The organism is Streptomyces sp. Pv4-95 (assembly GCF_045782725.1).
Classification (GTDB): domain Bacteria; phylum Actinomycetota; class Actinomycetes; order Streptomycetales; family Streptomycetaceae; genus Streptomyces.
Window position 1 is genome coordinate 114,561 of record NZ_CP127172.1, and the last position, 114,776, is coordinate 229,336.

Consider the following 114,776-nt stretch of genomic DNA (forward strand, 5'->3'; position numbering starts at 1 on the left):
AGCCCGTCGCTGCCTCAGGTGTCAGGACTCCAGGTAGCGCAGCACCGCGAGCACCCGGCGGCTGTAGCCGGTGGTGTGCGACAGCTCCAGTTTTTCGAAGATCATGTTGAGGTTTTTTTCGACCGCGCTCAGCGAGATGTGCAGTGTCTGCGCGATGGCTGCGTTGGTGTGGCCCTGCGCCAGCACCTCCAGGACGCTGCGCTCGCGTGGGGTGAGCCGCCCGAGGGGGTCGCTGTGCGTGGAGCGAAGGACCAACTGCCGTACGATTTCCGGGTCGATGGCGGCGCCGCCTGCGTGGACGCGCTCCATCGAGTCGAGAAACTCCTCGACCTGCGCAACCCGGTCCTTGAGAAGGTAGCCGACCCGCTCGGCGTTCGACGTGAGCAGCTGCGCCGCGTAGTTGCGCTCCACGTGCTGGGAGAGCACGAGTACTCCGACTTCCGGCCAGCGCTTGCGGATCTCTATCGCGGCGCGCAGCCCCTCGTCGCTGTGGGTCGGTGGCATCCGGATGTCGGTGACCACGATGTCCGGTGGGTTCGTCTCCACCTCCCGTAGCAGTGAGACCGCTTCGCCCACCGCGGCGAGGACTTCGTGCCCCTCCTCAATGAGGAGCCGGACAAGCCCCTCTCGCAGAAGGGTCGAGTCCTCGGCGAGGATTACGCGCACGGCAGCTCCGCGGTGATGGTGGTGGGTCCCCCTGGGGGGCTGTGGATGTCCAGTCTGCCGTCCAGCGCGGCCACCCGGCTGTGCAGTCCCGTCAGACCGCTACCCGCCGGGTCGGCGCCGCCGATTCCGCTGTCGCGGACCAGCACCGCGAGATACCTGTCGTACCGCTGCACGCTGATGAAGATGTCCTGGGCGCTCGAATGCTTGGCCGCGTTCGTCACCGCCTCCGACACGACGAAGTAGGCGGCGGACTCGATGGGCGTCGGCAGCGCCCCAGGAACGTCGTACTCGATGCGTGTCCGGATGTTGCACCGCTCCGAGACTCCGCCGAGCGCCTCCTGTAGTCCGAGATTGTCGAGAGCCGATGGATAGATCCGCCAGGCCACTTCGCGCAGTTCGGTGAGGACTTCCTGGGACTCCCTGTGCGCCTGCTCCAAGAGCGCATCCGCCTGTCCCGGCACCTTGCTGCGGCGGGCCCGGCCGAGCAGCATGGCGAGTGCCACGAGACGCTGCTGGACGCCGTCGTGCAGATCGCGCTCGACGCGGCGCCGCTCGACGTCCACGGCCTGCACCACCGCGGCCCGGCTGGCGGCCAGTTCGTTGATGCGCCGTACGAGAACCTCGTGCTCCGAGGGCCCGAAACACTCGCGGGCGAGGCGGGTGTCGAGCGCTACCAGGGAGCGGAGACCCTGTACGTCCAGGAAGAGCAGGACGCTGCCGAGCACCAGTTGGGTCAGCAGTTCCTGCCAAGTCAGCGTGGCTCGGAAGATGCCCGCGGTGAGCAGGCCGGCCAGCATGACGCCGAAGACGAGCAGCCCGACCACGATGCTGCACAGCAGGCCGCTGTACGTACGGGCCGCGAGGTAGCTCAGGACTGCACGGTCGGAGCTGTGGTGGTCGGGGAACGTGTCGTGGAAGAAGGCCGAGCGGCGGGAGCGATCCAGCACGGTGAGCCTGCGGGCACCTTCGGAGAGCACGGTGTAGGCCCGGCCGCGGGTGTGCGGCCACAGAAGGAATGCGCCGAGCACGGCCCCGGCCACGATGAAGTACAGCAGGCCGAGCACCGCGGTGAAGCACCCGAGCAGAACGCCGACTGCCCTGAGGAGTCGGGGCGCCGACTTGGCCGCGGGGGCGTTACCGTCCTCCGGCCGTGGCGCGAGCATCGACGGGGGCCGGTCGGTCTCTGTGCCTGCCCGGTCTCCTCTCACGCTGGTTGACATTAGGGGTGCGCCATCCCCGCGGCAAGATCGTTCAGCGGGGGCGGGCCAGGGATGGGCGGGGTGCATGTCACCGTTCACCGACGCGGATCAGGAGGTGCGACGGTGCTGGGACCGGGGCTGCTTCCTGGCCCGGAGGCACCCGAGTACGTAGCCGGCGATGGCCAAGACGACCAGGACGAGGACGGCTTTGGAAAGAAAGCCGACGTAGGCCCCCACCACGTCCCACTGGTCGCCCAGCCAATAGCCCGCCATCACGAGGGACGTGTTCCAGATCAGGCTGCCGAGGGTGGTCAGGGCCAGGAAAACTGGCAGGGGCATGCGTTCCACGCCGGCCGGGACCGAGATGAGGCTGCGGAAAATCGGCACCATGCGGCCCAGAAGCACCGCCTTCGTGCCGTGCTTGGCGAACCACTGCTCCGTGCGCTCCAGGTCGGCGCCCTTGACCAGAGGAAACTTGGCCCAGATCGCATGCATGCGCTCGCGGCCGAAGAGCGCCCCGATCCAGTACAGGACGGCGGCGCCGACCACGGAACCGACTGTCGTCCAGAACAGCGCGGACGCCAGGCTGATCACACCCTGCCCGGCGGCAAAGCCGGCAAGGGGCAGAATCACCTCACTCGGCAAGGGTGGAAACAGGTTCTCCAGAGCGATGGCGAGGCCCGCTCCCGGAGCGCCCATCGCGTCCACGAGGTCGGCCGCCCAGCCCGCGATGCCGCTCGCGGGCTCCTGGGGAAGTGCGAGAGTCACGAAATCCATGCCGTTCTCCAAGCTGCTGGGAGGCGGCTGCTGAGGTACAGGCGCCGCGATTCACGAGCAACGCTAGAAAGCACGGGTCAGCGGCGGTATGAGGATTACCGTCGCGCAAGGTGGGGTTTTCCGCATAGCCCCGGGGGACGTTGCCCTCTCGGCCTCGTCGCCGGGGGGCCTTGGGCCCGCGCGGTGTGGGCGGGGATCTGTGGGCGGGGATCGCCCTCGGTGATCTGACGCTGTGAGTCAGCCGCCGCGGGACAGGAGCGGGATCGATCCCCCTGGCCTGGGAGTTGCTTTCCGCCCGTCGTCCGCTCCGCCCGGGGTGGGAGGCCACCAGAGATGTGGTTTCCCGCAGGTGGAGTGTGCGGATGTCCGCATTCCACGATGGGGCGCCGATCTCTAGTTTTCGGGTATGAGATCACTTCCCGGTAAAACGCCCAGTGGGCAAGCCGGAATACATGCCGGCAGGGCCCGTCGGCGTCGGCATGCCGGCCGCCGCAGAGCGATCGTGGTTGCGTCGGCAGCGTTCGCGACGCTCCTCACGTTCCCGTCCCTACCCGCCGCCGGGGAGGGGGCCGGGCGGGGACACGCCCGTGGTGAGCTGACGTCTGTGACGCCGCTCGGCGAGCGGGATTACCAACGCATCGTCAAGGAGGCACAGAAGTCGGGCTATCCCACCGACACCGCCCGGTACGGCGTCGCCGCGTACCGCCTCACCTACCGCACTGTCGCCCCGGACGGGAGACCCACCACCGCGTCGGGTCTCCTCGCACTGCCCCGCGGCGGAGGGCACCAGCTCCCGACCGTCGTCCACGGTCACGGCACGTTGGCCTATCGCGGCTATGCGGCATCCGTCTCGGACGGCCCGGACCGCACCGTCGCCCTCCTCTACGCCTCGGCCGGACGCGCGGCCGTCTCTCCCGACTACCTCGGCCTCGGTACGGGCCCGGGCACTCACCCCTACCTCGACAACCGTTCCGCGGCCGCCGCCTCCCTCGACATGCTCCGCGCCGCTCACACGGCAGCACCGAAACTCGGTCGGTCGCTCGACGGGCGTGTCTATGCCACGGGCTTCTCGCAAGGTGGGCAGGTAGCCATGGCGCTCGGCCGCACTCTGAACTCAGGGGCCGACCCGCGCTTCCGACTGCGCGGTGTGGCGGCGGTCGGTGGCGCGTACGACCTCGCGAGCAGCCAGCTACCCGGCCTCTTCGACGGACGGGTCGGCCCAGGATCGGCCGTCTTCTACACCGCCTACTTCCTCACCGCACAAAACCGTCTGCACCACCTCTACTCCGACCCGCGGGAGGTCTTTCGCGCCCCGTACGCCGACTACGTGGAAGAGCTCTTCGACAGCAACCACCCCGCGGAGCAGATCGCGGGAAAGCTGCCGGAAACTCTGCCGGAACTGCTCTCCGACAAGTGGTACGCGAAACTGCGGAACCCGAGCGGCAGACTTCTGGCGGTGTTGCGCAGCAATGACTTCACCTGCGACTGGAAACCGAACGTGCCGGTCACGCTCTACAGCGCCACCGGCGATCACGACGTGCCCATAGCCAACAGCCATCGCTGTGCGCAGCGGGTGTCGGCGCACGGCGGCAGGGCCCGGGTAGTCAACCAGGGCGAAGTCAGCCACTACGCAGCGTTCCAACGGTCACTTCCGCAGATTGCACGCTCCTTCCCCACCTCTCCATGAGCCGGTCCAGCTACCGGCCCACGCGCTGCGTCGCAGAGTGCTGCCGCATTACTCAGCCTCGCGAGACAGTCCGATCGGGAGCGATACGCCCGGTCGTGGGTGTAACAAGGAGCCGACTGGTGGCGCTGTAGAAGTAGCCGACTGGTCATCGGCTCTGCGGATCCGACGGTTCCCCCCGTGCCAGCGGATCCGCCTCCCGGCGCGGGCGACGCTAGGCCCCTCTGCGGCCCGCCCGCGCCGGGGCTCATTATGGGGCGCCGGCGAGGCCCCGCCCTGTGTGCGGTCCATAGGGATGCATTCGCACTGCTGGTTCTTGGTGCGGTCCAGGTCGCTACCGGTGAAGGCGTGCCGGGTGCGGACGTAGGCGACGGCATGGGTGACGTCGAGGGTCTGCTTGCCGGTCTTGAAGTCGGCTCCTGACCACTTGTCCGTGAAGCCCTGGTCGAGGTTCATCTCGACGCCGCCCATGGCGTCGACAATGTTCGCGAAGCCGGTGAAGCCGATCTCGGCGTAGTGGTCAACACGCAGCCCGGTGTTGTACTCGACGGTGCGGACCAGCAACTGTGGTCCATCGAAGGTGAACGAGGCGTTGAGCTTGTTAGCGCCCACGCGGCCCTGATCGCGCCGGACTCCGAACCACGGGACTTCGGGATGGTCACGTTCGAGTCGTGCGGCAGGGAGATCAGGGTGGGCCGTTGGCGCCGGCCCGGAAATGGGCGCCGGCGGCTTCCACGAGCAGGACGACCAGAGCGGATATCAGGATCCTTTTGCCCTTGCCGCGGCGGCGTGTGTGCGGCTCTGAACCGTAGAGGCCGCCGGGCCGGATCGGGGAGGCTGGGGGGCCGTTGGCTAGGGATACCGCGGGGGGGAATTCGGGGGACACGAGGCATTTGCACGCTCGTGCGGTTGCTGAATGTCGGGCGTACATGCCGCGGGGGACTGGGATGCATGCCCCCACAGTCCACTGCTCGACGGCCTTAAACGCAAACCCAGAGACGGGCCCCGGGCAGACTGATTCCGACGACCTGATGCATAACGCCCGAGGAAACCGATTATGACGTCCCGTCGCATACGCAAGGGGACGACTGAACGGGCAGTCAGGTCCGATTATGAGAATTCGGGCAAGCCGAGGCCGAGCGCCATTGCCCCCGACTCGGCAGCATCACCGCGCAGTTGCAGAACGGAATACGCTGGGGCGGCCGACGGCCGGTATCCCTGCTTCAGTGCTAAGGGGGGCGCAGCCGATCTGCGCCCCCTTGAGGCCGGCGGAAGCACAGTCAGAGGCGCCGCAGCCAGGCGGCTACGCCATGGCCGACCGCGAGGTAAACCAGCGCGGGGAGGGCGTAGTTGAAGAAGACGCGCAACCCTTCGGCGTCCATGACGAAGATGTCCTGTGACCAGCCGGCGAGCCAGCCGGCCACGCCGTGCACGAAGTCGACGAAGACGTTCGCCTGGTTCGCTTCGAGCAGGTACAGCAGGATCCACAGCCCGAGAAAGGCCGCGGCGACATCCGCCAGACCGTGAATGGTCAAGGCGAATCTGTCCGCTCCGACGCCTCGCTGTCCCCCTCCCCTGCCCCTTCTGGAGTGGGGGACTGCATTCGGATCGGGGGCGTACGCCTGCGGCGGGGCAGGATCGTAGGGCGAGGGCGAATTGCCGTAATACGGGGCGCCCTCCCCGCTCATGGGAAGCGGAGCCGTATCGCCGCCTGGCGCGTTTGGTCCGCCCTGGTAGGGAGGGTTTGGAGGGGCGTTGTAGGGGCGATTTTGCGGTATACCGTCATTGGGGTAAGTCACGGTCCTGCACATTACCCATCAGACGAATCCGAAACTCCCTTCACCACTAATTCACATTGCCGCCTCGGATCGCCATCGCTGCGCCAACGGGCCAATGGCGCGGGAGGCCCGTCAGGGACCTCCCGCGCCGCGCGTGGCAGCTTTGAGGGCGGGGGGACCGCAATCACTCAAGGCACCATGCCACCGACAATTGATCGGCACTACCCACTGCGGCGCGAGCGGCAAAAGTGTCACTCCCGGCTGCGACCGGTGGGGCGACGGCGCCGTGCTGCCTGGTGCCGCGACTGTTGTATCGGAGCCTGGTGGCGCACAGGCGCAACGGTGAAGAGCAGGCCGGTGACCACAGCTCCCCCTTGGTGCGGTTGGGCAACAGGCTGACAGCGACCAGAAAGCGTTCCACGCCGAGGTCGTTGGCGTAGGCCTCGCGGCGATGTGCGCTCCACTTCGAGGCGCGCCGGAGTCCCAGGCCTCGGCAAGGAGAACCATGTGATCGATGTCGAGCTCGCGCGCATTGGTCACCGTCTTGCCGTCGTAGTAAGAGTGCCAGCTGCGGCCGGCCAGCTTGCAGCCCTCACCCTGCCGCGGCTTCTTCACCCCCTCCACTAGGAGAACCTCCCGTCGCGCATCACAGCTCTCGTGAGTTGGCGGTCACAGTCAGCTGGACCGGCCCACCACGCCTCACCCTGCCGACAGGACCAGCGACGCCCAGTCCCCCGGCCGCCACTGAAGCAGCAGCGCACCGGCGCTGCGCCTGCCCCGGTGCGCGATCGTCGTCCATGCTTTGCGGCTCGTACTCAAACCAGGGTGGAGATGCAGAACGGGTGGCCTGCGGGATCCAGCAGAACCCGCCACCGGTCAGGGTCCGGTTGGAAGTCGGGCTTGACGGCCCCCAGGGCGAGTAGCCGGGCTTGGGCTGCATCCAAGTCATCGACGCCCAGTTCGATGTGGGCCTGCTTTTCCTGGGAAGGGTCTGGCCAGGTGGGACGGCGGTAGTCGGTCAGGCGGTTGAAGCCCAGCCCGGCCGCGCCCTCTTGGCCGAGCAGGACGAAGTGGTCGGTGGAGAAGACGGTGGGCAGGCCGAGCACCTCGCCGTAGAAGCGGCCCAGTTCGGCAGGATCCGGGCAGTCGAAGGTGACGGCCGAGTAGCGGAACGTGGGTGCGGAGGTTGTTTCCGTGTTCATGGAGAAGACGCTACGACGGGACCCGGACAGTTTCGGTCCTGGTCATGTGGAACACTTCAACAGGTGATCAGCGCATCCGCCCGCCTGCTGCGATTGACCTCCTTGCTGGTCGCCCGGCCGCAGTGGACCTGCGGTGAGCTGGCCGACCGGATGGCGGTCACCGAGCGCACGGTACGGCGGGACATCGCCAAGCTCCGGGAACTCGGCTACGCCGTCGAGTCCGAGCCCGGGCCATGGGGCGGATATCGCCTCCGTGCCGGTTCCCGGGTGCCGCCGCTGATCCTCGATGACGAAGAAGCACTCGCCGTGGCTGTCGGGCTGCGCGAGGCGGCGCTGAGCGGCGCTCTCGGTGGCGACCAAGCCGCACTGTCGGCGCTGCTGAAACTGCAGCAGGTGCTGCCGCAGCGGATCGCGGACCGGCTGGGCGAGATGGACGCCGCCTTCGTGCACACTCCCAGACCCGACGAGCCTCAGATCACGCCCGGCATGCTGCTGGAACTGGCCGCCGCATGCCGCCGGGGTGAGCGCGCCCGCCTCTCGTACCGCGACTGGGAAGGCCGGGCCACGATCCGGGAGGTTGACCCCTACCGCCTGGTCCACACCGGACGCCGCTGGTACTTCGTCGCCCGAGATGTGACACAGGGTCAATGGCGGACCTTTCGGGCCGACAGGGTCGACCAACTACGGCCAACCGGGCACCCGGTGGAGCTCATCGACCCGCCCGACCCGGCGCTGCTCGTCTCCCGCTCCGTCGCGACCGGCCCCTACCCGCTCTCTGCGACTATCCGCCTCCCGGTGTCCATGGACCAGGCACTGCGGCTGATCCCGTCGACGGTCGGTACCCACCGTCCCGAAGGCCCCGACGCCACGATCGTCGACATCGGCGGTCCCGACGCGGACGGGCTCGCCAGGTACCTCCTCAGCCTGGCCACACCCCTGCGAGTCCTGTCACCGGCGGCAGTACGGCAAGCGCTGCTGCGCCGTACCCAGGAACTCTTCGAGGACAACGCGCATGGTCCGCCAGGGATGAGCTTTGGAGACGCTGACGCGAGGGACGGTCGTTCAGCTTGATCGGGCGGGCGCTCGGGGCCGATGCACGGCGCCGCCAGTCCGCTACCAGAGCGGCGGCGTCCTCCTCACCCCGCAGACGCGATCAGAGCGGCATCTGACCAGCGGAGAGTGGGAGGAGATGTCCCGCAGCATCGCCACTGGAGGATTTCCCCGGCAGTTGTCCAGGCATCTGGGCAGGCCGTCTTCGACTGTCTCCCGCGAGATCGCCCGAACGGCGTCGGGGGCGCCTACCGTGCCGCGTCCGCCGATGTGGCCGCGTAAGCGCGTGGGCGCCGGTCCAAGCAGGCCAGGCCCGTCCAGCGGCGCCCTCGGCGCGCGGGAGAGCCGAGCTGGCTCTGCATTGCTCCCCCGAGCAGATCGCAGGCTGGCTATGACCGGCGTTCGAAGACGTTACGGCGCCGGTAGACAGCCCTGCTGAACCCGCGCAGGGACATTCACAGCGAGGCGTCTGCCTCCCGCGCCGGCGGAGGTATGCGCGGAATCCGCAGGCTGAGGAGCCCATCCCGCGACGTGTTCGGGGCGGGCCCGGGGCTGCCCGGTGCCCGACGTAGCTGCGGTCACCGAGCAGAGCATCGGGTCTGCGTCTTGGCCCTCCGAGAAGGCGGTGATCACTCAAGGGCGATAGGGCGGTACCGGGAGGGCGATCGGCGGCCGCTCACCCCCCTGTGCTCTCCCGCACCTTCAGCTCGTGGCCCACCACATGGCCCTGCAGCGGGCCCGTCGCCGGCTCGTCGATCCGGTCGAGCAGGAGCGCCACGGCGGCGCGGGCGATCGCCTTCTTGTCCGGGGACACCGTGGTCAGGCTCGGCACGCTGAAGCGGGAGGCTTCGATGTCGTCGAAGCCGACCACGTCCAGGTCGCCGGGGACGCTCCGACCCAACTCGTACAGGGCGCGCAGCGCTCCGAGCGCGAGGTGGTCGTTGAGGCAGAGCAGCGCGTCCGGGCGCTGGTCGGAGCCCATGAGCGCGGCCGCTGCCCGCGCTCCGTCCGTCCAGTGGTACGCGTCCACCGGCACCACGAGGTCGCCGTTGAAGGGGATCCCCGCCGCCTTCAGCGCCTCGCGGTAGCCGTCGGTGCGTAGCCGGTCGGTGCCCTGGGGGCCGCGCACCTTGCCGCCGACGACGGCGATGCGGCGCCGACCCCGTGCGAGCAGGTGCTCGGTGGCCTCGCGCGCGGCTCGCACGTTGTCGATGGCGACATGGTCGGTACTGCCCTCGGCGGGGCGTTCACCGAGCAGGACGACCGGCAGTCCGCGGTCGCGTGTGGCGAGATCGCGGGGCTGCAGGGCGAGCGGGCTGAGGATCACGCCGTCGGTGAACTGCGCGTCGAAGCCGTGCAGGGCGGCGAGTTCCCGCTCACGGGCGCCGCCGGTCTGGTGCAGAAGCACCGTCCGGCCCCGGCGGTCGGCCTCGACCATCACGTGCTTGGCCAGTTCGGAGAAGTACGCGACGTCGAGTTCGGGCACGGCAAGGGTGATCATGCCCGTGCGGCCCTGGCGGAGCTGGCGTCCGGCGATGTTGACGCGGTAGCCGAGGGCGTCGATGGCCTCGCGTACGGCCTCGCGGGTCCGGTCCGACACGTGCTCGAAGTTGTTGATCACGTTGGAGACGGTCTTGGGCGAGACGCCCGCGTACTCCGCCACGTCCTTGATCCTGGGTCTGGCCGCCACGCTGCTCATACCTTCCGTCTGCCGTCCGCGATCGTATCGAGCATCACGAATCGGTTTCGGGCCGGAGCCTCGGCCGCTCCGATATTTACATCGATGTAACCGCCATGGTGCCATGAGCCCGCACCGAGTGGCACCGCACCCACGAGCGAGGAGCACCATGCCCGTTCCGTACGCCCAGGGCCTGCCGCGGCCGGAATATCCGCGCCCACAGTTCGCCCGCGAGACCTGGCTCAATCTCAACGGCGAGTGGCAGTTCGAGATCGATCGCGCGGACACCGGGCGCGAACGGGGCCTGTGTGAGCGTGAGTTGAACGGTGTCATCACCGTGCCGTTCTGCCCAGAGTCGGAGCTGTCCGGAGTCGGCGAGACCGACTTCCTGGAGGCTGTCTGGTACCGGCGGACCGTGACCGTGCCCGCCGAGTGGGCCGACGCCCGGGTGCTGCTGCACTTCGGGGCCGTGGACCACGACACGACCGTATGGGCGGACGGCGTGGAAGTGGCGCGGCATCGCGGTGGGTTCACCCCGTTCACCGCCGATCTCGGCGAGGTGGCCGTGGCCGGGCGGGAGTTGACGCTCGTGCTGCGGGCCCGCGACAGCCGGCATGGCCCGCAGGCCCGCGGCAAGCAGGCCACCTGGTACGCGAACACGCACTGCCACTACACCCGCACGACCGGCATCTGGCAGACCGTGTGGCTGGAGCCGGTGCCCCGGACCATGGCGCTGAAGCGGCCGCGCATCACGCCGGACCTGGCGTCCGGCGCGTTCTTCCTGGAGCTGCCCCTGACCGGGAACGCGCCCGGGCATCGGGTCCGCGCGACCCTGGCGGACGAGCAGGGCGCCATCGTCACCGCCGAGGCCCGCGCCGATCTCGACTTCAGCCCCCGCCTCGCCCTGTGCGTTCCCGAGGATCGGCTGCGCGTCTGGTCGCCGGGCGACCCGCACCTGTACGACCTCACGATCGAGGTCCTCGACGGGGAAGGGGCGACGGTGGACCGGGTCCGGTCCTATGCGGGCCTGCGCTCGGTCTCGGTCGACGGCAAGCGGCTGCTCCTGAACGGCGCACCCGTCTTCCAGCGTCTCGTGCTCGACCAGGGCTACTACCCGGACGGCCTGATGACCGCGCCGAGTGACGCGGACCTCGTACGCGACATCGAACTCGGCCTGGCCGCAGGCTTCAACGGCGCCCGGCTGCATCAGAAGGTCTTCGAGGAGCGGTATTTGTACCACGCGGACCGGCTCGGCTACCTGGTGTGGGGCGAGTTCGGCGACTGGGGCTGCGAGGTCGGCGTGCGCGACGACAATCAACGCCCCGACGCCGGCTACGTCACACAGTGGCTGGAGGCCCTGGAGCGGGACTACTCCCACCCCTCGGTCGTCGGATGGTGCCCGCTCAACGAGACGTACCAGCATCTGCACGACCGCATCACCCAGCTCGATGACGTCACCCGGGCGATGTTCCTGGCCACCAAGCTGGCCGACGGCACCCGCCCGGTCATCGACGCATCCGGCTACGCGCACCGGGTCCCGGAGACCGACGTGTACGACTCGCACTGCTACGAGCAGGACCCCACTGCCTTCGCCAAGATCATGCACGGGCTCGCGCAGGACGAGCCGTACGTGAACGCGGGGCCCGACGGTCGCCCATGGTCCGTCCCCTACGGCGGACAGCCCTATTTCTGCAGCGAGTTCGGCGGCATCTGGTGGGACCCACGGGCGGCCGCCGAGGCAGCGGGCGACGAGGTCGACTCTTCCTGGGGGTACGGCGAACGGCCCCGCAGCGCGCAGGAGTTCATCGACCGCTTCACCGGCCTGACGGGGGTGCTGCTCGGTAACCCGGACATGTTCGGCTACTGCTACACCCAGCTGACCGATGTCTTTCAGGAGCGCAACGGCATCTACCGTTTCGACCGCGGCGAGAAGGTCGACACCGCCCTGTTGCGGGCCGCGCAGCTGCGTCCCGCGGCCTTCGAAGGCTCGCACTAGCTCAGCCATTGGCCCTTACATCGATGTAATTTCCGGGTGGCGGTGGCTCCGTCCGCCGCAGCCCGGGGAAGGAGCCGGATGACCGGCACACCTGCTCCCGTCGGTCGCACCGCGCTCACCCGGCGACGCGCGCTCACCACCGCGCTCGCCGCCGGGGCCACGGTCCTGGGCGCCGGGGCGCTCAGCGGCTGTGACAGCGCGTCGGCGGCCGGCGAGTCGGCCGTCCGCCTCTGGGACCTGTTCAGCGGGGCCGACGGCGCCCTGCTCAACGACATGGTGCGCGCGGCACGGCCCGGCATGCCGGGCACCCGCATCGAGCGCACCGTCCTGGAGTGGGGCACCCCGTACTACACGAAACTCGCCATGGCCTCGGCCGGCGGACGCGGCCCTGACGTCGCCGTCGCACACATGTCGCGTCTTGCGGGGTACGCGCCGACCGGCCTGGTGGATCCGTGGGACCTGGACCTGCTGGCCGAATTCGGCGTCCGACGCGAGGACTTCGCCGACGCGGTGTGGTCACGTACCCAGTACGAGGGCAGGACCTACGCGGTCCCCCTCGACACCCACCCGTTCATCGTCTTCTTTCACCCCGAGCCGGTGCGGAAAGCCGGGCTCCTCACGAAGGACGGCACGCTCGACGTGGACGCGTTGTCCTCCCCCGACCGCTTCCTCGCGGCGGGCAAGGAGCTGGCGAGGGCATCCGGGAAGCAGGGCATCGCCTTCGGATACGTCACCGACACCGCCCAGGGCTGGCGTTTGTTCTACGGCCTGTACCGGCAGACGGGCGGCGCGTTCACGCTCCCCCCAGGCGGTCCTGCAGAGGTGGACGTGGACCGGATGGCCGAGGTCATCGCGTTCATGGCCAAGGTGGTGGACGGCCGCGTGAACCCCAAGCGGCTCGACTACAACGCCGGCCTGGCAGCGTTCACCAACCGGCAGACCGCGATGACCCTGTCGGGCGAGTGGGAGCTGGGCACGTACCGGGCCGCGGACAAGAACGTGGGCGCCGCCCCGTTCCCCACCGTCTTCGGCACCCCGGCCGTCTACGCCGACTCGCACGCCTTCGTCCTCCCCCACCGCGACCACCCCGAAGCCGCGCACCGCCGCCGGGCGCACCGGGCAGTGGCGGCGCTCCTGAAGGCCGGTCAGATCTGGGCGACGGCGGGCCACATTCCCGCTTACCAACCGGTCACCCGGACGACGGAGTACGCCGGCCTGCTGCCCCAGGCGCATTACAAGACGGCCGCCGACCACGTCGTGCTCGACCCGGCGGTCTGGTTCGCCGGCGCGGGCTCCGACTTCCAGAACGCCATGTCGCAGGTGCTCCAGCAGGCCCTGCTCGACGGTCTCGCCCCGGACCGTGCGGCGCGTGCGATGGTGCGTCGCCTGAACACCTTCCTAGCCAAGCCCAGCCCGGCCTGACCGGCCGCGCGCCCCCTCAGGAGGCACCACGATGTCCTCTCCCCACGCCTCGCCCCGGCCAGGGGGGTCGGTGCGGCGGCTGCTGCTGCCCCCCGGCCTGCTCTTCGCGCTGCCCTTCCTCGCCCTGTTCGCGGTGTTCATGCTCTGGCCGCTGGGCCAGGGCCTGTGGATGAGCCTGACGGACCGGGCCCTGTCGGCGCACACCCCCTCCTTCGTCGGCCTCGGCAACTTCACCGAGGCGATCCAGGACGCGGAGATGTGGCGGGCGCTCGGACACACCGCGTGGTTCACCCTCATCTCGACCGTGCCGCTCGTCGTCGTGGCGCTCGTCATGGCCCTGCTCGTGCACACCGGGTTGCCCGGTCGGTGGATATGGCGGCTGGCGTTCTTCGCGCCGTATCTACTGCCCGTCGGTGTCGTCGGTCTGCTGTGGATCTGGCTCTACCAACCCGACCTCGGCCTCTACAACCACCTCCTCGACGCGGTCGGGCTCGGTCAGCTCTCCTGGCTCAGCGACGAGTCGGTGGCCCTGTGGGCGATCGCACTGACCACGCTGTGGTGGACGGTCGGCTTCAACTTCCTGTTGTATCTGGCCGCGTTGCAGTCGGTCCCTGACCACCTGTACGAGGCCGCGGCGATCGACGGCGCCGGGGCATGGCGGCGCCTGAGGTCGATCACGCTGCCTCAACTGAGCCGCATCACAATGGTGATCACCGTGTTGCAGATCCTGGCCTCCCTGAAGGTCTTCGACCAGGTCTATCTGCTCACCAAGGGCGGCCCGAACAACTCGACGCGTCCCGTCGTCGAGTATGTCTACGACGTCGGCTTCACCGGATACCGGCTCGGTTACGCCTCGGCGATCAGCTACCTCTTCTTCGCCCTCGTTCTCCTCGCGTCCGCCGCCCAGTTCCTCGCACTCCGCCGCCGGGAGAAGTGACCATGACCGCCACCGATGCCCCCGCCGACACCGCTTCCGATCCCCGGGCCGCCCGGCCCCTGCGCACATCGAGGCCACCGCGGCGTCCTGCCCGGTCGCATACGAACCTGACGCTCGGGGCGAGCCGGACGGCGCGCACGCTCGCCCTCGCCGCGCTGGCGGTGGCAGCCCTGGTCTGGCTGCTGCCCATGGCGTGGGCGCTGCTGACGGCGTTCAAATCCGAGCGGGACGCCAGTGATCCGCTGCACTGGCTGTGGCCGGAGCACGGCTTCACCCTCCAGGGATTCAGCAGCGTGTGGGAGCGCGGAGCCCTGCCGCTGTGGATGCTCAACAGCCTGCTCATCTCCTCGGCCGTCACCGTGGTCACCGTCCTGGTCTCCGCCATGGCGGGGTACGCGTTCTCCCGCACGCTGTTCGCCGGCCGCCGCACGCTCTTCGTCCTCACTGTCGCGGCCGTGCTGGTGCCGCCGCAGATCCTGATCGTGCCGTGGTTCCAGCAGATGCTGACGCTGCACCTGCTGGACACCTACGCGGCGGTGATCCTTCCGCAGACGGTGGCGCCGGTGATGGTGTTCATCCTGAAGAAGCACTTCGACTCGCTGCCGCGGGAGTTGGAGGAGGCGGCCAGGATCGACGGCGCGGGGCACTGGCGGATCTTCTGGTCCGTGCTGCTGCCACTGTCGCGGCCGATGCTCGCCGCCGTGGCGATCTTCGTGTTCATCGGCGCATGGAACAACTTCCTGTGGCCGTTCGTGTCGACCTCCGATCCGTCGCTGATGACGCTGCCCGTCGGGATCACGTCGGTGAAGGACGCGTACGGCGTCCAGTACGCGCAGTCGATGGCCTCGGCCGTGCTGGCCGCGCTGCCGCTCGTGGCGGTGTTCGTGTTCTTCCAGCGGCACATCGTGCAATCGGTGGCGACCACGGGCCTCGGCGGACAGTGACTGCCCGCCCCCGACTCGCCTGCGCACACCCTGCGTTGACACTCCCCCGGCCCCTTCCCTACGGTCCTGAAGCAATGCACTTACATCGATGTAAGGGATTCGCCCATGCGCGCCCGCTACCGCACGCCACTGCTCGCCGCTCTCCTGACCCTGCTCGTCGGCCTGGTCTGCGCACCGGAGGCCACCGCGGGGCGCGAGGCGCCCAACGCTGCCGGTACCTTCCGTAATCCGCTCAACACCGGCCCCGACCCCTTCGTTTCGTACGCGAAGGGGGCCTACCACCTCACCACGACTCAGGGCGACAGCATCAAGATGTGGCGTTCGCCGTCCCTGAGCACGCTGCTCGACGCCGACCCGATCACGGTGTGGACGGACACCGACGCCTCCCGCAACCAGCACATCTGGGCCCCCGAGTTCTACCGCTTCGGTGACCGCTGGTACCTGTACTACACGGCGGACGACGGCACGGACGACCATCACCGGCTGTACGTCCTGGAGTCGGAGAAGGACGACCCGGCGGGCCCGTACCACTTCAAGGCGAAGCTCACCCCGCCCAACCACGCGAACGACTTCGCCATCGACCCGGGCATCCTCCAGCACAACGGCCGCCTCTACCTCGCGTACAGCGGCATCAACGCGTACCAGCACAACGGCCTGAACATCGCGCCGATGTCGAACCCGTACACCGTCTCGGGCGACGCGGTCGCGATCAATGGGGCCGGGGGCTGCCCCGAGGTGCGCGAAGGCCCCGAATTCCTGAACCGCAACGGCCGTACCTGGATGACGTATTCGACCTGCGACACCGGCAAGCCCGACTACCAGGTCTGGATGATGTCACTGCCCGACGGCGCCGACCCGCTCGTCCCCGGCAACTGGTCGCAACACTCGGGCCCCGTCTTCTCCCGCGCCGACGACCGCGGCGTGTTCGGCCCCGGACACCACGCCTTCTTCAAGTCCCCCGACGGCAAGGAGGACTGGCTGATCTACCACGCCAAAACCACGGCGGTGAACACCTACAGCGACCGCACGACCCGCGCACAGAAGATCAGTTGGAACGCCGACGGCAGCCCCGGCCTCGGCGCTCCCATGGCGATCGGCGCGACGCAGGACCTTCCGTCCGGCGACCCGGGCTCCGGCACCTACTGGATCAACGACGACGGCCGCTCCAGCGGCCCCGGGACAGTCGCGTACACCGGCACGTGGAACTCCGGCACGGGCTGCGCCACGCAGTGCTTCTGGAGCGACGACCACTGGAGTGACCAGGCCGGCAACACCGCGACGTACACCTTCAAGGGCACCCGGATCGCGCTGCTCTCCGTCCGCGACACGGGCAACGGCATCGCGGCGATCAGCGTGGACGGCGGCCCGGAGAAGCGCGTCGACTTCCACGGCGCGATCCGCACCGGCGAGACGCTCCAGTACCTCAGCCCGCGCCTGGCGAACGGCGAGCACACCCTGCGGGTCCGGGTGACGGGCGAGCACAACGGGTCGTCCGGGGCCGCCTTCGTGAGCGTGGACCGGGCCGAGGTGTACACGGACTGAGGTGCAGCCGCACGACGCCGACGCGAAGCCCGGGCTGGCGCGGCGACCTTTCTTCAGGTCGCGGGCAGCCCGGGCCCAGGGCACGGAGGCTTCCGCCAGTGGGTGACCGGCGCGGCCAGGGGACGATCGACGGGCGGGCCCACATCCCACGAGCGCCCCGGCCTGCGGTCCTCGTGCACCAGCATCTCCCTCTCCTCCCGGAGCGCGGGGACGAGGTGAACGCCCGACAAAGGTGGTGCGGATACTGTCGGGTGAGCGGGACCGGTGCCGCCCCACGATGGCGGCATGGATGACACGACCTTGGTGACCCGCTTCCTCCGCGACGGCTTCGTGAAGCTGGAGGGCGCCGTCGCACCGCGCGTGGCCGCGGACTGCGCCCGGCTGCTGTGGCGGGAGACGGGCTGCGATCCGGACGATCCAGCGACGTGGACGCAGCCCGTGCACTGGGTGGCCGGCATGGCGCAGGGGCCATTCGCCGCCGCACCCAACTCCCCGTCCCTACACCGCGCGTACGACCTGCTGGTCGGCGAGGGGTGCTGGGAGCCGCGCTACTCGCTGGGCACCTTCCCTTTGCGCTTTCCGCACGCGGAGGAGCCGGCGGACGCCGGCTGGCACATCGAGGGGAGCTATCTGCCGGAGGGCGAGAGCTGGTACTTCACAAATCTGCGCTCCCGGGGCCGGGCGCTGCTGATGCTGTTCCTGTTCAGCGAGGTGGGTGAGGAGGACGCCCCGACCCGGATCCGGATCGGCTCTCACCTCGACGTGCCGAAGGTGCTGGAGAAGTACGGCGAGGACGGGGCCAGCGGGCTGGACCTTGCGCCCGATCTGGTGGCGGCGTCCGACCACCGGCCACTCGCCCTCGCCACCGGGTCCCCGGGTGACGTCTATCTGTGCCATCCGTTCCTGGTGCACGCGGCGCAACCGCACCATGGAGTCCGGCCGCGCTTCATGGCCCAGCCGCCGCTGCTGCCGGCCGCGCCGTACGCATGGGAACGGAGCGACGGCGCGTACTCACCCGTGGAAACCGCCATCCGTCGGGGCCTGGGAATGGACTCCCCCGGTCCGGACGGGGCCGGCACTCATCGAAGCGCTGAGTAGCCATGCTGCACCGTTCCTGAACCGGGCGGAGAACCGGTGCCCGGGCAGCGGCACGTCCGGCAACGCCACACCAGCGTTTCCCACGGGCCGACCATATCCGGGCCGCTGCCGACCACATCCGCTCCAATGTTCTCGATGGCGGCAACGCCGGCACGCCCGATCGGTCCTCCCGCCGCGTGCTGCATCGTCATCACCAATACCGGGCGTGTCCTCGCTGTGTGCACCTGGGCTTCGGTGCGAACCGGTCTGCGCCGGCTCACCGGGCAGAGGTCGGCACGGCTGCGTGCGGACATGCTCCCTCTGAAGGGATCCGGCACTGGCGGAAGAAGAGCAAGGTCGAGCTGCCCTTCGCCCCGACCAACGCCCCCTGGGCCGACCGATCGAGGCCCACTTCGGCCCGCCCGCTGCGGCAGTCCACCATCGCCAACCCTGAGCACCCCAACCACACCGTGCAGACCCGAGCCCTGCACGGCTGGCTGCTGGGGCGGGCACTCGCCGGCTGCCGCGGCCTGACCACCGCGCCGGACGCCAGGGTCACAGCTCAGCGTTCTGCCGTGAACCCGCACCTCAAGCTGGTGGAACCCGGCAGGCAGGGACCTCGAAGACGAGTTCGAGGCCGTCCTCCTCATCCCACTGCTCTCCGACCTCAACGAAGCCGAAACCCGAGATCGTGGCCAGGGATGCCACATTGTCGGGGCTGATCGTCGCCCGCACGGTCGTAACTGCGGGTTCCGCTGCTGCCCGGCGAAGCAACTCGATCAGCGTGGATCGGGCATACCCCTGGCGGCGGAAGCCGGGAGCGACGGAATAGCCGATCTCGACCATCCCGACCTCATCGGGCGGTCCGTGGAACCCGGCATGTCCGACGACCAGGCCCTCATCGCCGACGACCACCTGCCGTACCATCCACCGCCCATGGCCGGGTTCGGCGGCCATCTGGTCGAGCCGGAACCGCCACAGCCACCGCGCCCCGTCGGTCACGAAGTACTCGGTCAGGGAAACCCCGGACATCCTGCTGGCTCCGGACAGGTCTCCAGCCAGCAAGGCGGACATCGCCCCACCGGACAGCTCAACAAAACGGACACTTTTCGGGCTCCGCGTGAGCGGCCTCCGGCGATCGGCTTCATCTGTCACGTGCGGATGCTCACCGACTGACCCGAAAGATGTCCAGCGATTTCGAAGCAGTCCGGCAACCAGCCCGCGACATCATCCGCCACCACAGCCTCACAAACGTTCCAAGCGATCTGCGGTGAGAGGAACGCACACAGACTCACTGCGGCCGGTCAGCCGGAGGCGGCGGAAAGGATCACGTCCACCAGCCTGTCCGCCGCGTCCGGCTTCCCATACGCTCGGGCCCGCTCCGCCATCGCCACCCGCCGCGCGGGGTCGGTGAGCAGCGGGGCGACCGCCTCATGCAGCCGGTCGGAGGTGACGTCGCCGAGCACGGTAACGGCAGCGCCGGCCTCCTCCAGTTGGCCGGCGTTGTGCGCCTGCTCGTTCCCAGCCGATGTGGCGAGCGGGATGAGCACCGAGGCTTTCCCCAGTGCTGTCAGCTCGGCGATGGTCCCCGCTCCGCTGCGCGAAATCACCACATCGGCAAGCGCCATGACGTCGGGTAGTTCAGAGCCGACGTAGCCGGTCAGGTGATAGCGCGCCGCAGCCTGCGCGGGAAGGCGTGAGACGCGCCGGCTCAGTCCCTCGACGTTGTCCGGCCCGCACTGGTGGATCACATTCGCGTGGTCGAGCAGCCACGGCAGGATGGCGCTCACCGCTTCGTTGATCTGCTGTGACCCCTGGGCGCCGCCGGTGACGTAGACGGTGGGCAGGCGGCGGCCGAAGCCATGCAGCGACAGGGCATCGATCGCCTTGTCGGCGTCACCGGTGAACACTTCGGGCCGCACGGGGTTGCCGGTGACCACTGTCGCTGAGCGCACCGCTTCGGGCAGAAGGGAGAGAGTTGAGTCCGAGGACACCGCTACCCGCGTCGCCGCGCCGGCAAGGGTCTTGTTGGCAAGTCCGAGGCGGACAGTCTGTTCGTGCACGACCAGCGGGACGTGGCACAGCCTGGTCGCGGCCACGCCCACCGGGACCGCGACGTACCCGCCAGTGGCCAAGACCACGTCCGGACGGAACCCGCTGATCACCCTGCGGGCCTGGAGGATTCCCAACGGCACCCTGCTCATGTCGGCGACGTTCGCCGGCGAGATCAGCTTCAGCGGGTTCCTCGAGCGACGAATCTTGCCTGTGGCCACCGCGGCGAACGGGATTCCCTCAGCCGCCGCGACGCGCGACTCCAGACTGTCGGCCTTACCCACCCACATCACCTCAAGTACGCCGCCCTGAGCCGCGAGCCGGGCCTGCAAGGTGCGCACAGCAGTAAGGGCCGGATACGTGTGGCCGCCGGTCCCACCACCGGTGACGAGCAACCGGAAGGCTGAAGTGGGTGAGGCACAGTGGTTGTCGCTGGTCACGAAGGGCTCCAGTCTGGCGCTCGGCTGCCGGGGCTGAAACGCCGCCGACCCAGGTTCTGAGCCTGCCACACCCACGGGATCCATCCGCCCAGCTCCAGCTCGCCCCCCTGGGCGACCGCCAGCCCGAGCCAGTCGAGGCAAGGAAACCGCTGGCAGGCCCGGGGCACCATCCAACCAGGCACCGCGTAGCACGATCGCCCTCAGGGGGTTCGGCCGTCCCGGTACAACCCAGCCGTGAGTGCGGCGACCGTCCCGACACCCCCGCGTCGTTCATCTACTGGGCTTTCATCGCGAACATGACCCGACGACTCACCGCCCCACCCCGGCCTGGCCCGAAACCCCCGGCCTGGCGGAGTGCATATCTCCGAGCTCAGCCGGCGGTGGGCTGAATCTGGTCTGGGATGGCGAGGAAGTATCCGGTTGAGTGGACATGACCGCACGAACACCGCATCAGGGGGAATGAGTTTCAGTGAGCCTTTCTTCGGATTATCCCAACGTACCCGAGTGGAAGCCGAAGCCCGAGGGTTACCAGACAGGGGCCGTAGCCAAGTACAAGGGCAATATTTTCCGTGCCGCATTCTGGGCTTCGGAACCGGGGGTGGGGGACCCCGACAAGAACGGCTGGCGCCACTTCGACGAGTTGTACGACCAGACCCCGCACAAGGAGACCGAGCGGGCGAAAGTCATTGCCTACATCCCTACCTGGCGGAAGGAGGAAGGGTTCGACTACGGCAAGAGTGCGATGTACAAGTACATCACCCACGGCCTCATCGCCTTCTTGACGTTCAGCGAGCAGAACCCCGGCGAATTCGACCTCGCCTCGGTCCGGGAGATCAGCGCCATTCTCCCGGACGTACACATGGCCGCGAACCCGTACGGGGCCAAGATCATGGTCGCCCTCGGCGGTGCGAACGACTTCGCCTTCCTGGACCTGATGACGGCGATCGGGAACGACCCGGCGTCGCCGAAGCTCGACCAGACCGTGCGCAACGTCGTGGACTACGTCACCCACAACAGTCTGGACGGCGTCGACCTCGACCTGGAGTGCTGGTGGGGCAGGCCCGGCCAGGGCGACCAGGGCGGCCGGATGAAGAGTGACGGGCCGCATCCCGCGGGGCGGGGTCTGTCGTTGTTCGCCAAGAGGCTGAAGGAGGCCATGCCCGACAAGGTCGTGTCGGCAGCCGTCTTCGGCACCTCGTGGTACGGGAACAATTACGACCCGGACATGGCCGAACACCTCGACTGGATCGGCGTGATGACCTACGACCTCACCGGGTCGTGGGACAAATCCCCGGTCGGCCCACATTCCGCGCTGCACAAGATTCGCGGGAAGAAGACGGCGGAGATCCGTGAGGCGGACGTCTATCTGGAGTCGTACCTCGAAGAACAGCAGGGCGGCTGGCCGGGAGCCGGGGCGGGCACCGATCCGAACGCCCCGGACGGCGACGCTCTGGAGAACAATCCGATCCTGTCGGTCGAGGACTGCCTCTGGTACTGGACGAACCCCCTCTTCCTGAACTGGCAGGGAGCGGGGCAGGGCGTGGACCGCGGCAAGATCGCGGCCGGGGTGCCCGTCTACGGCTACGACTTCGCCGCGGCCAAGGAGCCGGACGACCTCACCGGTGAAGTGCCCCCGGGCTACAAGGTGCTGCGGTACAAGGAAATCCTGGACGAGTTCCCGGATGCCCGTGAGGCTGAGGACGCGAACATCAAGGTGGACGGTGAGACGCCCCGCCCCAAGCTCGCTGAACCCCTGCCTCCGGGCGAGTACCCGTACGCCCACAACATCTATTTCGAAACCCCGGACACCGCCGTCACGAAGCTGAAGTTCCTCAAGGACGTGGGCGCGCAGGGCGTCATCATCTGGGAACTCTCCAATGACGTCTGGGAAGACGGCAACGGCATCATCGAGGCCCTTTACCGTGCCTCCGGCAACCCCGTCACCGAGCCCTCACCCATCACCGATCCGCCGATCCCGGTGGCGAATTCCTACCTGTGGGACTCCATGGGATTCCTGGGACACGCAGCCGGCCCTCTGCAGTTCCAGGACGACGGAACCAAAGACAACGGCATGCGGCAGTTCTCGGCGCGGCTGTGGAACATTCCCAACGACGCGGACTGGAAGAGCGTCGCCCAGAACTGCCCGGCCGTGGTCAAGAGGCAGTACTTCAACCGGCCGACCCGCATCGTGGACAAGGGTGCACTCGGGCTCTGGGGCGAGTTCGACGTCCTCGACAATGACGACGTCCCGGACTGGTTCTGGGGTCATGTGGAAGAGAAGGACGGGGCGCCCGACGGGTACACGCGCTACGCCTCACGCCTTTGGGGGCTCTCCCTCAGCGACGACTGGCAAGAGGCCGCAAAGCAGACCCCGGCGCTCATCGCCGGCCAGTACTTCGACGAGCCGACGGAAATCGAGGACAAGGGGGTCGGCGGACTCTGGGGCATTTTCGACGTCAGCAACGAGCCGAGCCCCATCCCCGCGTTCACGGCGCAGGCCAAGGGCGACAACGACTGCATGTACTGCCAGGTCGACACCCTTCCGTCCCTGGACGGCCTGGGCAACGTGGAACGGTTCAACCTGACAAACACGATGACCATCGGCCAGGACGCGCCCTTCCTCTACTCGGTGATCACGAAGGACGACGACTCGGTCGACTTTCCTGAGGGCGTCGTCATGACCCTCAAGGATCCCGACGGGAACACCTATGACGAGGACGTCGACGAGGACGGCAAACTCGTCAAGATGTCGGGCGGCTCAATCCGGTGCCTGATCGTCGAGAACCCGCAGGCCGGCGACTGGACCATGTCGATGAGCGTGACCAGGGACGCCGAGTTCCGCTGCGAATGCAACACCGTGCCGGGTGCGGACGTCTTCGACACCATGGTGGAGACCCGCCGGAAACTCCACGAAGGGCAGGGCCTCGAACCTCGGGACATCAGCTGGTTCAGCGTCGCCGCGTTCGTGGGTACCGCGGCTGTCTGGGTGCTTGCCCCCGAACTCGCACTCTCCTACCGGCTGGCCGTCGCCGCTGCAGGAGCAGGCCTCTCCGTACTCGCGCAATCGGGCATCAGCAAGGCCGGTGTCGCGGAAAACCTCTCCGACGCCGCGGGCATCCTCGACAAGGTCGCGAAGGATCTCGTGAAGGAAGGTCCCTCCGCGCTGAAAAAGTACTGGTACCTCATCGACAAGAACATTTCCGGGGCAGAGGCCCGGGTAGCCCTCAAATACCCGGCCAACATCGTCCGATGGCTCGGAGTGCACAAAGACGTGTACAAGGAAACCGGACAGATGACGGACGCGGAGATGCAGAACTCCATCCGCCATGTGTACTGGCAGTGCCTGCTCAAGAAGAGGCTCGGGGAAGACTTCGCCAAGCAGATGGCCGAAGCGCACGAGGAGGCCCTCCCCGGGTCCGATGCGGACAACAAGGCGGACGAGGCCAACAACATCATCGGCCTCCGCCTCGCGGACGAAGTGAAAACCGACAAGGAATGCCTGAAGCGCGTCCACGAGATGTGGGAGGCGGGACAACTCGCCACCCGGCGCGACTACGAATAGGCGTCCGCACTGATGCCGGCCGCGAATCTGGCGCCGACCGCTTGATCGGGGGCATCGAACCACCCCTGCACGCCGCCTGGACCACCCGTCTCCGGGCGCTTGGGTCAAGCGGTTCCCGTTCGCCTTCCACTTCCACGAGCAGGCTGGTCTCGCGGTCTGCCTCGCCGTGGCAGGCAGTGCGGTTCCCGGTTACGTTGCTGCGATCGGAGCAATATCGGGCCCTCAAGGGGTGGGTGGATGTCACGCATGCACAACCCGTGGTGGCGCGCGGCATCAATGCGGGAGTCCGATTCCTGCTGATCAGGAGAACCGTATGCGTAAGCTCATCAGCCACTGCCTTGCGGCCACGGTGCTGAGCGCCGTCGCCGTCGTCCCTCTCGCCGGCGTTGCGGAGGCTGCCCCCAAAGCGCCGGCCTCCGCGTCGGACCACCGGGACATGAAGGGCCACGAGCGGGGCCACTCCAAGTGGGGCAAGGAGCGGGACCGCGACCATCGCTGCACCTGCAAGCACAAGGACAATCGTCACCACCGCAACGACGGCTACGGGTTCGGCCGCGGCGGCCTCCTGGGCCTCGGCCTTCTGGGCATCCTCTGACGGACCGGTGAAGAGCGGGCCGTTCACCACAGCGGCCCGCTCTCAACTGCCACCCGCACGCGAGGCGGCAACGGAGGGTGGCAGCCACTAACGACCACTCGCGCACCCCCCCGTAGGGCTGTCCTTTCCCTACGGGTGGCCCGGGGCCGGCCGATGACGACGCCTGTGCTGGACGGCGTGGGGCCCACGGATGGTCCAGGTCCCAGGGCACCCAGCGGGCTGCGCAGAAATGCCTGTCAGCGCGTGCCGACGTCCTCGGCGGTCAGGCCGATGACAGGCGACCACAGCCATGCGGCAACGGCTCGGTGGCGCCTGACAGACGGTCAGCACCGTTGAGGATCCGCTGCCCGCCGTCGACCGACCGTCATCGACCATGGCACCACCTTCCGGAGTTGCTTCACGATCAGCGCTGGATTTCGACCCGCAGCCTCTCTTTCGGCGTTGCGATGTCCCAGTAGCGAGCGGTGCCCCGAGCCTTACTGAAGTCGCCTGTACCGCCAGTGATGGCCATGTCCAGCGAAATTACTCCGCTGCGCGAGAGCGACTGCATCGTCAGAGAGCCACGCTCGAGTTCTATCGTGATCAGGCACTGCGTCGTGAGCTCATCGGCCCCGACGTGAATTACCTGGCACGACCCACCCCCACGTCCGACTCTGCGGCCGTCCTGTATGGCGGCGCCGGAGTAGACGCTCATATCGCTCAAGCTTGGCCCCTCCGGGCCGAGATCGGTAGCCGCGTGCTGTTCGTTCCGAATCTTGAGTTCGAGGACCTCGACTTGACCTCGTTCCGGGGTATCAGCGCCTGCGCCGGCTACAGCACACGCGCCGACCACAGCAGTGGCCAGCGATACAGCTAACAATCTGACGAGCGTCGCTCGGGGCGCGTTACCTCTCCCCCGCCCCCTCCAGCACATGCCGGCTGACCCCAGACCGTCGGTGACCATAATGGGTTCTCCTCACTGCGCTCTCTATGTGCGGACACCTCGACGCTATGAGTGGCCAGTCCCCCTGTCTAAGATCAATATCGCCATGAGGTCATGACCTCGGAGGCATGATGAAGATGCATTCGCTCAGCTTTATCTCCGTGTGCTCAGTCCTGCGGACCGTCGACAAACACCGTGTGACAGCCCGCCGTGCTGGGCACATGCGTCATCAGGGCCTCGCTCAGGTCATGGGCCGTACCGGGAATCCGGCAGTCCGACGCTAGGAGTCAGCCGCGGTCCGTCTCATGAAGGTTGCGGGAAGTTGCGCCGATTCACCTGAGGGCGCTTCGATGACGGCGAGGATCCGCGCACGTGAGGATCGGTGCGCAGCCTGGAGAACCCGAGGAGCTCCAGGTATGCCTCCACGCTGCCGGCCGGGCAGGATGCAGCGATAACGATCCTCAGGCATCCACCAGTCGTATGCACTCACCGAGCCGCAAGGCCGTGGACATGCGGGCAGTGGTGGATACGACCAACATACAAGGATGAACACATCCAGTTATGTGCCCTTCCCAGGTTCCGAGTGGTTCAAAAGTGAGCCGAGCAGCCCGATCATCAACCTGATGGCAACGCGCCTGGTCGAAGAAGGATGCTCCGAATTCGGCTCGGCCGGCCCACCCTCGGCCCACCCTCTCAGCGGAAATCTGTGGACGACACACCACCGCGACTGCTACGCCACGTGGCAGAGGAAGCTCGGGTACCAGGGCGCGGACGCGGACGGCTGGCCGGGACCAACGTCCTGGGCCAAGCTCCGGGTTCCCTATTCGGAGTGACGGCCACTCAGCGTGCCGAGCTCCATCTGCTTTCAAGGCCGCCTTGCCGCCGACAGAAGCCGCAGTCCTTCTCTACTATCGCTTGTCGTATGAGGCGGCATGCGGGGTAATCGGCTCGATTCGCCACCGCTGGCCACTGCGCAGTCTCAGGCGGACGGCCGCGGGGTGACGGTGTATTGCTGCGCGGGCCGTTCCAAATGCTGACGTAATTGCCACCAGGGTGCGATGCAAACCAGTTCTTCTTGGCGCGGCGGCGCCAAGCGATGGGCGCACTGCACAACGTCCCTGGTCGGCACCTTGCTGCCGGCAAGTTCCTGCTCTCAGGCAGCGCTGTCTCCGGGCGCGGGATGAGGATGCCGCCCCTAGTGTGAAAAACGATGGGATACTCGCACTCACAATTTGAGGGGCAGCATGAGGGACCACGCCCACGCTGAGCCCGATCCGGAGGAGCAGGAGAAGGACGAGGAGCAGTACGACGGATCCCTCTCCGAGGGCGGGTCGGCTGACGCTCAGTGGGACGACGAGGTCGAAGAAGACGAGGACGAGCTGCTCGAAGGCGAGCTGGAAGAAACGCCTCCGTCTCAGCCCGCCGGCAGGTCCGACGATCCGGACGTCCTCCTCGACGTACCGCAGCTCCAGGTCGATGAGATCAGTCTGCAGGTCGAGGACCTGCAGGCCAGGGTCTCCTTGCAGGTGGAGGTCCTGGACCTTCTCAAGCTCAACGTCGGCGCCGACGTGTCGCTCGGCCGTGTGGAGCTCGACATCAAGGGCGTGGAGGCTCAAGCCCTGCTCAAGGTCCGGCTCGACAATGTCGCTGCGATCGTTGGCAGGGTGCTGTCCACCATCGACCGCAACCCCCAGATCCTGGAGCACGTGACATCCGGTCTCGGGTCAGCGGCGGAGAGCCTGGGCAGCGGTGCCGAGAAGGCGGTCGACGAATTGGGGAAGGGTGCCGGAGAAGCGGTGCAGGACGTGGGCAAGGGAGCCGGTAAGGCGGCGGGAGACATCGGCGAGGGGGCTGAGAAGGCAGCGGGAGAGGTGGGCAAGGGCGCAGGAAAGGCCACCAAGGAGGTGGGGGTGGCTGCGGGTAAGACGGTCGAAGAAGCGGGCGGCAGCGCCACTGCCACCGCGCGGTCGGATGCGCGTAAGGCGAAGAAGTCCACGGCCAGGGCGTCCGGCAAGATCTCGGGCAAAGCCTCGCGCCACGCCTCGGAGGCCACTGAGCAGACCGCGAAGAAGCCGGCCTCGGAGTCCAAGGGCGGGAGCAAGCCCGGGCGGCCCTTGCGCAAGAGCGGAGCAACGAGCCGCAGCCGCGAGCCGAGACGGCCCCCATGAACGGACGCCCCGGACATCGAGACCACCGCCACTGTGGAGGCCGACCGGCTGGATTCCGGCGGGCTCTGCCCAGATGACAAGGGCTCCGGTGCGACTCGGAGCCGCACATCGGTCTCCCGCACAGTGCGCCGCCACCTGTCGTTCGGCCCGCCGACCTAAACCGCAGCGCGGCTCGGACCGTCGTCCGTCCGGGCCTCGAATCCGGGCGATGCCGACGACGCTGTTCTCCGGGTTGAGGAGCATGTCGCGGGGCGGCGCGGATCAGTTCGGCAGTGACGATGATCAGGCGACCACCGGTCTTGCCGCTGGCTCGCGCGGCGGCCAAGCTCTCTTGGGTGCCAGCCACGATGAGTCCGCGGACGAACTCCGCCGGTGCGGCGAATACGTGGAAGATCAGGCGGCCGCCCGGGGTGGTGGTGTCGAGGGCCTCGTGCAGGCTCTGGAATCCAATGCCCCGGGCGCGGAGCTCGGCGATCATGTTCACCAGGTCCTGTGGGGACCTGCCGTAGCAATCCAGACCAGTCGGTGTGCGGGACGGCCGGCCGGTCGACACACCGAGAGCGGGTTCAGCAGCCGGCTTGTCCGACTGGGCGGCGAGCCCTGGTCCAGACAGCGCCGCGAGCCGCTCCCCCGGAGTGACGCCCGCGAGCGGGCTGCGGCGGTCGACCGGGGCCGGCGCGTTGGAGATCGGCGGACGGGCGGCCCAGGCCCGGTCGGCGAGCCCCGACAGAGCGGCGAGCGCGGCTTGGACGTAGCCTGCTGCCATGACTGACGCCCCTCCGCTGACTCCATCCGAGGCCGTTGAGCTGCTGCTGGCCGGCAACGAGCGCTTCGTCGCCGGCACCTCGGAGCACCCGAACCAGGACGCCGCACGCCGTGCGGAGACCGCATCCGGCCAGCGTCCGTTCGCGGTGCTCTTCGGCTGCTCCGACTCCCGCCTGGCCGCCGAGGTCATCTTCGACCGGGGCCTGGGTGACCTGTTCGTCGTCCGCACCGCCGGCCATGTGGCGGGGCCGGAGGTGCTGGGCAGCATCGAATACGGCGTGAGCGTGCTGGACTGCCCGCTGGTCGTGGTCCTCGGTCACGACTCATGTGGTGCGGTCGCTGCCACCCGCGCCGCCCTCACCGACGGCGTTGCCGCCACCGGGTACGTGCGCGACGTCATCGAACGTGTCACCCCTAGCGTTCTGGCGGCCCGCGCTGCCGGGCTCACCCAGGACGACGACATCATCGCCGAGCACATAAGGCACACCGTCGACCTCCTCCTCGACCGCTCGCGGGTGCTCGCCGATCAGGTCGCCGCCGGACAGACGGCTGTGGTGGGCCTGTCCTACCGGCTGGCCGACGGCAGCGCCCGACTCGTCACCACCCGCGGCCTGCCTGCCGAAGCGGCAGCCTCCGGCCCGGGGGCCTGAGCGCCTGCTCCACAGGCAACGGCGGCAAGGACGGTGCTAGGCCCGTTCGGTCTTGGCCCATAGCGCGTCGGGGGCACGCCTGGCGTTGCGATTTCGCGCTGCGCCATCGCTGGGAGGGCGCGGCCCGCACCCCAGGGGTGCTGAGCATGCGGCCACAGGTCGACTTGGTCGCTGGGCAGATCGCCGCAGGCCAGCCGCCTACGGCCGAACCACAGGAGCTCGCCCGCGCCGTCCCACGCCCGGCTCGACACCACACCGGCACGAGCCTGGACGGGGAACTCGACAGAACCGAGCGCCGCGCCCTCGCGTGATGCCGGCATGGGGCGTGGTAGTCGACTGGTATGCCAATGAAGCCCAACGCCGCGGACGCGGAACACGCCTCTTTGACCAGGCGGCTTCGACGCGCGGTCGGCCGGTCGCCGGTCGGCCGCGGGTGGCGGCAAAGCAGGGAGCTTGAACTGGGGCAGCGCGCGTTGGGCTTTGCCGCGCTCGGGTTCCTCACCTTGGTGCCGCTGCTCATCATTGTTTCCACTGGTGACCCCAAGCACGGGCGAGGGTTCGCGCAGTGGCTCGGGGCAGGGCTCGGGGTCTCGACGGCCTCCAGAGAATTGATCGAGCAGTTGTTCGCTCGACCCAACCAGGCTCTGCGCAGTACGACGGCGTTTGGCTTCGTCGCCCTTGCCCTGTTCGGCCTGACCTTCGGGGTAGCGGTTCAGACCGGCTACGAGAAGGTCTGGGGCCTGCCGGCGGCCCGCTGGCATGCCCATTGGCGGCATGTGGTGTGGCTCGCTGTGCTGACCGGATTTCTCTTCGCCTCGGCAACCACGCTGCAGCGCGAGCCCCTCGCGGGCGGGGTCATCGCGTCGCTGAGCGCCGTGCTGTTCCTCTGGTGGTCCCAGCACGTACTGCTCGGCGGACGGGTCCGCTGGCGTGCCCTGTTCCCCGGCGCCGTGGCCACCGTGGTCGGGCTCATCGGCCTGAGGGTCTTCTCCAGTCTCGTCTTCTCACCGTTGATCGCATCCAGCACCGTCACCTACGGCCCCGTCGGCACCGTCCTCGTCATCCAGTCCTGGCTGGTGGGTGTCGGTGTCGTCGTCTTCGGGGGTGCGCTTACGGGCCGACTCCTGTTCGATGAGGCCTCCCGCAGGGCACGCGCATGGAAACGGCACAGGCGCCGTACGCCCCGGAGCTGACATGCACAGCGCCCCTGGCCGACTCCTCCCAGAGCGGCATGCACGGGCGTGCCCCGCCTCCGCGTAGGAGCCGGTCTCAGGTCAGTGGATACGACACACGCCCGGACGCGTCGTCGATCTCGTCGTGGGCCTTGGTCAGCAGCCTCATGGCCAATTCGTTGAGTGCGCGGGCACCCGCGACCTCCTCACCGACCCTGGGCTGATTGGAGTCGGCCGGGTGACGGCTCGCGTAACCATGGGCCCGTACCTCGGTGCCGTCGCGCAGCCGTATCAGCGCGGCCGCACGCGTGCGTTTGGCGTCTTCCTCGAATTCCAGCTCGACATGCCATCCGATGGCGGTCTGCAACATGACAGTCACCTCCAGCTCCCCTCTTACCAGGGTGCGCCCACTCCAGCCGCCGCGCACGGCGCTCTCGCGGGGAGCAACGTGGTGGCAACGCATTTACAGGCGAAAGCCCACCTCGCCTGCGACGACTGGGCCCTCTCGCCCTCTGATGACACTGGGCCAGCGTCACGGCAGCATCCGCGCAAAAGAAACGGCCAGCAGCGGCGCCGGCTCCATCGCACGCGCTGCGCTGCGGCAACCGCCCATCAGACCTCAACCTGGGGTCTACCGCCGACGCAACTCGTCGGACTCCGTCTTCAGCTTCCGCGGCATCGCCACCCGATAGGAGAAGACCACCACCTCCTACAGAGCAGCGGTCACACTCGCATCAGTTCCACTCGATTATTCGCCCCCTCCGGGGAGGGCCACCTGGTGAGCGAAAGCGTCCAACGGGGCTGAAACCCCGCACCGCGCGGCCGCGCCGACGCCAACCGCACTCCTCTCAGGGCCGCACCTGCCTGCAGGCTCAATCCTCGTGAACGCCGCGGTTGTTATCGGCGAGGGTCCGGGGCCGCCACAGGGACGCTGCTGAGAGCAGGGCAATGATCGCAATGGCGAGGCCCGGCCACAGGTCACGACCAAACCCACCGGCCACAGCGATGACCGCCACGAAGACCAAGCCGCTCGCCGGGATGCGGCGTGTGTTCTGGTCAGTCATCTGTTTCATCCTTCAATCCTCTCACGGGGTGGAATAGCCCCCCTGAACAGCCGGTCTTACGTATCTGCTGGAGTCGGGCCCATGCGTACAAGGCCGAGCTCGGCTGGGCGGCCACAGGGCCGATTCCGGCGTCACGGGCCGTGGGTGCGTGGGCGCCATGCAGTCTGCGAGGGCCGGAGCAGGCGAGTTCGGCCAGCGCCCAATTGCTGACGACAGGTGATTCATGGGTGCGCAGCTGCTGCATACGCAGTTGCGTCAGCCGAGCCGTGAGCGGGCCGACAGAAACATCGGATTTGCCGTGGTTGCAATGCAGATCACGTGCGGTCAGCAGTGCGGACCAGACGAGCGTGGTGGGCGAGGAGGCGACTTTGCCTTGGGCGATTGCTTGGGCTGCCGGCCCGCCTGCCGCGGAGGCCGCATCGGCCTGGCGCGAGCATCCGATCCCGGCACGGTACGCGTCCAGCATGGCCACAGACGTGAGCGTCACCATGTCGGCCGCCTCTCCGGCGGTGAGCGCAGAGCGATGCCCGTGAGTGGGCCGCGCAGTGGAGAGTTCCTGAAGCTTCTTGGCTGCAGCGGGCGAACCTGCGGCGATGTCCGCCACCACGGATGCTGCCCACTGATTGACTCCAGGGCGCTGTGTTGTCTCCGGCCGCTGGTTCGCTCTCGTCGGCGCTGAATCCAGCCATCGGAGCGTAGTGGTGGTGGCCAGCGAGTCGAGGAGCCCCGCCGGCTCCGGAGTGTCGGTCACCGCACCCGCGAGAGCGGCCACGGCGCGCAGCGCAGAAACATTGCTCCGGGAGAGGCGGAGCGGGCGCTCGTCAATCTGGCTGCGGCGCGCCGCAGCAACGAGCTCGGACAGCGGGGCGGACATGCCGGAGAAGTAGTCCCCCGACGCGTCAACCCTCTCCGCGATGTCCTTCCAGGCACTTTCTCGGGCGGTGCGGGTGCCCGATGCTGAGGAGCTGGAGGAAGGGAGCATCTCGAGCGTCAGGAGGGCATCTGAGATCGAGGGCTGATTTTGATCCGCGTGTCGCGCTGCTTTAGCGGCACGATTCTCGGCCGTGCTCGCTACGGCTCTCTCCGATGTGGAGACGCGGCAGCCGCCAACCTTGGCGAGCGTGAGCTTCCAGTGATAGGCGACGAGGGAGTCGCCGGGCTCCGCCTCCGCTGAAGGCTTGGTGTCGCAAAGGAGGCGAGCCATGTGGGTGAGCGGCTCGCGCGTTTGCCGGGGCCAGTGACGTTGTGCGCGGTGCACTGCGGAGAGCAGCGGCACGACGGCGCTCGGCCCGTTGCTCGCAATGCGATCGGCGCGCGCAGCAGCCGTCGTAACAAGCACCTTAAGCTCTGAGGTCGGGAGCAGGCTGCGATCGGTCTCAGCCAGGTCTGATAGCGCGTGCAAGACAGCTGCGGCCTTCTCCGGGGAGCGAGAACTGACGATCTGGGCGCGCAGGTTGGGCAGGAGAGTCGGTCGGGCCAGTCGTAGATCTGCCGGGGAGGCGGCGTTCCCCCTCTGCAGGATGTAAGCGGCGGCCAGGGCACGGGTGGCATCGGGAGATGCCACAGTCACCGCCGTTGCCCTCGTTGCGGGGGGACGGTTTTCCATCCGGGCGTTCATGGTGGTGCGCAGGAGGTCGGAGTGGCTGCTGACGGGGCGGGCAGCGCACCGTACAAGTCAGTGCCCGGCCTCGGCTGTTGATACTTCGGCGCGGGAGCGCAGGACGGCAGTACGAGTGCCAGAGTGAGCAACGCCGCCAGGCGGGCCCCGGAATTCCGGGGCCCGCCTCGGCCGCGCTGAGGAGCGCGATCAGCCATGCACAGTTCCGCCTATGGGCGATGCTTTGTGGTAGGCGGAGACGTCGTAGAAGTTACTGCCGACCTTCACCGATGCCGTGGCCGTGTGCGAGGTCCAGATCCACCGGCCATAGACGTTTCCGCGCCCCACCACCTGCACGCAATCAGCGGTGAGCCAGCATGTGAAACGCCTGGAGCGAGAGGCCGGTGTGAGCCTTCTGGAACGCCGGCCACGCGGCGTCGTGCCCACATACGCGGGGCGCGTCTTGTGCGATGCCGCCTCGGACAGCATCACCGGCCTGGATCTGGCCCTGCGGCGTCTCGGGGACCTTGTCAACGGCGACAGCGGAGCCGTACGTGTCACCACGGGCGGAACAACCGTGCGGCACTTCATGTCCGAGGCCATCGTCGCCTTCCGGCAGCGCTACCCGAAGGTCTGTCTGGAATTCCGGACGGAGACCTCCAGCCGCAACTGCTTCGACGCGCTCACCGCCGGCAACCTGGACCTCGCCTGGGTCACGATCGCCGGCCCGGTGCGCGGTATCGAGCAGCGCCCCGTCGTCGCCCTGCCCTGGGTACTGGCAGTCCGCGCCGACCATCCACTGGCGGTCCAACCCTGTGTCAACACAGCTGAATTCAGCGACATCAGCCTCATCCGACTCCCTCAGAACTCCACTTCAGGCGCCCGCCTCGACGCCGCGTTCGCCGAGCTCGGTGTCCGGACCAGGTCCGACACCAGCGTCGCCGACTGGGACACCGCCCTCCTGCTGGTGGAGCTCGGCCTCGGTCACGCCGTCGTGCCTGTCCTGCCCGGCTGGGAGGTACCCGGTGACGGTCCTCTCCGCCTCATCCCCATCCCCGAGCTGCCCCCGCTCCCCGTCGGCTGGGCCGTCCGCCGCTGGGACGCCCTTACCCCGCTCGCCCGGGTCTTCGCCGATAGCGTCGCCCGCAGCTGTACGGAGAGGGCCACCCACCCCCAGCCCAAGTAGCGCGCAGTCCTACCTCTGTCCGGCGGTGGGGATGGACGTTTCGGCGATCATCCACGGAGCTTCTCAGCTGAGCGCCGGGAACGCAGCGGACCAATGGAGGTTTTGGGCCGTACGGCTGAGGTCTCATTCGGTGCGATCGCGCTGGGGCCGGTCTGCTAGGTCAGTGACGAACCGGACTCCGGAGCGGCTGCACCGGGCGATCGGTACCCCGGTGGGGGTGGACAGCACACCGCCGCGGCGAGCACCGGGCAGCGGTGTCGCCATTGATGACGCGCCTGACCACTGCTTGTCCCCGCACGTGTACAGCCTGTCGCTGTCTGGCCCTCGGCTCCGAAGCTCGGGAGGAACCGTCCGCCCGCGTTTTCGGGCAGCGCCACGCTTCCGGAGTCCGAACGATCGCACCGACCGGTCCGGCGCCCGCGAGATTTTCCCTCTCGAATCGATGCTTTCGCCCCACAGCGATACGGTGATTGTGGGCGGTGTCCATGAGGATCGCCCTCTCTGCCGATCAGGCACTATGCGAGAGCCCGGTCCCTGCCGTCCGATTCTCAGGAGGCATGATGACCAACCCCGAGCAGCTTCCGAACCAGCAAGAGGGTCCCGCGGACGGTGGTGCAGCCGGCGCACCCGGCGCCCACGACGGAGGAGCCGACGGCGGAGCAGAAGGCCCCGCGGACGGCGGCGCAGCCGGCACACCCGGCGCCCACGACGGAGGAGCCGACAACGGAGCAGAAGGCCCCGCGGACGGCGGCGCAGCCGGCACACCCGGCGCCCACGACGGAGGAGCCGACGGAGGCGCCGACGACTCCGGCAGCCGCTCTTGAGTACTCCCGGCACCGAGATCCCGGGCGTCGGCGCCACAGCGGGCGCCGGGGTTCTGGAGACGCGCTTGACCAACCTGAGCCGGGAGGAGTTCGCCCGCGACATATGGGCGCGGACTGCTCTGCTGACCCACCGTGCAAGCGATTTCTCCGACCTGTTCTCCGCCGACGACGTGGACGAACTGATCTCGCGTCGCGGACTGCGTACGCCCTTTCTCCGCGTTGCCAAGGATGGCGCCACCTTGCCCGATTCGTCCTTCACCTCGTCCGGCGGCGTCGGCGCCACCATCTCCGACCAGCTCGACGACACCGCGCTGTGGCGCGGGTTTGCCAACGGCGCAACACTCGTCCTGCAGGCTCTGCAGCGCACATGGCAGCCGGTCGCGGACTTCAGCGCCAGACTGAGCACAGAGCTGGGACATCCCGTGCAGGCCAATGCCTACGTCACGCCGCCGCAGAACCACGGGTTCGACGACCACTACGACGTCCACGATGTCTTCGTCCTTCAGATCGAAGGCACCAAGCTCTGGCTCGTCCACGAGCCCGTCCATTCGGATCCGCTGCCCGATCAGCCCTGGACCGATCACCGCTCCGCCGTGGCCCAGGCCGCGAAGGGCAAGCCCTACATCGACACCGTGCTGGAGCCCGGCGATGTCCTCTACCTGCCGCGGGGCTGGCTCCACGGCGCGCAGGCGCAGGGCGACGTCTCGATCCACCTGACGCTCGGAATCCACAGCTGGACACGCTACGCACTGGCCGAACAGCTCGCCCGATCCGCACTCGCGGTGCTGCGCGAGGATCCCCAGATGCGCCAGACCCTGCCTCTGGGCGTGAACGGACCGGCCGGCGAGATCGACATCGTCCGTGAACGCCTCGTCGCCGCCGTCACAGAGGCCGATTCCGCCCCGCTGTTTCACCGCACCCGGCGCGGGCACGGACGCCCGGCGCCGCTGGGGCCGCTGGCCCAGTTCAGGGCCGTCGACGACCTCGGCCCTGAGTCCCGAGTGCGGCTCCGTGAGGCGCTGGAAGCTCGATTGGAGGGCTCGCGCCTGACCACACGCGTGGGCTGGCTCGACTTCCCGGAGACCGACCTGCCGTCGGTAACCCGCGTGCTGGACGGAGAGGTCCGCACCGCCGGAGATCTCGGCGTCCGACTCGTCGAGAGACTGCTGCGCGCGGGCGTACTGGTGCCCGCCGAACGGTGACTGCGCCGCGGTGAGTGCGACAGGCCGCTTCTTCTGCGCCGATTACGCCCGGATGCGCGGCGACTCGATCATGGGCACAGCACCGCACGGCTCTGTCTGGGTCCTCATCGAGTACCGAGGCGGCTGGCCTCCCAACGGCTTCGACGGCCTCAATCTTGAGCCTGCCACCAAAGCATGCGTGTTCTCCGCCGCCCAGGCGATGCGGGCACGAGTGCTTCTGGTCAGGCGGCACGGCCCCCGCAGGCCCGAAGGCTCCAGCCGCTGGGCCGTACTGCGCCATGACAGCTCCGGCGCCCATCGGCAGCAATGGGGCACGTGGAGCCGAGATGAGGACTTGGCGCAGATCGCCAGAGCCCTCGGTGCCCCCGGAGAGCTCGGCTGTCAGCCCGTCGTCCTCGTCTGCACCCACGGTCAGCACGACGCCTGTTGCGCCTTGCGCGGACGGCCCGTGGGACGCGTCCTGAGTGAACGCTGGCCGGACCTGGTGTGGGAATGCACCCACGTGGGCGGTGACAGGTTCGCCGCCAACGTCGTCGTCGCACCCGACGGCGTCTACTACGGCGGGCTCGATGCCAGGTCGTCCGTCGCAGTGATCGAAGAGCACCTGGCCGACCGCATTCAGGCAGAGCACCTGCGCGGATACACGGATCTGTTCCCGCCGCAGCAGGCCGCTGTCGCAGCCGTACTCAGACGCTTCGGCCCCGCCGGCCGCCACGACTACGTGATCGCCGAGACTTCCCGCGACATCGACCGCTGGCGGATTCGCATCACCGGACGCCCACCACGTCCCGCGGCCATCGACGTCGAGGTGCAGGCCCACCGCACACCGCCGTGCCGGCTGACCTGCCGCGGACCTTCAATGAGCTCGGCCGTGATCTACAAGGTCACTTCGATCCGCATCGGCTGAGCTTGTCCTAGCCGCCGGCATTGAGACGTGGACGCGGGCGACCTGCCCGAAGGACGCTACATCGGTCGTCTCCTCCTGCCCCCGCCACCGGTGACCTAGGAACAAAAAAACGGCGACGGAGGTGCGCATCAAGAGAACGCAGTTCCCTGCTCGCGTCGTTGGGTCCGGCGCCATTTGGTGCGCTCCACGTACACGTTGCCCAGGAGCGTGAGGCAAGACTGCCCGCAGGAGCGCCGAGCAACTGCGCAAGCAGGTCCCTAACCTGCGAGGCGCGCCTCAACGGTCCCGGCCGCGGCAAGACTGCCGAGTCCTACCAAGCCGCCGTCACCCTCCCATCGCTTCTGATGTGGGCGCGAGATCTGAAGTCATCCCCTAGGAGCGTCCCGCTCCCGCCCCCCGTTCTGGCCACACCGTCGTGTACTTGTCCGGCGCACGCCGCGAGGCTGACAGGCGCATGACGTGCCGGTGGCCGGGCAGGACGCGTCTTGCGGTGAAGCCGGATCTCGAAGGGCGGGGGCGTGTGTAGAAGCGCTCGCCGGATCCCGCACCACGGCGCGTACGCCCGGGTGGTTCGCATTGGGAAATGCGCCAATTTGGCCGCAGGGGACGGCGCTTGGCCGTTATTTGACCGTGACTTGAGCCCCGACCGTAGGGTAATCTCCAGGCAAAGAGGTGTTCGCGCGATAGTCAAGCGAACCGCCTGACGTGCTGTCGCGAAAGCGTGCACGTCTGGCTCATGGCCACGTTACTCGGGGGGATGTGCTGATGGAGCTGCGGCGGATTCTGTGCGCTTTCGGCCCCTGGTCGGCATGGCCACTCCCGGACCACAGACGTTCCCGCTCCCGTCGCCCTGCCGTGGCGAGGCGCTCCGCTCCGTAAGCGCGAGCGTCGTCCGTCCCGTATCACCTCTTACTCCGCGTCAACGATGCCGCGGAATCACCGGTTGATGCCTTCAGGCGAACCGGCACATGTTCCTTCCACTGATGACCTGAACACACCGCGCCCGCGGCCACTCTCGCGGCGCAGGAGAAAGGCCACCATGAAGTCCCTGGTTGACAACGCACGATCCTTCACGGCGCATGTAGCAGACCGTGCTGAGGAGTTCAGCGCCCTAGAGGCCGGGCAGAGTCCCGAGGTGCTGTTCATCACCTGCTCCGACTCCCGCGTAGTGCCGTCCCTGATCACCGGCGCACGCCCAGGTGAACTGTTCGAGCTGCGCACGGCGGGCAACATCGTGCCCGAGTACAGCAGCGAGCACCCCACCGCCGAGACAGCCACCATCGAGTACGCAGTTCGGGTACTCGGCGTCCGCGATGTCGTCGTGTGCGGGCACTCCCACTGCGGCGCGGTCAACGCGCTGATCAGCGGAGGCAACCTCTCCGAACTACCCGCCGTACAAGGCTGGTTGGAGCACGCTGCCGCCAGGCCCGAGACCACCACCCCCCACTCCCCGGACATCGCGGAGGCGGTCCAGCTCCACACGGTCGCCCAGGTGGAGCGGCTGCACACCCACCCCTGCATCGTGGAAGGGGTCGCGGAGGGCACCTTGCAGGTGCACGCCTGGTACTACGAGGTGCACACCGGAGCAGCCAAGGCATGCGGGCCGGACGGCAAGACCTTCTTGCCGCTGTGACCCGTACACGCCCGTCCCACGGGCCGCCCAGTACCTCCCCTTCCGCTTCCGCTGTGCGAGGAAGTTCACTGATGCTCTCCACCCTCAAAAAGCCCGCCCATCTTCGGCGCGATGTCCTGGCTTCGCTCGTCGTCTTCTTGGTCGCCCTACCCCTGTGCGTGGGTGTGGCCGTAGCCTCCGGCGTGCCCGCCGAACTCGGTCTGATCACCGGCATAGTCGGCGGCCTGGTCGTCGGCTTCCTTCCCGGCAGCAGCCTTCAAGTCAGCGGACCGGCCGCCGGCCTGACCGTCCTGGTCTTCGAGGCAGTGCAGGAATTCGGCCTCGGTGTTCTGGGGGCCATCGTTCTGCTCGCTGGACTTGCCCAACTCGCCCTGGGCGCACTGCGATTCGGGCGCTTCTTCCGCGCGATCACGGTCGCCGTCGTCCAGGGCATGCTCGCCGGGATCGGACTCGTTCTGATCTTCGGTCAGCTCTACACCATGGCCGACGTCAAGCAGCCCCGCTCGGGGATCGGCAAGATCCTGGGGATGCCGCACCTGGTGACCGAGATCGCCACCTCCAGCCAAGCCCTGACCGCGTTCGCCATAGGTGCAGGCACCATCGCCGTCCTGGTGCTGTGGAAGAAGCTCCCGGCCCGCGCCCAGCTGCTCCCCGCACCCCTTGCCGCGGTCGCCCTGGCCACCGGCGCGACCGCGATGGCCGGATGGTCCGTCCCCCGAGTCGAGGTACAGGGGCTCCTCTCGGCCATCCAGCCCCCAGGGCTATCCGACTTCGCCTCGCTGGGCAGCATCGCCGCCCTCGGCACGGTCCTCGCCTTCACCCTCATCGCCTCGGCCGAAAGCCTCTTCAGCGCTGCCGCAGTCGACCGCATGCACGACGGACCGCGAACCGACTTCAACAAGGAGCTGATGGCCCAGGGCGTGGGCAACGCCATCTGCGGAGTGCTCGGCGCGCTGCCGCTGACAGCGGTCATCGTCCGCAGCTCCGCCAACGTCCAGGCCGGAGCCAAGACCAAACTCTCCCGCATCCTGCACGGACTCTGGCTCGTGCTCTTCGCCGCTCTCCTCCCGGCCGCGATCGGCATCATTCCCCTGGCCGCGCTCGCCGGGGTTCTCGTCCACGCCGGCTGCAAGCTCGTCCCGGTCAAGGACCTCCTCCCCCTGTGGCGCACGCACCGCGGCGAGGCCCTCGTCCTCGCCGTCACCGCGATCGCCATCATCACCACCAACATGTTCGAAGGCGTCCTCCTCGGCATCGCCCTCGCCGTGATCAAAAGCGCCTGGGAAACCTCCCACATCCACCTCGAGACTCACGAGACGACCGACGGCCGGCTTCTCGTCACCCTCACCGGCTCAGCCACCTTCCTCCGCCTACCCCGCATGCTCGAAACCCTCGAAGCCCTCCCCCACGACAAGCCCATCGAACTCGACCTCTCCGAGCTGCGCCACCTCGACCACGCCTGCCGCACTACGCTGGAGAACTGGGCAAAACAGCGGGGCATCACGCTCGACATGCTTGTGACAGCCTGACCGGCCGCTCATCTAGAACACCCCCCTCGGACAGTTCGCCCTGACAACAGACACACAAGCCCTGTCCACCGCTGTCCCTCGCTCGACGTCGGGCGAGGGACAGCAACCCCGGGCACTCCCACACCGATCACGCACGGTAAAGCTCAGGAGGCAAACGGTGTACGACCTCAGGGCCGAGGCAGAAATGAGACTGCACTCAGAAAAGACAGCCAAGGAACTCGCGCTGAAAAAGCGCCGTGAAGACGCCAGCGAGAACGACATCGACACACCAACAGCACCTCCGTCCGACCAAGAACACATCACTGCTCAAACGACAGCAATCGACGAAGAGCAGGACGGGTAACGCTCACAGCTACCTCCGGCGCGTCGATAGCGCAGCTCCATGAGCCGGTCCCCCGTCCAGATCGCGGTCAACATGCGCCTCCGCCCTGGCCGAGCCTCGAATGTGACGCGCTTCCTGGCGGATGGAGAGTGGCTGCTGGAGGACTTGACGCGCGAGGAGGCGCTGGGACGGCAACCCGATGGCCAAGGCGGCGTATCGAGCCTTGGCCGCGCTGAAGGTGATCCGTGCCGCACGAGCCGGCGACGCTCCGATCTACATCACCTTGGACAGTTCTCCACCACACCACGGCGGACATGCACTGCTGCGCGAAGCAGATCAGGGTCGAGCTGTGCTTCGCCCCGGCCCACGTCTCATCGGCCGGCCCATCGAGGCCCACTTCGGCCCGCTGCGGCAGTTCGCCCTGGCCAACTCCCACCACCGAGCAGCCACCCGGCGAAGCCCCAGGCCCCACCCGCTCCCCAAGTCCGCCGCGGACGACTCGCCGGGAAGGACGATCGGGGCGACCCGGCCGAGCTCGCTGGTCATCAGCTTGCTGGACCGACGCGTCGACGAAGGGCATGGCATCTCTTTCTCGGTCGTGTGACCGACAACTTCCCCGCAAGCCTTCCTCGGGCAGCTCCAACCACTGCCGGTCCGCACAGTCATCACGCAGTCGCCCCGCAGCCGTCCGACTCCGTCTCGCGCAGACCCAGGAGGAGCACCGCGCCTGAGGTTCGATCGACATGCCCTGAGAAGGGCCCGGAATCCCCAGCTCCTAGAATCCACTTGTGAAGCACTTCGAGGTCGTGACAGCCATCGCCGCACCCCCGGACCAGGTGTTCGCGGTTTGCCTGGACGTGGAGGCGCACACCCGCTCGATGGCCGATTCGGCAGAGCGCGCCGTTGGCGGCAGGACCCGGGGCGAGTTGTCGCTCGGTGACACGGTGACCTTCCAGGCTCGCCATTTCGGCCTGACGTGGCGACTCAAGGCCCGCATCACCTCGTACGATCGGCCCCGACGTTTCGTGGACGAGCAGGAGTCCGGGCCCTTCGCACTATGGCGTCACGCCCACCACTTCGAGCCGGACGGCAACGGCGGCACCATCATGCGAGACGTCATCGACTTCGCTTCACCCCTGGGGCCCGTCGGACGCATCGCGGACAGGTTTGTCCTGGGCCGGTACATGCCCCACCTCATCAGAACCCGCAACGCCTACCTCGCCAGCACTTTCGGCTGAGTGGTCGAGGGAGACGGCTCTACCGTTGCGACCGCGACGTCCCCAACCAAGATCGGCCAGTGCGATGACGCGTTGAACGGCTGCGCCGTGCTCATCGACGCGAGTCGTCGACGAGCCGCTTGGCGAGCAGTTCGGAGGAGGCGGGGTTCTGTCCGGTGTAGAGGTTGCGGTCGACTTCCATGAACGGACGCAGGGGCAGGCGTCCCTTGCGGTAGTCGGCGCCGCTTTCGCGCAGGCGGTCTTCCAGGAGCCAGATCGCCTTGCGTCCGAAGCTGTTGAACTTCTCCTCCAGGTTGGACAGGCCCGTCAGCCGGTATCCGGCGAACGGCCACGAGCCGTCCTCGTTCCTCGCCGCGAACGTGGCCGCCGGTGCGTGGCACAGCAGCGCCAGCGGCTTGCCGGAGTGCAGCACGCGGGTGAGGAGAGCTCCCGAGACCGGGTCGACGGCGAGGTCCTCCATCGGTCCGTGCCCGCCCGGGTAGAAGACCAGGTCGAATGCGTCCGGGTCGATCTCCTCCAGGGGCCTGCGATTGTTCAACTCGCCCTGGATGGAGCCGGGGTACCGGGCGACCTCGCGCAATTTGGAGGGCATGCCTGCGGTACGGGACATGCCTCAGGCGGTCCAGCGTGGGAGCCCTGCCGCCGGGCGTGGCCAGCGTGATCTCCGATCCTGCGCGGGTGAAGATCTTGTGCGGCACGGCGAGTTCCTCGCCCCAGTAGCCCGAGGGGTGCACTTCGCCGTCCTTCAGCGTCCAGCGGTCTGCTGCGGGCACGACGAAAGGACTCTGGTCATCTCTGCCTCCCTTGCGTGGTACGGCTCCCCTCCCGTAAGGGGCTCAGCGAGCACCGACGGCCTTGAGGACTTTCTGTGCGCCGGTCAGGAGCGCGACCCAGGTGTCGGGCGAGATGCGGGCCGGCGGGGTGAAGCCCTGGAGGCGCTGATGGGCGACGGTTTGCGGCTCGGTGTATTTGAAAATTCCGTCCGCGCCGTGGCGGCGGCCGATTCCTGAGTCGCCCATGCCGCCCATCGGTGCGTCGATGCTGCCCCAGGCCGCGGCGAAGGCTTCGTTGACGGTGCCGGCGTGGATGCGTGCGGCGACGGCCCGGCCCCGCGCCCCGTTGCGGGTCCAGACGCTGGCGTTGAGACCGTAGGGGGTGGCGTTGGCCCGCGCGATCGCCTCGTCGACGTTGTCGAAGGGGTAGAGGGAGACGACGGGGCCGAAGGTCTCGTGTGCGTACAGCGTCATGGCTGGGGTGACGTCGGTGAGGATGGTCGGTGCGTAGAACAGCGGGCCCAGGTCGGGGCGGGCCGTGCCGCCGGCCAGGACGGTCGCGCCCTTGGTGACGGCGTCGTCGACGTGTGCGGTGACGGTGTCCAGTTGGGAGGGGGTGGTGAGGGAGCCGACGTCGATGCAACCTCGCCGAGCTGGTCTTCCGCCGCTTGTCGGTGCACGGCACCACCCTGCGCACCCGGCCCACAGAGCAGAAAGCCGCCATCGTGGCCGAAGCGCAAGAGAAGGTGTGGCCGATGATCGAGAACGGAGCCGTGCAGCTCATCATCGATCAGACCCTGCCCATGGCCGAGGCCGCCGAGGCGCACCGGCGCATGGACGCAGGCCGGCACATCGGCAAGATCCTGCTGGTGAACGACTAAAACGAACCCGGGGTCGGATGGATCCACCCGACCGCGCCGTAGTCACTACTAGCGGGCACCTGATGGCCAGACCGGCCTCGGCGAGGCAGCCGTCCACGGGTCGCTGCGGTGCTCGAGTGTTGTAGACCGCGACGGATGCGCTGCGCTGGAGGAGGCGTTCAGGGGGCGCCGCGGTCCACCTGCCGTGTCACAGGCCGGTGGCGTCAGGCGATGCGACACCCCGCCCGGGGCACGTCATCCGCCCGCGGCGTCCTCGGCCTCCCAGCGCAGCAGGTCGCCCGGCTGGCACTTGAGCACCTCGCAGAGCGCGGCGAGGGTCGCGAAGCGCACCGCCTTGGCGCGGCCGTTCTTGAGTACCGCCAGGTTGGCGGGCGTGATCCCTACGCGGTCCGCGAGCTCGCCCACGGACATCTTCCGCCTGGCCAGCATCACGTCGATGTCGACGGCGATCGCCATCAGATCACCTCGCCCAGCTCGGCCTCCATCTGCGCCGCTTCGACGTCGCGCGCGACGGCCTGGGCGAGCAGCATGCGCAGCACGAGCACGATGAGCGCGACCCCCAGGATGGCCAGGGCGATCCCGCCCATGATGACGGTGACGCCCGGGTCGGCCCGCTGGCCCGGCGCGTTGAGGACCGTGACCGCGAACCACAGGAGGGCAGCCGCCACGATCGCACCGATCACGGCATCCACGTACCGGAAGGCGGCGTGGGAGAACACTGTTCCGCGGCGCACCATGGTTACCAGCCGCCATACGCAGACCACGGTGACCTGGACCGACACCATGCCCAGGATCGCGATCACGCGTAGCGGGGTCAGCGGCAGCGTCCCGTCCTCCGGGTCGGTGGCCAATGCCCACACCATCAATGCCTGCACGAACACGGTGCCGGCGAGCACCACCGCAAGCACGGCACGCAGCGCACCCACTGTCAGCTTTGCCATGGCCCATCCTTCCATCGAGTTGCGATGTGAATCTATCGAATCTCGATAGATGGAGCAAGGCCTGGGAGCGGGGGACGGCAGCTTCGCGTCTGGCGTGCCCGTGGCCCGGCCGTCGTCAACCCCACCTCCGCCGATGAGGAAACCACCACTGAAGCAGCGGTCCTGCTCGACGCGCGGCGGCTCTCCAGCAGCCCGCCGCCCTCTTCGAGCATGTGCGCACACGGCCGGGATTCGGGTTCGGCGTACCGGCTCAGCCGCTGGTGACCGGCCGGACCGCGAAGGTCGCGAAGGACCACGGCCACAAGGTGCGACGCGAATCTCTCCTCAAAGCCTCAGCAGCATGTGCCCGACGGGGCAGCCAGACACGCAAGGGAGACGTGCGGCCGACGGATCCGCCAGCGGCCAGCGAGAGGGAGCGGGGCGAGAACTCCCACCCTTGCGCGCGCCCGGAGTGCGGGGGTGCCCCAGACAACTCAATGCACGCCGATTTCCCAGGAAATGGTCGGTTAGGCGTAGAAGCAACCGAAGAGTGCGCACCGCTGGACCAGTGAAGCCACAGGGCGGCGGCCCGCACGCTTCAGGTCGCCTCACTGCCGCGAATGGCAGCACAACGCACCACAACCACATCGGGAGTTCAGGTGAAGAAACACAGGACCGGAACCGTGCAGGCAGTCAGTGACGGACGGGCGGAAGCCGTCATCCGTGCGGACGAAGACGGGGCCGATGTTCTCGCCCCCTATGGCGAGTTCGGCAGCACCGAAAGCGGACCGTCGACTCTCAGGGCAGGTGAGCGAGTGACCTACACCCGTGAGGAGCGACCCCAGGGACCGATCGCGCGTGACATCCGCCGCTAGCGCAGCGACGGATTCAGCAGCGCCACCAGGGGCGTCACGCTTGGTGTCGGCGTCTGTGCTGACTAGGGCACAGTCACCGATCAAGGCAAACTGAGCTGAACGGCTCGGCTTGTTCCCTGGCCCGGCCCGCTCGCGCTCGGCAACGGCCGCGGGCCACCGCACCTTGTCTCCAACGCGCCTGCATGGCGACGACGTTGAAGACAAGGTGCTTTCGATGGGCGAGATTGCCAACAGGCACAGCAAACGGCCGGCACAGCGCCGATCCGCCCAGGTGGCAACGGGACACAGCCGAGCAAGGACTTGCCGTCAGCCGGCTCATCCCGCCCACGCACCTACGGTCCACCGAGGACGGCCGGACCGGCGAAGCTCCTCGCGATCGTGTCGCGGGCGATCAGCCAGACCCGCTCACGCCACCAGGCGCAGCCAGGCCTCCGCGAGTGCGGCGTGACCGGCCGGCGTCGGATGCACACCGTCCGCGGCCCAGTACTCCGGCCAGGTCTTCGCGGCAAGCTCGGCGAACATGGCGTCGGCGTCCCGCAGATGCGCGCCGTACTTGTGAGCGAGTTCGCGCACGGCATGGATCTTCGGGTCCAGGTCGGTGCGCCATAACCTCCGCTCCTCCTCTCCGATGAGTGCGTCTCCGGCCTCGACGCCGCCGTCGATCGGCAGGAGGAAGGGCTCTATGAGGATCAGTTGCGTGCCCGCCTCGGCGAGGGGAGCGAGCAGGCGCTCATATCCTGCTTCGAACTCCCCCACCGGGATGACGTACCCCTTCGGGTCCAACGTGTGCCGGATGGATACCCGGCAGGTCCCTCCGAAAGGTGCCAAATACCACCGACATCGCACCGACAGCCCCCGATAGGCCGCCGACACCGCGGCTCCGCCGCCCGATCACTCCCGGCCGAACCGCCGATCAGCCTAGGGATTTACGGGCCTCCACGCCACGGACCGCCTCATCCAGCTTCGGCATTGAGGCGGGCACACACGCAGCAGAACTCTGCATACGGGCACTGGTCTTGCTGCCTATCCTCTGGTCTCCGGAACGTGCTTCACCCAGAAACACCGCTCAGCAGGGGGCCGTGGGAATGAGCGTGGTACGTAGGGCGTCTCTCCCTCTGTTGCGGCCGAGCACCTGTGGTACTTCCCGGCGGACTCCCACTTCCCCTTGACCGGACCCACTGACCGAACTGACCGAAGCGATGCTGTCCACGGACGGACCGCAATAGGTGAGTTGATGTCCCGTCTGTTATCGCCTGAGCGTACGGGCCGTGCGGACTCCGGCTGGTCAACGTGCTTGGCCATGCTGGAATGACCGTTCCGGGCAGGACATGTTCCCCGCCACCGCATTCAGCCCGGCTCGGCCACAGCAAGGCGCGGCCATGCTGACCGGATGCCACCGATCAGCCGCCGCCGATCCCACCACCCTGCCGAAAATGGGTCTCCGGCATCCGGTTGTCGTGCTTCAACGGTTCCTTCGTCCCCAGACGAGCCCAGACCAAGAACGCCCCCAGACCCACAGCCAACAGACCGACCGGAACGAGTATCGCCCAAACCCACTCAGGCATGCCGCCTCCCCCTTGACGTCCTCCGGCCCCTTCCACGGGCCATACCACCAAGGTAGAGCCCACCACTGACAACGACCCCGGAGAAATCGAACGGCCGCTCAGACGGCGAGCCGATTCCCTAACCGGTGCAGGTCAGAGCCACCAGGCCCCGGGGCGGCACAGGTGCTTGTCCACCTACCGCACCACCTGATCCTCGTCCGGGAACAACGGCCGCTTACCCCGACCGTTGGCCAGGGAACTCCGACCACAATGGGTCAAGGACCAGCCGAAGGGCTTCGGGTGGCGTGCCTTCAGTGACGTGCTCCGCCGGCCCTCGCGCCCCCGCGTCCAGCTCGATAGCTCGACGGTACTGGTCTGGGACAACGCCCCTATCCGCACTCCGCCTGACCGCCCCCTTTCTGAAGTTCCCCGCCGCGGAACACCAACTGGCTCACCGCATTCCAACTGCCCTCGCCCGCAACGGATCTGAACCACAGGAAGGCATCTGGTCGACGGTCAAGGGAGGCATCGCAGCATTGCGCAGCCGGCCTGTGCCAGATCACCAGGGCCGTGAAGCGCAGGCGCAGCAGCCCCAGTACCGCCCGGGCCTCTTCGCCGCTCGCCTCGCCGGCACCGGCCTGGTCATGTACGACTGGCGAAATCATGAATTCAAGGTCAGTAGTGTGATCCGTATGTCTGACGGGATCGCCTGGATAGGCGCACACAGCACCACAGAGAAGTCCGCCGCCCTGCCCGGAATGCTCGGCGGAATATCGCTGACCTGTGTCCGCGGACCGGATGCCGACGAGTTCCTCATCGCGCTGGGCGCCGACCTCGATGAGCTGGCCGCCCGCACCCCCTGCAAGGACATCACCGTGCCGGCGAGGCGCCGGGGCGATCGGTCACCGCACGTCAACCGCGCCATGTACGGCGCATGCGGGGACTGGGTGTACGTGCTGGAAGACTGGGGCATGGCGACGTGGGCCACCGGCTACCAAGGGGTGGAGTCGATGCGTCCCTGCCCGGACGAGGAGATCGTCTGCGTGACGATGAACTGGTGGAGCCCACCGCACAGGATCATCCATGCACCGGGTGACGGGCGTGCCTGGCAGGCCGAATTCGGAGCGGACACCGGGGATGCCTCCGCACTGGACACGGCACTCCACGCGGCGGGCGCGGTGTTCCCGGCCATCGGGGACGTGGGCGAAGCCGCCGTGACGGCGTACTACGAAGAGCACCGTCCCCGGCTGCCCGAAGCGGTGTTCACCGCCGTCGGAAGCTACTGCGGCCTGTCCATCGACCAGGAAGCCGTTCAGGCCGGTGACCTTCCCGGGCTCCTGATCCCGATGGTTTGAATCCTCCCCTCCCCGAAGGGAGGAGGGGAGCCCTCGCCCTCCAAGGCTGATGTGGCCAGGCCGCAAGCTCCCCGACGACTGCATGGCCAGGCTCGTTACGTACTCAGCGAAGCGCCGTAGACCGAAAGGGCCGCAATCCCGACCACACAGACGACAATTGCCCAGTAGCCAAGGCCCCTGCCACGCGCGCCTCGACCGGTACGCGCAACGGAGTTGACCGCCTGACGGGATGCCGCCGGCCTGGACGCGGCCGGCGGAGGGCCGGAGGCCGCTTCGGCGAGCAGGCGGCGGCAGGTCGCCGCAAGCTGGGCAGTGTCAGTGGAGAGCGACACCACGGCTTCCGATCGCGCCGGCGCGGTGGTGCCACCCTCGAGGATGCGCCCCGCCCGGATGAGTATCTCGTCCCTACCTCCGGCAGGCGCGAGACTGATCCAGCGCTGCACATGCACACCTCGGATCACCACTCCCCCGGACCGCTCCCGGTAGACGGTGTGCTCCCGCCAGAGTGTCTGCGCCAAAGCCTGTGCAGTGTCTCGCAGTTGGACACTCACGATCTCCCCCTACACCACCAACGAATCGAACAAAGATCGCACTGTAGCGGAGGCGGCAGCTCTGGACCATTCCATCGAATCCCACCCGAGCGGCGGGAACGGCCGCCGACGCACTCACGCTCGCTCGGTCCGGGCGGACCCCCCGGCATCGGATCCCTCGCGCCGTACCCGCCAGGCGATCGAAGGCCAGATCCGCACGAGCCAGGAGTCACCGACTGCGCGCCACTACGCGACGGTCAGCAGAAGGTGGTCCTCCAGCGCCAGCCTCCTGGGTCGGCCCTTGCGGGACCGGATCCACACCGTCGATTGCCGTAGCTTGTTGATCAGCCTGCCGAACTGACGCCGGTTCATCGCGGCGAACGGGGCCATTCGGGACGGCTCGAAGTCCGTGAACGCCCCGGTCGCAGCGAGTTCGTTTACCTCGCATACAGCAGCGACGAAGCGAAGCACCCGTAGCCTGTGGCGGTGCTGATCTACGACGAACTGACCGCGGCAGAGCGTGCGTTGTGGGATTCCTTCCCCGAGGGGCGGTGGGTGGATCTGCGGACCGGGGCGCCTGAGGACGACGATCCCGCCGGAGGGGCTCACTGGGGGGCCGAGCGCACAGTCCGCGCCGAGGTCGTGGCTGCCCTTCTGCTGGGCGGCAACACGGAGCGGTCGAGCACAGTCCCTTCCCTGCACCTCGCAGGCGCACGGATCACCGGCCGCCTCGATCTGGACGGTGCGGAGATCAACCACCTGCTCTGGCTGAAGGAATGCCGGTTGGAGCAGGCAGCCAGCTTTTACGCGGCCTCCACGCGGACAATCCGCATCACGAGCAGTTGGGTCCCCGGTGTGGACGCCGGACTGGCCCGCATCGAGGGCCATTTCGACCTGAACAGGTCCGTGATGGAAACAGGTCGCCTCTCCCTCATCAACGCTCATGTGGCTGGAGAGCTGGATCTGAACGGGGCGCGGATATCGGCGTCCGGGCAATGGGCGGTGTTCGCGGGCGGCCTGGTCATGGGCGGTGGCATCTTCTGCCAGAAGGGTTTCACCACGCGGGGCGGGGTGCGGCTGCCGGGCGCGCAATTGTCCGGTGGCCTGTTCATGCAGGGCGCGCGCCTGGAGAGCCCTGACGGCATGGCACTGATTGCGGACAACGCGACTGCCACGGTGGTCGACATGTCCGAAGGCTTCAGCGCGGTGGGAACTCTGCGGATGCGGGGTGCTCAGATATCGGACCTGCTGACCCTTGAGGGAGCCACCCTCCGAGGTGGCGACACGGCGCTGTTCGGCGTCGGAATGCAGGTCGGAACATTCGACTTCAGCCTCGCCGCAAGGCCAACGGGAGCAGTGGACCTGCAGGGTGCCAGGGCGACTGTTCTGCACGACCGCGAGCAGAGCTGGCCGGCGGAGGTACGAATGGATGGCTTCGTCTACGGCTCCCTCCGCTCCGACAGAACACCCCCGCAGGAGGATGTTGCCCAACGCCTGGCGTGGATCCGCCGGAACCCGGGCTACGCCCCGCAGCCGTACGAGCAGCTCGCCGCCTGCTACCGCCAGGCCGGCCACGACGACGATGCCCGGACGGTGCTGCTGGAGAAGCAGCGCCACCGCCGCCGCACCCTGAACCGACCCGGACGGGTGTGGGGATACCTGCTCGATGCCGCCGTCGGGTACGGCTATCGGCCCTGGCTGGCCGCCTTGTGGATGACCGCGCTCTGCCTGCTCGGCAGCCTGGTGTTCAGCGCCCGCTCGCCGATCCGGACGAAGACCGGAGAGGGCGACCCGTTCAACCCCTTCATCTACACCGTCGACTTGCTCTTCCCCATCGGTGACTTCGGCCAGCGCAGCGCATGGCATTGGACCGGGGCGACACAGTGGCTCTCCTACCTACTGATCGCGGTCGGCTGGCTCCTCACCACGGCTGTTGTCGCCGGCGTGTCCCGCACCCTGAACAGGAACTGACAGACCCGACGCGCTCACGCCCTCAGCGATGAGTCAACCTTCGAGGTTGTCCTCGGCAGATGTCGCACCGGCCGGATGGCCACCACATCAGGCCCCAGCCCACCGGCCCCACCCACGCGCCCGCCTCACAGGAAGGTGTTCTGGGCACGTCCTCACGCCTGACCGGTCATCCGACTGCGGGCTCCGCCGCCATCACACGCGCCGGGCGCGTCTCCGGCAGCAGCGCGAAGCAGCCCAGGCTGAGCAGAGCGAGCCCCGTCAGATACGCGGCCACACCCCAGGGCACCGGGCCGCCCTGCTCAGCGAGCGCCGTCGCCACGATCGGCGTCAGCGCGCCGCCGAGGACTCCGCCAAGGTTGTAGCCGACCGCGGCTCCCGTGCAGCGCACGCGCGGCTCGTACAGCTCCGCCAGATACGCGGCGATCACGGCGAACATCGTGATGAACGCCAGCATCGCCCCCAGGATGCCGAGGAACATCAAAAGCGGAGCCCCCGTGGCGAGGAGCGCGACCATCGGAAACATCCACAGGGCGGAGCCCGCGCATCCCGCGAGGCACAGGGGCCGTCGGCCGAAACGGTCGGCCAGCATGGCCACCAGCGGCGTGGCTGAGCCCTTCACCACCACGGCGGCCATGATGCAGGTCAGCATGACCGTACGGCTCACCCCCAGTCGCTCCGTCCCGTAGGCGAGGGACCAGGTGGTCACGGCGTAGAAGATGGCGTATCCCGCCGCGAGCGCGCCGGCGGTCAGCAGGACGAGCCGCCAGTGGTCGCGCACGACTTCGGCAAGCGGCACGCGTGCGCGGTCATCCATTTCGAGGAACCGTGGGCTCTCTGCCAGCGACGATCGCAGCCACAGTCCTGCCACGGCCAGCAGCCCTGCGGCCCAGAAGGGCACGCGCCACCCCCAGGACGCGAACTGCGCGTCGGACAGTGTCGCCGACAGCGCCAGCATCACGCCGTTGGCAAGCAGGAACCCCAGCGACGGCCCGACCTGCGGAACGCTCGTCCACAGCACGCGTCGTTCGGCGGGTGCGTGCTCCGCGGTCAGCAGCACCGCTCCGCCCCACTCCCCGCCGAGCCCGAGCCCCTGCAGAAACCGCAGGACGAGCAGCAGCACGGGAGCGGCAACCCCCATCGTGTCGTATGTCGGCACGCAGCCGACCGCGACCGTGGAAGCGCCGGTGAGGAGCAATGACGCGATGAGAACCGGTCGTCTGCCGTGCCGGTCCCCGATGTGTCCGAACAGCACCGAGCCGAGCGGCCGGGCGACGAAGCCCACGCCGAAGGTCCCGAAGGCGGCCAGTGTCCCGGCGGCCGAGGAGAACGTGGGGAAGAACAGCGGGCCCAGGACCAGCGCCGCAGCGGTCCCGTAGACGAAGAAGTCGTAGAACTCGATGGCGGTACCGGCGAGTGAGGCGGTCGCGAGCCGCAGCATGGAGGGCGCCGTTACGGTGCGTACGTCGTGCATGCCACTTCAACTACCCAGCGTGACCATCGGTTACGGGAGTGCGAGCCGCGGGCGCATCAATGGGCCACTGCACATCCCTCGCCGCAGTCGACGCCCTCCAAGCCGCGAAGCCGAAAAACGAGGGCGCCGACGCCGCCAACCTCGCCGCGGTCGCCGAGCATCTGACCCAGTGCCAGAACCACCCACAAGGGATCGACAGGGCGCACTTCGCGAATCGCACGCTGTGGCGACAGGCCGTCCCCCAGGGGCACGCCTACCGCCCTATCCGAGCGGGGCGGGCCCCTTCTGGGGAGGACTGACGCCATGAACGAGTCCCTGCCGGCCAGCCGTGGGCGCTGCGGACGCCCCACGCCTGGCTCAGAGCAGAGCGATCACGTCACTTGGCGTTGCGGGTGAGCAGCCGGTCCACGTCGTTGCCGACGGAGCCAGGGGCGGTCGTGTCCCGCACGTTGTTGGTTCCAAGAAGATCGTCCACGGTGGCGCCAAGAGTGTTGCGATCAGCCACACCGGGGCGCCCGTCGAGAGACAACAGGCCACCACTGGGCGGTTGGGGTGCGGCCTGTGCGGCCGAGGTGAAGGACAGGGCGGCCCCTGCGACGGCGACAGCGGCGAGTACACGCTTGATGTTGTTCATGATCCACCAACGATCTTCAGCCGCAGGGGTCACTTGCGGGCACACCCTTCGCCCATTCCGGAACCTGATGGGTTCCTCAGGTCAGCAGGCTCTTCACCAAGGGGGATCCACCGTCCGGATCCAGCCGGCGACGTGCCCCTCGGTGAAGAGCGTCGAAGCGGGGTAGCTCCGGCGCGGACGCCGCCCCTGCGACCTCCCAGAAGTGCACGAGAGGACTGTGACGCCGCGCTTCCGCCCTTTCGCAGGGCACAGGGGCCGTCGAAGCGCGCCGCAAAGCCCCTGTCTCCCGGCGCACTTAACCCCACATCAGCCTGGGTGCTCCACACCAACGGAGCCTACGGCGCGCCCAAGGCCCCGCTCGTCCACGCTGCGCGCAGCGCCTTCTTGTCCACCTTGCCGACCTTGGTCGTCGGAAGCTGGTCCAGCAGCACCGTCTTCCGGGGCGTGTACAACTCTCCCAACTCGGCGGTGACCGCCGCGCCGACCGCCTCCGGGTCTACGTCAGCGCCCGCTGCCGTGGCCAGGAAGATCTGTACGGCCTCCCCGTACTCCTCGTCCGGCACACCCAGCGCCGCGGAGTTACGCACACCGGGCAGCGTGAGCAAGAAGTCCTCCAGGACCCGGGAGTAGACGTTGTCGCTGGTGGCGCCGGTGACGATGATGTCCTTGGCCCGGTCGACGAGATAGAGGTACCCCTCGGCATCGAGATATCCCATGTCCCCGGTGCGCAGCCAGCCGTCGTGCAGGGCCTCCGCGGTGCGCTCCGGGTCCTCGTAGTAGCCGAGCATCACCGTCTCGCCACGGACGCACACCTCGCCGACCTGCCTGACGGGCAGTGGCGCGGTGCTGTCTTCACCACGGATCTCGATCTCGACGTCGGAGATCGCGCGACCGCAGCTGCGCCAGAGCTCGGGGCGCAAGGCTCCCTCCGAGGCGAGGTCCTCCGCACCGAACGCGGTGATGCCGAGCGCCTCCGATTGCCCGTAGCCCTGGCTGAGGACGGGTCCGAACACCTCGACCGCCTGCTGCAGCCGACTGGGCGACGTGGCCGCGCCGCCGACGACGATCCGCTGCAACTCGGGCAGGGCGCCCGATACGCACTCGGGCTGGTCGAGAATCGCGTACAGCATGGGCGGTACGAGCATGGTGGCGGTGATCCGCTCCTCGCGCATTACCGTCAGCGCCGCGCCCGCTTCGAACTCGGGCAGCACAACGAGGGTGGACCCTGTCACCAGTGCCTGGAGCGAGGTGAGGTGGCCGCTGCCGTGCGTGAGCAGCGTGGCGGCGAGCACTCGGTCCGTGTCCTGGTTCATGGCCGGGAAGAAAGCGGAGCCGGAGTTCTGCGGGGCGTCTTCCATCAAGTTCACCAGCACGTCGTAGAGCCGGTGACTGTGCGCGGCGAGCTTGGGGCGGCCCAGGGTTCCGCCGGTGTAGAGGACGGTGACGGCTTCGTCCGCTCCCGGGGCGGGCACGCCGTCGGGGCGGACGTCCGGGCACTCGGCTGCCAGGGCCAGCAGGTCCGTGCACGGCTGCTCGCTGGGCCCGAGGCTGAGCAGTGGGGGGGCGTGGACGCTGCGGCCGGCCGCGTCGGCGGCCCGTTGCGCGAAGAGCGGGTCGGTGACCACGGCGCGTGCTCGGGACTGCTCGACGAGGGCGGCGAGCTCGCCGGGCCCCGGCTCGGGCGGCAGGAACACGACGCGGCAACCTATGAGATGGACGGCGAGCTGCACCAGGACGGAGTCCACGCGGTTGGCCAGGAAAAGCCCCACACCATCGCCGGGCGCGAGCCCCTGCCCGCGCAGTGCATGGCCCAACCTGAACAGCTGGCGCCGAGCCTCTCCTCTGGTCAGCCGCTGTGCACCCTGGACGAGGGCCTCGGCGTCCTCGTCCTTGTGCCAGTGCTCCAGAATGCAGTCCACGTACGTCCGCGGCTCGGATGTTTCCTGTGCGTTAACAATCACCAACACATCCAAACACGCTGCTCAGAAGCCCCGTCCTCACAGGGGCAGCCTTCGGCCATCAGCTAGCGGAGTGCCATGCCCATGCCGTAATGAAAATTCGTTACTGGCTGGTCAGTTGAGCGCTGGAGAGAGCCCACGAGCGCCCGTCATCATGGCGCGAAACCCTCCCCGTGGTGTGGCCCCGGCAGGCCCTTGGACGGAGACCGACGGGCCGGCAGCAAGGTCGGCCCGACGCGCCGAGCGAACTACCGGCCGCTGCCCTGCGGTGACGCTGACCCTGCGCGGCGTTCTCGTCGTGCTCGCGCGGCATGCGCATGGCGGTGGCGGCGGATGGGCGCTCACTCTTCTTCTGGCCGGTGCTGATCACGAGGCGGGCGGCGATGGCGCACTACGGGCATCGGCGGCCTGCGGGCGTAAGGGGCGTAGGGCAGCGTGTGAGGTGTGCCAGTGTCATGTTCACTGCTTCAGGGGTGTGTCTGTGCGCTCCCGTGCGCTGGGGGTGCCGGGTGGGGTGGCGGGAAGGTTGACGGGAGCGCGGGTGGCGGGCTGCTTCCGGTTCCTGAACGGGGGTGATCCGGCGTCCCGGGAGGTCAGCGGGGAGGCTGCGATGGCGGTGTGCGTGGCGGGGCTGAAGGGGTCGGCCACCTGTCCGGGAGGCGTCCGGGCGCTGCCCCGGCGGGGCCTTCCCGCTCGGGCGAGGGGACTCCGTGCGTTCCTGGTGGAGCGTGTGCGTAACGAGACCCTGCGTCTTGCGGAGCAATATCCTGCGGACGGGAAGGAAGGGGCGGGCTTATGACCGTGCCCGCTTCCATGGAGGCAGCCGGTCAGCCGGATCTGCTCAGCATCCGCCGCGCGGTCGATGCCGTGCTCGAGGAGTTCCTTTCGGTCAAGGCCCGGGCGGCATCCGGCGGCGGGTGGCCTGGCGAAGTCACCGATGTGCTGCACCAGTTCCTTTTCGTCGGGGGCAAGCGGCTGCGGCCCTTGCTGTGCGTGTGCGGCTGGCACGCTGCCGGTGGGCACGGTGCTCCCGGCCCGGTGGTGCGGACGGCGGCGGCACTGGAGCTGTTCCATGCCTTCTGCCTGATCCACGATGACGTCATGGACGGCAGTGCCACCCGCCGCGGGCACCCCACCGTCCACCGGGCCCTCGCCGCCCGCCACCAGGATGGCCGCACCCGGGCCACCGCGGAGCGTCTGGGGGCCGGCGCCGCCATCCTGGCCGGTGATCTGGCCCTGGTCTGGTCCGATGAGCTCCTGCACACCGCTGGCCTTACTCCCGCTCAGCTCGCCGCCGTGCTGCCCGTGATCGACACCATGCGCACCGAAGTGATGTACGGGCAGTACCTCGACCTGCTTGCCGCCGGCCGCCTCGCCACGGATGTGGAGGTCGCGCTGCGGGTGATCCGCTACAAGACGGCCAGGTACACCTGTGAGCGCCCCCTGCTCCTCGGCGCGGCTCTCAACGCCGCCCCGCCTCCGGTGTCGAGGGCGTTGAGCGCCTGGGCCCTGCCCCTGGGCGAGGCGTTCCAACTCCGCGACGACCTCCTCGGGGTCTACGGCGACCCACAGGTGACCGGTAAGCCGGTCCTGGATGACTTCCGTGAGGGCAAGCACACGGTTCTGCTCGCTCTTGCCGTCCGGCGCGCTACCGGCACCCAACGGGCGCTCCTGGAAGGGCTGGTGGGTGACCCGGGACTGGACGGGGAGGGAGCGGCCCGCATCCGGGAGGTACTGGAGGCCACCGGCGCCCGTACCGAGGTGGAGGGCATGATCGCCGCCCGCTACGAGCAGGCCCTCACGGCCCTGGAGGCGGCCCCGTTTCCGCCTGCGACTGTCCTTGCCCTGCGCCATGTCGCGGCCCTGGCCACGGAGCGCACCTCATGACCGCCCATGCCCGCGCCCGTACTTCGGGGCGTGCGATCCTCTGCGGACTCCCAGATGGTCGTGAACACGGTCGGGGTCACCTCTCGTGTCTCCGTCCGAAGCATCTCCTCCAGTACCGTCCCGCGAGCGGATCCGACCGGCAACTGACCAACTCCTGCATGTGGTTGACACGCCGCGGCGAGCAGGGCCTGACGGCCAACGGCCTGGAAAGCCCTCCGCCTGGTTCCCACCGGCCGCTCGGACGCACCGAACACCGCCGCGGCCGTGCCGTAAGTCTTGAACCGTCCGGACTCCAGCGCGATCGCCCACAGTCGAAGGCCCGCTTGCGCAGCGGGCGTCAGCCACCGCATGCCCCCACTCTCGATCACACCCGACCAAGGAATAGGAAACCCACCAGTCTGGGTCCCCAGCCGGGCGATTGTGGTGTGTACACCGGAGTTGATACGTCACGTCTTGCTCGATGAACGCACTTTCGACCAGAGCGGGCCGTTCTTGCAACGGGGGCGGGACGTCCTCGGAGATGGTCTTGCCACGTTTCCGCGAGCGGCAGTCACACACCGACCGAAGAGCGAGGGCCCATGGAAACTTTTCAGTTTCGGTTACGCGAGTTCCCCGACCTGCTCCCCTGGCGGCAAAGTCCCTTCAGCGCGGAAACGGAACAGAAGTCGAATCAGTGGGTACGTAACCACCTCGGCGGACTGTTTCCCGATGCGGCACAGCTGGAGGAATTCATCGACTGCCGATTGGCGCTGTGGCCATGCCTCGCATACCCGGATGCATCTCCCGAGCGTCTGCTGGCGATCTGCAACTGGAACCAGCTGTGGTTCCGTCTCGACGACCTTGCCACCTACGACCCTCAGCTGAGCACCTCGAAAGAATCAGCGCGGAAAGCGTACGTACACCTCAAGAACGCCCTCTGCCACACCACGGACAGCGACTACCTTCCGGCGCGACTCGCCACGATGGCATGGCAGGCGTTCTCCGGCCTCTCCAACAGTCAGCGCACGCGTTTCGTGGGCGCCTACGGCGACATGCTGGACGGATTCATGAGCGAAGTCACCTATCGCTCCGGCGCCTCCGAGTGCGACTTCGACACCTGCATGGACATCCACCGCGTCAGCGGCGGCATGACTTGGACGCTGGTGCACCTGGAATACGGCCTGGGCATTGACGTATCAACCCAGATGAAGTCCCATCCAGAACTGGAGGAAATCAGTCGGCCGGCCATCGACCACACCCTGCTGACCAACGCCATCCTGGCCTTCCGAAAGGAATACTTCACCGGCGACCCGATGAATCCCGTAGCGTGCCTCATCCGGAGCAGGGGCTGGGACATCCAACGGTCCGTCGACCATGTACAGGAACTCATCCTCGATCTGGAGAAGGAATTCATCGCGCGCCGGGACAGGATACTTGCCGGGGAACTCGGGCAGGACCCGGAAGTATGCAGCTATCTGGATGCCGTGGGGCGCTGGATGAAGGGCACCTTGCGATGGCAATTCATCTCTCCGCGCTACCACGGACGTGGCTGGGAATGGAACGGATTGACCTCGGGCTGGGTCACCATCACACCTCAGCGCACTGTCATCACGCCCTCCCCGCAAATTGGCCCGGTATCGCTGCCGTGACCCCCGCGGCGACGAAGACAGCTGCCCTGAACAAGGATCCCCTGCACCTCACCATGAAGGGAGAATCGGATGTCCGACACCTGGGAACCCGCCACGGCGGCTTCCGTTCGCGCGGCACTGGAATCGGCTTCGCGGAATCTGGCCGACCGGGGTCTGCACAGCTCCGTGGGGTCGGTCCCGGAATGGGAGGGTTACGCACCGGTGATCGGCGCCACTCCGACGGAGGTGTTCTACCTTGATGTGCGGCTCGGGCCGGCACCGCGGCGCCACGGCCATGTCGCACACGCCGTCTTCCAGGTGTTCGACCCGGCCCGTCCGAATCTCGGACTGATGCTCACCTACCAGGCAGACGAGTCCGGCAACCCACTCGACGAACGACGTTGGCCGGTGTTCGACATCTCATTGGACCGCGCCATCACCTTCGGGCTGCTGCCCATCTTGGAAACGGCCCTCGGCCCTCTCGACGCCACAGGCCAGGGCAAGAGCGTGTACGCGGGACTGTTCCACGGCAGGTCCACCTTCCTCGACATGTTCTACAGCGCGGTGGTCACAACGCCGAGATTCGTGCGCGGCTTCCACGAGCGGGGCCAACTGGCATGCCTGTTCGTCGACTTCCACGTGCCTCTGACCGAGGCCATGGCCAATGTCGGACGCCTGCTCGTCGGCGACTCCGATGTCCACTGGATCTCCGCCACCCGCACCAGATCCCACATCCGCATCCCCGTCGTCGCCAACGGCGCGGTCCACCCCATGCAATGCCTGTCAGACGCAGTGGACCGAGCCGTCCGGTTGACCCAGGAGTACGCCGACCGGCACGCCGAGCGCGCCATGAAGTAGGCACAAACTTCCCGAGAAGAGACACCTGATGGAGGTGAAGACGGTTCGCTCGGTCGAGACGGTGGACGGCGTGTCGCTTGCCGACACCCGCCTCGGCCGACACCGGATCCCCTCCGGAGCCATCGTCGCCTACAGCCCCTACCTCATCCACCACCGGCCCGACCTGTATCCCTGCCCGGACCACTTCAACCCTGACCGGTGAAAGAGCAGCAATGACGCCGTCCGCCCATCCCAGGGCAGGCTGGTGCCGTTCGCCGCCGGATCTCGCAAATGCATCGGGGACACCTCCGGCATCACCGAAGCCACCCATTCCCTGGCCACCATCAGCGCACGCTGGAGCCTGCGGCTCGCGCAGGATCGCATGTTCGTCCCTCACTTGGCGGCACTCTGTGCCCCCAGGGGCTCACCATGCTCCCGGCCAGCCGACTCGAAGCCCACGCCTACACAGCCACCCAGGCGATCGAAGCCGCGGGCTCGAGTCCGCCACCAGTACCGCTGGTCCGTGCGGCCCCGCCTAGGCTGCCAACCATGAATGCAGAGACGGCCAGCGGGACGGGCCCCGAGCCCGACGTTCTCGACGCGAAAAGACTGACTGCCGATCCGGAGCTGGCGGCCGACTTCACCGCGTCGGCTCACCGGATCCTGGCGGACCTGGTCCGCGGCGGTGCGCCGCTCGGCTGGGTCGACCCGCCCCCTGCGGACGAGGTGGCGGAGCTCGTCGACCGCGTACTGCGCGCCGCACGGTCCGGGGACGGGGCGCTGCGTGCGGCGTATGCGGGCGGCCGGCTGATCGGGCTGGGGTACTGGTTGCGCTATGCCCGTCCGACCAATCGGCAGCATGCGGATCTGGAGAAGCTCGCCGTGGCGCCCGAGGCGCACGGTCGGGGCATCGGCCGGTCGCTGACCAGTGCTCTGGTCGAGGATGCCCGGGGTGCGGGGATCGAGGTCCTCACCCTGGACGCCCGGGCCGACAACACCAGGGCCCTAGCCCTCTACCGGTCGCTCGGGTTCAGCGAATACGGTCGCCTCCCCGACTTCGTCGCGATGGGCGGCCGCCGCTACGACAAGGTCTTCTACATGCTGGACTTCCGCGAGAACGGGCAGCAGGGTCAGCAAACCGAGCCCCGGACCTAGGTTCTGCCTCCTTGGCCCTGCGGAGCCGGCGGCATACAGCCGCTGACACCGGGGCGCCGGGGCACCGGCTTCAAGGTTGGCCTTGCCGCAGGGTTGGATCCATAAAAAGTCATTGACATATGCCAGTTGGTAAGTTTGGTTCCCGAACCGGCAGTGCGGTAACTAAAGTTGTCGCCATGCTGATGCCTGAGATCACCACCGAAGAACGGACGGCGCTCGACACGGCCCTCCTCGACGCCCTCAACCCGCTCGCCGCATCCATGCGTGCCCGTGCGACTGGGCTCCCCGAGGACCACATGTGGGCAGCGGACCCCGCAGACGTGGCCCTGTCCATCCTCAGCACCTGGAAGGTGGTGGACGAGGAAGTCAAGCGGTTGACGGCGATTTCCGCACAGACTGCCGGTACTTACGGTGCGAGCTACGAACGGCTGGGGGCTGCTTGGGGCATCACTCGGCAGGGCGCCCGCAAGAAGTGGCCCGACGCCCTCGATACGTCGGCAGCCACGGCAAAGGAAGCGAGCAACCTCGAACTGTTCGGTGGCACCGCGGAATTGCGCCGGGACACGCCGTCGGATAGTTGGCGGTGGAGCGGCCAGGGTGCCGACGGAACACGTAGCAACGACAGCGCTGCGCACTCTCTCGCCACGAAGGAAGAGGCTGCCGCGCATGCAGGGGCCTTCCTGAAGGAACACGCCACCGACGAAGGCTAGTTCCCGTCCCGGGTCACTGGCGGGCGCAAATGAAGGTGGCGGTGAGGCGGAGAGCACCAGTTAAGCGGTGGCGAGGTTGTCGGTTTGCACGGCAAGGCTGCGCCAATGCTTGAGGCGGTGATGCAGCCTTCGACGCGATCTGCACATGCATTGGGCGGACGACAGCACCATCTGGGCCCCGCCACCACGGCACGACCGACCCAGCTCCTCTACGGGTGATCCCCAGCAGGCGTTGCCCTCGTCGCCATCACCCTCGCGGACGGCTTCTCGTTCACCCTGGGCAGCCTGGCAACGCCGCGTCGTGGGAACCCGGCATCCGAATGGCGCGCCAGGTTCCCACGGGGCGAAGGTTCGCTGATGCGGCGCTAGACGAAGTACAGAGCCTCCATGTCCCGCACCGCCTCCTGGGAATGCCGCACGCGGAACGCGGTGGTCTGCATCTGCTCCCACCCCCACGGGTCCGAATGCCCCAGCGCCAGGCCCGCCAGGCCCGCCCAGTGGACCTCCTTCGCGTCCTCGCTCAGGTCGACGCCGGCGTTGTCGAGCATCCACGCACGCAGGTCCAGAGAGGCGATCACCCTGTGCGGGTCACCGGAGACGACGAACGGCTCGTCCCCCGGCCACCCCGACGCGTGGAACATCGCACCGTCCGGCAGCCACACGATGTCCTCTGTATGTTCCATGCCCCCGTGGTAGGTGACCCGGCCCACGATCCGCGCGTCGGGAAACCGCTCACGCAGTTCACCGGCCATCGACCTCAGCGGCTCGTCATTTCCGTCGCTCGCGAACGCCGGGTCCGCGATCCCCAGCATGCTCCCCCACGCCGCGACATGCACCACGTCCAGATCAGCACGCGACGCCGAGGGCAACGGTGTCTGCACGGAACGCGGCCCGAGGTCCTCCAGCACCGCCTCGACGCTGTCCAGCGATTCGGCGAATACGCGGGCCTGCGCCGGGTCTTGAGGCGGACAGCTCCGCGCATCGATGTTGAAGGGCGCCTCGAACACGGTCAGGTGGCACAGGCCCATCGAACCACGCACTATCCGGTCCGCAGCAGAAGTCCAGTAACTGCTCTCGTTCATGCGGGTCACCGTAGCCACCGGCAGTGACAGCCGGTCCCTCAGCCGCCGATTTGCGTGCGGGGTAGGCGCGGGGTCGTGTGCGCCGAGGGTGGTGGGGTTGGATCCGGAGCGGCAGCACCCGCCTGCAGACTGCTCAGCCGGTCATGGCGTCACGCGGCCTGCCGCTGTCCGCCAATGCCACGGCGGCCTGGCTCCGGTAGTCGCGGAATCGGCGCAGGTACGAGCGTGCCATGGGGCCCGGCGGGACGCCTCGGGCGAAGGCCCGCATGTTGCGCTCGCCCGCGTTGTAGCCGAGGGCGAGGAGTTCGTCGCGGGTGTAGCGGGCCACGTGCCGCTTCGGAAGGCTCCCGTCCAGGTCCTTCAGGTGCAGGGCCGCCACGTGAACGGCGAAAGCAGGTTCGTCGCGAAGGTCTTGCCATCTCCCCGACAGGCCATGTGTCCGCCGAACCTGCTCGAAGGCCGCACGGTGCATATTGGCCACTCCGAAGGACGCCCCGGGCTTCCACCACTGCCACAACCGCTCCAGCAGCGGATGGTGCGGCTTGTACGCCTCGTTGTGGAGCACCGTCATCACCAGCAGGGGTGATACGCCGACCTCCCCGGCGCTGCGGACCACAATTGCGGCGTAGTCGGCTGGATCGTAGCCGCCGGGCCGCAACGGTGGCGTCGGCACTCCACCGCGCTCCACCGGTTGGGACCGCTGCTCCGATGCTGCCGCCGATTGCTCGGCCATCCTCACTCACCTCTCCCCTGCCGGCTGTCTCGCCCGAACGGCGAGGCGCCCACCCGCTCACGTGCAGGTGCCCACACGGCCCCGCCTCAACCACCCCGCCGAGCACATTGCCCCGTGTCCACAGCTCGAGCCGGAAGGCGACGAACGCTGGCCTCGTTCACTTCCGGTGGTCGGCGGTCCTCCTCAGAGACGGGGCCGGGGCGGCGGTCGGAAGCGCGCGCTCACGGGGCGGAGGACGCGCAGAAGCCTCTCTTGCGGCCGCGACAGGCCCAGCTCCGCCCCGGCTGCCGCCCGCGTCATCGCTATTTCATCGAGATTTCAGCGCCTCCCACGACAGTGGATCGGACGGCGTCGAAATCGACGTGCGATCTGCTGAGCGGCAGTCCCGCGATGAAGCACGGGAACGGCGGGACCGTCCCGATGAGGAGACCACGTTGAGCCAGCACCGCGGCACCCGCAGGGGTGTCCTGAAGGCCGCCGGCGGCATTTCCGCGGCCGATGGCCTTCGGCGGGGCCGGTGTCCTCGCGACGGCGCCGGCGGCTGCGGCTCCGGCGAACGCAGCCGGCGAGGATCCTCCGCGACCGGACGGCACCATCGCCCGGCCCCGTAGGGCGTAGCTGGGGCCGACGGCGGACTCGGTGCGGCGTCGAGGGCGGTGTTCGCCCCTGGCCCCGCGTTCCGCCGGATCCGCGGGGAGTGTGTGGGTTTCCGATGAGTGATGGCCAGTCAGGGGGAAGGTAGGAAATGAGTATGGCGGACACGTCCGGCGCGTCACCGCCGGAGTCGGCGGTGCGCGACACCGAAGGCGGGGAGGAGGGGCCCGGCCGGATACCGGTCAGGCTGGTCCTGGCGGGCGGGCTGGTCGGTGCGGCGTTGCTGACGGCGTCCCTTGTCGTCGGCCTCACGAGCTCGCCCACCATGAGCGTCCCCAAGCTGCCGAAGATGCCCTCGTTGCCGACGGCTCCCGGCTCGATGCCGACGGGATTCCCCACCGACATGCCTACGGGCATGCCGAGTCTGCCCCCGATGCCGACGTCCCGACCGACGGGTCCCGGCTCGATGCCCACGGACTTTCCCGAGGGCCTGCCCACCGACCTGCCCACGAACCTGCCGAGCCGGCCTCCCCTGCCGACCGATCTGACGGGAGGTGCCTCGTGAAAGGCCTTGCTTCCCTGCCGTTGCGGGATGACCGACTGGCGCACACCAAGGCGTTGATGATCGCTCGGATTGCGATCGTCCTGTACCTGGTCGAGTTGCTGTTGAACATGACCCGTCCCCGGGTGCTGCCCGACGAACCGGCCTTGTCGATCTTCTACGAACTGCCCCCGGGCCTGGGCAAGATGCCCGGCTTCGCCGGCTCGCTCGACCGGCTGCTGTCCATGCCGCGCGCCGTCTTCTGGTGCACGCTGGCGGGCATCGTGGCGGGGGTGGTCATCCAGATCGCGGCGGCCGTCCTGCGCCGGTCCGAACGGGGCTCGGTAGCGCTGACCTGGCTGACGCTGGGGTGCCTGCTGTTGCCGTTCGGTCTGCTGTCGCTGGTGGTCGTCGTCGAGTACTTCCCGCTGGTGCTCGCCTGTGTGCCCAGTACGGCCCTCGTCCTGCTCCTGCTGCGCGGCGGGGTGCGGTTCGCCCGGGTCCCGCTGGCCGCACTGCTGGCCGCGTTCGCGTGGGGCGCGTTGATCGTGTTCGGATTGGGCCGTGCCTACAGCGGGCTCGCTTTCGGCACCCTCTTCGGCTACCTGGGAAAGTCCTCCCCCACCGACATCAGCCGAGTCGTGGAGAACCAGTTCCGCACCATCGACCTGCTGATCGTGCACCTCAGCGTCGTTGACGCGCTGGCCGTCGCGGGTGGCGTCGCATTGCTCTTCCTATTGTTCCGCCACCGCATCACCGATGCCGTGAGCGGCCTTGTCCTCGGCGCCGCCGTCGGGCTCGGCTTCAACTTCGTGGAGAGCGCCCTGTACATGAAGATCTACGGCTCGCTGGGCGGCATGCTCGGGTCGACCGGCGGCTTCGAGTACTGGATCCGGCAGTCGATCGGCCTGCTCGGCGGGCAGGTGGCCTTCGGCGCGCTACTGGGGGCCGGGCTCGGCGTCGCAGCCCGGGCACGGCGGCGCGGGCTCATCGCGACGGCCGCCGTGGTGGGGGCGATCGGCGGGGCCACGGCCTCCGAGCTCCTGTCGGGGTGGCTGTCCGGGCTCCTCCGGGACCAAGTCGAGGTCGGCAGCGCGCTCGACGTCCTGGTGGTCTCCCCCTTCCTGTGGCTTCTCCCCCAACTGCCCCTGATCGCCCTGGCCGTCGCGCTGCTGGTCCGTGGTCTACGGGCACGCGCACCCGCGCTGCGGGCAGCCGTGGCGCAGGAGGTCGCAGCGGGCCCGGCCATCACCCAAGCTGAGGTGCCCGTCCTGACCTCCCCCGCGCTGCGGCTCTGGGCGGTGGTCGGCACCTGGCGCTGGCACGGCTGGCGAGCGGCCCGCGCGCTGCACCGCCTGCACTCCGTCCAGTTGGACCTGGCCGGCCACCACGTGCACAACGATCCCACTGACATTGCTCACGCCGACGAGCTGCGCGCACGTATCGCGCGGCTCAGGGGCGTGCCCTCGGAGGTAACCCCATGAACGGTCTCAGAAATGCCTGGCGGACGGCCGTCAGCGCCACCGCCCTCGCCGGAGGGGTGCTGCTCCTGACCCCACAGCCGGCCTCGGCCTGCACGGTCGGGATCGGCTACAAGCCGTCGTTCAACGTCCGCGACCTGGGCCACCCGAAGACGTGCTCGACGGGTGCCTCGCTCGGCGGCGCCGGCGCGGTCGCCGTCCTGGTCCCGGGCGCCCTCGTCGCGGCGAGCTGGTGCGCCCATCGGAAGTCTGAGAGGGGCTTCGGCGCACCCTCGGAGAACGGGAGCACCGGCCCGAGCCAGGCCCTGGTCAGCTACCTGGACGCCACTGGCATCGCGGCGGGCCGCCGGCGCGACAGCTCGACGGATCCGGTCTCCGGCTCCCAACGCCGGACCGAGCAGGAAACGGGTGGGCACGGTGCGGACCGATCGCTCTAGCCGCGCCGTGCGAGGGGGCCGGTGGGGCGCCGCCCTCCTGGCCGTCGGCATCCTCCTCGCCGGCCAGCCGGCCCCCTCGGCGGTGGCTTCCGACACGCCGAACGCCGCCCACTCCCCCACGCCGGAGGTCGGGGGCGAATTCGCCGACATCGCCCGCGACCTGTTGAACGACCCGATCGGCCGGGCCGGGATCCAGGCCCACCGGACCCTCAGGATGACGGACGGCAACCGCAATCTAGCCGTCATCTGGTTCGACCTGACCGGTTTCCAGGCCACACACGTGGCCTCGATCACCCGACACTTCGGAGAGAAACCCACTCACGCAGACTATTACCTCGGGTACGGCAAGCTGCTGAGACGGGAAGGGAACGAGGCCCTCTTTGACCGGATCGGAATTTCAGGAAACGGTCCACTGTTGGAGTTCGCCGCGGTCAACGACCCGCGCCAGGACCATTCCGAAGCCGTCATCTACAAAAAGATCCTCTCCACCGTCCTGTCCAACCTCGGGCTGCGGGACCCCGCGATCAAGAGGTTACTGAAAAGGGCAAAGGCCGGCTTCTCGGACCGTGGCCGGTGTACGAAATGCCTCAAACTCACCAGCGCCATCGACGAGAACAACAAGGGCAAGGCCAAGAGTAACTTCGTATCCGGAACGCCCTACGCCACCCGTCAGGAGAAGTCGGAGTCGGCGAACCGGGTCGGCGCCATCACGAGCAAGGCCATCTCCATCCTCCGGAAGGAGGAGAAACAACAGAAACAACAAGCCTCAACGGCACTGCCGGTCTCGGCAAGCCCGAAAACCCCCTGCACCTCGATGGGACGCGGCCACGGACGGCCCGTCATGGCGATGGCCGTCCCTCTGGCCGCCGGCCCCTGTGACGAGGACGAGGGCACACAGTCGGGCGCCCTCCAGCAACTCCTGGCCTCCCCGCCCGGTGCCGACGCCTACGGAGGCGTGGACTTCTCGACGTTGGAGATGCGCTACCTCTCCGACAGCCCGGACGGGGTGGAGTACGCCTACTCCTCGCAGCCCCTGCCCAAGGGCTACCAACAGGACACCGGACTCGGGACGAGGATGGTGAAGAACCTGGGATCCGACCTGCGTACCTGGCTGGTGCTCGATCCGCAGAAGTTCTGGGTCAATCTCAACCCCACCGAACCGGACCGTATCGTCGACTCCGCGCTCGGAGAGACCAACGCCGGGCGCGCCATGCTGGAGGCCGACTTCCAGATGAAGCGCACGTCGGCGAAGATCCTGCACCCCGACTCGGCGACGGGAAAGCAGTACTGGCGGCAACTCAAAAGCTCCGCGGACGGTTCCCTCTGCTTCTCCTCCCGGATGTGGATCGTGCCCGGAAAGGTCGAGGTGCGCCAGGATGGCGATGCGCTCTATGTCCTCAAGGCAGAGCTCGACGTGAAGACGCAGTCGGACCACATCGACGACCCCTACTCCAAGCCGTGCAACGCCGATGCGGCCACCAACGCCCACAACGAGAACCTGGAGCGCACCCTCGTCCTGCCCAAGATCGTGCAGGCGGTCAACAACGGCCCGGAGTACGCGCCCCTGCGCCGCGCGTTCATGGCGCGGATCATCGCGCAGTGGGTACGCGAGCGGCACCAACAGGGGCACCGGACCTCGTTCGACTCGCTGATCGGCTCCAAGGACCTGGGCCCGGCCAAGATGACCGGCGACTGGCGTCCCAGGAAGGTCTTCGACGACTACGTCCGCTCCTACCGCAACAAGGAGTTCGACATCACGCGGGAGACCAACGACGGACGGTTCAAGCGCGTTACCCGTTACGTGTACGGCGGCGCGGACCTCACGAATGTCCGGCTGACCGGCGTCTCCGGGACGGAGATGCGCACGCGGTACCCGCAGCTCGCCCGGTCCGCACGGTCCTCCACCGACCGACGGGTGACCGCGGCCGACGGGTCGATCTGGCTGGGCGGTTCCGTCCAGACGCCGGAACGGGGCTTCTGGGACGACCTCAAGGACCAAGTCACCCGCCTCACCAGCGGAAACGGCCCCCTCCTCGTGGTGATCCTGCTCGCCCTGGGAGCCATCCTTTTCGGCTTCCGCAACCGCCCGAGCCGCACCAACCGCCCCGCCGCGTAACCGGGCGGTGCCGGCCGGCCGCCGAGTCGGCCGCTCCACAGGCGGGTGGCCCATATGGGCGGCAGGCTGTGGGATGACTGAGCGGGTGCCGCGGCAGCGAAGATGCCCGCAGATCGGGCGGGAGGAATACGCACGGGCCGCGAGAACGGCCATGGGCCGGGCGCTGGGTCTCCGCGCCCGGCCCATGGAACGCGGGTGGAGGCCATCACTGCCCGCTGGGCCGGACGGACTGGCCACCCCATGACATATGTCATCCCCAGAAGGTGATTCAAGGCCCTGCATGGCCGGCTGCCGATCCTCGTAGACTCAACATCATGATCAAAACCCACAAAGTTGGACGAGATGACTCCTGGGAAGGCGTCGTCATCGATAAGTCCCGAGGCATGCTCGACGGCTCGAACATGTACCACTTCGTCGAAGTGCGCGTTGCCGACGGCGAACCCATGAAGGTCCGGATCGACCGCCAGCTCTGGAAGTCGATCGCGGTCGGCGACCGACTCGTCAAGCGGCCGGGCGCCGACCCGGCCAAGGGGTAGCCCTCCGGCCAAGCCGGCCACCGCCCGCGGCACAGCCGCGACGGCGGCCGGCCCCCGGAGCTTCGCCGCACGGACCTACGACCACCGCAACACCGTTGAACGCTGCATCAACTCAAGCAGCGCCCCGGCCTGGCCCTGCGCACCGACACCTCGGGCCACGTCACCCGGGAGATCACGCCCTATCACCTGCTCGGGCCGTCCGGGCAGCGGCCGTTTCAGGTTGTGTACGTCCTTCGCATGCGCTGGTCGTATGCGGCGGCGCTGTCCAGGCCCATGGCAGCGCGACGTTCGTCCAGGCCGTCAGGATCATGGACGGGCTGGGGCCGCAGGCCGTTGCCGTCGTCGGCGTACTGCGTGCCGTAGATCTGCCGCTTGCCCGCAGCAACCAGGACGCGGTCCGTCAGGTAGGCGAGATGGCGGGCCGGTGCGTCGCCGGCTTCGACGGCGGCCTTCAGGTGTTCCAGCGCCTGACTCTGGAAATCAGGGTCGCGATCGGCGTGCTGGACCAGGAGCCACGCCTCGTCGGCGGCGCGGTCACCGACGAGGGCGGTACCGGGCCAGCCGTGCTCGGCGATGACGGTCTTGATCCAGGCTGTGTTGTCGACGTCGATCTGTGCGAGGCCCTCGGCTTCGCCTGTCTCGATCCAGAGATTGCGGGCTCGCTGGTCGGCGTCGGCACGGCGGTGGAGCTCTTCAGCCAGGTCGGTGCGGGTCATGTTGTCCGGCGCTCCATTCCGGTCCCTCGTCGCTGTCTCGGGTGACCTTGGTCGATTCACCGCCAGTCGCATGTGCTGTTGCCTTCCGCGTACAGGCGTCATTCGCACCTAGCCTCGTTGCCGCGCCTCCATCGTCACCGCGAGCGCGAAAAGCAACTGCCTGTCGACAGCGTCCTCGTGCACGGTCAGTCGGTACCAGTCGCCGAACACCTTGGGCTTGTCGATGCTGAACACCGGCTCGCCATCCCGCGCGAAGTCGAAGTGGTATTTCACCAAGGCCCCGGCGATCTCTCCGACCGCGTCGAAGAGCATCAGCAGCCGCCGGGCCCGCGCAGTCGCGACGCTGCGCTCGGTACCGGTGAGCCTGCCGAGACCGGGCTGCTCGTACTCCCAGGTCGTGCGGTCGACCGACTTCCTCGGCAGTACCCCGAACGAGCCGAGCAGCTGGCCCTCGTGGTCGAACGCCTCGTAGCCGGTCAGGGCGGCGAGCCGGCCTTTCGAGCTCTCCCGGACGGTCACCAGCTTCTCGCTGCGCCGCTCGTCACCATAGATGTCCAACTCGTCGGACATCTTCAACTGCTTCTCGGCGTAGCCGAGCGGCTTGCCTGGTTTCCCGTTCCCGTCGTCGGCGGAGATCCGGTACTTGCGCTTGAGACCGAGCGAGGTCTTGCGGACGTGATAGATCGAGGTCGGCACGCTACACAGGGTATTCGGCCCTACTGCGACACCGATGCCGGCAATCGGCCATCCGTCGGCGCACGGCAGTTGAAGCCGACCGACCCACATCAAGTGAGACAGCCGAAGGTTTGCGGCGCGCCTTACCTACCCGCCGTGCTCATGCCAGAGGGCCCCGTCATGCACGGCGTAGCCGGCCCGTAAGCTTCCGGCGTCCTTCCTTCCTTGATCATCTGGACCGGAGTCCACCATGCCCATAACCCGTTTGTCCGCAGCAGCTTCGATCGCCTCAGCCCTTGCTGCCGGCGTGCTGCTCGTCGGCTGCTCGGTCTCTGCGTCGACCCACGGGGCGGAGTCCACGCCCAAACTGTCCGCGGACAAGCTGGCCACCACAGTCGCCAAGAAGCTCGCCGCCACAACGGGCCAGCCGACGCCGCACATCACATGCCCCGAGGATCTCGTCGGCAAGGTGGGCACCACCACCCGGTGCAAGCTCACCGCGGACGACGGCAGCACCTTGGGAGTGTCGGTCACTGTGTCCTCAGTTGAGGGATCCCAGATCAACTTCAACGTCAAGGCCGACGACACGCCCACCCCGGCGCGGTCCGCAAACTGACGATGGAAGACCGCCGCTGAGCAGCCGGGCTTCCCAGAACCGAGGGCCATTCGGTCCCAGGACATGCGTCCGGCGGCGGCCAGGTTACGGCGACGTGTGGAGTCTCGACCTCTGGGCGCCGTTCCCCGCCGGTCACCGTCCGGCCGGCCGGCCCACGGCAGCGCCGTCAGGCCCGGACGGTGCGGCGGTTGGCCGGGCACCGGTCGACCGCCGCTCTCATCTCCGGCGGCCGAACGCACGACAATCCGCCGTGCATACCCTCGGCCGCTACAGCAACGACAGGTCTTGGGTGGCTCCCAGACGTGTGGTCATTGCTCCAACGCCACCGCCTCTCAGCGCCAGCGCCAGCACCCCCATCTCAGTCCCTACTGGCCTACTGCGGGAACAGAAACCAGGCATGAATGCAGCCTGGGGCTTCTTCGCACCCCGGTGCATCCAGCAGGGCGGCTTCCGGTGAGCGCCCGTCAGCAGGCAACAACGGGAGGGTCGGAAGGTGTCCTCGGAGGCCGCAGCCACGCCCCGAGCCGGCAAGCGTGCCGCGAACTCTACGGCGACAACCGCAAGCTCCTGCGCAACTCCTTGGCTGACGGCTCCGGGGACTGGATGCCCGCGTCCTGCCCCCTGATCTCAAGTGATCTGGGCCGATGGCATCCCCCGATGAACGGGCCCTTCGGGTGGTCCCGCCCCTCCGGTTGGGCCGAAAAGGCGGTTTCTGCACCTTCCGGGCGTCGCTGGTCGTTGGCGCGGTGTCCTGTTGGGTTTCGAGCCCGGAGCTGAAGTGCCCACTCCCGCTGTACCGTCCCCGCCTCCTGAGCTGTTGGCCGCACGGGTGCAGGACCCATACCCATATTTCGCGTGGCTGCGCCGACACGCTCCCGCGTACGCGGAGCGCAGGCCTGGTCGCACCACCGTGTGGCAGATCTCCCGCTACGTGGACGTCCGGGCTCTGCTGACCGACGGGCGACTGAGCAAGGACCCGGGCCGGGTTCCCGGCTACGTCCCCGGGCCGACGGGGCTCAACCGGCATGTCGTCCACGCCGATCCCCCGGACCACACCCGCCTGCGGGCCCTGGTGAACGCGGCGTTCGTCCCCCGCCGGATCGCACAACTGGAAACCGTCATCGCGGACACCGCGAAGCGGCTGCTGGACCAGGTCCAGCATCAGGCTCACGTTGACGTGATCGCGGCCTTCGCAGCTCCCCTGACCTTCCGGATGATCTGCACGATCCTCGGCGTCCCCGGAGAACTGGACAACCCGGCGACCCGCGACACCCTCATGGCCACTATCGCCCCTGCTCCGGGCATGGACATGCCCCGGATGGAGAACGACCTTCACACTCTGCTGGACGTCCTGATCGCCGGCAAACGTAGCGGGGGCGAGCGCAGCGCAGTGGACCTCCTGGGCGCTCTCGTACGGGCCAGTGACGAAAGTGGGGCGATGAGCGAGGCGGAGCTGCGCTCCACCGCCTACCTGCTGCTCCTGGTCGGACACGACACCACGATGAACCTCATCGGAAACGGCACGCTTGCCCTGCTCCAACACCCCGGCCAGGCCGCCCTTCTCACCGGATCGCAGGCCGACCCGGGCGTAGTCGCCACCGCGGTCGAGGAACTGCTGCGCTACGACTCCCCGGTCCGGGACGCGACCTTCCGGTGTGCCGCAGAACCGTTTTCGCTCCACGGACAGCAGATCAGCAAGGGAGACATCGTCAGTCTCCTGATCGGCTCAGCCAACCGGGACGACACCCGCTTCCCGGACGCGGACCGGCTCGATGTGGCCCGAACACCCAATGACCACCTCGCCTTCGGCTACGGACCTCACTTCTGCATCGGCGCCGCCCTGGCCCGCCTCGAAGGCGCCGTCGCTCTCCCCCTGTTGCTCCAGCGCCTGGGCCCCGTGCAGCTGGCCAAGCCGGCCGCCGAGCTCGCCTGGCGACCGACCCGGGTCATGCGCGGACTTGCCGCACTGCCCGTCGTCCGAGCCTGACCACTCCCGCCCACCGCACCAGAACCTCCCCCAGATCAGGAGTACACCGGATGGACAGCCAAGACCCCGTGGTGGTGACCGAACCGCGCCCCGGAGTTCTGCTCATCACCCTCAACAGACCCCGCGTCCGCAACGCCATCAACCAGGCCCTGGCCGATGCCGTGGACGCGGCCCTCACCCGCCTGGATACCGACCCCTCCCTGGCCATCGGCATCCTGACCGGGGCCGGCGGCCACTTCTGCTCTGGCATGGACCTCAAGGCCTTCCCCACCGATGGCGTCCCGCTCGTCGCCGACCGCGGACTCGCCGGCCTGACCCGCGCCCGCCTCCGCAAACCGCTCATCGCCGCTGTCGAGGGCGCGGCCGTCGCCGGCGGCTTCGAACTCGCCCTGGCCTGCGACCTCATCACCGCGGCAGACACCGCGTTCTTCGCCCTGCCCGAAGTCGCCCGCGGGCTGGTCGCCGCCGAAGGCGGAGCCATCCGCCTGCCCGGTCGCCTCCCCTACCACGTGGCCATGGAAATGCTCCTGACCGCCACCTCATTGCCCGCCCCGGACGCAGCACGGCACGGTCTCGTCAACCAGCTCGCACCCGAAGGCCAGGCTCTCGCCGCGGCCCTCAGCCTGGCCGAACGCGTACAAGCCAACTCCCGCGACGCCGTCCACGTCACCAAGCAGGTCGTCCAGGACACCCGCGGCCTCGACGACCACACCGCCTTCGCGGTCCAGGACCCCCTCAGCGCACCCGTCTTCTCCACCACCAGTGCCACCGAGGGCGCCACCGCGTTCACCGAGAAGCGTCCACCGGCCTGGCAGCGGTAGGACTCCAATCGCCAGCAGACCTCGCCGCCCCAAGAAGAGGCCAGCCAGTACGCCTTAACGCAGCGCCCGGGGCGGGGCGGCCGCCGGAGCGGACCAGACCAACCGACACATCAGCCACCACCCATGGTCAGGAGACTGGAACGACTAAGACCTGCGGCTACCGGCTCCGTCCCAGACGACCGGCCCACCGCAGGTCTCGGCTCTCTTCACCGATCAGATCGTTTGAGACGGGACAGCTCGCCGCGCATCCGGGCTTCGGCCACAGGGGCGTTCACACGTTCTCGTACTCCCGGCGGGCCTTGCGCTGAGCCGGGACGACCGGGACACCGCGGTGCCGTCGAGGGGCCGGCAGCGGGCGTGGCCCGGCCGCAAGTACGAAACCGCGTCAGCACCCGCGCCCCAGCCGCGCGGCATGACCGTTCTCACGGCCAACGGCTGTAGGGATGTCCCCCAACGCCGAACTCATCAGGGCTGCTGCCGGCTTCTCAGCTCAGTCGTTCCATCGTTTGCGTTCGAACGCGGCCGGTCCGGTTACCAGGGTGTTGGGGGGCACGTCCTTCGTGACGACGGATCCGGCACCGACCACCGCACCATGCCCGATCGTGACACCAGGGAGCACGGTGACCGCCGCACCGAGCCAGGCGCCGGCCTCGATGGTGATGGGCGCTCGCGTGATGAACTCGCTCCGCTCGGACGCCGGGAGCGGATGATCCGAGGAAATGAGGTTGGTCTTCGGGCCGATCAGGACACCGTCGCCGAGACGGATGCCACCCTGATCCAGGAAGGTGCAGCCCTGATTGACGAAGACGTGCTCGCCGAAGTCGATGCGGAGCCCGTGGTCGGTGTAAAAGGGCGGGTAAACGGTGACCGAGCCGGGGAGCGGCTTGCCGACGATCTCGGACAACAGGGCCGCGCGCGTGGCCTTGTCGCTGAAGGACAGTACGTTGAGCCGCGACGTCAGCGTGGTCACGTGCTCGATGCGCTCGGCAACCCGTGCGAACTCGGGAGTGCGCACGTAGAGGCGGTTTTGATCAGGCATGGGTTTCCTCACGAGGGGGCGCTTGGGCCGGAGCCGTGGAGTGGCACCGTTGGTTACCACGGTTGATCAACCAGAGGTTGACCAGACTCATGAAAGCGACCAGGCCACGCTGGGATCAAACAACGATCACGACGCGATCAATCAACTGTTAGTTGTTCTTCTAGGATGAGCGGCATGGACGTCACTGCCGTGCGCACCTTCGTCGCCGTCGTGGACGCGGGCCAGTTCCAAGAGGCCGCCATCGACCTGTCGATCACTCCGCAGGCGGTGTCCAAACGCGTTGCCGCACTCGAAAAGGAACTCGGCGTCCAGCTCTTCACCCGGGATGCGCGCGGAGCGCGGCCCACCGTCGACGGGCAGGCGTTCCTGCCCCACGCCCGCGGACTCCTCCAGGCCGCCGAGCGGGCCGTCGCCTCGGTACGGCCAGGCAGCCGGGCGTTGCGCGTCGACGTGATCGGCCGCCAGCTCTCCCTGGCGGGTCTGCTGCGCGGCTTCCACCTGGCGCACCCCGACACCGAGCTGGACGTCGTGACGTTGTTCGACTCCGACACGGCCGTCGCCGCCGTCCGGGACGGAACCATCGACGCGACGTTCCGTGCGGCGCCCATGCCGGGCCGGCAGCTCCCCCGCGGAACGGAAGCCACTCCCGTCTTCGACGAACCGCTGCACCTGTTCACCGGACCGGGGCACGAGTTCGCGAACGCCTTGGCGATCACTCCCGCCCAGCTCGCCGGCCGCCGGATCTGGATGCCCGGCAACCTGCCCGGCACCGAGTGGGCCGCCTACTACGAAGAGCTCGCGGCCACCTTCGGCATCCTCATCGACTCGGTCGGCCCAGACTTCGGCATCGAGCCCCTGCTCGACACCATCGCCAACTCCACGACGCTGGCCACCTTCGTCAGCGAGCAGACCCCCCTCGTCTGGCCCGTCGGCCACGACCTGCGCCGCATTCCCATCAAAGACCCAACGCCGCTCTACCCCCACTCACTGATCTGGCGCGTCGACAACCCGCACCCCTCCCTGGCCGCCCTGCGCCGCCATCTCACCTCCGCCTACCCCGGCCGACCGAACAACGGCGCCTGGGTACCGAACTGGAGCCGGCCCGCGCAGCCGAATTCACCCTGAACGGAAAGGCGAGGAGAGACACCGTCCCGATCGCGGTGAGAGCCCGAAGCCTGGTCGAGTTCGGCGTAGGCGAAGACGAGCCGGCGCGCGTCGCAGCGGTGTCGGGATCCGGTTGGTGGAAGCATTCCTGCGCAGACCGCAGCACTGCCGCTCGCATGGAGAGGAAGCCACCGTGTCGGAGGAAGACAATTACGCCGAAGCGATCAGGCAGCACATCGCCACGCTCAAAGAGAACCTCCGACAGGAGGAAGCCAACGTGGCCAAGCTCAAGGCCGACCAGGACCGGCTCAAGGCGAACATCGACAAGTACGAGCAGGAGCGAGCGGAACTCATGAAGGCCCTGGCCGAGGCGGAGGCGCAGGAGAAGTAGGTTTCGCCGGAATGGGAGAAGCACGGCTCACCGTGTCGCGTGCCGACGGGTGGTGAGCAGGGGATGCCACCGAACTGCGCGCCTGCACCGTCTCCCACCAGCTCGTACAGGTGCACCGACACGCCGCAGTCGGAGCTCGGACCGTGTGTTCTCCCCGGTGGTCGCCAATGCGACAGGGGCCAAGGTCATGCCTTGGCTCCGACCGCTGTTCCATCGATTCCCCGAGCCCCGTTTTCGGGACGCCTGCCGGCACCGCGAAGGCCCGGGGACAGAGATGGGCCGGGGCCTTCCTCGCGTACAAGGACTGCTCAGTCGGCAGCTGCCGACTTGCTGGGCCTCCCCTGTCCCAGGCCACGGCCGACCGCGGCGAGCAGCACCGGACCGCACCCGGCGGCCGCCGGCTCAGCCATCGTCCCCCAGGTCGGCCTCCACCAGAGCGGACAGCTGATCAGCATGCTCGAATGCCCTCCGCCCACATAGTCGGCACCACCTGGGCACCGCGACCCAGGCCGCCGGCTCGGCAGCCCTGCCCTCCTCCTCGCGTGCGGCGGCCAGATCGCCGCCGCAGACAGCGACGTCGTCCAAGAGGGTGGCTGCGCGGCTCGGCGTCCGGCCCGCGGAGCGCTCTTGGCCGTCGGCCGGATACCGCGGCACAACTGCGCCAGGCGCGTTGCGCCGCGGCTGCCGGTCGGGCCGGCCGGCTTCCCCACGTGCCCGACCCCCTCCACACTGACCAACGTCGGTCAGCCTGCGCATCAGGATCTGGACATACTGGACGGCCCAGATGCCGATCAAGACGGTCAGCGACGCGGACTGACCACGCGTGCCGGTCAGTTCTGGCTGACGGTGGCGGGCTCGCCCTGGCCGGGGTGGTCGCTGACGGTCGTGTCCCCATCGGCGCTGTCGTGATCTTGGGGGTCGGAGTCGGCGATCCGTGGGGGCAGCTTCACCGCGACGACGATCGTCACCAGGGCGAGAGCGGCCGTGACACCAAAGGCCAGCTTCATTCCGCTCACCTGCGCAGGTACGGCAGATACGCCATCGGCGACCAGCTGGGTGGTGCGCGCGGACATCACCGTCACCACAAGGGCCGTCCCGAACGCTGCGGCGACTTGCTGCAACGTCCCGAGCATCGAGCTGCCGTGGGAGTACAGATGCGGGGGAAGCCCGCCCATGCCGAGCGTGAAGACCGGGGTGAACGTCGCCGCCAAGCTCACCATCAGCAGCGCGTGCAGGCCCAGCACCTGCCAGTACGGCATCGTCGTGGAGACCTGGGTGAACCCGCCGAGAGCGAGGACCATACCGATCGAGCCGGGCACCACCAGCAGCCGACCACCGAATCGGTCGAAGATCTTTCCGATGGACGGTCCCAGCAGGCCCATTCCCAGACCGCCCGGCATCACCAGCAGGCCGGTCTCCAGCGGGCTGAGCCCACGCAGGTTCTGCAGGTACAGCGGCAGCAGGATCATCGCCCCGAGCATCGCCAAGAACCCGATGGACAGGAGGGCCAGCGACAGGCCGAAGGTGCGGTGCCCAAGGGTGCGCAGGTCCATCAGAGGCGCACCGGTGCGTTGCAGCTTGAGCTGACGGATCACGAAAACCGCGATGGCCGCGCCGCCGGCGATCACGATGCCCGTGGCCAGCCCGACCTTTCCGTCGCTGTCACCGAAGAGGCTCAGGCCGTACACCAGGCCACCGAACCCGAGTGCCGCCACGCCGACGCTGAGCCAGTCGATGGAGCTCACCTGGGGGTCGCTGATGTTGTCCAGTTTGCGCAGCCCGAAGAAGGTCACCAAAGCCGCGATCGGCACGACGACCACGAACAGCAGTCGCCAGGAGCCGACCTGCAGAATCAGTCCCGACACAGCAGGTCCGAGCGCGGGGGCCACAGAGATCGCCAAGGTGACGTTGCCCATCACCCGGCCGCGGTCGTGATCGGGCACCACCATCATCAACGTGGTCATCAGCAAGGGCATCATCACGGCTGTGCCTGCGGCCTGCACGACCCGGCCCAGCAGCAGCACCTCGAAGGAGGGCGCCACGGCCGACAGGACAGTACCCGCGAGAAACACGCCCATGGCTATCGCATAAGCCTGGCGCGTGGTGACCCGCTGCAGGAACCAACCGGTGATCGGAATCACGACGGCCATGGTGAGCATGAACACAGTGGAGACCCACTGCGCCGATTGCTCGCTGATGCGCAACGAGTGCATCAATCGCGGGATGGCGTTGATCATGATGGTCTCGTTGAGGATCACCACGAAAGTGGCCAAGACCAGCAGCCGCACCACCGTCGGTGTGCGGCCCGCCTTCACGGCAGGTCGTTCTGGGGTTACAGCTGACATTGCAGCACCTCGCTGGGCTTCCTGATCGCAGTCGCCTCGCAGCCGAGGGCCGCCGGCATCATGTGGGTCGTGAACACCGGTAAGACCTGCACGACCGGCAGGACTCATCGGTCCGGTCAAATTGTTTCGCATCGTTGCCAAGATCTCCCCCGATTTTCGTATGAGCCACGAAGGTCCACCGCAGCCGGGCGGCCCCACGCTGCCCCGAGTCCGAGGAAGCTCAGGGGCGAACAGTGGGGCGCTCTGCGCAGCGGGCCCAGCGCCTCGTAGCGACCTTCCGGCTCCTTGAGATCGCGAACGAATGAGGTCGAGACGAGGCGTTTTGCGGTCGGCCCCCGGTCCGCAAACCAGGCGGCGCCTTCGTTGATCATTTGTCCCTGCACTGCGCGCCGTCGGTCGTTGCTGCCAGGGTGTCCGACGGCTCTCCCCCGCGCTCTCCCGCAGCCGGGCCGAGGGCCACCGCCAGGGCCGGGACCCCGCGCATGGGCAGCGAGACATCGCCCAAGGTCCACGTCGTTGGCGGACCTCTCGCGACGCTCCGCATTCCACTGCCAGGCGCCGGATCCCCAGGCCCCAGCAAGGTCCTGTCCGGCAGATCATGCCTAGGAGAGACCGTTGCCCTGAACGCCCATCTGCGGCATCGCCGTCCGCGAGAGAGGAAGAATGAGCGGCATGACCATGGTGAAAGACATCGATCTCCGCGGGATGCAGCACTGTGAGACGACGGCGCTGGGCGTGCTGCTGCGGCATGAGGGGATCGACTTGTCCGAGCCCATGCTGTTCGGGCTTGGGTCCGGGCTGTCCTTCATCTACTGGGACAGCAAAGGGATGGGCTTCCCCTTCCTGGGAGGCCGGGTCAAGCCGTTCGAGCTCACCAGGAACCTGGCCGCCGCGCTCGGGCTTGAGCTGCTGGTCGCGGAAACCACTTCCCCGCGGAAGGCATGGCAGAACGTGGCGGCACCCCTCGACGCCGGTCGGCCGGTCGGCCTTCAGCTCGACAGCTACCACCTGGACTACTTCAGCAGCAGGGTGCACTTCGGCGGACACGTCGTAGCCATGTACGGCTACGACGAACAGGACGCCTACCTGGTGGACACCACCCCGCAGGGCGGAGCCGTCTCGACCAGTCTCGCCGGCCTGGCCACAGCCAGGGCCGAACGCGGCCCCATGACCGCCAAGCACCGCTCCTTCACCCTCACGGCACCCAGCACGCTGACATCACCGCAGGACCGGGTCATCCCCGCGATCAAGACCTGCGCCGACGCGTTCTTGAACCCGCCTATCTCGAACCTGGGCCACCGGGGCATCGAGAAGACCGCCAAGCTGGTGCCGAAGTGGCTGCAGCGCAGCGACAATCCGCGGGAGGACCTGCCACAGGCCGCCGCTCTCATGGAGAGGGCCGGCACCGGCGGCGCCCTGTTCCGCAATCTCTACCGGGACTTCCTCGCCGAGAGTGCCCAGCTGATCGGCAGCAGCCACCTGCGCACTGGCCACAGCCTCTATACCGAGGCTGCCGCCCTCTGGACACAGGTAGCCGCCCTCGTCGCGACAGCAGGCGAATCATGCGACGCGAAGAACCTTGCGGAGGCCGGCTCCATCCTCCACGAACTCTCGCGCATCGAACGCGATGCGATGCAGGCACTCAACATGCTCTAGGGGCCTGGTCCTGCGGGTGGAGCGCCAGGCGCGACCGGTCAGATTGCAGCTCTTCGCTGGCGGGGCTTGGTCACGGCCTCCGCCGGAGGGGCTTCACGACGCTCTGGGAGGGCTCCAAGCTGCACAGAGGCCACGTTCTTTGGAGAAGGACGCCCCGAAGGGACGGGGCCTCGCCTCCGACAGAGTGAACTGCTCAGTGACGGAATGGGCACACGGTGTCCGATGCCGAAGGACGATAGCGTGACAGCCCGCCGGACCTCGGGCCATCGGGCTCGGTGCGGCACGACGCGGGAGATTCGATGAGTACACGATTCCAAGAACTCGACTGGCGTCAGACGCCGTTGGGTGAGCTTGCGCTGCGCCGACGGTGGTACCCGGGTATCGACAAGAACGTCTACGAGATCAAGCTCAACGACGAGTTCCTGATGTCGAGCCTGTTCACCGTCGCCGAGGAGGAGTTGGGACGGCTGGCCCTCGCGGAGCTGACTGGCCCCGCGCTCGATGTCCTCGTCGGCGGGCTCGGACTCGGTTGCACTGCCGAGGCGGTACTGGCGGACGAGAGCCTGCGCTCCCTGGTCGTCATCGATGCCCTCAGCGAGGTGATCGAGTGGCACCAGAAGGGGCTGATTCCCGCTGAGGTGGCATCGGATCCCCGATGCACGTTGGCGCATGGCGACTTCTTCGCGCTGCTCCGCTCCCCCGGCGGGCTCGACCCGTCCGACCCGGGCCGACGGTTCGATGCGATCATCGTCGACATCGACCACTCGCCAAGTCACCATTTGCACCCCTCGCATGCCGATCTTTACGAGACCCAAGGTCTGCGGCGGTTGAGTGAACAGCTCCTTCCCGGTGGAGTGTTCGCGCTGTGGTCCAACGAAGCACCGGACGAGCGATTCACCGCCACGCTTCGGCAGGTATTCACCGAGGTGAGGGCCGAGGTCGTCACCTTCGACAACCCCTTGCAGGGGCGCGAAGCCGCCAACACGGTCTACCTGGCGAAGCGGGCCCTCGGCGAGTAGGCACAACCGATAACGCTGCCCAGAACCCCGGCGCCGAGGCGCCGGCGACGGATCTGCGAGCCCGATGGCGCCGAAGCGCCTCTCGACAGGGTCGTCCGCGGCTATCGGGCCCTGGGTGGACCGCCCTCGCACTTAGTGCCAGCGGCCTGGCGGACGTGCCCCGCTGTAGGGCGTGGCGCGGCTCACGTGGCGGGCCCTCCCGGCCGGCGAGGTCGATGATCTCGCCGGACCGATTGCCTTAGCGCGGCGTGCAGGGGCAGCGGTGCCCGTCGCTTGGGCGCCTGAGCCTCCCCGAACTGCTGGACGACCAGGCCGACCGCCCCTACGCCCCCCCTGCCGCACGGGGGCTTTCTCGTGGGCATCAAGCACGCAGCCCCACCCACCAGTGCGGCCCGGACTTGCCATACCTATCGATAATCAATAGATTTCTATTGCTATTCGACCAAGGGGAGTGACGATGGGAAAGCTGACAGTGCTTGCGCTGCGCGCCGTGATGGTGGCGCTGTTCGCCGGGTCGGTGTTGGCCCAGACGGTGATGGTGGCGATGCCGGCGGGCGTCATCGAGGAGGGCGCCCTCTCGGACCGCCGCACTTCTGTGCTCGTGATCATGGCCCTGGGCGTCCTTACGGTCCAGGTAGTGCTGGTCTGTGTGTGGCAGCTGGTGACGATGGTGCGACGGGGAACCGTGTTCTCCCACGCCGCCTTCCGCTATGTCCATCTGGTGATCGGCGCGTTCGCGGCGGCCGCTCTCCTGGTGTTCGCGCTCGGGGTGGTCCTGGCGCCGGGCGAGGCCGTGGCCCCGGGTGTTGTGGTCCTGCTGGGTGGGGTTTCCCTGGCGGTCTTCGGGGTCGCGCTCATCGTGCTCGTGCTGCGGGTGCTGCTCGCACAGGCCCTCGCGCGCGACGTCGAGGCGTCGCGCTTGGGCGCCGAGCTGGCCGAGGTGATCTGATGCCGATCGTCGTCGAGATCGACGTGATGCTGGCCAAGCGGAAGATGTCTGTGGGCGAACTGGCGGACCGGGTGGGGATCACACCCGCCAACCTGGCGGTCCTCAAGAACGGCCGCGCCAAGGCCGTGCGCTTCACCACGCTCGCCGCGCTCTGCGAGGTGCTCGCGTGCCAGCCCGGAGACCTGCTGCGCTGGGAGCCTGAGAACCCCGGGGACGGGGACAGAGCCGCGCACGAATCCGGAGCGTCCGCACCAGCTGGATCCGCCGCCGGGTGACCGCAGCCGCGGTAGTTGGCCCCCGGCACCCCGGCACCCGATCACCGGGTACGACGACGCCGGCGACCTCCGCACGCCTCACCCCCACCGGCCCGGGCCGTCGCCGCGCTGCCCGTAGCCGGCCGGCGCCTGCCGCGCACCGATGACGGGCCCCACACGGAACAGAGCTAACGATGACGACAGCCCACCTCTGCCGCCCCCTCGGGGCCACGGACAGTACCGACGTACTGGTGGTCGGGGCCGGACTGGCCGGTTTGAACACCGCCACACTCCTCGCCCGCCAAGGCCACGACGTGCTCCTGGTCGAACGCCGAACCAACCTTGCCGGCGCGATCCGCACCACCGGAATCTTCGTACGCAAGACACTCGACGACTTCCCCCTGCCCCCCGACTGCCTCGGACCACCGATCCGCCGCGTGGTCCTCTACCCACCCAACCTGCGCCGCCCGGTCAGCCTCACCAGCCCCCGCGACGAGTACCGGGTGGGCGACATGGCGCCGCTCTACGAAGCGTCGGCCGCCGCCGCGACCGCCGCCGGCGTACGCATAGCGCTGGGCACGCGCTACGCCGGCCGACAGGGCAACACCTTCCACCTGGCCGGCCGCGACAGGCTGACCATGGTCCGGGCCCGCTACGTCGTCGGCGCCGACGGAGCCCGCTCAACAGTCGCCCGCGACCTCGCTCTCGACCGCAACCGCCACCTGATCGTCGGCGCCGAAGAGGTCTTCGAAATGCCCGGAAGCGACGAGCCACCGACCTTCCACTGCGTACTCGACCCCTCACTCGCCCCCGGCTACCTGGCTTGGGTGGTCAACGACGGGAAGCACGCACACGTCGGCGTCGCAGGCTATGCCGACCGTTATCCCGACGGACTTCGCCGGGCAGCGGAACGGTTCAGCGCCTCAGCGCCCGGTCTGACCGGCATCAAGCGGCCCGAACGGGTGGAGCGGCGCGCAGGCCCCATTCCCGTCGGCGGCCTGCTGCGCCGGATCAGCTGCGCCGACGGGCTTCTCGTCGGGGACGCGGCAGGCGCTGTCTCCCCTCTCACCGCCGGCGGCCTGGACCCCTGCCTACGGCAGTCGGAACTCGCAGCCGAAGTCCTCAATGACGCGCTGCACACCGGAAAACCCGAAGCGATGACCCACTACGACGGAGCCGCACTCCGCACCCACTTCCGCGGACGACTCACCCTGCGCCGGGGATTGGCCCACGTCCGGACGCCGGCGACAGCAGCAGCGGCATTCACCCTGCTACGCACACCGTTCGGCCGGGCCGCGGCAAGCAGAGTCCTCTTCGGCGACAGATCCTTCCCCGACCACACACCCAATTGAGCCCACCACGGGCCGCTTCACGTTCGGCTGACTGCGGGTGATGGGCCAGGCAGCACATGGAGCGATGGCCTCAAGTAGGACGACGCTCATGACAAGGCCGATCACGTACGCCATTCCGGCTCACGGTGGCAGCAGCGACTCGATCAGATCCCAAAGCCGGTCCTCGACCACCCGCTGTGTCGCAGTCCCCGCCACGACAGAGCACGATCGCGGACCAAGCTCACAAGATCACGTAACGACACACCCGGCTATGGCCGAGGAGCATGTCCTAGGCCGAGTTGCTAAAGGGCTGGACCCAGTGGAGTGTGGCGGCGAGGCACTGACCGGAGTGGTGGGTGCGGGCGGTCTTGTCTGATCGCATCGCGAGCCCGGGCCACTGCTTGAGCTTGTTGAAGCAGCGCTCGATGACGTTGCGGCCCCGGTACCGCTGCCGCTGCTCGTCGCCGAAGTCGATCGGGCGGCCAGGTCGCTTGCGGCGGTGGGCGATCTGATCGTCACGTTCCGGGATCGTCGTGGCGATGCCGCGCTCGCGCGCCACGCTCGGTTCGCCCTGGACGGGTAGCCCTATCCGCCAGCAGCCGGTCCGGGCGCTGACGTGGCCGCCCGGTCGCGCCGGCCACGCGGATCTCGTCGAGCGTGTCGGGCAGCATGATCGTGCCCGCGACCTGGCCACCGGTCAGGACGAAGCCCAGCGCCCGCCCCTTGCCGTCGGCGACCAGGTGCGTCTTGGACGTCAACCCGCCACGGGAGCGGCCGATCGCGTGATCAGCGGGTCCCAGAGGCCCGAGCACGGCCCACGCCTCATCAGAGATCACGTCACGCGACACAAGCTCAAGGCTGGGCCCGATCACTTCGAAGACTCTCCAGCAACACGCTCCGAGGCTGGCCGAGACTCGTTGCCCGCGCGCACCACGAAGCGTCTGCTGGTCAGACGGGATCGGTGAACGAGATCGGCTTGCCGGTGGCGTGGGCATATGCGATTTCCCTGCTCGTGGACTCGCCGATATACCCACCGGGGTTGACGACCAGAACCCGGTCAGCCAGGTCGATCTTGCGCAGGTGGAGGGCGTCCAGCGCGGTCTTCTGCTCGTTGGTGATCAACTCGTCCGCTTCGCCTGGCGCGACGACGATGACACCTGCGAAGGTCAGATCACGGTTCGCCGCACGCATCTCGTCCACGAACCGGGTAGAGCCGCAGATGCAGACAATCTCAGGTCGGTCGGGCACGGCTCAGTCCTTCGGTCGAACGGGGAAACCGTCAGTGTGCACGTTGACATCACAGACAGGCGCACGAGCCAGCAGTTTGCGCAGCGAGATGGACCCACGCGGCTGCACCGTCGCAGGCGGGAGGCGTGGCCCGTACTGGGAATGGCGCTGCTCGACGGCGAAGTCTGGGGTGCACCCGGCTCACCAGCTTCCTTTAGCAACACGTCCTGGTACGGCAAGGCTTGATGCGGGTTTGGTGCTGTCGTTGACGGCGCGGGTTGGACCAGTGCAGGACGTGATCCTTCGAGGCTGGTCGGCGGTGAGTGAGTCGGTGAATCAGGCGCCGCAGTGCTCAGTTCGGTGCCTCTGCGGGTGCACCGTTCCCCCCTACGGCCTCAACTCTCCCTGACCACATGACAGTTATTGAGGACGCACCGACAACTCACGCGCCAAGCGGGATCTTGACGCCGGCGCACACATGGTTCGCCTAGTCTCGGGGGATGGAGTGGACCGACCCGCGCGACATGGACGAGGACGAGCACGCCGAGTACCTGCGCGAAGAGAAGGCCCGAGACCACATCAGCGCCCACAATCCGGTGCTGGAGAAGTGGCTGGTGCAACAGCGCACCGGATTCCCCGCCTGGGCGAAGGAACGCGCCGGCCGCGGGCCGTGGGACTTCACCGTGGGTTCTCTCCCCCGGCTGGAAGCGCTCGTCCGTGCCGCATTCGACAGCCCCGCTCAGGCCCGCAAGGTGATGGACACGCCGCTGGTCGCGGTTGCGGCCTGGTACCTCGGTGAGGTCCACAACCGCGCCTTCGGCACCCAGTGGCAGCTCCACCCCTCCTTCGCCGACGACAACCCCCTCGACCACCGGCCGCATATCACCCTGCCCTGGGAACGCCGGGAGGAATTCCACTACACCGACCCCGAGCACATCGAGGACGACGCGCGCCCGATCTACTCCCCCACCGAGATCTTGTGCAACCTCCCCGCCCGGCCTACGGACCAGGGCCTCCTGCACCGCATCAGTAACCGGTGGCAGGTACCCACCACCTGCGACGATTCGTCCTGCCGATACCACCCCAACAGTTAGGGGTTGTCTCACGTGGCAAGGTTCGCGAGCTTCTTGTAGCAGGTCAGAGCGGCGGCCATGGCCAGGCCTCGGCTCTGCCGGTCGTTGCGGACCACGTATGGGATCTTGAGAGCACGAACAGCCCATGGCAGGCTCATGCCGCATGATCGATGAATTCGCGAAAGACAACCTGCACGGGAGACTGCGGCGCGACCGCAAGGCGCTGCTCTGGAAACTCGACGGCTTGTCCGAATACGACGCCCGCCGACCTTTGACAGCGACCGGGACCAACCTCCTCGGCCTGGTCAAACACGTGGCCACCGTCGAGGCCAGGTACTTCGGCGAGGTCTTCGACCGCCCTTCCCCGGAACCGCTGCCCCGGTGGCAGGACTCCGACGGCAGCGATCAGTGGGCGACCGAGGACGAGACCCGCGCTCAGATCATCGGGTTCTACCGGCGCACGTGGGAACACTCGGACGCGACGATCAATGAGCTTCCCCTCGACGCCCCCGGCCACGTGCCGTGGTGGCCGGAGCCTTCTCCCAACACGAACCTGTTCGCCATCCTGGTCCATGTCCTCGGCGAGTCCATCCGGCATGCCGGGCACGCCGATATCCTGCGCGAGGGCCTCGACGGCCGGACCGGGGTGCGCGCCGAAAACGAGCAGCGGATCGACGAGGAAGCCCGCGCAGCCCACTGCGCGAAGATCGAGCAGGCCGCCAGGTCGGCCGCACCGATCAAGGCTTAGAGACTGTCTCACGTGACGTGATGTTCGTGCGGCATGACGCCGGTCGTGGGTGCTGATCTATCGAAGCACCGAGAACTCGCCGTACCGGACGGCAGGCTCCTCGTCCCGTCAGTCGCTGCTCGTCACTTCGACCCCGCGGCCACCAGCGTCGCGGTGATGGGTTCGAGCGCGGCGACCAGTTCGTCGAGCTCGCCGGGAGACAGGGCGTCGTACGGCGGGGCGGCGAGTTCGTCGGTAAGGGCTTCGATGCGTTGCTTGGTCTCACGGCCGGCGTCGGTGAACCGGCCGTCGGTGTCGACGAGCCCGCGCTCGCGCAAGCCGTCCATGACCGCGGCCAGCCGCTCCTTCGGCAGGTGATGGATGCGCCCGAACGACTCCGGCGGGTGGATGCCCATTTCGAGCGCGCTGAGCACGTGGGCCTCCGTGCCGCCGATGCGCGCGCCGACGAGAGCGGCGACGTGCCCGTCACAGCGGTGCTCGCGCAGCATGTTCGCGGAATGCCACAGTCGGGCGACCGGGTCGCTCGGCACCGGAAGCGTGCGCATCCCTGCGTACATCACCCGGCCTTCCGTGGGCGCGTTCGTCGCGGCTTTGGTGGTCAGGTCGGCGGCGCGCACCAGGCTCGGGGAGTCGGCCGACTCGTCGCCGAGGATCCGCCGAAGGGAGGCCGTGCTGCCCCGCTCCCGCGCGGCGATGGACGCCTCGGGCGGGATCGTCTCCCACGCGCTCGGGATGTGCCGCGCGACCTCCCCGTCGGCGAAGCTGTAGAAAGCCGCGTGCACGACCTGCGCCGGCACCCGCCCCAGCGGCGCGGCGCGGCTGGCGAAGTAGCCGTCCCAGTAGGTGCGGTGGCCGAGCGCGGCCAGCTCCTCGTTGCACTCGTCTGCGAAGAAGGTGACCAGGCAGATCGGCTCCAGGAGCTCGAACATGCGACGGGCGGTGTGAGCCATGGTCCACATCATGCCAGCGGGCACGCCCCGTGGAGCAGTACGAGCGGCTCCATCAGTTCCTGGGTGCGGCAATCGATCGTCCGACTTCCGGTGGCCCGAACAGCTCCAGAAGCGGCGATGCATCCGGCAGGGAGGGTTCGCCGGCATACGGGCTGTGCGTCAGGCGGCCACCTATGCAACGCCGCCCGGAGCGGATGTGGAACGTTCTATCGTCGAAGCCGTTGAGTGTCCGCGCTGGTGGCAACGTGGTCGAGGCGCGGCGAAAGGGGCGCATCGGTTGCCTGGCGGCCCAGCTCGACCCGTACCACCCACCGGCAGGCACTCGCCGCATCGCTGCCCGCACTCTGTGAAAGGGTGCCCGGCTCACCGCCCAACCAGCCAACACGCCGACGGGACACTACTCCCCCGCCCAGAAGGACGACGCCATGACCACCCCGCACGCCTTCCCCCTGGAGCCCACCCCGATCCATGTGTCCGACGAGGTCCTCGATGACCTGCGCGCCCGTCTCACACTGACCCGTCCGCCGCTGGACGAGGGGAATGAGGACTGGTCCTACGGCGTCCCGGACAGCTGTCTCCGTGAGCTGGTCGCCTACTGGCGGGACGGCTACGACTGGCGCACGGCCGAGGCCGCCATCAACGCCTACGAGCACTACCAGGCGGCCGTCGCCGGTGTCCCGGTGCACTTCATGCGCAAGCCCGGCAGCGGCCCCCGCCCGATCCCGTTGATCCTCACCCACGGCTGGCCGTGGACGTTCTGGCACTGGTCGAAGGTGATCGACCCGCTCGCCGACCCGGCCGCGTTCGGCGGTGACCCCGCCGACGCGTTCGACGTCATCGTGCCGTCCCTGCCCGGCTTCGGTTTCCCCGGCCCGCTCACCGGCTTCTCGGACGTCAACTTCTGGAAGGTCTCCGACCTCTGGCACACCCTGATGACCGAGACCCTGGGATACGAGAAGTACGCCGCAGGGGGCTGCGACATCGGCGGGCTCGTCTCCAGCCAGCTCGGCCACAAGTACGCCGACGAGCTGTACGGCATCCACATCGGCTCCGGGCTGCCGCTCGACTTCTTCACCGGCCCCCGCGCCTGGGACTTCGCCCGGAACCGGCCCCTCACCGACGACCAGCCCGACGGCGTCCGCACCCGCATCATCGAGATGGACCACCGCTGGGCGTCCCACCTCGCCGTGCACATGCTCGACGGCGCCACTCTGGCCCACGGCCTGAGCGACTCACCCGCTGGACTGCTCGCCTGGCTGCTGGAGCGCTGGAACGCCTGGAGCGACAACGGCGGCGATGTCGAGTCCGTCTTCAGCAAGGACGACCTGCTCACCCACGCCACGATCTACTGGGTGAACAACTCCATCGCCACGTCAATGCGTTACTACGCCAATGCCAACCGCTACCCCTGGGCCCCCGCCCACGACCGCACCCCGATCGTGCAGGCCCCGGTCGGCCTCACCTTCGTCACGTACGAGAACCCGCCCGGTATGCACACCGCCGACGAGCGCGTCCGGGCGTTCAAGACAGGCCCGCAGGCCGACTGGTTCAACCACGTCAACGTCAACGCCCACGACCACGGCGGTCACTTCATCCCCTGGGAGAACCCCGACGCCTGGGTGAGCGACCTGCGCCGCACCTTCCACGGCCGCAGGCCCTGAACGACCCTGGCGGCCATTCCTTGGGGTTGGGGTAGCCGTCCCCCACCGGTCGGCACGGAGGCGCCAGTGGCCCGACCACCTCCACTGTCGGAAGCATCGGGGTGGGATCTGCCGGTGCTGTCTTGTCAGGGCATCTCGGTGAAACGGACCGACCAGGCATAGCCGCGCGAGCCGTCGTGCGGGACTCGCCTGACTTCGTTGACCAGGCAACCGTCGTGGGCATACTTACGGGCGAACCGGTCGAGGCGCTGCGCGTCGGTGAGATCCTCCATGGACAGCGGCGCTCCGACCACGAGGTCTTCATGAAGGGCTGAATCCGGCGCGGAGTCGTCCGAGCAGGCCGAGCAAAGATGCGTTTTGGGTAGGGCCATACGGTCAGTGTCCTCCTAACCCGGCCACCACGACGTTCAATGCGCAAATGGCCGCGCTACAGAATCCCTCGGGTGCGTCACCGAATCGCGTGAACCCGTCCGGTTGCGGTGTCCGCGGCCGCCCTCATACGGAAGTAGCGAGCGATCCGCCCCCAGACTCGGGGCCCCGCCACCTGTGGGGATGGGGGTCCGAGGCAGAAAGAACCGTTGCTGACTACTTGGTCAGCCTTGAGGAGCAAGAGGCTGTGGCGCACCGCCTTCCTAGCAGTGCGTCGCAAATTCCGTGAGGACGATCAACAGGATCCGGCCTCGGTGACATGGCGTCATCCGGGACCGATCGCGGCCACCGTTCAGGACGCGGCTAGCGGACCGGCCCCTGTTCGTCGACGAATACGGTGGGCGTGGACAGGAACACCTCGTCGTTCACCGGGCCGTAGGCGATGTTGAACGTGTCCAGCCAGTACGACCAGTCCTGCATGCCCGCCATACTGCTGAAGCGATAGTTGAGCTGCCAGCGCACCCACTGACCGGGGGCAAGTCGCACCGCCGGGGGCCGTCGCGGCCGGGGCGGCAGGGCGAACAAGGGCTCCACCCGGGGCAAGACCCGCAGCCGGCCGTCGGCTTCACGGAGCTGGACATCGACCTTGCCACGGTCTTCCTGGGTGTCACACGGCTCGAAGCCGTCTCGCTCCTGCATACGAATCACGTGGGCGGAGGTTGCCTCGACGTGCGGGAGAGCGAAGCCGACCGGGGCAGCGTTCCTGAGCGAAGCAGCCTCCCCTCCCCGGGACTGCTTCGTCCAGGACGTCCGTATCCACTGGACGGTGATCTCCATGGCGACCCCCTGCCGACTCCTCGAGGAACTCCACTCTATGTCCGTGCTCAAGAATCACCGGGCCCCTCCGGCAGTTGCCGGTTGTGCCGACGGGCCGGCAGCAGGGCGTCGACACCCCCTCGCTCCCGTCCTGGCAGGACGAGCCCACCAAGCGCCGCGATTTGGCCTCCCTCGACATCACCGCAGGCCGGCAGGGGCTGCCCCTTGCCCAAGGGCCTCACGCGCCTGCTCCGACCGCCTCCTTGCCTACGGATTCTGCGGCTGGCGGAGGTAGCGCCGTCGGAGGGCTTGCTTGTCGACCTTGCCTACACGCGTGAGCGGCAGCTCGTCGATGGCCTCGATGATGTCGGGGACGAGGTGGTCCTGCCGCAGCACGTTGTAGAGATGGGTGCGAAGGGTGGCTTGCGCGTCGCAGGGTTCGTAGATGGTGAGCACGGCGTGGACGCGGTCGCAGCCGGTGTCCGCGTCCGGGACGCCGAACACGGCAGCTTCCCGCACTAGGGGGTGCTGGAGGAGAGCTTCCTCGATGACGCGGGGGTAGACGTGGGTGCCGCGGGTGTGGTGGATGATGTCCTTCGCTCGATCCGCCAGGAACAGTCGTCCCCGCTCATCCAGCCATCCCAGGTCCCCGGTGTGCAGCCAGCCGCCTTCGACCACTTGGGGAACGGTGTCGTCGTGCGAGAGGTAGCCGCTCATCATGCCCGGTCCGGAGACCCACACGTGGCCGGTCTCCCCGTGAGGGAGGGGGCGGCCCTGCACGTCGCGCACCTCGACGCTCGCGCCAGGCGCCGGCCGGCCCACCGAGGACAGGGCGTCAGGCGTCCCATCCACGTGGTCGGCAGGCGGCAGGCTGGTGATGAGGCCGGCCTCGGTGAGCCCGTAGACGCCCTGGAGCACGGGCCCGAAGCGCCGCAGTGCTTCGCGGAGGCGCTGTGGTGGGGTCGGAGCCGTTCCGTAGAGGACGCACCGCAGGCTGGAGAGATCGGTCGCGGCGAGGTCGGGGTGCTCCAGAACCCGGACCAACTGTGAGGGGGTGAGGGTGATGTGAGTGAGACGATCGGCGCTGACGGCTTTCAGGAGGCGATCTGCGTCGAAGCCCTCGTGCAGGAACAGGGTGCCGCCCGCCATCAGAGTGGGGATCCCGACGTACCACGACAGGTGGGACATCTCGCCGTGCAAAAGGCGCCGCACGCCTGCGCCGTCGGCGTCGGCCATCGCGTCGAGGAGCGCCTCGTACATCCGGTGGGTGTGGACCACTCCCTTGGGTGTCCCGGTGCTCCCCCCGGTGCACAGCAGCGTGCGGATCTGGTCCCGGGGCGCGCTCTGCGGCACGTACGGCTCGCCGAACCGGCGTGCCGTGGCCTCGGCGAGCAGATCCGTAGACTCCGGATCGGGTCCCAGGGAAAGCAGGCGCCCGCAGGGCACTGCCACAGCCAGGTCCTTGGCAGTGGCGGCATCCGCGGGATCGAAGACCAGCGCGGCCGGCCGCAGTTCCCGCAGAAACGCTTCCAGCCCCGGACGTGCGCTGTCCCTGGCCAGGTGCGCCACCGGTCGGCCGAGCACATGGCCGGCGAGGTGGACGGCAAGGGTGTGAGGACGGTTCCCGGCCAGGATGGCAACCGGCCCCTCCCGCTCCACACTCCCGCGCAGGGCGGACACCATCTGCGAGGTGACCTGAGCCAGGTCCCGGTAGGTCAACCGCTGGGTACCCTGCGACAAGGCCAGCCGAGTCGCCCAGCGGCCGGTAGCCGCGTCCAGTAATTGCGCGACGTAGCTCCCTGCCATGGCCTCTCCTCACGCTGGAAATGGGACCGCAATCGATCAACAGCTGTGATGTGCCCTCGAACGGTGTCCCCACCCCGCCCCCACGCGCCTCTCACCCGTCGGGAGTAGTCGAGCTCGCACAAACCGGAAGGGCGCCACGGCCGGCCAGGACCCAATCCTCATCGACGGTCAGGCGCGGGACGCGCTTCATCCCACCCAACCGGCGCTGCCTGCTCCGCGGGCTCATCAGCGCATCCAGCACTCGACGGACGCAGGCTTGATGAGTCCGCCGATGGCCGACCCGAGTCGAACGGAGAGAGCACGAGGCGACCGGGGCGCCGCGGTCACGCGGGAGGGCGTGGTTGCAGGGCCCGTCGCTCCACCAGGGCGAGTCCCGGTATCGCATCGACTCGTTCCCCAGGCCGGGTGGCAGCCGACCGCATTCCACGGTGGAGGACATGAACAGTTCGGTCTTCCCCCGGCCCTCCGCACCCAGTGCGACACCCTCGCACACCTGAGCGATGCACTCGCCCTGCATCGGCGGGAGGGAGGAGGGTCCCCCTTGCCCCGTTCAGACCTCACCGAGACGCGCATCAGACGCCGTGCTGTTTGCCTGGAGGCACAGCCGTGGCACCGGGCCGCAACCGTCGAACAGTAGGAGCGAGGCGGTCGAGTACCGGAGATCCCCTCCCCTACCCAAGGAGCCGAGATGGCCAGACACAAGAAGCTCGACATGCAAGCCGCAGAGGCTCACCGCAAGGACGGCCGGGGCGTGCATCGCCCAGAGCCACAGCGGCGAACCACAGGCAAGACGGGCAGAAGTGCACCGAGCCCGCCTCCTGCAACAACGGAGAACCAGACCGCGCCTTGAGCACGCCGCAGTCTGGGCCGCGGCGCACCACGTCCTGTTCAGTGAGCAGGAGCGGAGGTGGACCAGCGCCGGCGCGCCCCCGGAACCAGGCGGCCGGCGGGCCACGGAGGCCGGGCACCCTTGACGAGCTTTGCGGGTTTCGACCGCACTCCGCCTTCCGTCCGTCGACAGCGCGGCGATGCGTCCGCAGGATGGCGGCCGGTTGCGGGCCGTGATCGTGAAGTGCTGACGGCGATCTTGTTCGTGACGACTCCGGGCTGCATGTGGCGGCAGTTGGCGCCGGTGTTCGGGTCGGCCTGACCCGCGGCCTGCGGGCGCTTCGCGCAATTCAGACACCGAGCCCCCTCAAACCTTCTACCAACGGCGTTGCCCCAGATGAACGGCCCAGTGTTGCTACGAACGCCGCCAGGGCACTCCCCCGCGAGGGATCTCTCGACGAATGGTGTGTGACATGCGCGTACTTCTCGTTGGTGCGGGCGGCGTCGGAACCGCCGTCACCCATATCGCGGCCCGCCGCGACTTCCTCACCCACATGGTCGTTGCCGACTACGACCTGACGCGCGCCGAGGCGGCAGTCGCCGCGCAGGAGCAGCACAAAGGGCGGTTCAGCTCACGCCGCTTGGACGCCTCGCACGAGGACGCGGTACGCCAAGTCCTCATCGACGAACGCTGCGACGTACTCCTGAACGCGACCGACCCGCGATTCGTGATGCCCCTGTTCAACGCCGCGCTCACCGCGGGCACGCACTACCTGGACATGGCGATGTCACTGTCCCAGCCGCACACCACCGCACCCTACGAGCAGTGCGGAGTAAAGCTCGGCGACGAGCAGTTCGCCCAGGCCGAAGCCTGGGCACGCTCCGGCCATCTCGCCCTGGTCGGCATGGGCGTGGAGCCGGGGCTGTCAGACATCTTCGCGCGGTATGCGGCCGATGAACTCTTCGACGAGATCGAGGAGATCGGTGTGCGCGACGGCGCGAACCTCACCGTCGAGGGCTACGACTTCGCACCCTCCTTCAATATCTGGACAACCATCGAGGAGTGCCTCAACCCGCCGGTGATCTACGAGAAGGACCGCGGGTGGTACACCACGGCGCCATTCAGCGAGCCGGAGACCTTCGACTTCCCCGAAGGCATCGGCTCAGTGGAGTGCGTGAACGTCGAGCACGAAGAGGTGTTGCTCGTACCCCGCTGGGTGGATGCACGCCGGGTGACGTTCAAGTACGGACTCGGCGAGGACTTCATCGCCAAGCTCAAGACACTCCACGAACTGGGGCTCGACTCCACGACGAGGGTGACCGTCCCCGGGGTGAACAGGCTGGTCGAGGTCTCTCCGCGCGACGTGGTTGCCGCTTGCCTCCCTGACCCGGCCACGTTGGGCGACCGTATGAAAGGCAAGACCTGCGCGGGCACCTGGGTCAAGGGGACGAAGGACGGGGCCGCGCGCGAGGTGTTCCTGTACCACGTCGTCGACAACGAGTGGTCGATGCGCGAGTACAACTCTCAGGCCGTGGTCTGGCAGACAGCCATCAACCCGGTGATCGCCCTCGAACTGATCGCCCGAGGCACGTGGCGTGCCAGCGGCGTCCTCGGACCTGAGGCACTACCACCCCGGCCGTTCCTCGACCTGCTCACCGAGTACGGATCTCCGTGGAAGATGCGCGAGGAGCGCTGACATACACCCAGGCAATGCGCCCACTTCCTCGACCACGGCGCGGCCGTGAGGCCGTATTCCAGAGCACTCCCCCGTACGGGCACGAATGACTGCCGGTCACACGTACGGCTGCCGGTCACTGCAGCCCGACCCCGGGGCCCGACGGAAGGGAATGTCCTTCAGGTGCCCTCCTCCGCTGTCGGGACACAGAGCACCGGGACGGTCGACAGATGCAGAAGCTTGTGCGGGGTGGAGCCGAGGAGCGCGCCGCGGATGGGGCTCTCGCCCCAGCTGCCGACCACGATCACCCGCCCGTCGTGGCGGGACGCGGCGTCGAGCAGCGCCTGGGCCGGCTTCTCGTCGATGATCTCGACGGTGCTCGGCACGCCCGCCTCGTCGACGGCCGCGGCCGCCTGGTCGAGGCTCGTGCGGCTTGCCTGGCGGATCGCCTCGTGGTGCGCCCGGTACTCCTCTCCCGTGCCGCCCGGGGCGGCGGCGCCGAAGACCAGCACGAGGCGTTCGCCGAACGCGGCGGCCACCTCGATCGCCACGCGCAGCGCGCGTGCCGCGCCCGGCGACTGGTCGTAACCGAGGATCACGGACATCTCAGGACTCCTTGCCGTGGACGAGGTCGGGGTCGGCGACACTCGGGCGCTCCGACCAGAAGGGTGGGGACATGAGCCGCCACACGACCATGATCACCACACCGACGATGGAGATGGCGATACCGATGACCAGCGGCGGGCCGAGACCGAACCAGGAGACTCCGCTGTAGGAGTTCGCCGGGTCGGCCATGTCGCCGATGGACTCCACGAGCAGCCACGCCAGCAGCCCGGCGCCGATCAGCGGGCCGGCGCCGATGAGGAGGAAGTTGTGGAAGCTCTCCGTGAGGTGGCGGCGGTAGTAGACCGCGCAGGCCAGCCCCGTGAGCGCGTAATAGAAGGCGATGAGCAGGGACAGCGCGGTGAGGGAGTCGAAGAGGGCGTTCTCGCTGATCTGGCGGATCACCAGGTACCAGGCGATGGCGATGCCCGCCACCCACCAGGTGCTCACATCCGGGGTACGGAACCGGGGGTGGATGCGGGCGAAGTGGGTGGGCAGCGCGTGGCGCCGGGCCATGGACAGCGCGGTGCGTGAGGCGGGGATGATCGTGGTCTGGGTGGAGGCGAGCGCGGAGGTGGACACCGCCAGCAACACAATCCAGTCCCATCCGCCCATCACCTGGCCGGCGAGCAGAGCGAAGATGAACTCCTCCTCGTCGGCGTTGTCGGCGAGGTAGGCCGTGCCCGCATAGGCCACGACGGCGAAGGCGACCGACAGATAGGTCACCAGCAGCACGATCGTCGACCAGACCGCGGCCTTACCGGGCGCGCTTGCGGAGTTCTCGGTCTCCTCGTTGAGGTTGACCGCGGACTCCCATCCCCAGTAGATGAACACCCCCAGCAGAAGACCGCTCGTCAATGATGCGCCTCCGGCCCCGAAGGGGTTCATCCAGTCGAACTTCGGCTCGATGGAGTCGAATGCGCTCGTTCCGGCATAGGCCTTGTAGAGGGCCACCACCACGAAGATGAGCAGGAAGACGACCTGAAGGAGGATCAGCACGTTCTGCACTCTGGCCGACAGCTCGGTGCCGATGACGCACATGCCGGTCATCACAAGGATCAGCACCACCGTGAGGACCTGGCGCACGACCTCGTTGTCGACCCAGCTGTCGAGGCCGAAGGCGAGCAGCGCGAAGCTCACGGCGACATCGGCCAGCGAGCCGACGACGAGCACCCCGGTCATCGCGATGGCCCAGCCGCCGAGCCAGCCGGCCCACGGGCCCATCGCCCGGGTGACCCACGAGAACGTCGTGCCGCAGTCCTGGTCGACCCTGTTGAGGTAGTAGAACGCGGATGCGATCAGCAGCATCGGCACGAACGAAGCGAGCATCACGCCTGGGGCGTAGATCGCCACGAGCGCCACGACCGGACCGATGACCGCGGCCAGCGAGTACGCCGGGGAGGTGGCGTTGAGTCCGATGACGAGTGCGTCGAGGAAGCTGATCGCATTGGCCTTCAGGCCTTGGGGTGGTGGTGCGTCAACGGTGTCGTCGGCCATGCTTCCTCGCTTCGTCGTGCGTGGATCCAGGGAATCGCGCCCTATGCCGGTTTTGCGTCATTGGACCATTCCCGCTCAGTCATATCCGGTAAGAGAGGGGCGAGGGTCGTACGGTCGGACGGCGGAGTCCCTGCTCCCGCGCGCCGGAGAGGGCGGCCCTCGGCGGTGCACCTCCAGCACGGCCGGCTCACTGCGGGAACTCCGGAGCGCTGGAGGCCGGGAGAGAAGGACGCGGCCGAACGTGTCCCAGCCGAGCGAGGGCCCGTGGACGCTCCCGCGGTCGATGCCAAGCCCAGCCGAATTGCGCATTCACGGCACCACACCTGTCGACGAGCTGGAGCAGCACCAGGGCCCCCATCGACTCTGGTCCATCCGGGCCCCGTAGGCACCGTCACCTCCCATACGACGCCGCTTCTCAGATGTGGAGCTGCGTGTCGCCGATGTCGATGGCCACTGCCGGCCGGATTCCCCTGCTAGAAAGTCGGTGACGCAGCATCAGGAGACGGAGGCGGATGCATGGCCGATTCGGCGGACGCGCGTGAGGCCGACCGTGCGCTCAAGGCGAAGCACCGGACGATGTGGGCGCTCGGCGACTACCCGACCGTGGTCTCACGGCTCATCTCTGCCCTCGGCCCCGTCCTCGTGGAGGCCGTTGGGGTGAAACGCGGCGACGGGGTGCTCGACATCGCTGCCGGGTCGGGAAACTCCGCCATTCCGGCTGCCCTCGCCGGCGGCGATGTGATCGCCTCCGACCTCACGCCCGAGTTGCTGGACGTAGGGCGACAGGAGGCCGAGGAGCGAGGTGCCGAGCTGCGCTGGCAGGAGGCCGACGCCGAGGCGCTGCCCTTCGCCGACGGCTCGTTCGACACGGTCATGTCCTGTGTCGGGGTCATGTTCGCCCCTCACCACCAGGAAACCGCCGACGAACTACTCCGGGTCTGCCGACCGGGGGGCACGATCGGTCTGGTGAACTGGACCCCGGAGGGATTCATCGGGCGGATGTTCGGCGCCATGAAGCAGTACGCACCACCTCCGCCGCCAGGGGCACAACCGCCGCCGCTTTGGGGCCGGGAGGAGCACGTCCGTACGCTATTGGGCGACCGAGTCAGCGGGGTCGAAGCCCACCGACAGACCCTCCGCGTGGACGCCTTTGCAGAGCCCGAGGAGTTTCGCGAGTTCTTCAAGGCCGTCTACGGACCGACGATCGCGGTCTACCGCAACATCGCCGACGACCAGGACAAGACCGCTGCACTGGACCAGGCCCTCGACGAACTGGCGGGCAGCGCGCTCCAGGACGGGGCGATGGACTGGGAGTACCTCCTGCTCACCGCGCGCCGAAGCGGCCCGGCACCCAGCTAGGACACGTATCCCCCTGCCGTAAGCGCATCGCGGCGCGTCACACCATGAGCAGGACACGCACGCCCAAGCGGTAGCCCCTCCAGGGAAAACACTCTCGGCCGGAGCACCCCAGCACACACCCCAACACCCCGCACCCCAACTGCTCCCCCACCAAAAAGACCGCAGACTTTCGGCCAGGTCCGCAACGGGTTCATCCGGGTGGTGAACCAGGACGACGTCCAGGGTCTCGACCGCTATGACCTCAGCGAAGACGCGTCCACGGAGACGGCGATGGTCTTCGGCGTGGTCTACCGGCACGGCGGTAAGTGAAGGTTTCGCGCCGTTGGCCCGGAGTACCTGTCAGGGCTGCAAGGTATCGCCCTAGACTCCGAGGTCAATGTTTCGTAAAGCCAGGTACGGCGCGGGGGAGCCCCGTACAAAACGATGGGGTAGCCAGTGCTTCTGAAAACGTTCGGCTGGTCATTCGCGGTCACCGCGCTCGGCCTGGTCGCGGCGGTCTTCTACGGGGGGTGGACCGGCTTCGGGATCGTGGCGATCCTGTCCATCCTGGAGATCTCGGTGTCCTTCGACAACGCCGTGGTCAACGCCGGGATCCTGAGGAAAATGAACGCCTTCTGGCAGAAGATCTTTCTCACCATCGGCGTCCTGATCGCGGTCTTCGGCATGCGCCTGGTCTTCCCGGTCGTGATCGTCGCCGTCAGCGCCAAGATCGGTCCGATCGACGCGGTGCAGCTCGCGCTCGACGACAAGGACAAGTACCAGCAACTGGTGACCGACGCCCACCCGTCGATCGCCGCCTTCGGTGGCATATTCCTGCTGATGATCTTCCTCGACTTCATCTTCGAGGACCGGGACATCAAGTGGCTCGGCTGGCTGGAGCGTCCGCTCGCCAAGCTCGGCAAGGTCGACATGCTCTCCGTCTGCATCGCGCTCATCGTGCTGCTCGTCTCCGCCACGACCTTCGCCACCAATGCCCACCAGCACGGCGGCATCCATGTGGACAAGGCGGGTACCGTCCTGATCGCCGGCATCGCCGGCTTGATCACCTACCTGATCGTCGGCGGCCTCTCCGGCTACTTCGAGAACAAGCTCGAGGAAGAGGAGGAGCGCGAGCACGAGGCCGAAGAAGAGGCCAAGAGGAGCGGCAAGAAGGTCCCGGCGATCGTGATGGCCGGCAAGGCCGCGTTCTTCATGTTCCTCTACCTGGAGGTCCTGGACGCGTCCTTCTCCTTCGACGGCGTCATCGGCGCCTTCGCGATCACCAACGACATCGTCCTGATGGCGCTCGGCCTCGGCATCGGCGCGATGTACGTCCGCTCTCTCACGGTCTACCTGGTCCGCCAGGGCACCCTCGACGACTTCGTCTACCTGGAGCACGGCGCGCACTACGCGATCGGCGCCCTCGCCGTGATCCTGCTCGTCACCATCCGGTACGAGATCCACGAGGTCATCACCGGCCTCGTGGGCGTCATCCTGATCGCCTGGTCCTTCTTCTCCTCGGTCCAGCGCAACCGCAGGCTGGCGGCGGCCGAGGGCGAGGACACGGCGTCCAACGAGAAGGCTGAAGTCCCCTCCGGCGTCTGAGCCGGGCCGCCGGCGCGGGCCTCAAGGCCGCGCGTTGGCTCCGGTTCGAGGCAATGCGTCGGTCAGCCGAAGCGCAGAGCTGCGGCTGACCGGCCCCCGAAGACACCGGCCATCCGGGCGCTGCCGCTGCCCCGGTTGGTCGGCGAGCGCGAGACCGACCGCCGCCGACGTCGAACGCAGACGCTCGGCCCAGGCTGCATTCCCGGAGCCGCCCCCGGCATCTGCTCGACGAACGAGCGCCGTTCGCACGAAGCGTCCGGACGGAGAAACCGGCGGACTCGCAGGCAGCGGACCCACCCGCCCTGCGCCCACCACGACGACTGATCATTTTCATGCCGCCGACGGTGGCGGGAACGAGGATCTCAGCAATCCTCACTCTCAGTGGTCAGAGGGTACTTTCTGCCTTCCTGACCGCTGGTCGGGACAGCCCGCCTTGTATAAGTGCGAGGCTAATCGACCCGATTGGCCCGATCGGCCGTCACTTCTTCTTCAGCTCCTCGGCGAGCATCACGAGGATGCCGCTGGGACCGCGGACGTACGTGAGCTTGTAGATGTCCTCATAGGTCGCCACGCCGCGAAGCGGATGGCACCCGTGCTTTGCGGCTGTCTCAAGGGCCTTGTCGATGTCGTCGACCGAGAAGGCGACGCGATGCATGCCAATCTCGTTGGGAAGAGTGGGCTCCGACTCGATCGCTTCGGGGTGGATGTACTCGAAGAGCTCAAGGCGCCCCTGACCGTCCGGCGTTTGGAGCATCGCAATCCTGGCGTGATTGCCATCAAGGCCGACGGCGGTGTCGGTCCACTCACCACTGACCGTGTCACGGCCGAGGACCGTGAGGCCGAGGTCGGTGAAAAAGGAGATCGTTGCTTCGAGGTCGCGGACGGCGATGCCGACGTTCTCAAGTTTGATGGCCATGCGTTGCATGCTAGCGAGCCGGGCCGATCGGGTGCTTCCGGCAAGGCCGCACACGAGGTCGCATCGCAGCATCGTGCTGCCCACAACGTTCAGGACAGCGGGGCAACTGCTGTCACCTGGTCCGCCCGACGTCAGGACGGAGGCCGTCAGCCGAAAGATTGGGACTTCTGGGTCGGCATTGCGCCACAGCCGTGCAGCAGGTCGCCCAGGCCGCACTCACAACAGTTTCCAAGACTCGGTAGCCATACGCCTCCCTGGTCCGGCCACGAGCGCCTCAACCGTCGGGTTCGCGCCGTTGAGAAGGCACGGAATTGGATGGACACGGCTGGGAGCGGTGGCCGATGATCGCCGGCATGATCCGGGCCGCCACTGTGGACGACGTCGTGGAGATCCGTGCGATGATCCGCGAACTTGCTGAGTACGAACGGGCTGTTGAGCAGGTCCGGGTGACCGAGGAGCAGCTCCGCCAGGCACTGTTCGGAGAACATCCCGCTGCGTTCGCGCTGATCGCCGAGGACGACGAGACGGGGCAGGCCACGGGCTACGCCCTGTGGTTCCCGCGCTTCTCGACCTGGACCGGCACACGCGGCATGCACCTGGAGGACCTCTACGTACGGCCGCAGGCCCGAGGCGGAGGACACGGCAAGGCCCTGCTCGCCTCCCTGGCCGCGGTCTGCCAACGCAACGGCTACGAGCGCTTCGAGTGGCTGGTCCTGGCATGGAACGAGCCGACGATCGACTTCTACAAGTCGCTCGGCGTGGAGCTCCTGAACGAGTGGACGGTATGCCGGCTGAGCGGTGCCCCCCTCGGGGAGCTCGCTGCCCAGGCCCCCACAGCTCTCAACCAGACGCCTGCCCTGTAGGAGGGAAGGCCATGCAACCTCCTGTCGCAGCAGTGCTCGAAGCCCACCGGACCCTGGAAAGGCTCGTGGCCGGACTGAACGACCAGCAAGTCGCGGAGGTGTCCGCCCTTCCCGGCTGGTCACGCGGCCATGTCCTGGCCCATCTCACCGACAACGCGAGAATGTTCGCCCGCCTCGCGGAGCATGCCCTGCGCGGCGAGCTCGTAGCGGGCTACGACGGCGGGATGGACGAACGCAACGCGATCATCGAGGCCACTGCGGGCCGCAGCGCCACCGAGCACCGCGCGCAACTCGCCGCGCACACGGCCGGGCTGGAGGCAGCCTGGGAACGCGCCGGCGAGGTGGACTGGAACCGGCCCGTCACCTTCCGCAACGCAGACCTCGCCGCCACCGTCTTCGCACGCCGGCGCGAGGCATGGATCCACATGGTCGACCTGGATCTTGGCGTGCGATCGGACGATTGGCCCGAGGACTTGGCCGCACACGCCATCGACTTCCTCCTCGTCCGACTTCCGGCAGGAACGCTCATCCGTGCTGAGGACGGGGGCCGCCAGTGGTCCGTTGGCGGCGGGCCGCCCGGCGCGGCGGTCACCGGAGCCGTGCGCGACCTGGCGGCCTGGCTGGCCGGACGTACGCCCACGGTCTCGCCCGTGGCGACGGAGCAGCTGCCGGCTCTCGGGCCCTGGCCGCCCCACCCTCCACAGCGCCCGGCATGACGAATTGACTGCGGTCGCGCCGGAACCGGTGCCGGGCAGCCGGACGAAGCGAGACTCCTCTCTCGAAAACGAAGGAACGAATGCCATGCGTTCCGACATCGTCTGGTGGGACCTGTCCGCCTCCGGACAGACCATCGAGTCCCTGCGTGAGTACCTGCGTGAGGAATCCGTCGCCGCGTTCTCCGAGGTGCCCGGACTTCGCTTCAAGATGTGGCTCTCCGATCCGGACACCAACCGGTGGGGAGCCGTTCTGTTGTGGGAGTCGGAGGAGGCGTCCCAACAGGCGCTGCCCAGCCGGGCCCTCGAACTCATCGGATACCCACCGCAGGTCGCGCACGGGTTCGACGTGGAAGCCACGACCGAAGGTCAATACGAAACCCAACGACTCGCCCTGCAAGAGCTGGCTTTCGCCGAAACAACGCGCAGGAAGCCCAGCTGACACGCCCGGCCAGAGGGCGGTCCCGGCCCTCGGCCGGCTGCCCGCGTTCACGGCTCACGTGTGCCTCAAACCGCCACGCTCTCCATGCGCTCGCGTCGTCGTGATCGGATGCGGCGTAGAAGTGCTGAATGCGAGGCGTCAGCGCAGTACAACCACACCTGCGTGGACGGCATGCATGTCGCGCTCGACAGTCTCCTGGCCATGACGGCACCACAATCACTTCCCTATCTGTCCGCAGCAAGGTGTTCTCGCTCTACCCGCGGTAAGCGATGTGCGCCGGTTGGGATGTACGTCGCGGTTCCTTCAAGCGAGGCGGCGGGGCATCTGCAGGCCCGAGGAAGCCGGCTGGGTGAGAGGCGTCATCAACCAGCCGGCTTGTGCTCGCAGATCGCAGCCCCGGAGCACATGTACCCCTGCCGCGACATGGCCGAAGTCACGCTGTTTTCAACGGACTTCGACGTACACCCGGATGGCCTTCTTCGATCATGTGGCTCGGTAGTCGTGCGGGGAGGGGACCATCGAGCGGGGGCAATGTTTGCACACGGGGACCTTCCAGCGCTCTTCAGAGCGGCCGACGTCAACTCCCTGACAGCTCAGCGCCGTTATCTGCTGGCGACCAAGTGCCAGCTGGGCGCGCTGATCGCCTCGGCCGCTCTGGGCGTGTTCAGCTGGCAGGTCAATGGTGCGGACGTGTTCGCCGCCGCGTCGGTGGTGGCGTTCTGTACGGCTGTGGTCACCGAGGTGTACCTGCTCAAGGAACGTCCGGACCGCATCTGGTACGAGGGGCGTGCGGTCGCCGAGTCGGCGAAGACGCTCACCTGGCGCTACATGGTCGGCGGCAGCCCGATGGGCCGCGAGGAGACCTCGACCGAAACCGCCGCCGAGCTGCTGCTGACCCGGTTCACCGAGATCGAGACCGATGTCCAGGCCGCCTGGCTCGTCCCCGACGAGGGCACCCCGGAACAGGTCACCGCCGAGATGACGCGCGTACGCCGGCTGTCCCTGGACGAACGCCGGGCGATCTACCTGCAGGAGCGCGTCGAGGGCCAGCGTGAGTGGTACGCCACCAAGTCGCGCTGGAACGAACGCAGAAGCACCATCTGGGCGCTCGGCCTCACGATTCTGGAGCTGCTCGGTGTCTGCGCAGGCGTCTCGAAGGTGGTGGGGGTCATCGACGTGGACCTCCTCGGCGTCTGCGCGGCCGTCGCCGCGGGAGGTACTGCCTGGGTGCAGACCAAGCAGCACAAGTCCCTCGCCACCGCGTACGCCGTCACCCGGCACGAGTTGGCGACGATCGCCTTCCGCGCCCAACGACCGGTCACCGAAGCGGAATGGGCCACCTTCGTGGCGAACGCGGAGGACACCGTCTCGCGTGAGCACACCCCTGTGGCGCGCTTCCCACATGTGAGGCAGCCGATGCCCTCGAGAAGCACCGCGACCCCCCACTTCTACGACGTCTTCCTCTCCTACAGTCACGGGGCCGACGCCGAAATGGCGCCGGCCGTGCACCGGGCGCTCAGCCGCCTGGCCAGGCCCTGGAACCGCCCGCGCGCCCTGCGGGTCTTCCGCGACCAGGCGTCCTTGGAAGCCGGACCCGACCTGTGGGCGACCATCGAGTCCAAGCTCGACACGAGCCGCCATCTCGTCCTGCTCGCCTCTCCGCAGGCCGCCCGCTCCCCCTGGGTGGGCAAGGAGATCGCTCACTGGAGGCAGCATCGCGAGCCGGCCAGCTTTTTCATCCTGCTCACCGATGGCGCGATCCACTGGGACCACAACGCGCGGGACTTCGACCGGACACGCACCACCGCCCTGCCGCCCGAGGTGTTCGGATGGTTTGCGGCCGAACCTCTGTGGGTCGACCTGACCTGGGTCAGCAGGGAGAACGAGCTGTCCCTGAGCCACGCCCGGTTCCGCAGGGACATCGGCACCCTGGCTGCGGCCCTGCACGGAGTGAGCAAGGACGAACTCGACAGCGAGGAGGTGCGCCAGCACGCCAGAACGGTCGGCGTGCGGCGCTGGCTGACCTGGAGCATGGCCTTCTTCCTCGTGGCCTCGCTCGTGTTCGGCGTGATGGCTCAGGTGCGTGGCGACGAGGCGGAGCGTCAGCGCAAAGAGGCAGATGGGCAACGGCGGGTGGCCATCGTCCGCGCGCTGCTCACCGAATCGGAGAATCGCCTGACGGATGACCCGCGGACCGCCGTCCGCCTCGGGCTGACCGCGTACAGCGTGCGCCCCACCACGGAAACCCGCGCCGCCCTGGTCGAGGTACTGCGGCGCACACCGTACGCGGGCACATCCCACGGGCCGGATGATGTCGGCTCGTTCACCAGGCGGCTCTCGGACGACGCCGGTCTCCTGGCCACCGCAGGCGAGGGCACACTCAAACTCTGGGACGTCTCCCAGCCCGGTCGGCGCCGACTGCTCCAGCGCCTGCCCGCGCCGCACGGTGATGTCGAAGACATCTCCTTCAGCCGAGACGGACGCACCCTTTTCGTGGCAGCCACCAAAGGCCACGCCCTGTGGTACATCGCCAAGCCCGGCAAGCCGCGGCGACTACCGCAACTGCCCGGCGCGACGGCCCTGGACGGCGGCGGATTCGGCGACGGCGACCGAACGCTGGCCACCGTGCGCGCAGGCAAGGGCAGCACCGGCCGGATGGACCTGTGGAACGTCGCAGACCCGGACCGGCCCCGCCGCCTCGGTTCGCTGACCGGGCTCTACGACGCCCAGCACATCCGGATGAGTCCCGACGGCAAGACCGTCGTGAGCGCCACCAGCAAGGTCGGTCTCGACGTGGCCGACTCGGGGAAGACCACCATTGAGCACAGCAGCGGGATGACCGCTTGGGACACCTCCGACCCGGCCCGTCCGCGCCGCCTGGGGCGCGACGACGCGTGGGGCAGCACCCTCGCCTTCAGCTCCGACGGCGGCACCTTGATCAGCAGCCACGGCCGGACCGCCTATGTCTGGCGCATCCGCCCGTCCCGCGCACCGCAACTGCTCAGCAGACTCCGGGGCAACCGGGACGCCGTGGCCGACGCCGCCTTCCGGCATGACGGCAAGGCGGCGGTCACCGTCGACTACAGCGGCAGGGCGGTGCGCTGGGACCTGTCGCAACCCGACAAGCCGCATTCCCGGGGACCTCTGCTCGACGCCGAGTTGCGCGCGGGCGAGGACATCGCCTTCACACCTGACGGACGGTCCATCCGCGAGGTCGACCGCAGCGATGCGGTCGCCACCTGGCGCACGGACTCGGAGCCCGGCCCTCGGCAACGCGCCCGTGTGACCGCGGACCCGGTTGCCGTGGCCGCGGTGGCGATCTCCGCGGATGGAAGGACGGCGGCAACCGCGGGCACGCGTGCCGTGGTGCTGTGGGATATCACCGACCCCGACCGGCCCCGCCGGCTCTCCGCTCTGCGCGGCTTCTCCGAGTCCATTACGGACGTGGCGTTCTCGGCGGACGGCCGCTACCTGGCAGGAGACGACGGCGCGAGCCGAGTCATCCTGTGGGACGCGTCGGACCGGCGCCACCCCCGCAGGACCGCCACCCTGCGCACGCGGGGCCCGGTGGCCTCGCTCGCCTTCAGCCCGCGTGCCCCGCTGCTGGTCGCCTCCGGCAACCAGCCCAGGTTCATCGGGGGTATCGAGGGCTGGGCAACACTGTGGAACCTCAAGGGCGAACGGCCCGTGGAGACCCGCTCGTACGCCCTCAAGAGCTTCACCCACGCGAGCGTGGCGTCGTTCGGCCCCGACGGCAGGCTGCTCGCCCTACCAGGCGCGGGCAGCGGCCTGTACGACATGAGCGACCCGAACCGGCCCCGTCACCTCAAGTGGGACCCGGTGGCGGTGCTCCGGCAGGACACGGCGTTCAGCACGAAACGGAAGCTGCTCGCCGAGGGCCCCAGTGTCTACCGGATCAACGGCACGTCCCTGTCCGAGCCCATCAGGCTCCCCGACGAGCCCAACGGTGCGGGACAGGTGGCCTTTCACCCCGACGGCGACCTGCTGGCCATGGCGGACAACCAGGGAACGGCGGTGCTGTGGGACCTCGGCGATCTGGAACATCCCCACGTGGCCGGCGAAACGCCACCGCTTGACGAGAGCGTCGACGACGTGGCGTTCACCCCCGACGGCCGAACGCTGCTGACGGGCGGCGGCGACGGCACGCTGCGCCTATGGAACCTCAATGCGCTGCCTGCCGCCGCCCACGACCCGAAGCGCCTGGCCTGCCAGGTGGCCGGCGGCGGCCTGGACCGCGAGCAGTGGCGACAGCACGCACCGGGTCTCGCCTATCAAGACCTGTGCCGCTGACGCCTCACCAGCACCCCGGCCCCAAGGGGCATCACCCCTCGTGCTGCCGCCTGCCCCCCGAGTGCCGGCCGGGGCGGAGTGAGGTTCCACCGCCAGGGGCGGTTCCCGCACGGGGGAATTGTCCTTCTTGTGGAGGGTGAATTTCGGCCCGCTGGACGGGTTTCCCGGAACGGGAGGCGGCGGTGCAGATTTCGTGGATATTAAGCGCATGGGACCGGGTGAGGCGGGCGGGTTGGAGTTTTGTTGAGCCGGTGAGGATTTCGGTGGTGAAATCCCGGGAGTCCTGTGGCGCTCGCATGTCGCGAGGGTTTCGGAGTTGTGTCGAGGAGATCAGGGAGTGGGGATCAAGGGGTGGGGCGGGGAGTGATGGGAAAGCGGGTTTGCGGCGGCGGTGCGTGATGGAACGTCAACCCTCCCCCGCCGTGGGCCGATGATCGGTGAGCCACGACTGACCTACACACGTTGTGAGTTACTTCACAGTAGCAACGGGCGGCACCGCGCTCGGCGACCCGACGAGGAGGGGGCTCGGGCCCGTACCGGCGCGGCGTTGCGCGGGTGCGTGAATAATTATGTCGAGCAGCGAACATAATTCGGAGCCAGGGGTCTTGTCGCATCCTGCGTGCTTTGTCCGTTCGGCGGGCCGGGAACGCGTTGCTGATCTTGTCTATTCTCCTTCGCGAGGAATAGCTACACTCACCCCCCATGCGAACCGCTACCCCCCACAGCAGTCGCCTCGGTAAGCAAGAGATTCGTCCCGTATTTGTCGATCACTCAGGTCGGCGCAGAAGGCTCCTGGGTCGTGCCGCATTGACCCTGGGATGCATATGCGCCGGATACTTGGTGGTCCTTGCCGCGGTGTTCGGCAGCCTCCTGGAGCCGGTCGGAAATCCGGCACCGGGAAAGGCTGATCCGCTTCCGACGCACACCGCTGGCGACGAGTCCGGTCAGCCGGCGGGCGCTTCGCCCGCCGGCGGCGATGAACCCGGGCCTGCACTTCCTCACCGCGACCCCACATCGCGGCCGTCCACCGGCAGTTCCACTGCCCCTGATGATGCCCCCACGTCCATCCCCAGCGCTGTCCCTGTGAGAAACGCCAACCGGTGAGTTCCACCCACGAGGTGTGACCTTCCCGCACCACCGAGGCGTGGTCGTCCGCGCGTGCCGCAATGGCGCGGGCGCGCGGACGCACGCCTCGCCCGTTGGCATGTCTCCTGGACAGAAAGGGGCCATCGTGGCGATGGCAGGACAGGGGCGGCACGCAAGGCGCCGCCCTCCGCGCTGGCACTGGTTACTGTTGATACTCATCCTCCCCATAGTCGCCGCGTCGCTGCTCTTCGAGGGCTGGACCACTCACGAGGTCGACGGCGCGCGCACCAAACGCGCGTGTACCAAACCGATTCCGCAGTCCGCGGACAAGGGAGACCCGGTGCTGCGCGTCACCTCGCGCGGCGCCGAGACGGCGGCCATGCCGCTGCATACCGTGGCGCTCACCTTCGACGGCGGGCCCGACCCCCAGTGGACGCCCCGCCTGCTCGACCTGCTGCGCGCGCAGCATGCACACGCCACCTTCTTCCTCTACGGAAACCAGGCGGCCCGGCATCCCGACCTGGTACGGCGGATCCACGAAGAGGGGCACGAGATCGGCTCGTACACCTATACCGGTGGCGACCTCGGCACCGCCTCGCCCGTTCGCCGACGACTTGAGTTGACACTCACTCAGATCGCCCTGGCCGGCTCCGGGAAGGTCAATACCGGATTGCTGCGCCTGCCGCACACCACCACCGCCGACACCATGTGCGGACCCGAGTGGACGGCAGCCCGGCGCGCCACCGACGAGGGCTACGTCCTGGTCGCGGCGACCCCGCGCTCCCGTAAGCCACCAGAGGGTGTGGTGCGGCAGTTCAGCAATACCGCACTGGGTTACGCCGAGACGAAAAGGCTGCTCCGCAACCCGGACGTGGGGCGGTTCACCACCGTCACCGAAGGACTCGGGCGCCCCACGCTCGTCACACCGGCCTCCTTCATCGAACACATTCAGGGCCAGGCACTGATCTGGATGCAGTCCGTCGGGCATGCCTTCGCGCGTTCGATGACCTGGGCGCTCGGCATCGCCGGAGTGCTGGGCATCTTCCGGCTGCTGCTGCTCGCCCACCTCGCCCGCGTCCAGGTACGGCGCCGGCGTGGATACCGTGCCGATGTGCCCGTCCTGGGCGAGGTGAACGAGCCGGTGACGGTGCTGGTGCCCGCGCACAACGAAGAGGCGGGCATCGCGTCCACGCTGCACTCACTGCTCGCGTCCACACACACGGATCTGCAGATCGTCGTCATCGACGACGGCTCGACGGACCGGACCGCGGATATCGCCCTGAGCATCCGCGACCCACGGGTGACGGTGGTGCGGCAGCCCAACTCCGGTAAGCCCGGGGCGCTCACCACCGGTCTGAGCTACGCGCGTCACGAGATCATCGTCATGATCGACGCGGACACCGTGTTCGAGCCCGAAGCCCTCTACAGGCTGATCCAGCCGCTGGCCGATCCCGTGGTGGGCGCGGTGAGCGGGAACACCAAGGTCGGCAACCGGCGGCGGCTGCTGGGCAGATGGCAACACCTGGAATATGTTCTGGGGTTCAATCTGGACCGGCGGATGTACGAAGTGCTGGAGTGCATGCCCACGGTCCCCGGGGCGATCGGCGCCTTCCGCCGGGACGCGCTGATAGCCATCGGCGGTATCAGCGGCGACACGCTCGCCGAGGACACCGATCTCACGATGGCGCTGTGGCGGCTGGGCCATCACGTGGTCTACGAGGAGACCGCCATCGCCTGGACCGAAGTGCCCAGCACGCTGAGCCAGTTGTGGGCACAGCGCTACCGCTGGTGCTACGGAACGCTGCAGTCCATGTGGAAGCATCGGCACGCCCTGGTGGAGGCGGGTCCAGCCGGACGGTTCGGCCGCCGCGGCCTCACCTATCTCGTGCTGTTCCAGGTCGTGCTGCCGCTGTTCGCGCCGGTGGTCGATGTCTTCGCCCTGTACGGCGTGTGCTTCGGCGACACCGTTCAGGCGGTCGGGGTCTGGCTCGGCTTTCTCGCCGTGCAACTGCTCATCGCCGGATACGCGTTGCGGCTGGACCACGAAAAGCTGCGGGCCCTGTGGGTGCTTCCCCTCCAGCTGTTCGTCTATCGGCAGCTGCTGTATCTCGTGGTGATCCATTCCGTGTTCACCGCGCTGCTCGGCACCCGGCTGAAGTGGCACCGCATGCAGCGTTCCGGCACGGCCGACGAGCATCTGCTCAAGGAGCCCGTCGCCTACCCGACCACCCTGGCACCGAAATGACCGAGGAGAGCTGGACCATGGAGGACCCGTTTGAGCGGAGGGCCGACAGTGAATCGTCCGTGGCGGGTCAGGGCAGCGGCCCGCTCCCGCCGGCGGGCGGCGGTGCGCAGACCGGCGGTACGGCGCGGGTATCCCGCTACGGCCCGCGCCGCCGGCGCCGGCTCCCCAAGCCCGTGCGTCCGCTGCGCCGAGCAGTGGTCGCGCTGGTCCTGGCGCTGCTGGGCGTCCCCGCCGGGACCCTCGCCTGGGCCGGCAACACGCTCAACAACAGCGTCGATCTCGCGGAGCCCACCGGGGCGCAGCGGACCGGCGAGGGCACCAACTACCTGATCGTCGGCTCCGACAGCCGGGCAGGTCTCACCGACAGCCAGAAACGGGAACTGCACACCGGATCGGCCGGTGGCCGGCGCACCGACTCGATGATCCTTCTGCACACCGGCGCGCACGGCGCGACCATGGTGAGCCTGCCGCGTGACTCCTGGCTGACGGTGCCCGGCTTCACCAGTCCCCGGACCGGTAAGCACTATGGCCCCACGAAGAACAAACTCAACGCCGCCTTTTCGATGGGCGGCCCCAAGATGCTCACCCGCACCATCGAGCACAACACCGGTCTGCGGATCGACCACTACGCGGAGATCGGTTTCGCGGGCTTCGTGAACCTCGTCGACGCGGTCGGCGGTGTACGGATGTGTCTCGACCGGGACCTGAAGGACAAGAAGTCCGGCGCCGACCTCAAGAAAGGCTGCCAGATTCTGGACGGCACCGCGGCACTCGCGTTCGTCCGCCAGCGCCATCAGGAGGCCGAGGGCGATCTGGGCCGCACCAAGAACCAGCAGAAGTTCCTGTCGTCGCTGGCCCGGAAGGCCACGGCGCGGGGCACCTTGCTCAATCCCTTCGCGCTCTATCCCGCACTCCAGGCCGGGCTGGACACCCTCATCGTCGACCGGGAGACCGGTTTGCTGGACCTGACGACGATGTTCCGGGCGATCCAGGGTGTCAACGGCGGGCACGGAAAGCAGATCAACGTCCCCGTGAGCGATGTCGGCATCCCCACCTCCAAGGGCAACGCGGTGCTCTGGGACAAGGCGCGGGCCAGGAAGCTCTTCGACGAGCTCGCACGGGACCGGCCGGTGGACGTCGAGAGCAGGCGGGTCCGCTAGCGCGGCCATCCGGAGGTGCGAGCGGCTGTCACCGCTGTCCCTGCACCGTGGTCACGGTCACCGTGACGCGCGCCCGAAGGGGCGAACGCACCGTGACCACGGCCGGTCTCCCCGGGGGCACCGTGCGGGTGTCGCTCCACGCCCCGCCGCCGGCTACCGACACGCGCCGGTAACCGCTGTCCGTCGGCGAAGCGATCTCGGTCCGGCCGCCCCGGCGCGCGTCGTACACGAGGCGGTAGCGGCCGGCACCCTGGCTCTCCGAGCGCGGCCGCCCGGCAACCGCCGCCGCATACGCCGTAGCGGTCAGCTCCTTGTTGGTGCGGAGTTTCCCGTCCTCGTCCATGGCGCAGTAGCCGCCGCCGTAGCACCACACATAGCCGGTCCAGCCCGAGCTGTAGCGGGCGAACGAGGCGAGCGCATCACGGTAGAAGCGGCGGCTGTGCGGAAGCGCGTTGTTGAGCGGGCCCCACTCGCCGACGACGACGGGGATGCGACGGCGCCGGGGATAGTCGGTGACGGCGGCCTCGTACGCCTCGATCCAGCCGGCGTCCGGGTCGTAGTCGGCGCCGGCCTCCATCGCCGCGTTGTAGAAGTGCGGGGAGTACACGACACGAGGGTCGTGCACGGTGCCGAGCCCGGTCGGCACGCCTTCGCCGACGATCGGGGTCGGCTCGATGAACAGCCGGCTCTCACGGTCGACGGTGCGGATGTGACGTGCGATGCGGTTGTACATGGGCGTGAGGTACTGGGCCTCGATACGGCGCGCCGCGGCAGGCAGCTCCTCGTCTGCCCGGAGCTCTCCCATCGGCTCGTTGATCAGGTCGTACCCGAACACGGCCGGGTGGTCGCCGAAGCGGTCGGCGAGCAGGCGCCACATCCGCGACTGGGCGCGCTGCAGGTCCGGATCGGTGTAGAGGTGGGTGAAGGCCCGCTGTACAGCGGGTTCGAAGTACTCCGCGAACCAGTCGTCGGGATGTGGGGTGAAGGGCAGCCCGTCGGTACGGGTCGCCCACTCGGGGATGCCGCGGTGGCCGAACGCCGGGCCGAAGACATCCTGATGGGCGTCGATGAGTACCTGGACGTCGTACTTGCCGGCCCAGTCGAGGATCCGCTCGATGCTGCGGAGATACCGCTGGCTGTAGCGGCCCCGGCGGGGTTCGAGGTCGTCCCAGAAGATCAGCAGCCGGGCGAAGTGGAAGCCGTGGGAACGCAGATCACGGAAGTGGCGCTCGGTGATGGCGGACAGTGCGTCGGCTCCGCGGTGCACCTTGTCCTCGACGTTCCAGCCGTGCAGCGTCACCACCCGCCCGTCGTCGTCCAGCAGCCGCGGCACGCCGGCACCCGCTCCGGGATCCGGGGCGGCGGATGCGGGTGGGGCGGCAGTGCCGAGCGTCGTCACCAGCGCCAGTAGGGCGGTGCCGAGCGCCACGAGCGCGCCGCGAAGAGCCGAGCTGACCGTACGCATCGCTGCACTCCTTGATCATGCCGTGACTCTGCCGGCCGGCCTGAGAGGATCAACTGCGGTCGCTGTTCCGCGACATGAGGTGAAGGTAAGCCGAGGAGCGTGACGATGGAATACATGAAGCTGGGGTCGACCGGGCTGGATGTCTCGCGGATCTGTGTGGGGTGCATGAGCTTCGGCGACCCCGGCCGCGGCACCCACTCCTGGACCCTCGACGAGGAGGCCGGCCGCCCGCTGATCCGCCAGGCCGTCGAAGCCGGCATCAACTTCTTCGACACCGCGAACGTCTATTCCGACGGCTCCAGCGAAGAGATCGTCGGACGCGCCCTCAAGGACTTCGCCCGCCGCGACGAAATCGTGCTGGCCACCAAGGTCTGCGGGATCACCCACGAGGGCCCCAACGGCAGGGGCCTGTCCCGCAAGGCCATCATGACCGAGATCGACAACAGCCTGCGCCGGCTGGGCACCGACTACGTCGACCTCTACCAGATCCACCGCTGGGACCCGTACACCCCGATCGAGGAAACCCTGGAAGCGCTGCACGACGTCGTCAAGGCCGGCAAGGCCCGCTATCTGGGTGCCTCCTCCATGTACGCCTGGCAGTTCTCCAAGGCGCTCCACACCGCCGAACGGCACGGCTGGACCCGGTTCGTCAGCATGCAGAACCACTACAACCTCCTCTACCGCGAGGAGGAGCGGGAGATGCTGCCGCTCTGCGCGGACCAGGGCATCGGCGTCATCCCGTGGAGCCCGCTGGCGCGCGGCCGGCTCACCCGGGACTGGGACGCCACCAGCGTCCGCAGCGACACCGACGAATTCGGCAAGAAGCTCTACCGCGACGAGGACCGGCAGATCGTCGAGGCCGTCGCCCGCATCGCGGAGGCCCGCGGGCTGCCGCGCGCCCGGGTCGCCCTCGCCTGGCTGTCCTCGCGGCCCGGAGTCACCTCCCCCATCGTCGGTGTGACGAAGCCGCACCACTGGGACGACGCACTGGCCTCCCTCGACCTCCAGCTGACCGCGGACGAGGTCCAGCAGCTGGAGGAACCGTACCGGCCGCACGAGGTAACCGGGTTCTGACCCCGTAGCGCGGGCCTGCCGCGTGGCGACGGCTCCGGCGCGGACCGAGCCGATGTCGTCGCCGGGACCGCCCGCTACTACTACTGGATCAGCCTCGCCGGCGCGGACGATCCCCCTGGGACCTGGCGGACCCGTTCAGGACAGCGGGACGCCGGCGATGGCGACGCGCTCCATCACCCGGCGCTGCGGGAAGTAGTCGTTGACCGCGTAGTGCTGGGTGGCGATGTTGTCCCAGATGGCGACGGAGTCGGGCTCCCAGTGGAAGCGGATCTGGAACTCGGGGATGCGTGCCTGGAGCACCAGGAGGTCGAGCAGTTCGCGGTTCTCCGCGTCGGACAGGCCCGTGATGCGGCGGGTGAACGGCTCGTTCACGTACAGGGTCTTGCGGCCGCTACGAGGGTGTCGCACGACGACGGGGTGTTGGACCTGCGGCCAGGTCTGACGGAAGGCGGCCTTCTGCGCGTCGTTCATGAGGGCGCCCCAGCTGGCCTCCCAGTCGTGGACGGCGGTGAGGCCCTCCAGCCGCTCCTTCAGGTCATCGGGCAGGTTGTCGTAGGCGGCGGCCATGTCCGCCCACATCGTGTCGCCGCCCGCGGTGGGCACCTCCACGGCGCGCAGGACGGCACCGAGCGAGGGGTTGGCCATGAACGAGTGGTCGCTGTGCCAGATGTTCTTGTTGCCTGCGGCCTTGGCGTCCTTGGCGAGCCGGGAGATGCCGGGGGTCCCGGTCCGTGCGAAGAACGGGTTGGCCTCCGGCGGACCCCAGACTCCGGACAGGGCGAGCTGGTGCTCGGCCGTGAAGCCGGTCTGGCCGCGGAAGAAGATCACCTTCCACTCCAGCAGCGCCTGACACAGCTCCGCCGCGAGTTCGTCGGTGATCGGCCGGGTCAGATCGACGCCACCGAGCACGGCGCCGAAGTGCGGGGTGAGTGGAGCGATCTCCAGCAGCCGGTACGCGAACTGCTCGGCTCCGGGGGCGAGTCGTTCCAGGAC

At 68.2% G+C, this 114,776-nt stretch carries 96 protein-coding genes and 7 pseudogenes (1 of these 103 only partly in view); 60 read left to right on the forward strand and 43 right to left on the reverse strand.

What is annotated here, in order from left to right:
• Nucleotides 1–21: 21 nt before the first annotated feature.
• From QOM21_RS00530 to QOM21_RS00540, 3 genes are all read right to left on the reverse strand, one after another.
• Nucleotides 22–666 (reverse strand): response regulator, encoded by a 645-nt coding sequence (locus QOM21_RS00530; protein WP_407547497.1) that lies wholly within the window; start codon nucleotides 664–666, stop codon nucleotides 22–24.
• Nucleotides 657–1,874 (reverse strand): sensor histidine kinase, encoded by a 1,218-nt coding sequence (locus QOM21_RS00535; protein WP_407547498.1) that lies wholly within the window; start codon nucleotides 1,872–1,874, stop codon nucleotides 657–659. Before QOM21_RS00535 ends, QOM21_RS00530 begins: the two co-directional genes overlap by 10 nt.
• Nucleotides 1,875–1,973: 99 nt before the next feature.
• The gene (locus tag QOM21_RS00540) at nucleotides 1,974–2,642 is read right to left on the reverse strand and encodes a DedA family protein (protein WP_407547499.1); all 669 of its coding nucleotides are present in this window, start codon (nucleotides 2,640–2,642) and stop codon (nucleotides 1,974–1,976) included.
• A gap of 604 nt (nucleotides 2,643–3,246) precedes the next feature.
• On the opposite strand from QOM21_RS00540, the gene QOM21_RS00545 reads away from it, so the two are divergent.
• Complete coding sequence (locus QOM21_RS00545; RefSeq protein ID WP_407547500.1) at nucleotides 3,247–4,329, forward strand: alpha/beta hydrolase; 1,083 nt, start codon at nucleotides 3,247–3,249, stop codon at nucleotides 4,327–4,329.
• A 303-nt stretch (nucleotides 4,330–4,632) separates the two neighbouring features.
• Here QOM21_RS00545 and QOM21_RS00550 read toward each other — a convergent pair.
• From QOM21_RS00550 to QOM21_RS00560, 3 genes and pseudogenes are all read right to left on the reverse strand, one after another.
• A pseudogene (locus QOM21_RS00550) lies at nucleotides 4,633–5,021 on the reverse strand (LCP family protein); the annotation flags it as partial.
• A gap of 585 nt (nucleotides 5,022–5,606) precedes the next feature.
• Nucleotides 5,607–6,014, reverse strand: coding sequence for a hypothetical protein (locus tag QOM21_RS00555; RefSeq protein ID WP_407547501.1), 408 nt, complete (start codon nucleotides 6,012–6,014; stop codon nucleotides 5,607–5,609).
• A 905-nt stretch (nucleotides 6,015–6,919) separates the two neighbouring features.
• Complete coding sequence (locus tag QOM21_RS00560) at nucleotides 6,920–7,306, reverse strand: VOC family protein (RefSeq protein WP_407547502.1); 387 nt, start codon at nucleotides 7,304–7,306, stop codon at nucleotides 6,920–6,922.
• A gap of 63 nt (nucleotides 7,307–7,369) precedes the next feature.
• Between QOM21_RS00560 and QOM21_RS00565 the strand changes: the two genes are divergently transcribed.
• Nucleotides 7,370–8,377 (forward strand): helix-turn-helix transcriptional regulator, encoded by a 1,008-nt coding sequence (locus tag QOM21_RS00565; RefSeq protein ID WP_407547503.1) that lies wholly within the window; start codon nucleotides 7,370–7,372, stop codon nucleotides 8,375–8,377.
• Between the two features lie 655 nt (nucleotides 8,378–9,032).
• On the opposite strand, the gene QOM21_RS00570 is transcribed toward QOM21_RS00565, so the two are convergent.
• Nucleotides 9,033–10,055, reverse strand: a complete 1,023-nt coding sequence (locus QOM21_RS00570; protein ID WP_407547504.1) for a LacI family DNA-binding transcriptional regulator — start codon at nucleotides 10,053–10,055, stop codon at nucleotides 9,033–9,035.
• A 148-nt stretch (nucleotides 10,056–10,203) separates the two neighbouring features.
• On the opposite strand from QOM21_RS00570, the gene QOM21_RS00575 reads away from it, so the two are divergent.
• The 6 genes from QOM21_RS00575 to QOM21_RS00600 all read left to right on the forward strand — a co-directional run bounded on the left by QOM21_RS00575 (nucleotide 10,204) and on the right by QOM21_RS00600 (nucleotide 17,973).
• Nucleotides 10,204–12,030, forward strand: coding sequence for a glycoside hydrolase family 2 protein (locus QOM21_RS00575; RefSeq protein WP_407547505.1), 1,827 nt, complete (start codon nucleotides 10,204–10,206; stop codon nucleotides 12,028–12,030).
• Nucleotides 12,031–12,108: 78 nt separating this feature from the next.
• The gene (locus QOM21_RS00580; protein WP_407547506.1) at nucleotides 12,109–13,452 is read left to right on the forward strand and encodes an ABC transporter substrate-binding protein; all 1,344 of its coding nucleotides are present in this window, start codon (nucleotides 12,109–12,111) and stop codon (nucleotides 13,450–13,452) included.
• A 31-nt stretch (nucleotides 13,453–13,483) separates the two neighbouring features.
• A complete protein-coding gene (locus QOM21_RS00585; protein WP_407547507.1) occupies nucleotides 13,484–14,389 on the forward strand; it encodes a carbohydrate ABC transporter permease in 906 nt (301 codons plus the stop codon).
• 2 nt (nucleotides 14,390–14,391) lie between these two features.
• A complete protein-coding gene (locus QOM21_RS00590; RefSeq protein ID WP_407547508.1) occupies nucleotides 14,392–15,333 on the forward strand; it encodes a carbohydrate ABC transporter permease in 942 nt (313 codons plus the stop codon).
• 105 nt (nucleotides 15,334–15,438) lie between these two features.
• Nucleotides 15,439–16,875, forward strand: coding sequence for a glycoside hydrolase family 43 protein (locus QOM21_RS00595; RefSeq protein WP_407547509.1), 1,437 nt, complete (start codon nucleotides 15,439–15,441; stop codon nucleotides 16,873–16,875).
• Between the two features lie 285 nt (nucleotides 16,876–17,160).
• A complete protein-coding gene (locus QOM21_RS00600; RefSeq protein WP_407547510.1) occupies nucleotides 17,161–17,973 on the forward strand; it encodes a phytanoyl-CoA dioxygenase family protein in 813 nt (270 codons plus the stop codon).
• A 567-nt stretch (nucleotides 17,974–18,540) separates the two neighbouring features.
• Here the strand turns inward: QOM21_RS00600 and QOM21_RS00605 are convergent.
• Both QOM21_RS00605 and QOM21_RS00610 read right to left on the reverse strand, forming a co-directional pair.
• Nucleotides 18,541–19,107, reverse strand: coding sequence for a GNAT family N-acetyltransferase (locus QOM21_RS00605; protein ID WP_407547511.1), 567 nt, complete (start codon nucleotides 19,105–19,107; stop codon nucleotides 18,541–18,543).
• Nucleotides 19,108–19,256: 149 nt separating this feature from the next.
• On the reverse strand, nucleotides 19,257–20,444 hold the full coding sequence (locus tag QOM21_RS00610; RefSeq protein ID WP_407547512.1) for a UDP-N-acetylglucosamine--N-acetylmuramyl-(pentapeptide) pyrophosphoryl-undecaprenol N-acetylglucosamine transferase: 1,188 nt from the start codon (nucleotides 20,442–20,444) through the stop codon (nucleotides 19,257–19,259).
• Between the two features lie 469 nt (nucleotides 20,445–20,913).
• Between QOM21_RS00610 and QOM21_RS00615 the strand changes: the two genes are divergently transcribed.
• Together QOM21_RS00615 and QOM21_RS00620 are read left to right on the forward strand one after the other, a co-directional pair.
• Nucleotides 20,914–24,006: a glycoside hydrolase family 18 protein gene (locus QOM21_RS00615; protein ID WP_407547513.1), complete on the forward strand. Its 3,093-nt coding sequence runs from the start codon at nucleotides 20,914–20,916 to the stop codon at nucleotides 24,004–24,006.
• 313 nt (nucleotides 24,007–24,319) lie between these two features.
• The gene (locus QOM21_RS00620) at nucleotides 24,320–24,601 is read left to right on the forward strand and encodes a hypothetical protein (protein ID WP_407547514.1); all 282 of its coding nucleotides are present in this window, start codon (nucleotides 24,320–24,322) and stop codon (nucleotides 24,599–24,601) included.
• Between the two features lie 403 nt (nucleotides 24,602–25,004).
• On the opposite strand, the gene QOM21_RS00625 is transcribed toward QOM21_RS00620, so the two are convergent.
• Nucleotides 25,005–25,544 carry an allene oxide cyclase barrel-like domain-containing protein gene (locus tag QOM21_RS00625; RefSeq protein WP_407547515.1) on the reverse strand — a complete coding sequence of 180 codons (540 nt, stop codon included), beginning with the start codon at nucleotides 25,542–25,544 and terminating at the stop codon, nucleotides 25,005–25,007.
• A gap of 524 nt (nucleotides 25,545–26,068) precedes the next feature.
• Here QOM21_RS00625 and QOM21_RS00630 point away from each other — a divergent pair.
• Entirely contained in the window at nucleotides 26,069–26,356 is a 288-nt protein-coding gene (locus QOM21_RS00630; protein ID WP_407547516.1) for a peptidoglycan-binding protein, read from the forward strand.
• A gap of 411 nt (nucleotides 26,357–26,767) precedes the next feature.
• Complete coding sequence (locus QOM21_RS00635) at nucleotides 26,768–27,691, forward strand: hypothetical protein (RefSeq protein WP_407547517.1); 924 nt, start codon at nucleotides 26,768–26,770, stop codon at nucleotides 27,689–27,691.
• A gap of 358 nt (nucleotides 27,692–28,049) precedes the next feature.
• On the opposite strand, the pseudogene QOM21_RS00640 reads toward QOM21_RS00635, so the two are convergent.
• A pseudogene (locus QOM21_RS00640) lies at nucleotides 28,050–28,457 on the reverse strand (recombinase family protein); the annotation flags it as partial.
• Between QOM21_RS00640 and QOM21_RS00645 the strand changes: the two are divergent.
• Together QOM21_RS00645 and QOM21_RS00650 are read left to right on the forward strand one after the other, a co-directional pair.
• Nucleotides 28,456–29,106 (forward strand): carbonic anhydrase, encoded by a 651-nt coding sequence (locus QOM21_RS00645; RefSeq protein ID WP_407547518.1) that lies wholly within the window; start codon nucleotides 28,456–28,458, stop codon nucleotides 29,104–29,106. The pseudogene QOM21_RS00640 and the gene QOM21_RS00645 sit on opposite strands and share 2 nt — an antisense overlap.
• 341 nt (nucleotides 29,107–29,447) lie before the next feature.
• Nucleotides 29,448–30,299, forward strand: a complete 852-nt coding sequence (locus QOM21_RS00650; RefSeq protein WP_407547519.1) for a ribonuclease BN — start codon at nucleotides 29,448–29,450, stop codon at nucleotides 30,297–30,299.
• 76 nt (nucleotides 30,300–30,375) lie between these two features.
• On the opposite strand, the gene QOM21_RS00655 is transcribed toward QOM21_RS00650, so the two are convergent.
• From QOM21_RS00655 to QOM21_RS00665, 3 genes are all read right to left on the reverse strand, one after another.
• Nucleotides 30,376–30,648, reverse strand: a complete 273-nt coding sequence (locus QOM21_RS00655) for a DUF1876 domain-containing protein (RefSeq protein ID WP_407547520.1) — start codon at nucleotides 30,646–30,648, stop codon at nucleotides 30,376–30,378.
• 502 nt (nucleotides 30,649–31,150) lie between these two features.
• Nucleotides 31,151–31,342, reverse strand: coding sequence for a hypothetical protein (locus QOM21_RS00660; protein WP_407547521.1), 192 nt, complete (start codon nucleotides 31,340–31,342; stop codon nucleotides 31,151–31,153).
• Nucleotides 31,335–32,912 carry a hypothetical protein gene (locus tag QOM21_RS00665; RefSeq protein WP_407547522.1) on the reverse strand — a complete coding sequence of 526 codons (1,578 nt, stop codon included), beginning with the start codon at nucleotides 32,910–32,912 and terminating at the stop codon, nucleotides 31,335–31,337. The genes QOM21_RS00660 and QOM21_RS00665 overlap by 8 nt, the downstream gene beginning before the upstream one ends.
• A gap of 367 nt (nucleotides 32,913–33,279) precedes the next feature.
• Between QOM21_RS00665 and QOM21_RS00670 the strand changes: the two are divergent.
• From QOM21_RS00670 to QOM21_RS00700, 7 genes and pseudogenes are all read left to right on the forward strand, one after another.
• A pseudogene (locus tag QOM21_RS00670) lies at nucleotides 33,280–34,125 on the forward strand (LysR family transcriptional regulator); the annotation flags it as partial.
• An 820-nt stretch (nucleotides 34,126–34,945) separates the two neighbouring features.
• Nucleotides 34,946–36,151, forward strand: a complete 1,206-nt coding sequence (locus QOM21_RS00675) for a cupin domain-containing protein (protein WP_407547523.1) — start codon at nucleotides 34,946–34,948, stop codon at nucleotides 36,149–36,151.
• A 52-nt stretch (nucleotides 36,152–36,203) separates the two neighbouring features.
• Complete coding sequence (locus QOM21_RS00680; RefSeq protein WP_407555534.1) at nucleotides 36,204–37,058, forward strand: sucrase ferredoxin; 855 nt, start codon at nucleotides 36,204–36,206, stop codon at nucleotides 37,056–37,058.
• A gap of 1,039 nt (nucleotides 37,059–38,097) precedes the next feature.
• Nucleotides 38,098–38,691, forward strand: a complete 594-nt coding sequence (locus QOM21_RS00685) for a carbonic anhydrase (protein ID WP_407547524.1) — start codon at nucleotides 38,098–38,100, stop codon at nucleotides 38,689–38,691.
• 71 nt (nucleotides 38,692–38,762) lie between these two features.
• Nucleotides 38,763–40,220, forward strand: coding sequence for a SulP family inorganic anion transporter (locus QOM21_RS00690; RefSeq protein ID WP_407547525.1), 1,458 nt, complete (start codon nucleotides 38,763–38,765; stop codon nucleotides 40,218–40,220).
• 157 nt (nucleotides 40,221–40,377) lie between these two features.
• A complete protein-coding gene (locus QOM21_RS00695) occupies nucleotides 40,378–40,563 on the forward strand; it encodes a hypothetical protein (RefSeq protein WP_407547526.1) in 186 nt (61 codons plus the stop codon).
• A 767-nt stretch (nucleotides 40,564–41,330) separates the two neighbouring features.
• The gene (locus QOM21_RS00700; protein WP_407547527.1) at nucleotides 41,331–41,780 is read left to right on the forward strand and encodes an SRPBCC family protein; all 450 of its coding nucleotides are present in this window, start codon (nucleotides 41,331–41,333) and stop codon (nucleotides 41,778–41,780) included.
• Nucleotides 41,781–41,871: 91 nt separating this feature from the next.
• On the opposite strand, the pseudogene QOM21_RS00705 reads toward QOM21_RS00700, so the two are convergent.
• Both QOM21_RS00705 and QOM21_RS00710 read right to left on the reverse strand, forming a co-directional pair.
• Nucleotides 41,872–42,573 (reverse strand): annotated as a pseudogene (locus QOM21_RS00705) (type 1 glutamine amidotransferase domain-containing protein).
• 43 nt (nucleotides 42,574–42,616) lie between these two features.
• A pseudogene (locus QOM21_RS00710) lies at nucleotides 42,617–43,192 on the reverse strand (aldehyde dehydrogenase family protein); the annotation flags it as partial.
• A 35-nt stretch (nucleotides 43,193–43,227) separates the two neighbouring features.
• Here QOM21_RS00710 and QOM21_RS00715 point away from each other — a divergent pair.
• Nucleotides 43,228–43,434 (forward strand): zinc-binding dehydrogenase, encoded by a 207-nt coding sequence (locus QOM21_RS00715; RefSeq protein WP_407555535.1) that lies wholly within the window; start codon nucleotides 43,228–43,230, stop codon nucleotides 43,432–43,434.
• Between the two features lie 234 nt (nucleotides 43,435–43,668).
• Here the strand turns inward: QOM21_RS00715 and QOM21_RS00720 are convergent, their stop codons facing one another.
• From QOM21_RS00720 to QOM21_RS00735, 4 genes are all read right to left on the reverse strand, one after another.
• The gene (locus QOM21_RS00720) at nucleotides 43,669–43,890 is read right to left on the reverse strand and encodes a helix-turn-helix transcriptional regulator (RefSeq protein WP_362907333.1); all 222 of its coding nucleotides are present in this window, start codon (nucleotides 43,888–43,890) and stop codon (nucleotides 43,669–43,671) included.
• Nucleotides 43,890–44,375 carry a DUF2975 domain-containing protein gene (locus QOM21_RS00725; protein WP_407547528.1) on the reverse strand — a complete coding sequence of 162 codons (486 nt, stop codon included), beginning with the start codon at nucleotides 44,373–44,375 and terminating at the stop codon, nucleotides 43,890–43,892. The genes QOM21_RS00720 and QOM21_RS00725 overlap by 1 nt, the downstream gene beginning before the upstream one ends.
• 1,259 nt (nucleotides 44,376–45,634) lie before the next feature.
• Nucleotides 45,635–46,012 (reverse strand): GDSL-type esterase/lipase family protein, encoded by a 378-nt coding sequence (locus tag QOM21_RS00730; RefSeq protein WP_407547529.1) that lies wholly within the window; start codon nucleotides 46,010–46,012, stop codon nucleotides 45,635–45,637.
• A gap of 1,150 nt (nucleotides 46,013–47,162) precedes the next feature.
• Nucleotides 47,163–47,438, reverse strand: coding sequence for a hypothetical protein (locus QOM21_RS00735; RefSeq protein ID WP_407547530.1), 276 nt, complete (start codon nucleotides 47,436–47,438; stop codon nucleotides 47,163–47,165).
• 27 nt (nucleotides 47,439–47,465) lie between these two features.
• On the opposite strand from QOM21_RS00735, the gene QOM21_RS00740 reads away from it, so the two are divergent.
• Nucleotides 47,466–48,128 carry a hypothetical protein gene (locus QOM21_RS00740; RefSeq protein ID WP_407547531.1) on the forward strand — a complete coding sequence of 221 codons (663 nt, stop codon included), beginning with the start codon at nucleotides 47,466–47,468 and terminating at the stop codon, nucleotides 48,126–48,128.
• A gap of 95 nt (nucleotides 48,129–48,223) precedes the next feature.
• Here QOM21_RS00740 and QOM21_RS00745 read toward each other — a convergent pair whose 3' ends face one another.
• Nucleotides 48,224–48,646, reverse strand: a complete 423-nt coding sequence (locus QOM21_RS00745) for a hypothetical protein (protein WP_407547532.1) — start codon at nucleotides 48,644–48,646, stop codon at nucleotides 48,224–48,226.
• Nucleotides 48,647–48,904: 258 nt separating this feature from the next.
• Entirely contained in the window at nucleotides 48,905–49,030 is a 126-nt protein-coding gene (locus QOM21_RS00750; RefSeq protein WP_407547533.1) for a hypothetical protein, read from the reverse strand.
• A gap of 108 nt (nucleotides 49,031–49,138) precedes the next feature.
• Between QOM21_RS00750 and QOM21_RS00755 the strand changes: the two genes are divergently transcribed.
• Nucleotides 49,139–50,629, forward strand: a complete 1,491-nt coding sequence (locus QOM21_RS00755; protein ID WP_407547534.1) for an oxidoreductase — start codon at nucleotides 49,139–49,141, stop codon at nucleotides 50,627–50,629.
• Between the two features lie 166 nt (nucleotides 50,630–50,795).
• Here QOM21_RS00755 and QOM21_RS00760 read toward each other — a convergent pair whose 3' ends face one another.
• The 3 genes from QOM21_RS00760 to QOM21_RS00770 all read right to left on the reverse strand — a co-directional run bounded on the left by QOM21_RS00760 (nucleotide 50,796) and on the right by QOM21_RS00770 (nucleotide 54,653).
• Nucleotides 50,796–52,100 carry an MFS transporter gene (locus tag QOM21_RS00760; RefSeq protein WP_407547535.1) on the reverse strand — a complete coding sequence of 435 codons (1,305 nt, stop codon included), beginning with the start codon at nucleotides 52,098–52,100 and terminating at the stop codon, nucleotides 50,796–50,798.
• Nucleotides 52,101–52,476: 376 nt separating this feature from the next.
• Nucleotides 52,477–52,734: a hypothetical protein gene (locus tag QOM21_RS00765; RefSeq protein WP_407547536.1), complete on the reverse strand. Its 258-nt coding sequence runs from the start codon at nucleotides 52,732–52,734 to the stop codon at nucleotides 52,477–52,479.
• Between the two features lie 335 nt (nucleotides 52,735–53,069).
• Complete coding sequence (locus tag QOM21_RS00770) at nucleotides 53,070–54,653, reverse strand: class I adenylate-forming enzyme family protein (protein ID WP_407547537.1); 1,584 nt, start codon at nucleotides 54,651–54,653, stop codon at nucleotides 53,070–53,072.
• An 834-nt stretch (nucleotides 54,654–55,487) separates the two neighbouring features.
• Between QOM21_RS00770 and QOM21_RS00775 the strand changes: the two genes are divergently transcribed.
• From QOM21_RS00775 to QOM21_RS00800, 6 genes are all read left to right on the forward strand, one after another.
• Nucleotides 55,488–56,579, forward strand: coding sequence for a polyprenyl synthetase family protein (locus tag QOM21_RS00775; RefSeq protein WP_407547538.1), 1,092 nt, complete (start codon nucleotides 55,488–55,490; stop codon nucleotides 56,577–56,579).
• A gap of 578 nt (nucleotides 56,580–57,157) precedes the next feature.
• Nucleotides 57,158–58,207, forward strand: a complete 1,050-nt coding sequence (locus QOM21_RS00780; protein WP_407547539.1) for a terpene synthase family protein — start codon at nucleotides 57,158–57,160, stop codon at nucleotides 58,205–58,207.
• 69 nt (nucleotides 58,208–58,276) lie between these two features.
• Nucleotides 58,277–59,044, forward strand: coding sequence for a hypothetical protein (locus QOM21_RS00785; RefSeq protein WP_407547540.1), 768 nt, complete (start codon nucleotides 58,277–58,279; stop codon nucleotides 59,042–59,044).
• A gap of 28 nt (nucleotides 59,045–59,072) precedes the next feature.
• The gene (locus tag QOM21_RS00790; protein WP_407547541.1) at nucleotides 59,073–59,246 is read left to right on the forward strand and encodes a cytochrome P450; all 174 of its coding nucleotides are present in this window, start codon (nucleotides 59,073–59,075) and stop codon (nucleotides 59,244–59,246) included.
• Nucleotides 59,247–59,572: 326 nt separating this feature from the next.
• Complete coding sequence (locus QOM21_RS00795; RefSeq protein WP_407547542.1) at nucleotides 59,573–60,178, forward strand: GNAT family N-acetyltransferase; 606 nt, start codon at nucleotides 59,573–59,575, stop codon at nucleotides 60,176–60,178.
• A gap of 176 nt (nucleotides 60,179–60,354) precedes the next feature.
• Nucleotides 60,355–60,888, forward strand: a complete 534-nt coding sequence (locus QOM21_RS00800; RefSeq protein ID WP_407547543.1) for a hypothetical protein — start codon at nucleotides 60,355–60,357, stop codon at nucleotides 60,886–60,888.
• 365 nt (nucleotides 60,889–61,253) lie between these two features.
• Here the strand turns inward: QOM21_RS00800 and QOM21_RS00805 are convergent, their stop codons facing one another.
• Together QOM21_RS00805 and QOM21_RS00810 are read right to left on the reverse strand one after the other, a co-directional pair.
• Nucleotides 61,254–61,970 carry a DUF6333 family protein gene (locus tag QOM21_RS00805; RefSeq protein ID WP_407547544.1) on the reverse strand — a complete coding sequence of 239 codons (717 nt, stop codon included), beginning with the start codon at nucleotides 61,968–61,970 and terminating at the stop codon, nucleotides 61,254–61,256.
• Between the two features lie 133 nt (nucleotides 61,971–62,103).
• Nucleotides 62,104–62,703, reverse strand: a complete 600-nt coding sequence (locus QOM21_RS00810) for a lytic transglycosylase domain-containing protein (protein WP_407547545.1) — start codon at nucleotides 62,701–62,703, stop codon at nucleotides 62,104–62,106.
• A gap of 751 nt (nucleotides 62,704–63,454) precedes the next feature.
• Between QOM21_RS00810 and QOM21_RS00815 the strand changes: the two genes are divergently transcribed.
• The 6 genes and pseudogenes from QOM21_RS00815 to QOM21_RS00840 form a co-directional block, all read left to right on the forward strand.
• Complete coding sequence (locus QOM21_RS00815; RefSeq protein WP_407547546.1) at nucleotides 63,455–63,862, forward strand: hypothetical protein; 408 nt, start codon at nucleotides 63,455–63,457, stop codon at nucleotides 63,860–63,862.
• Between the two features lie 56 nt (nucleotides 63,863–63,918).
• Entirely contained in the window at nucleotides 63,919–65,322 is a 1,404-nt protein-coding gene (locus QOM21_RS00820) for a PrsW family glutamic-type intramembrane protease (protein WP_407547547.1), read from the forward strand.
• Nucleotides 65,319–65,756: a hypothetical protein gene (locus tag QOM21_RS00825; protein ID WP_407547548.1), complete on the forward strand. Its 438-nt coding sequence runs from the start codon at nucleotides 65,319–65,321 to the stop codon at nucleotides 65,754–65,756. Before QOM21_RS00820 ends, QOM21_RS00825 begins: the two co-directional genes overlap by 4 nt.
• Before the next feature lie 7 nt (nucleotides 65,757–65,763).
• A complete protein-coding gene (locus tag QOM21_RS00830) occupies nucleotides 65,764–67,872 on the forward strand; it encodes a hypothetical protein (RefSeq protein ID WP_407547549.1) in 2,109 nt (702 codons plus the stop codon).
• Between the two features lie 314 nt (nucleotides 67,873–68,186).
• Entirely contained in the window at nucleotides 68,187–68,408 is a 222-nt protein-coding gene (locus QOM21_RS00835) for a hypothetical protein (RefSeq protein WP_407547550.1), read from the forward strand.
• Nucleotides 68,409–68,555: pseudogene (locus QOM21_RS00840) on the forward strand (IS5/IS1182 family transposase); the annotation flags it as partial.
• Between the two features lie 68 nt (nucleotides 68,556–68,623).
• Here QOM21_RS00840 and QOM21_RS00845 read toward each other — a convergent pair.
• A complete protein-coding gene (locus QOM21_RS00845; protein ID WP_407547551.1) occupies nucleotides 68,624–69,124 on the reverse strand; it encodes a DUF6624 domain-containing protein in 501 nt (166 codons plus the stop codon).
• Between the two features lie 108 nt (nucleotides 69,125–69,232).
• Nucleotides 69,233–69,820: a hypothetical protein gene (locus QOM21_RS00850; protein ID WP_407547552.1), complete on the reverse strand. Its 588-nt coding sequence runs from the start codon at nucleotides 69,818–69,820 to the stop codon at nucleotides 69,233–69,235.
• A gap of 229 nt (nucleotides 69,821–70,049) precedes the next feature.
• Here QOM21_RS00850 and QOM21_RS00855 point away from each other — a divergent pair, with 229 nt between their 5' ends.
• The 3 genes from QOM21_RS00855 (at nucleotide 70,050) to QOM21_RS00865 (ending at nucleotide 73,223) form a co-directional block, all read left to right on the forward strand.
• Complete coding sequence (locus tag QOM21_RS00855) at nucleotides 70,050–70,415, forward strand: DUF4333 domain-containing protein (protein ID WP_407547553.1); 366 nt, start codon at nucleotides 70,050–70,052, stop codon at nucleotides 70,413–70,415.
• 910 nt (nucleotides 70,416–71,325) lie between these two features.
• Nucleotides 71,326–72,402, forward strand: coding sequence for a cytochrome P450 (locus QOM21_RS00860; protein ID WP_407547554.1), 1,077 nt, complete (start codon nucleotides 71,326–71,328; stop codon nucleotides 72,400–72,402).
• A gap of 50 nt (nucleotides 72,403–72,452) precedes the next feature.
• Nucleotides 72,453–73,223, forward strand: coding sequence for a crotonase/enoyl-CoA hydratase family protein (locus tag QOM21_RS00865; protein WP_407547555.1), 771 nt, complete (start codon nucleotides 72,453–72,455; stop codon nucleotides 73,221–73,223).
• Between the two features lie 490 nt (nucleotides 73,224–73,713).
• On the opposite strand, the gene QOM21_RS00870 is transcribed toward QOM21_RS00865, so the two are convergent.
• Complete coding sequence (locus QOM21_RS00870) at nucleotides 73,714–74,262, reverse strand: sugar O-acetyltransferase (protein WP_407547556.1); 549 nt, start codon at nucleotides 74,260–74,262, stop codon at nucleotides 73,714–73,716.
• Between the two features lie 174 nt (nucleotides 74,263–74,436).
• On the opposite strand from QOM21_RS00870, the gene QOM21_RS00875 reads away from it, so the two are divergent.
• Together QOM21_RS00875 and QOM21_RS00880 are read left to right on the forward strand one after the other, a co-directional pair.
• Entirely contained in the window at nucleotides 74,437–75,387 is a 951-nt protein-coding gene (locus QOM21_RS00875; protein WP_407547557.1) for a LysR family transcriptional regulator, read from the forward strand.
• 172 nt (nucleotides 75,388–75,559) lie between these two features.
• Complete coding sequence (locus QOM21_RS00880) at nucleotides 75,560–75,757, forward strand: hypothetical protein (RefSeq protein ID WP_407547558.1); 198 nt, start codon at nucleotides 75,560–75,562, stop codon at nucleotides 75,755–75,757.
• A gap of 830 nt (nucleotides 75,758–76,587) precedes the next feature.
• On the opposite strand, the gene QOM21_RS00885 is transcribed toward QOM21_RS00880, so the two are convergent.
• Complete coding sequence (locus QOM21_RS00885; protein WP_407547559.1) at nucleotides 76,588–78,072, reverse strand: MDR family MFS transporter; 1,485 nt, start codon at nucleotides 78,070–78,072, stop codon at nucleotides 76,588–76,590.
• Nucleotides 78,073–78,774: 702 nt separating this feature from the next.
• Between QOM21_RS00885 and QOM21_RS00890 the strand changes: the two genes are divergently transcribed.
• The 5 genes from QOM21_RS00890 (at nucleotide 78,775) to QOM21_RS00910 (ending at nucleotide 83,332) form a co-directional block, all read left to right on the forward strand.
• Nucleotides 78,775–79,758 carry a BtrH N-terminal domain-containing protein gene (locus tag QOM21_RS00890; protein ID WP_407555536.1) on the forward strand — a complete coding sequence of 328 codons (984 nt, stop codon included), beginning with the start codon at nucleotides 78,775–78,777 and terminating at the stop codon, nucleotides 79,756–79,758.
• Nucleotides 79,759–80,057: 299 nt separating this feature from the next.
• Nucleotides 80,058–80,777 carry a spermidine synthase gene (locus tag QOM21_RS00895; RefSeq protein WP_407547560.1) on the forward strand — a complete coding sequence of 240 codons (720 nt, stop codon included), beginning with the start codon at nucleotides 80,058–80,060 and terminating at the stop codon, nucleotides 80,775–80,777.
• A gap of 457 nt (nucleotides 80,778–81,234) precedes the next feature.
• Nucleotides 81,235–81,726, forward strand: a complete 492-nt coding sequence (locus QOM21_RS00900; RefSeq protein WP_407547561.1) for a DUF2975 domain-containing protein — start codon at nucleotides 81,235–81,237, stop codon at nucleotides 81,724–81,726.
• Nucleotides 81,726–82,001, forward strand: a complete 276-nt coding sequence (locus tag QOM21_RS00905; protein ID WP_407547562.1) for a helix-turn-helix domain-containing protein — start codon at nucleotides 81,726–81,728, stop codon at nucleotides 81,999–82,001. Before QOM21_RS00900 ends, QOM21_RS00905 begins: the two co-directional genes overlap by 1 nt.
• Nucleotides 82,002–82,174: 173 nt before the next feature.
• A complete protein-coding gene (locus QOM21_RS00910) occupies nucleotides 82,175–83,332 on the forward strand; it encodes an FAD-dependent oxidoreductase (RefSeq protein WP_407547563.1) in 1,158 nt (385 codons plus the stop codon).
• Nucleotides 83,333–83,600: 268 nt separating this feature from the next.
• Here QOM21_RS00910 and QOM21_RS00915 read toward each other — a convergent pair whose 3' ends face one another.
• The 3 genes from QOM21_RS00915 to QOM21_RS00925 form a co-directional block, all read right to left on the reverse strand.
• Nucleotides 83,601–83,870, reverse strand: coding sequence for a hypothetical protein (locus tag QOM21_RS00915; RefSeq protein WP_407547564.1), 270 nt, complete (start codon nucleotides 83,868–83,870; stop codon nucleotides 83,601–83,603).
• Nucleotides 83,827–84,069, reverse strand: coding sequence for a hypothetical protein (locus QOM21_RS00920; protein ID WP_407547565.1), 243 nt, complete (start codon nucleotides 84,067–84,069; stop codon nucleotides 83,827–83,829). Before QOM21_RS00920 ends, QOM21_RS00915 begins: the two co-directional genes overlap by 44 nt.
• A 190-nt stretch (nucleotides 84,070–84,259) precedes the next feature.
• The gene (locus tag QOM21_RS00925; protein ID WP_086726831.1) at nucleotides 84,260–84,559 is read right to left on the reverse strand and encodes a hypothetical protein; all 300 of its coding nucleotides are present in this window, start codon (nucleotides 84,557–84,559) and stop codon (nucleotides 84,260–84,262) included.
• Nucleotides 84,560–85,038: 479 nt separating this feature from the next.
• Between QOM21_RS00925 and QOM21_RS00930 the strand changes: the two genes are divergently transcribed.
• Both QOM21_RS00930 and QOM21_RS00935 read left to right on the forward strand, forming a co-directional pair.
• Complete coding sequence (locus QOM21_RS00930) at nucleotides 85,039–85,632, forward strand: hypothetical protein (RefSeq protein ID WP_407547566.1); 594 nt, start codon at nucleotides 85,039–85,041, stop codon at nucleotides 85,630–85,632.
• 142 nt (nucleotides 85,633–85,774) lie between these two features.
• Entirely contained in the window at nucleotides 85,775–86,359 is a 585-nt protein-coding gene (locus tag QOM21_RS00935) for a DinB family protein (RefSeq protein WP_407547567.1), read from the forward strand.
• Between the two features lie 122 nt (nucleotides 86,360–86,481).
• On the opposite strand, the gene QOM21_RS00940 is transcribed toward QOM21_RS00935, so the two are convergent.
• Nucleotides 86,482–87,309, reverse strand: a complete 828-nt coding sequence (locus QOM21_RS00940) for an SCO6745 family protein (RefSeq protein WP_407547568.1) — start codon at nucleotides 87,307–87,309, stop codon at nucleotides 86,482–86,484.
• 425 nt (nucleotides 87,310–87,734) lie between these two features.
• On the opposite strand from QOM21_RS00940, the gene QOM21_RS00945 reads away from it, so the two are divergent.
• Nucleotides 87,735–88,970, forward strand: a complete 1,236-nt coding sequence (locus tag QOM21_RS00945) for an epoxide hydrolase family protein (RefSeq protein ID WP_407547569.1) — start codon at nucleotides 87,735–87,737, stop codon at nucleotides 88,968–88,970.
• A gap of 125 nt (nucleotides 88,971–89,095) precedes the next feature.
• Here the strand turns inward: QOM21_RS00945 and QOM21_RS00950 are convergent, their stop codons facing one another.
• From QOM21_RS00950 to QOM21_RS00960, 3 genes are all read right to left on the reverse strand, one after another.
• On the reverse strand, nucleotides 89,096–89,341 hold the full coding sequence (locus QOM21_RS00950; protein ID WP_407547570.1) for a hypothetical protein: 246 nt from the start codon (nucleotides 89,339–89,341) through the stop codon (nucleotides 89,096–89,098).
• Between the two features lie 361 nt (nucleotides 89,342–89,702).
• Nucleotides 89,703–90,176 (reverse strand): hypothetical protein, encoded by a 474-nt coding sequence (locus tag QOM21_RS00955; RefSeq protein WP_407547571.1) that lies wholly within the window; start codon nucleotides 90,174–90,176, stop codon nucleotides 89,703–89,705.
• Between the two features lie 246 nt (nucleotides 90,177–90,422).
• The gene (locus QOM21_RS00960) at nucleotides 90,423–91,961 is read right to left on the reverse strand and encodes a class I adenylate-forming enzyme family protein (RefSeq protein WP_407547572.1); all 1,539 of its coding nucleotides are present in this window, start codon (nucleotides 91,959–91,961) and stop codon (nucleotides 90,423–90,425) included.
• A gap of 1,301 nt (nucleotides 91,962–93,262) precedes the next feature.
• Here QOM21_RS00960 and QOM21_RS00965 point away from each other — a divergent pair.
• Nucleotides 93,263–94,486, forward strand: a complete 1,224-nt coding sequence (locus tag QOM21_RS00965) for a saccharopine dehydrogenase family protein (RefSeq protein ID WP_407547573.1) — start codon at nucleotides 93,263–93,265, stop codon at nucleotides 94,484–94,486.
• Nucleotides 94,487–94,644: 158 nt separating this feature from the next.
• Here the strand turns inward: QOM21_RS00965 and QOM21_RS00970 are convergent, their stop codons facing one another.
• Both QOM21_RS00970 and QOM21_RS00975 read right to left on the reverse strand, forming a co-directional pair.
• Nucleotides 94,645–95,070, reverse strand: a complete 426-nt coding sequence (locus QOM21_RS00970) for a universal stress protein (protein ID WP_407547574.1) — start codon at nucleotides 95,068–95,070, stop codon at nucleotides 94,645–94,647.
• Nucleotide 95,071: 1 nt separating this feature from the next.
• Complete coding sequence (locus tag QOM21_RS00975) at nucleotides 95,072–96,565, reverse strand: APC family permease (protein WP_407547575.1); 1,494 nt, start codon at nucleotides 96,563–96,565, stop codon at nucleotides 95,072–95,074.
• Between the two features lie 516 nt (nucleotides 96,566–97,081).
• Between QOM21_RS00975 and QOM21_RS00980 the strand changes: the two genes are divergently transcribed.
• The 3 genes and pseudogenes from QOM21_RS00980 (at nucleotide 97,082) to QOM21_RS00990 (ending at nucleotide 99,508) form a co-directional block, all read left to right on the forward strand.
• Nucleotides 97,082–97,924 (forward strand): class I SAM-dependent methyltransferase, encoded by an 843-nt coding sequence (locus QOM21_RS00980; protein WP_407547576.1) that lies wholly within the window; start codon nucleotides 97,082–97,084, stop codon nucleotides 97,922–97,924.
• Nucleotides 97,925–98,080: 156 nt separating this feature from the next.
• Nucleotides 98,081–98,311, forward strand: a pseudogene (locus QOM21_RS00985) (TerD family protein); the annotation flags it as partial.
• A gap of 48 nt (nucleotides 98,312–98,359) precedes the next feature.
• Nucleotides 98,360–99,508: a DUF475 domain-containing protein gene (locus tag QOM21_RS00990; RefSeq protein ID WP_407547577.1), complete on the forward strand. Its 1,149-nt coding sequence runs from the start codon at nucleotides 98,360–98,362 to the stop codon at nucleotides 99,506–99,508.
• A 478-nt stretch (nucleotides 99,509–99,986) separates the two neighbouring features.
• Here the strand turns inward: QOM21_RS00990 and QOM21_RS00995 are convergent, their stop codons facing one another.
• Nucleotides 99,987–100,424 carry a VOC family protein gene (locus QOM21_RS00995; RefSeq protein WP_407547578.1) on the reverse strand — a complete coding sequence of 146 codons (438 nt, stop codon included), beginning with the start codon at nucleotides 100,422–100,424 and terminating at the stop codon, nucleotides 99,987–99,989.
• Between the two features lie 353 nt (nucleotides 100,425–100,777).
• Between QOM21_RS00995 and QOM21_RS01000 the strand changes: the two genes are divergently transcribed.
• From QOM21_RS01000 to QOM21_RS01025, 6 genes are all read left to right on the forward strand, one after another.
• Nucleotides 100,778–101,287, forward strand: a complete 510-nt coding sequence (locus tag QOM21_RS01000) for a GNAT family N-acetyltransferase (protein WP_407555537.1) — start codon at nucleotides 100,778–100,780, stop codon at nucleotides 101,285–101,287.
• 11 nt (nucleotides 101,288–101,298) lie between these two features.
• Nucleotides 101,299–102,003, forward strand: coding sequence for a maleylpyruvate isomerase family mycothiol-dependent enzyme (locus tag QOM21_RS01005; protein WP_407547579.1), 705 nt, complete (start codon nucleotides 101,299–101,301; stop codon nucleotides 102,001–102,003).
• 85 nt (nucleotides 102,004–102,088) lie between these two features.
• The gene (locus QOM21_RS01010; protein WP_407547580.1) at nucleotides 102,089–102,442 is read left to right on the forward strand and encodes a hypothetical protein; all 354 of its coding nucleotides are present in this window, start codon (nucleotides 102,089–102,091) and stop codon (nucleotides 102,440–102,442) included.
• A 531-nt stretch (nucleotides 102,443–102,973) separates the two neighbouring features.
• Nucleotides 102,974–106,753, forward strand: a complete 3,780-nt coding sequence (locus QOM21_RS01015; protein ID WP_407547581.1) for a DUF4231 domain-containing protein — start codon at nucleotides 102,974–102,976, stop codon at nucleotides 106,751–106,753.
• Between the two features lie 1,237 nt (nucleotides 106,754–107,990).
• Nucleotides 107,991–110,084: a bifunctional polysaccharide deacetylase/glycosyltransferase family 2 protein gene (locus QOM21_RS01020; protein ID WP_407555538.1), complete on the forward strand. Its 2,094-nt coding sequence runs from the start codon at nucleotides 107,991–107,993 to the stop codon at nucleotides 110,082–110,084.
• A 17-nt stretch (nucleotides 110,085–110,101) separates the two neighbouring features.
• A complete protein-coding gene (locus tag QOM21_RS01025; RefSeq protein WP_407547582.1) occupies nucleotides 110,102–111,244 on the forward strand; it encodes an LCP family protein in 1,143 nt (380 codons plus the stop codon).
• Nucleotides 111,245–111,272: 28 nt separating this feature from the next.
• Here QOM21_RS01025 and QOM21_RS01030 read toward each other — a convergent pair whose 3' ends face one another.
• Entirely contained in the window at nucleotides 111,273–112,709 is a 1,437-nt protein-coding gene (locus tag QOM21_RS01030) for a glycoside hydrolase family 5 protein (RefSeq protein ID WP_407547583.1), read from the reverse strand.
• 105 nt (nucleotides 112,710–112,814) lie between these two features.
• Between QOM21_RS01030 and QOM21_RS01035 the strand changes: the two genes are divergently transcribed.
• Complete coding sequence (locus tag QOM21_RS01035; protein WP_407547584.1) at nucleotides 112,815–113,783, forward strand: aldo/keto reductase; 969 nt, start codon at nucleotides 112,815–112,817, stop codon at nucleotides 113,781–113,783.
• A 135-nt stretch (nucleotides 113,784–113,918) separates the two neighbouring features.
• On the opposite strand, the gene QOM21_RS01040 is transcribed toward QOM21_RS01035, so the two are convergent.
• A protein-coding gene (locus tag QOM21_RS01040; protein ID WP_407547585.1) for a TauD/TfdA dioxygenase family protein crosses the window boundary here: on the reverse strand, nucleotides 113,919–114,776 show its 3' portion. Its footprint extends 78 nt past the window's final position; 858 of the gene's 936 nt are visible here — the last part of the coding sequence; its start codon lies beyond the right edge, outside the window; it ends in the stop codon at nucleotides 113,919–113,921.

What these genes read in the sequence shown, in the direction of transcription:
- QOM21_RS00930 (WP_407547566.1), top strand. Translation starts at nt 85,039, where the DNA reads ATGGAGTGGACCGACCCGCGCGACATGGACGAGGACGAGCACGCCGAG.
- QOM21_RS00940 (WP_407547568.1), bottom strand. Translation starts at nt 87,309, where the DNA reads ATGGCTCACACCGCCCGTCGCATGTTCGAGCTCCTGGAGCCGATCTGC.
- QOM21_RS00725 (WP_407547528.1), bottom strand. Translation starts at nt 44,375, where the DNA reads ATGGCAAAGCTGACAGTGGGTGCGCTGCGTGCCGTGCTTGCGGTGGTG.
- QOM21_RS00660 (WP_407547521.1), bottom strand. Translation starts at nt 31,342, where the DNA reads ATGACTGACCAGAACACACGCCGCATCCCGGCGAGCGGCTTGGTCTTC.
- QOM21_RS00720 (WP_362907333.1), bottom strand. Translation starts at nt 43,890, where the DNA reads ATGGCGATCGCCGTCGACATCGACGTGATGCTGGCCAGGCGGAAGATG.
- QOM21_RS00895 (WP_407547560.1), top strand. Translation starts at nt 80,058, where the DNA reads ATGAGTACACGATTCCAAGAACTCGACTGGCGTCAGACGCCGTTGGGT.
- QOM21_RS00820 (WP_407547547.1), top strand. Translation starts at nt 63,919, where the DNA reads ATGATCGCTCGGATTGCGATCGTCCTGTACCTGGTCGAGTTGCTGTTG.
- QOM21_RS00765 (WP_407547536.1), bottom strand. Translation starts at nt 52,734, where the DNA reads ATGAACAACATCAAGCGTGTACTCGCCGCTGTCGCCGTCGCAGGGGCC.
- QOM21_RS00995 (WP_407547578.1), bottom strand. Translation starts at nt 100,424, where the DNA reads ATGGCCATCAAACTTGAGAACGTCGGCATCGCCGTCCGCGACCTCGAA.
- QOM21_RS00875 (WP_407547557.1), top strand. Translation starts at nt 74,437, where the DNA reads ATGGACGTCACTGCCGTGCGCACCTTCGTCGCCGTCGTGGACGCGGGC.
- QOM21_RS00810 (WP_407547545.1), bottom strand. Translation starts at nt 62,703, where the DNA reads ATGGCCGAGCAATCGGCGGCAGCATCGGAGCAGCGGTCCCAACCGGTG.
- QOM21_RS01000 (WP_407555537.1), top strand. Translation starts at nt 100,778, where the DNA reads ATGATCCGGGCCGCCACTGTGGACGACGTCGTGGAGATCCGTGCGATG.
- QOM21_RS00790 (WP_407547541.1), top strand. Translation starts at nt 59,073, where the DNA reads ATGGAGGTGAAGACGGTTCGCTCGGTCGAGACGGTGGACGGCGTGTCG.
- QOM21_RS00575 (WP_407547505.1), top strand. Translation starts at nt 10,204, where the DNA reads ATGCCCGTTCCGTACGCCCAGGGCCTGCCGCGGCCGGAATATCCGCGC.
- QOM21_RS00600 (WP_407547510.1), top strand. Translation starts at nt 17,161, where the DNA reads ATGGATGACACGACCTTGGTGACCCGCTTCCTCCGCGACGGCTTCGTG.
- QOM21_RS01015 (WP_407547581.1), top strand. Translation starts at nt 102,974, where the DNA reads ATGTTTGCACACGGGGACCTTCCAGCGCTCTTCAGAGCGGCCGACGTC.
- QOM21_RS00800 (WP_407547543.1), top strand. Translation starts at nt 60,355, where the DNA reads ATGCTGATGCCTGAGATCACCACCGAAGAACGGACGGCGCTCGACACG.
- QOM21_RS00635 (WP_407547517.1), top strand. Translation starts at nt 26,768, where the DNA reads ATGAGGGACCACGCCCACGCTGAGCCCGATCCGGAGGAGCAGGAGAAG.
- QOM21_RS01010 (WP_407547580.1), top strand. Translation starts at nt 102,089, where the DNA reads ATGCGTTCCGACATCGTCTGGTGGGACCTGTCCGCCTCCGGACAGACC.
- QOM21_RS00970 (WP_407547574.1), bottom strand. Translation starts at nt 95,070, where the DNA reads ATGTCCGTGATCCTCGGTTACGACCAGTCGCCGGGCGCGGCACGCGCG.
- QOM21_RS00580 (WP_407547506.1), top strand. Translation starts at nt 12,109, where the DNA reads ATGACCGGCACACCTGCTCCCGTCGGTCGCACCGCGCTCACCCGGCGA.
- QOM21_RS00900 (WP_407547561.1), top strand. Translation starts at nt 81,235, where the DNA reads ATGGGAAAGCTGACAGTGCTTGCGCTGCGCGCCGTGATGGTGGCGCTG.
- QOM21_RS00910 (WP_407547563.1), top strand. Translation starts at nt 82,175, where the DNA reads ATGACGACAGCCCACCTCTGCCGCCCCCTCGGGGCCACGGACAGTACC.
- QOM21_RS01030 (WP_407547583.1), bottom strand. Translation starts at nt 112,709, where the DNA reads ATGCGTACGGTCAGCTCGGCTCTTCGCGGCGCGCTCGTGGCGCTCGGC.
- QOM21_RS00735 (WP_407547530.1), bottom strand. Translation starts at nt 47,438, where the DNA reads ATGATTTCGCCAGTCGTACATGACCAGGCCGGTGCCGGCGAGGCGAGC.
- QOM21_RS01005 (WP_407547579.1), top strand. Translation starts at nt 101,299, where the DNA reads ATGCAACCTCCTGTCGCAGCAGTGCTCGAAGCCCACCGGACCCTGGAA.
- QOM21_RS00750 (WP_407547533.1), bottom strand. Translation starts at nt 49,030, where the DNA reads ATGAACCGGCGTCAGTTCGGCAGGCTGATCAACAAGCTACGGCAATCG.
- QOM21_RS00935 (WP_407547567.1), top strand. Translation starts at nt 85,775, where the DNA reads ATGATCGATGAATTCGCGAAAGACAACCTGCACGGGAGACTGCGGCGC.
- QOM21_RS00845 (WP_407547551.1), bottom strand. Translation starts at nt 69,124, where the DNA reads ATGACCCGCACCGACCTGGCTGAAGAGCTCCACCGCCGTGCCGACGCC.
- QOM21_RS00690 (WP_407547525.1), top strand. Translation starts at nt 38,763, where the DNA reads ATGCTCTCCACCCTCAAAAAGCCCGCCCATCTTCGGCGCGATGTCCTG.
- QOM21_RS01035 (WP_407547584.1), top strand. Translation starts at nt 112,815, where the DNA reads ATGGAATACATGAAGCTGGGGTCGACCGGGCTGGATGTCTCGCGGATC.
- QOM21_RS00585 (WP_407547507.1), top strand. Translation starts at nt 13,484, where the DNA reads ATGTCCTCTCCCCACGCCTCGCCCCGGCCAGGGGGGTCGGTGCGGCGG.
- QOM21_RS00950 (WP_407547570.1), bottom strand. Translation starts at nt 89,341, where the DNA reads ATGGCCCTACCCAAAACGCATCTTTGCTCGGCCTGCTCGGACGACTCC.
- QOM21_RS00590 (WP_407547508.1), top strand. Translation starts at nt 14,392, where the DNA reads ATGACCGCCACCGATGCCCCCGCCGACACCGCTTCCGATCCCCGGGCC.
- QOM21_RS00825 (WP_407547548.1), top strand. Translation starts at nt 65,319, where the DNA reads ATGAACGGTCTCAGAAATGCCTGGCGGACGGCCGTCAGCGCCACCGCC.
- QOM21_RS00620 (WP_407547514.1), top strand. Translation starts at nt 24,320, where the DNA reads ATGCGTAAGCTCATCAGCCACTGCCTTGCGGCCACGGTGCTGAGCGCC.
- QOM21_RS00870 (WP_407547556.1), bottom strand. Translation starts at nt 74,262, where the DNA reads ATGCCTGATCAAAACCGCCTCTACGTGCGCACTCCCGAGTTCGCACGG.
- QOM21_RS00945 (WP_407547569.1), top strand. Translation starts at nt 87,735, where the DNA reads ATGACCACCCCGCACGCCTTCCCCCTGGAGCCCACCCCGATCCATGTG.
- QOM21_RS00780 (WP_407547539.1), top strand. Translation starts at nt 57,158, where the DNA reads ATGGAAACTTTTCAGTTTCGGTTACGCGAGTTCCCCGACCTGCTCCCC.
- QOM21_RS00685 (WP_407547524.1), top strand. Translation starts at nt 38,098, where the DNA reads ATGAAGTCCCTGGTTGACAACGCACGATCCTTCACGGCGCATGTAGCA.
- QOM21_RS00865 (WP_407547555.1), top strand. Translation starts at nt 72,453, where the DNA reads ATGGACAGCCAAGACCCCGTGGTGGTGACCGAACCGCGCCCCGGAGTT.
- QOM21_RS01025 (WP_407547582.1), top strand. Translation starts at nt 110,102, where the DNA reads ATGGAGGACCCGTTTGAGCGGAGGGCCGACAGTGAATCGTCCGTGGCG.
- QOM21_RS00795 (WP_407547542.1), top strand. Translation starts at nt 59,573, where the DNA reads ATGAATGCAGAGACGGCCAGCGGGACGGGCCCCGAGCCCGACGTTCTC.
- QOM21_RS00955 (WP_407547571.1), bottom strand. Translation starts at nt 90,176, where the DNA reads ATGGAGATCACCGTCCAGTGGATACGGACGTCCTGGACGAAGCAGTCC.
- QOM21_RS00905 (WP_407547562.1), top strand. Translation starts at nt 81,726, where the DNA reads ATGCCGATCGTCGTCGAGATCGACGTGATGCTGGCCAAGCGGAAGATG.
- QOM21_RS00785 (WP_407547540.1), top strand. Translation starts at nt 58,277, where the DNA reads ATGTCCGACACCTGGGAACCCGCCACGGCGGCTTCCGTTCGCGCGGCA.
- QOM21_RS00560 (WP_407547502.1), bottom strand. Translation starts at nt 7,306, where the DNA reads ATGAACACGGAAACAACCTCCGCACCCACGTTCCGCTACTCGGCCGTC.
- QOM21_RS00775 (WP_407547538.1), top strand. Translation starts at nt 55,488, where the DNA reads ATGACCGTGCCCGCTTCCATGGAGGCAGCCGGTCAGCCGGATCTGCTC.
- QOM21_RS00760 (WP_407547535.1), bottom strand. Translation starts at nt 52,100, where the DNA reads ATGCACGACGTACGCACCGTAACGGCGCCCTCCATGCTGCGGCTCGCG.
- QOM21_RS00980 (WP_407547576.1), top strand. Translation starts at nt 97,082, where the DNA reads ATGGCCGATTCGGCGGACGCGCGTGAGGCCGACCGTGCGCTCAAGGCG.
- QOM21_RS01020 (WP_407555538.1), top strand. Translation starts at nt 107,991, where the DNA reads ATGGCAGGACAGGGGCGGCACGCAAGGCGCCGCCCTCCGCGCTGGCAC.
- QOM21_RS00835 (WP_407547550.1), top strand. Translation starts at nt 68,187, where the DNA reads ATGATCAAAACCCACAAAGTTGGACGAGATGACTCCTGGGAAGGCGTC.
- QOM21_RS00740 (WP_407547531.1), top strand. Translation starts at nt 47,466, where the DNA reads ATGTCTGACGGGATCGCCTGGATAGGCGCACACAGCACCACAGAGAAG.
- QOM21_RS00540 (WP_407547499.1), bottom strand. Translation starts at nt 2,642, where the DNA reads ATGGATTTCGTGACTCTCGCACTTCCCCAGGAGCCCGCGAGCGGCATC.
- QOM21_RS00555 (WP_407547501.1), bottom strand. Translation starts at nt 6,014, where the DNA reads ATGAGCGGGGAGGGCGCCCCGTATTACGGCAATTCGCCCTCGCCCTAC.
- QOM21_RS00805 (WP_407547544.1), bottom strand. Translation starts at nt 61,970, where the DNA reads ATGAACGAGAGCAGTTACTGGACTTCTGCTGCGGACCGGATAGTGCGT.
- QOM21_RS00975 (WP_407547575.1), bottom strand. Translation starts at nt 96,565, where the DNA reads ATGGCCGACGACACCGTTGACGCACCACCACCCCAAGGCCTGAAGGCC.
- QOM21_RS00855 (WP_407547553.1), top strand. Translation starts at nt 70,050, where the DNA reads ATGCCCATAACCCGTTTGTCCGCAGCAGCTTCGATCGCCTCAGCCCTT.
- QOM21_RS00815 (WP_407547546.1), top strand. Translation starts at nt 63,455, where the DNA reads ATGGCGGACACGTCCGGCGCGTCACCGCCGGAGTCGGCGGTGCGCGAC.
- QOM21_RS00630 (WP_407547516.1), top strand. Translation starts at nt 26,069, where the DNA reads ATGAACACATCCAGTTATGTGCCCTTCCCAGGTTCCGAGTGGTTCAAA.
- QOM21_RS00680 (WP_407555534.1), top strand. Translation starts at nt 36,204, where the DNA reads ATGCGCGGCGACTCGATCATGGGCACAGCACCGCACGGCTCTGTCTGG.
- QOM21_RS00625 (WP_407547515.1), bottom strand. Translation starts at nt 25,544, where the DNA reads ATGGTCACCGACGGTCTGGGGTCAGCCGGCATGTGCTGGAGGGGGCGG.
- QOM21_RS00960 (WP_407547572.1), bottom strand. Translation starts at nt 91,961, where the DNA reads ATGGCAGGGAGCTACGTCGCGCAATTACTGGACGCGGCTACCGGCCGC.
- QOM21_RS00645 (WP_407547518.1), top strand. Translation starts at nt 28,456, where the DNA reads ATGACTGACGCCCCTCCGCTGACTCCATCCGAGGCCGTTGAGCTGCTG.
- QOM21_RS00890 (WP_407555536.1), top strand. Translation starts at nt 78,775, where the DNA reads ATGACCATGGTGAAAGACATCGATCTCCGCGGGATGCAGCACTGTGAG.
- QOM21_RS00655 (WP_407547520.1), bottom strand. Translation starts at nt 30,648, where the DNA reads ATGTTGCAGACCGCCATCGGATGGCATGTCGAGCTGGAATTCGAGGAA.
- QOM21_RS00595 (WP_407547509.1), top strand. Translation starts at nt 15,439, where the DNA reads ATGCGCGCCCGCTACCGCACGCCACTGCTCGCCGCTCTCCTGACCCTG.
- QOM21_RS00965 (WP_407547573.1), top strand. Translation starts at nt 93,263, where the DNA reads ATGCGCGTACTTCTCGTTGGTGCGGGCGGCGTCGGAACCGCCGTCACC.
- QOM21_RS00570 (WP_407547504.1), bottom strand. Translation starts at nt 10,055, where the DNA reads ATGAGCAGCGTGGCGGCCAGACCCAGGATCAAGGACGTGGCGGAGTAC.
- QOM21_RS00650 (WP_407547519.1), top strand. Translation starts at nt 29,448, where the DNA reads ATGCCAATGAAGCCCAACGCCGCGGACGCGGAACACGCCTCTTTGACC.